The following is a 114,361-nucleotide window of genomic DNA, read 5'->3' as shown; positions in this document are numbered from 1 at the left end:
TGATCGTGGTGATGGTGATGGGAATGTTCACTGGCATCTTCGGTAAGATAACGATCGGGATGGGCTTTAAATTTACTCTCACAGCTGGCGGAGCAGAAATAAAGTTGATGGTCCTGGTATCGAATGCTGCTGTGCGCCCTGTCGGGCAGGATGGCCATCCCGCACACGGGATCTCTCACCTTATGCAATACGTGGCCCTCGTCCGGGGATAATGTCTGCTCAGAAGCAGTCTGGTTGTTGTGTTGCACTGCATTGTCATTTTTCACAGTAACTCTCCTTATGCATACCGAAGCATCTTCTGTCTTCAGGGTATGTCATGGATGCGATTACCACGAATATCGCCGGCACAGGAGTGCCTGCTACCGGCGTCCCGTTATCAGCCGTTCCGCTGACTATTCGATTCGCTGGAAGACTTTTTTACTTCCATCCGGTGAGAATGCGATAACATCGTAAGCCTCTTTTCGGGCTCCCATCTCCATTCCAGGACTTCCTGCTGGCATACCGGGGGTGGCGAGACCGTATATACCTGAACCAGACTGCATTGCCTTATGTATCGTTGTCGCAGGCACATGGCCTTCAATGATCAAATTACCGGCAACCGCGGTATGACAACTTCGCAGTCCTGCAGGAATAGCATGCTTTTCTTTCAGGGCTGACAGCGCCTGATCATTCATGACGTGAGTTCGTACTTCAAACCCGTCTTTTTCCATCGCCTTGCCCCACAGGGAACAACAGCCACAGTTTTCAGATTTGTACATATCAATCACTTTTTCACTCGCCATCGCGGGCAGTGAAAGGCCGAGAGCCAGCGCCATCAGAACCACTTTTTTCATACTCACCTCTGTATATTATCGATTTAAACCCTGACGTCAGGGTGAATCAGTAAAGAAGGACACCCACAGGGGGTGCCCTTTCAGGTTCAGGACACGCTTTTTTTATGTCTGCGCAGCCAGATTAATTTGTAGGCGGCAGGAATAATGAACAGGGACAGCAGCGGAGCCGTGATCATCCCACCAATCATGGGTGCCGCGATACGGCTCATGACTTCTGAACCTGCACCGGTTCCCCAGAGTATTGGCAGCAGACCCGCAATGATCACCGCCACGGTCATGGCTTTCGGCCGGACACGCAGTACGGCACCATGATAGAGGGCTTCATCAAGGCCTTCCGGTGTGAACGTCTCTTTACGGGACAATTCCGGGTGCGCTTCAATGGCATGACGCAGATACATCAGCATGACCACGCCAAACTCTGCTGCCACCCCGGCCAGAGCGATAAACCCCGTTCCGGTTGCGACAGACATATGGAAGCCCTGCCAGTACAGGAACCATATCCCGCCAACCAGGGCGAACGGCAGGCTCATCAGGATCAGCAGGGCTTCATCAACCCGGCGGAATGCCAGATACAACAGGATGAAGATGATCATCACCGTCATCGGCACCATCAGCTTCAGTTTCTTGTTGGCATGCTCAAGCAGTTCAAACTGTCCGGAGAATGACACGCTGGTACCCGGTCTCAGTTTCACTTTCTGACTGATCGCCGTTTTAATGTCATTAACCACCGACACCATATCCCTGCCGCGCGCGTCAATGTAAATCCAGCTGGCTGGACGGGCATTTTCCGTTTTCAGCATAGTCGGCCCGGAAACGACCTTAATATCCGCAACATCGCCCAGCGTGATCTGCTGCTTCATCGGGGTCAGGATCGGCATCTGTTTCAGGGCCTGCGGGCTGTTCCGGTAATCCTGCGGATAGCGGATATTAATCGGGTACCGGGCCACGCCTTCAACCGTTTCCCCTACCGTCGCGCCGCCGATGGCTGATGAGATGAACAGCTGCACATCGCCCACCGTCATTCCGTAGCGGGAGGCTTTTTCCCGGTTGATATCCACATCAATGTAGCGCCCGCCTTCCAGTCGCTCTGCGAGAGCAGACACTACGCCGGGTACGGTTTTGGCGACCGCTTCGATACTCTGCGCCGTTGCATCGATATCGGACAGAACCGTTCCGGACACCTTGATACCTATCGGGCTTTTGATCCCGGTTGAGAGCATATCAATACGGTTACGGATTGGCGGCACCCAGAGGTTTGCCAGCCCCGGTAAACGGACGGTCCTGTCGAGTTCTTCAATAATCTTGTCAATCGTCATGCCTGGACGCCACTGATCCTCAGGTTTGAGCTGGATCGTGGTTTCAACCATTTCGAGCGGTGCGGAATCCGTGGCGGTCTCTGCTTTACCGGTCTTGCCAAATACAGAGGCCACTTCAGGAACGCTTTTGATTAACTTGTCCGTCGTCTGCAGGAGCGCTGCAGCTTCAGCCGGAGAGACACCCGGCAGGGTCGACGGCATATACAACAGGTCGCCCTCGTTAATCTTCGGCAGAAACTCACCGCCCACCTGGCTCAGCGGCCAGATAACGGTGAAAATGGACAAGGCCGCAACCAGCAGGGTTGTTTTTGGCCAGTGGAGAACCCGCAACAGCAATGGATGATACGCTTTGATCAGTACCCGGTTCAGGGGGTTACTGGTCTCTGCAGGAATTTTCCCCCGGATCCAGAATCCCATCAGAATCGGAATGACGATGATGGCCAGCGCGGCCGCGCCCGCCATGGAGTACGTTTTCGTGAATGCCAGCGGGCCAAACAGACGTCCTTCCTGACCTTCCAGGGTAAAGATAGGAATAAAGGACAGGGTGATGATCAGCAGGCTGATAAACAGTGCGGGTCCCACTTCAACGGAGGCATCGGTAATCACCTTCCAGCGGGTGGCGTTGTCAATCTGCTCACCCGGATGCTGATGATCCCACTCCTCAAGCCGCTTATGCGCATTCTCAATCATCACAATGGCGGCATCCACCATCGCACCGACGGCAATCGCTATCCCTCCCAGCGACATGATATTGGCGTTCAGTCCCTGGAAGTGCATGACGATAAAGGCGATACACAGACCAAGCGGCAGAGAGATAATCGCCACCAGGGCAGAACGTACGTGCCACAGGAACAGGGCACAGACGATGGCCACCACGATAAACTCTTCCAGAAGTTTGGAACTGAGGTTATCAATCGCCCGGTCGATGAGCTGGCTGCGATCGTAGGTGGTCACGATTTCAACGCCTTCCGGCAGGCTGGCCTTCAGCGTCTCAAGTTTATCCCTCACTGCCGTGATAACGTCGCGTGCATTTTTACCCGACCGCAGGATCACCACGCCGCCAGCGACTTCGCCCTGGCCGTTCAGCTCGGCAATACCACGCCGCATTTCAGGCCCGGTCTGCACGCGGGCAACATCCCGCAGATAAACCGGCACGCCGTTCTCGCCTGTTTTCAGGACGATGTTATTAAAATCATCAATGCTCTGAAGATAACCGCTGGCACGGACCATATACTCAGCTTCGGCCATTTCAACGGATGAGCCACCGGCCTCCTGGTTAGACGATTCAAGGGCCTGTTTCACTTCGGGCAGGCTGATACCATACTGAGACAATTTTACCGGATTGACCTGAATCTGGTACTGTTTCACCACGCCGCCAACCGAAGCGACCTCAGCCACGTTCGGGATGGTTTTCAGCTCAAATTTCAGGAACCAGTCCTGCAGAGAACGCAGTTCTGAAAGGTCGTGTTTTCCGCTGCGATCGACAAGGGCATATTCAAATATCCAGCCCACCCCCGTGGCGTCCGGACCGATTTCAGAACTCACACCGGCGGGCAGTTTTCCCTGTACCTGGTTCAGGTACTCCAGCACGCGGGAACGGGCCCAGTACAGATCGGTGCCGTCTTCAAAAATGACATACACATACGAATCACCGAACTGTGAAAAACCACGCACGGTTTTTGCGCCAGGCACGGACAGCATGGTGGTGGTAAGTGGATAGGTGACCTGGTTTTCTACAATCTGCGGGGCCTGGCCGGGATAGCTGGTTTTGATAATGACCTGCACATCTGACAGGTCAGGCAAGGCATCGACAGGCGTGTTAATAATCGTCCATGTGCCCCAGATGCTGAGAAACAGGGCCCCCATCATGACCAGGAAACGGTTGGCGACAGAGCGCCGGATAATCCATTCAATCATCGTCGTCTCCTCAGTGCCCTGAATGCATATTTACAGGCTGGTCAGACATTGCTGGCATACTGCTTTCTGTTTTTTCAGGGTGGCGCATACGTTCCAGTGCGCCCGTAATATTGGCTTCAGAGTCAATGAGGAACAGGCCACTGACCACCACGGTATCGCCTTCATTCAGGCCGGAGCCGATGCCGGACTGTTGCTGTGACTCATGCAGAACGTGGATCTGTTTCGGCACAAACTTGCCTTCATCATCAACAGTAATCACGCGCTGTTCTTTGCCGGTATCGATAACGGCCTGGCTTGGTATCAGCAGCATCTCCTGGCTTCTGGTATTCAGTTTCAGATAGGCATTCATGCCCGGCTTGAGAAACTCATCCTTATTAGAAACCTGGAGACGGACCTGAAGCGTACGGGTTGTCTGATCCACGCTGGGAAGAATATTCCATTTTTCGACATGGAATGTTTTATCCGGATAAGCCGGTACCGAAATTTCAAACTGCGACGTATCTTTCAGCAGATAGGCGATAGATTCTGGCACTGCAGCGCTGATCCAGACCGGGTCCATTCCCTGAATCTGAGCCACCACCTTATCTTTCGAAATATTCATGCCGGTGCGCAGGTCAAATGCAGTAATGACACCATCAATAGGTGCTTTAATGGTAAAACGGGTCTGAATGCTCCGGGTAGAACGCAGTCTCTGAATATCCTCTTCCGGCATACCTGCCAGGCGAAGCCGTTCCAGAACGCCTTTAATTTGCGTGGAAGTACCACCGGTGCTGGATAACAGAAGGAATTCACTCTGTGCTTCCACCCAGTCCGGAATGGTAATATCGATAAGTGGCGTCCCCTTCTTCACATGATCGCCAATCGTCATGGGGTAGACTTTTTCGACAAACCCGTCAGAACGCGCCTGCACAATAACAAACTGATACTCGTTATAGCTGACATTAGCCGGGATTGTCTGAGAATAATTCAGCATTCCTCGCGTGACTTTTTGCGTTTTTAATCCCAGATTCTGAACCTGGGTTGGGTCGATACGGATCCCGCCACTGCTTTTATCGCCACTGTCATCAGCATATTTTGGCACCAGGTCCATATCCATAAAGGGCGATTTTCCGGGTTTATCAAATTTGGTATCCGGTTTCATTGGGTCATACCAGAAAAGCACCTTTCGTTCCGGTGCCTTTTGTTCTGTTTTTTCTGTCTTTTGTGCTGAGTTTACATACTGCCAGGCAGTAACCGATATCAGCCCCCCTGCTATGAGGCTGCTGATAATTATTGCAGCATATTTTATCTTTAAAGAAGCCATACAATTTTCCGCTAAAAAATCAAAACACCTGGCATATGCGCCTGACGGTTAACTCACACATATACCTATGTGAATGTACAGGCGCACAGGATGTAATCGCTCCGGACAGCCAATCAGGACTGCGTCACGTTAATGCTTTTGAGTAAGGAGATATTGCCCTGCTGAATAAACGAGAAATCGACATGGTTGCCTGTTTTCAGGGCATTAATAGCATCGTCTGCATTAACAAAAGTAAAGCGCATGGTCATTGCAGGCCAGCCCACCGCTGGAATTGCTTCATGCGAAATGGTGATTTTCTTAGTATTCATATCAATGTCTTTAACGACACCGGTGCCCTTGATAACTTGCTGTACCGAAGCATCACTGGCAGTATTCATATCGCCATGCTGATGTGTTTCAGCATGAAGACCGGCAGAAAACATGACAGAGAAGGCACCAAATAAAACGGCTTTAAGTGAATTACGCATTTTAATTTCCTGATTAATTAAATAAATTTACTCTACCCAACCGCCACCCAGCGCGGTAAACAGATTAATTTCGTTAACCTGCCGGGAATAGGTAAGATCGAGAATGGTTTGCTGGGTAGCGAAGAGGGAACGTTCTGCATCCAGCACTTCGATGTAACTGACAGCACCACTTGCATACAATCCTCTGGCACGCTGGAGAGTTATCTGAAGTGAATCAAGATAACGCTGCTGTGACTCAAGTTGCTGGCTAAGGCTGTCGCGCAGCGCAAGCGTGTCGGAAACATCCTTAAAGGCTGACTGAATTTTTTGTTCGTAATTAACCACCGACTGTTGCTGGCGAATTTCAGCCAGCTTCAGATTGGCTTTATTCCTGCCAGCATTAAATATAGGAATTTCAATTTTAGGGATAAAATTCCACATTCCACTTCCTGACGTAAACAGGCTGGACAGCTCCGTACTGCTTGCGGAAAGACCACTGGTCAGGGTAATTGAGGGGAAAAAGGCCGCTCGCGCTGCGCCAATATTGGCATCAGCCGCTTTCAGCTGATATTCCGCTTCCATAATATCCGGTCGCTGCAGCAAAATTTGTGAAGACAGATTTGGTGGCAATTTTACTGGGGCTATCTCCCCGCCTTTCATCCCTTTTTCTGACGGAAGTGCGCGGTACGTTCCCAGCACCAGTTGCAGGGCATTGTTTGCCTGAGCCAGATCGCCTTCTCGTTTGGCTATTTCGGCGCGGGTACTTTCGATTTGTCCTCGCGCCTGTTCAAGTGCCAGAACGTTCGTACTCCCGGTCACGAGCTGCTGCTCAACGAAAGCATAGGACTGTTGATAATTTTTCAGCGTTTCCCGCGCAATACGAAGTTGTTCGTACGCCAGTTGCTGGCTGAAATAGCTTTGTGAAACGTTGGATACCAGCAGGATGTGTACGGCCCGACGGGCTTCTTCGCTGGCAAAGTAGTTCTGGCGATCAGCATCACTCATGTTCTTAAGTTTGCCGAAAAAATCGAGCTCATAGCTGAGCTCCAGTCTCGCGTCGTACTCCTGTGTGGTCGGCTTGTCACCTTTCAGACCACCGCTGTATGTTATCCCGGATGAGGCATTCAGCTGGGGATAACGATCTGCATCCGTGACGTTGAACTGGGCTCGGGCCTCTTCAACCTTCAGGGCAGCCATTCTCAAATCACGGTTATTAGTCAGAGCTTCACCGATCAACCGGGTAACCTGGGGATCGACAAAAAAGTTACGCCAGCCCGTATCCTGATAGCCATTTACCGCTGGCGTCAGGCTGTTATGGGACAGTGAAAACTGCTGGGGTACCGGTGCTGCGGGCCGCTGATATTCAGGCGCAAGCGACACGCAGCCTGCCAGGATGAATATCGTGCTAATGCTGAGTAATTTTAATTTGAACATAACGCTTCTCGTCCAGGCAGACCTGGTAAATGGTTCAAATGAAGTCCAGAGTATTGATAGGGGTACTTTACCTAACGCTCTCTGTTTGCCGGGTGACAGGATAATGACAATGTTGTCATTTTTGCTGTAATCCGTTGATAACGATCGTGGGCGCAATAGAATGACATTAGCAGCCAGCCGGGGAGCAAGATGAAAATATTGATCGTCGAAGACGAAATTAAAACAGGTGAATATCTCAGCAAAGGGCTTACAGAGGCAGGGTTCGTAGTGGATCACGCTGATAATGGTCTTACCGGATATCATCTCGCCATGACAGCCGAGTATGATTTAGTCATTCTGGATATCATGCTACCTGATGTGAACGGCTGGGATATCATCCGCATGCTGCGCACTGCCGGAAAGGGTATGCCGGTCTTACTGCTGACAGCCCTCGGCACGATCGAACATAGGGTCAAAGGACTGGAACTGGGTGCGGACGATTATCTGGTTAAACCCTTTGCGTTTGCCGAACTGCTCGCCCGGGTGAGAACCCTTCTGAGGCGGGGAAACACGATGATCACGGAAAGCCAGTTTAAGGTGGCTGACCTCTCGATTGATCTCGTATCCAGAAAAGTCAGTCGCGCCGGAAACCGCATTGTGCTCACCAGTAAAGAGTTCAGCCTGCTGGAATTCTTCATTCGCCATCAGGGAGAGGTTCTTCCCCGCTCCCTGATTGCCTCTCAGGTCTGGGACATGAATTTTGACAGCGACACTAATGCGATCGATGTCGCAGTAAAGCGACTCCGCGCTAAAATAGACAACGATTACGAGACAAAGCTGATCCAGACAGTCCGGGGCGTGGGCTACATGCTGGAGGTCCCGGATGCATAGCAAACCTTCCAGACGCCCTTTCTCACTCGCTCTGCGGCTGACCTTTTTTATCAGCCTGTCCACGATACTGGCTTTTATCGCATTCACCTGGTTTATGCTGCATTCTGTTGAAAATCATTTTGCCGAGCAGGATGTCAGCGATCTTCAACAAATCAGCACCACACTGAACCGTATACTGCAGTCCCCGGTGGATCCGGATGATAAAAAAATAAGCAAAATAAAGGAATCAATTGCCAGCTACCGCAACGTTGCCCTTTTGCTCCTCAATCCCAGGGGGGAAGTGCTCTTTAGCTCAGCTCAGGGGGCGGCACTACGCCCGGCAGTGAATTCAGCAGATTTTAGCGAGCACAGCCGCGCACGGGATGTCTTTCTCTGGACGGTGGAGGATCCTGCGGGACCGATGGATACCGGGTCCGAAATGAAGATGGAAACATACAGGATTATCGCCTCCTCTGGTCAGGCGATATTTCAGGGCAAACAGCAGAACTATGTCATGCTGACTGGCCTATCCATTAATTTCCATCTCCATTACCTCGATGCGCTGAAAAAGAACCTGATTGCGATTGCCGTCGTGATAAGCCTGTTGATTGTTCTGATCATTCGAATCGCTGTCCGTCAGGGGCACCTGCCCCTTCGTAATGTCAGCAATGCCATTAAAAACATCACCTCCGAGAATCTTGATGCGCGACTGGAACCGACACGCGTTCCCATTGAGCTGGAGCAACTGGTTATCTCGTTCAATCATATGATTGGAAAGATTGAGGATGTCTTTACCCGCCAGGCCAATTTCTCTGCCGATATCGCGCATGAGATCAGAACGCCCATCACCAATCTGGTGACGCAGACTGAAATCGCACTGAGTCAGGATCGAACACAGAGGGAACTTGAGGATGTCCTCTATTCCAGTCTTGAAGAGTATAACCGGATGACCAAAATGGTCAGCGATATGCTGTTCCTGGCACAGGCAGATAATAATCAGCTGATACCTGACAGGGTCATGTTTGACCTCAGAGCGGAAGTCATGAAAGTCTTCGAGTTTTTCGAAGCCTGGGCCGAAGAACGCAATATCACGCTCAAATTTAACGGGATGCCCTGCCTGGTTGAGGGAGATCCACAAATGTTCAGAAGGGCGATCAATAATCTGTTATCCAATGCCCTGCGTTATACCCCGGAGGGACAGGCAATCACCGTCTCAATAAGAGAGCAGGAGAGCTTTTTTGACCTTGTGATTGAAAATCCGGGGAAACCAATCCCTGAAGAGCATTTATCAAGGTTGTTTGACCGTTTTTATCGGGTGGATCCGTCCAGACAACGAAAAGGAGAAGGCAGCGGCATCGGCCTTGCGATTGTGAAGTCAATCGTGGAAGCACATCACGGAAGAGTGCAGGTGGAATCGGACGTACACTCAACGCGTTTTATCTTATCCGTGCCCAGACTGGAGAAAATGATTCCGGACACCCAGTGCTGGGAATAAAGATTTAAATGACAAAGATGTCATTAGCCTGTCATGCAGCAAACAGAAGCCATTCGATATAATTAGTGCAACTTATCAGGAAGGCTGGATTGCTTTATCAATATCCGGCGTCAGTGGACGCCAGGAAATGAATATCCAGTCCCCTCCCGGAGAAATAAACACTTCCGAACCTGTTTCAGTTATGGAACTGAAAACACCGGTTGTACTCCCCCGGACATCACTAATTAAGAAATGGAGAGTTATCATGAAAAATATCGTATTAGCATCCTTGCTGGGCTTTGGCTTAATTTCTTCGGCCTGGGCCACTGAAACCGTGAATATCCATGAGCGGGTCAACAATGCACAGGCACCTGCTCACCAGATGCAGTCTGCTGCGGCTCCTGTCGGGATCCAGGGGACTGCACCTCGTATGGCCGGTATGGACCAGCATGAACAGGCCATTATTGCTCATGAAACCATGACGAACGGGTCGGCGGATGCGCACCAGAAAATGGTGGAAAGTCATCAGAGGATGATGGGAAGTCAGACCGTTTCCCCTACCGGGCCGTCGAAGTCATTAGCGGCAATGAATGAGCATGAAAGAGCTGCAGTTGCCCATGAATTTATGAATAACGGTCAGTCTGGCCCACATCAGGCCATGGCCGAAGCGCATCGTCGCATGCTCAGTGCAGGCTGACGGCGAGGGAAGTATCTGTGCTGTCCTTATTTCCTTGATAGATTTTTCCGTAACCGGATATATGGCAACATCTTTGCCCCCTACAGGGGGCATTTTTATCAGATTCTGCTACAGTTAACGGGCATCAACGCTAAAAGGATATTTTTTATGAAAGCCAGAAACACTTTATTTGCAGTATTAATGTTATCCCTGCCAGCGATTTCAGCAGAACATTCAGAAATGAAAATGACTGATATGTCTACCTCGGCTTCGTCACAGGAATATATGGCTGGCATGAAAGACATGCATGACAAAATGATGGCTGCCGTAAATGAGTCCGATCCCGACAAGGCTTTTGCGAAAGGCATGGTAGCGCACCATGAAGGGGCAATAGCAATGGCTGAGACCGAGCTCAAATACGGAAAAGATCCGAAAATGAGAAAGCTCGCGCAGGACATCATTAAAGCTCAAAAAGGTGAAATTGAGCAGATGAATAAATGGCTTGATAGTCAAAAGTAAACATTGTAGAAATGTCACGACAAGCGTGATTTTACATCGTTCCTGGGCGCGGGAGTCGGTTAATCTTTATATAATTCAAACCCGATTAATTTCGGGTTTTTACTACTCTGTACTCCGGTCCTTTGTTGAGGACCGGAATATATGCACCTGAGATGCTTATTTAATACATTATCTCGTCATGGATACAATGTCGCTCAGGATCTCAACCAGCTCGCTTCTCTCCTGCGTTCCGTCATGATAGGTTGATCTTGAGATGATTCTTTCTGATGTCATCTGAGGCCAGAATTTATCTAGTACATTATCGGGTTTCATTCCCACAGCCCGGCCGATTATTTTTTTAGCGTCACAGGTGTCCGTAAACGTGACGGCTACACCAGTAATTTCCTCGATAAGATCCGGGCACAGATAGTTTTCTATCTCACGTTTGCGCGTAGCGAAAAATACCTTACCGGCCTCCTCTACTTCTTTTTTACGCTTCTGGATGGACAGAACCTGTGCAGGGTCTCCCCCAATATCGGAGTCCAGAAATACGCACCAGGGAAGCCCCAGATCTTTGGCCAGATTCAATGTAACCCAGTGTTTGACGCTACCACACCCTCCTATGAGGACTGGCACTATTTTCACGTCCTCCAGAGAGGCTGGCAGCGCACCTGACTGTTTTAATGAACTGGCCGCATGCCTCAGGAAAGTAACATCCGACTTTCCCTCTACCAGAACAATCCCCTGCGCCCTTTCCATACCGGTCTCTGGCAGCACCCCCAGGCTTTCAGTGGCTTCCTTCAGCACTGCGTCATCCGGCATTTTTACTACGGGTTCACCCGCCTCATTTCGGGTAACATAACGTACGCCTTCGACAGGGATTAATCCGGCCAGCGCCGGGACATGGGTGGTGACGATAATCTGACGGTGCGGCTGGCCTGCCAGTGCCAGTAACGCTTTCATCAGCATCATCTGATAGTTCGGATGCTGTGACGTTTCAGGCTCCTCTATGGCATAAATCACATTTCTGGGCGTCCCCGCGACATTCTTTTCAGCCTCAGCCCGAAAAAAATTCAACAGGATAAGCCTCCTTATCCCGCTGCCGCGCTTATTGATGGGGATGCCATTTTCCCCGTCCAGGGTGAAATTGAAGGTCCACTTGGGTTTCTCCTTAAATCGTGGAGTCAGTTCACTGGCGAGTTCGGGGGCCATTTCACGTAATTTATCCAGCGTTCTCTGTGCGACATCCAGGACGCTGTCCTGAATCTCATTTTCCAGCGCTGTAATTTTGTCCTGCAGCGCAGCCTGAGCGTCTTTTACGGCCTGCTGTAAGGGGTTTTTAGCTTCGGAATCCCCGTCGCTGCTTTCCCTGTCGGCTTTGAAAATCGCATACGTGGGCAGCAAATCGAGGATCTTACCCCATAATGATTTTGTGTCGGTTCCGAACTCTTTATCGACATCCAGCATAATTTCCGAACAGGTATAGGGGGCTGCGGCTTCCCTGATGGCCTGACGCCATAACGATGCAGTGCGTTTATCCGCCACATTTTTTTCAACTTCTTTTCCCACCGCCTTGAGCTCAGAAATTTTCATGCCCAGTAAATTTCTCAGGGGCTCCTCATCCGGGTGGATGCAGCGGATGCAGGTCTGCTCCGGTTTTCCTGAGGTCGTTGCTTTAAACGTTTTGACGATTTCAAAATTGCCGTCCTCATTCAGCAGATGTTCTGAGGCGAGCGTGGTCTGCACCCTGTCGTCGATCATGATAAAATCGGGCAGGTCATCAAATTCACAGGCTATTTCAAAACGGCCGTCCCCTTCTCTTAGGCTGAAACAGTTCATGTCATTCTTGTCAGCCTTCATTCCTTCTGTTTCAAAAAAAATAGCCAGCGCTTCCAGAAGCGTTGATTTCCCAAAGTCATTACGACCGACAATACCCGTCATGCTTTCATCAATAATGATTTCAGTAGAGTTTCTGTAGCCTCTGAAGTTTTTCAGTTTTAATTTTCTGAGCCGCATATGAAGTCCTGTGTGTAAGAAAGCGTTTTGCTGCAACCTGAATACAAAATATATTTTCAAATGCCTGCCAACAAGCAGGGATAACCGTTATTCAGAATATCTTAACGACATTTCGGGATTATGATCTGGTCGCGCTTTCAGAACTTTACTGCCCCTCAAAACACCGGAAACTAACTTGTGGTTGGTTACATGGCAAAGTTAAAACTCCAGAATCACGGGTAATGATTTCAATGCTTATTATATTTTTTGGAATTGACTCATGAGCTTTATAATTTAAATGATAATAATAACCATTCTTTTATGCGTAATATTTGCTACTGACACTGATGAATTTAAAAGAAGATAGATTTTCATTTACGGATTATTTCCTAAATTCATCGATAATGTGATCGACATAAAATTTTCACTGAAGAATGAAGAGATAATTTAAGGCCGAGCGAAATAGCTCAAAATGGTGTATTTAACATAACAGAAGAAATGAAAGGCTCTATCGCAACCTGATACTTCAGGCCGCTAAGGGGTTAATCTTGTTGAAGAAAAATTAGACCGGGAAGCGCCAGGCGTCACCATTTCTCCCGCCTGGCTGGAAGTGAAGAATAATTGTGCATAGCTCCGTATTCGGGCTTTGCATCTGACAATGGTTCCCTGGATGAAAGTACGATCTCCACTCCAAGGACGCTGAACACCCTAAACAAACGCTCAAAACCCGCACTTGCAGGGTTGGCCTCTAGTCGGGCATAAGTTTGCTGTGTTATACCCAAACGTTCAGAAACATCTTTTTGCGTCAGTCCATTGGCTTTGCGAAAGCCGATTAAAACAGGACGTAACTGATTCAAAGTCTTCAAAGCGTATTGAGTGTTCATAAGTGACCTTCCGTATCGACGAGTTAACAAGCATAACGCAGGGATTTACAGCATATAGGCTGTAATGCTCATTAACAGACTATAGGCTGTAATACGAATCCTGCCAAGATGCGGCATCTTTCAAATACAAGGCCGTATTGGGTAAGCAGTACACCGTTATATAGCACCCCTTGCCCCTTTGCTGGAGAGGGACCCACGTGATCGCAGGTCTTTTAGACGTTGTTGCTAACCGGCATCATACACAGGTGGTAACCCCCAGGGAAACTCTATGAGTGATAATTTATTCCTGCCCCAGTCAAAATATAAAACCTTATCTAACTAGCTTTCTTAGTATTTTATAAATGAAGTGAAATTAGCGAAGAAGTTTTACATTGTAAAGTGAGCAAAAATATTTACCATTCAACTGGCAAAATTTACAATCTGCAGCCCTTAGCCTGAGAAAATGCACATTAACAGAATAATCATCAAGTCCGATAGAGGCATAACTTACGTCCTCAAAAATATCAGAAATAAATGAGTTGAAATTACAAAAATTAACTTCACTTAACATCTTGAACACCGCAGAAATATATCTATCATGCATTATCTTGACTTCGATAACCTTAGATAAACTTGAATGCGACTTACATTTGAAGAGATCAAAGAGAAAGTAAATCAGCATATTTTTATTGTCCGAAATCCATTTTAAAATTTTATTACGTGCACATGGTAATATATACACTGGATTTTTGAAAGGGTTTGAAACGTCAACCACAAGGGAACAATAACCATGAGGATTTATTCCACTTATAATTAAGTCACTAAGTCCTTTCACTGCATTCAAATAGTTATCAAAACAAACCTCATATAAACTGGTACTATGAACTGCACATTTAGATTCAAACAACCATCTATGACGCAGATAACCAATGCCTTTAGAGTGTATATCTTCAACAATACATTTGTGACAGTAACGAATGTTTGAGATGTTTACCAATGGATATGAATTAGTTATGTGAAAATTTTTCCGACAGGCATCTTCAACAGCGTTAAAATACCCGTAAACACCAGAAGATAACGACACTATATTGGAAGTTAGTATATAACCATTTCTAGTGGCAAGAATGTCATATATATCCTGCAAGCTATGCAATTTGTACATATCAATCAGTTCGAAACGAGGAAAGGCATCGTACCTTAGTGCGCCATGCTTTGATATTATGTTCCTGCAATTGGATAAGTTATACATTATCTGTGAACGCAGAAGAAAACTGTGCCACAATTCATTTTCGTAAACCATATAACTCCCTCTTATTTAATTAGTTCCATTTTTCTGAGAAGTATCATTGTCATTGGTAGTTTATCTCTGTATTTCAAAAGCCAGCCATGCCCTCCCAGTAAAGCATCTAGACTTGTAAGTGACATCGAGTACTGCCCCTGAGATAAAACATCATTTATTAATGATGATGAGATAATATCTCTCTCGCTCCAGTCTACTCTTTTATTTTTATAGCATCGTATTGTTTTAGGAAGACAGGAATTAAGCCAGTCACATTCATGTTTATTTAGCCAATAGAAACTTGCATAACAACTTTCTTTGACTAACTTTCGTGTTATAGAAACGGATTGATTATGTATAAATCTTAATATTTTCTGCTTATGACGCCGTCTTAAAGAATCTTTTTTACATTTTTTACGCCATGAGCATAAACCGTAACAAGATGAAATTACAGAGGATACAGCTCCTTCCGATAATGAGTTTTTCTCAGCTATGGATGCCAGACTAAACCCCCTTACAGCCATAGACTTGATAAGCAATTCAGTGAATATATTAATTTTTGTGTTTCGCTTAAACGCCCTCAGGTATTTTTTATAAATAAGTGTTTTAATGTAACATCTGCTGCGACTAAATTCCTTCCCAAGGTTGCTAACACTAGTATTATTTTCAACTATATGAAAACTGTATTTCTTATGACTTTTAAAGATTTCTTTCTTTTTATTAGTACGACTTCCTGCATACGTTGGCCAGCAAGTATTTAACAAACAATAACAAAGCAAAAGATGCTTTGTGGGATGCTGACAACATTTGTCTTTGAGTATAGGCTCCCAGTAATGATAATCAGTTAGGGATGTTGGTATAAGTCCCGATGAACCCTCCCCAAATAACTGGCACTTAGCATAAACATGTGCGTAGAATACATTTTTCTTTAAATTTCCATCCAATGATAATAAATTCAACTTTTTAAGTACATCCATGTAATTGGGGTGTGTAATATCTTTTCTTCTGATTATATTTAGGGACTCATAACAAAACTTAGCAAAATCGAAGTCTATCTCATTGCTAAGTTGTTCTGTATACGAAACAGGAGGCATCAGTCCAATACGTATGTGCGGTGAAGAAGGGACATGGATGCTTTCAAGCGCTACCGGATGCCGATGGCAGGTTGTAACCCCATGAAGCTGATGCGCCAGATGCCAATAAGTAACACCATAATGAAAAGTATCTTCACGAGCGCAAACCGGGCAAAACTTCAATAGTGTGCGCTGCCCTAGTGAAAAATTACTAAGGCGGCACAATCGATTAAGCCTGGCAGGGGTCGTGTTGAAATCCATAATTTCATTACGACTGATTGGTAGTGCCCAGGCAAAAAGAGGGAGTAAAGTCTGTTCATGCCAGAGCTGATCTGCACTTTCGGATGTATGAAGAGAAATAGCCTTTAATCCTGAATTGAGAATTGGATGGACGTTCATATCAGGTTTGTTGAAAATGATCGTTAACAGAGAAGATGGGGACATACCGTACACGGTAGTTGTCCGACAAAACCGGCTGAACAAGGATTCATCAGGCAAAACAGGCAACATTCTCATTTCCCACACCTCTCTTTGACCGTTACGAACTGTTACCTCATTACAATTTATTAAGTGGATCTATATTTATAAGCCCGCAACGCTGAAGAGCATCGTAGGTATTTTTCTTTTCAGCTGTTCTGTTGATAACAAGATCGTGGTCAAGAGACAGTATTTTCTCGTCGAAATTGCGCAAAACCTCGTCTATTTTTCCTACGAATTCCTTGTGCTGTGGCCTGTCTATATCCCCAGGGATCAAAGACTTTAGGGACTTCTCTGCCATGATTTTAGCCGAAGCATCACCCTCATTAGATGCAGAGAGCCATTTAGCTTCCTCATCTTCAGTCGCGGCCCCCGGGAGTGGAGTATCCTTATATTCCTCCGTATGACTCACGAGTACCGGTACAGAGGCCGACAAGACTGCGCCAGTGATGATTTCATTGCCGCTACCGATAACCTTTAATTGTGCCCCCCGATAAATCATCTGAGCCAATCCAATATTGCCTTTAGATAAAATGAATAATTTTTCGTTTAACTCATCATTTAATGGAGTTTCAACATTTGTCCATTGTAATGGCCATAAATAATGAATAAACGATTGCCAGTCTTGTGAATCGTATCTAACATTCTTAATTTTCATGTAACCACCAGACTCTGCCCGCCTGGCAATTCTCATTTTCTTTGTCAGCGTCTCGTCAAAAGGATGATTTCCACAAAAAACCATAGATACCCCCATGGAATCTACAATTTCATGTAAAAAAACAATCAACTTACTCTCACCCCCGGTTCTTGAAAATTTAAGCCTCTGCATTTCATCAATAACAAGGATACCCAAAAATGATGATTTAATTCTTTGTGCAATCTGGCGAGCCAGAGCACCATTTCTAATCTCAGGTGTAGTTCGTTCAATACCAATTGCATCATCTAATTTTTGTAAAATCTCTTCACAAAGGTCTCTCACACTTGAATTGTATGGACAATTAATCTTTACCCATACAATTTGCTTACTGAAGCCGGGAAAAACTCCTTTATAGCTGCTGTGTTCTATAATCTGAGGGAAATGATCCATGACTTGCTCAATCATGGTAGTTTTTCCAGAACCACTCATTCCAACTATCGTAATAGTTTCAGCCTGGGATTTAAAATATCCACTTTCTGGCTCAATATCAGGACGCTCATTTCCATAGTAATGAAGATATTGAATTGTTCCGCTTTTTAAAGGATTACGAGCTGCATAGCTTTCCCTAAGTGCCCGTAAGATCATCTTATAAGCCTGGATAAGATTGGTTTGAGGGCAACGGAATTTCTTTATACGTTCGACATACTGCTCTCTAACATTCGCCGGGGCAGTCCAGCGGATTATTTCGTCAATTTCGGGGAAATAACTCATTTCCAGAAGTACTTCATCTTCCGTAAGCGCTTCAGGAAGTGCTTCAATTAAGGGATTGCCACGATACTCAGGTAACTCCTGTTCTTTATATATCGCTGAAACGCGCCGTATAAGATTCATTATTCTGCGTCCTCAGTCTTCTTCTTACCTTTTAACCATCTTTGTTTCTCCTCCCGGCCAGGCAAAAGCAGAACATTACTGGATGAAGGAAGTAGGGGTTCAGATCTTCCATTAGCAACATGAGTTCGCCCTAATGAATCAAGTTCATTTTTCCTGTTCTTTTTAATATCTTTACCATGTACCCGGCGAGATTCGTATATTTCATTTAATCTTTCGTTACCTTTCCTGTTAAATTCATCTTTATTATTGATATTGCTGAGCGAATCCAGAGTAAATAAATTAATTTTTTTTTGAGTATCTACCCAATCAGCCATTACATCTGTATCAAGATGAGCTTTCCCTTTAAATACATCTCTTTTCTTAAGTAGGTAATGTTTTTTGAAAATGCTATTTTTGTCAAATCTTACATATATATAATCTACGCAATTGTCATCTATTCTTGCTTCACAAGTGGTTCTTCCAAATACTCTGACACCTGATGCAATTTCAGGATCACATTCATAAAAAAGATTATTGTACTGAATCCCACCGGCGGTAATGTTAGCGTTCACAGGGATTAACAATCGTGCGATCACTTCGTCGGCCCCAACTGCTCTTGCGCTGAATCTCCCGTGCTTTAAGCTTATCATCCAACTATTTTTTGGTGATATTACGAGATCATTTTCAATCAGTAAGGGATTGATATAAGCCAGTTCCTCATACGTTCTCTGATTATGTGCAAGTATCTCCCGAATCAGTAAAGACGTGACCTCCTGAATCGTTAAACAAGCCCTGGATTGCGGTGTTGGCTCTCCTTTAACAATCTTTCCCCTTCGTGTTGTTCCAATAAGCCTATGAATAACCTCATCATTCAGAATGCCGAAACAGCGTTCAACAATGCTTTTTCTGTCGCCTCTACCGACTGGCGCAAACTCAAGTTTTGTCAGGGGGGTCATCTCTTCCTGAGGTTTAAGACCAATCATCTCCCCGTTGTCACACATCAATGTTAATGGAATGTGAGAACAAGGCCAATCATCATCAGTAATAGAGATTCCAAATAATCTACAATATTCTTTTTTTGGCATAAAGCAATTTGCTAACGCTTGTCGGGCGGCTCGCCATGAAGCATGGTATAAAGAAACATGAAGGCCAACAATCATTCTTGTTGCACGATCCACCACTGTATAAATAGTAGGACGCCCAATGACTTTTCGTCTGTTTAAACTCGAAATAAGATGTACATCAGCGACAGTTGAGTCTATTTCGAAAACATCACCCGGCAAAACAGTTGTATTAGCCACACTACCTAAAAGCGCCCGCATTTTGAGGTCTATTTCTTTTTTCGTGTTCTTCTTATTTATCGAGAAATCTTTAGTGAAGAGTTTTTTATTCCAGTATGAAAATTGTTTTAAAGAAGGAACATATGGAGCTCTATTTTCTAGGTTTGCTGTTTTAATTTCATCCCTAAAATACAAATCAATATGTCTCTCTAATGTTTTCTTTATCGTATCTCCGTTAACTTTATAATGATACGTAATGAGAGATTTTCTAATATTATTTATATCTCTTTCATTAAGAATGAAAACACGTGATCGTTCATTAGGTAATGCTCTGTTTTTTTTGGAATTCCCAAGTTTAATTTCATGTTTGATTCTACTTTTCCCAGCGGCGCCACAGTTCGAGAATGCGGGTAGCAATGCATAAATATCCTGCCCATGTCGCCAATACAACGCCAGAAGCGTTCTGATAGTATATTGTGATATTTTTTTATTTCTTGAGTAATCCATTAAAAGGTGCGACTTTTTATGTAATGCATAGTCGAACAGAAACATTCTGTCATCTACAAGATCTTTAATGATATTGTAATTTTCATCTCGCCTTCCTCTGTCTTTATCTGTTAATTCTTTCTCATCTACTAACATATATGAAGGATATATATAATCTTTACAAGTTATGCTATTTGATTCAATATAATATTTAAACATTGAAAATGAGAAAGGGATTGGCTTACCCGTTCTTTCTGATTTTATTTTAAACAAAATTAACAAATCGACCTTTCTGTCAAAATCCAAAACACGGTAAAGTCCCTCTGCAAGCAAATCAGTGCCTTGAGAGAGCCAGACTGAATTCCTAATAATATCCATTTGCGTTCAGTCCTATATAGTGGTCATTGGAAATTATCTTTATCAGACCGGTTTCGAGTATTGGATATGATAAATCAACATTTATCATTTTTAATCCAATCATTGCCTGCAATAACATCATCGCTTCTTGTGCATCTACCCCAAAGATTGATGAAATCATTGCACGTAGTCCTACTATGGGATAAACATCTGGTTTAAGCTTCCATAGGATTTTATCAAGAGGATATTTATCATAAAATTCAGAACCATCTCTTAATACAGAAGTAGCCCAGCAAATGTTTTTACCGACGACGTTATTGAGTTCCGAGCCAACATAAATTTGAAACTCAACATCAATCAACTGCCAAAACATCCTCTCTATTTCAAGTTTTTGGGCTTCGCGTTCAGGTATGCTCTCGTTATGTTTTACTGCTATAGCTTTGTATCGAAGTCCGCCTTCAGGAGTTCTCAAGGTCAGTAAAAAATCGGTTGTCATAACATTCAGAACTTCGACAGGTACTCCTCTTACTCCCCTCACCATAGGATGTTGAAAATGTAGATGATTTGCTATTTGTTGGGTAAGCCGGAGAGGAAAGAGTGGGAATTGTTCCCGGATATCAATCACCGAGTCATTAAACTCAGCCAGATAGAAAAAGTTACTTTCGACAGAAGAAAGGAGATGATGGTTTCGAAACGTCTTAAGGCCAAAGACTATCGAACGGTTTCCACGGGATTTAACGTCCTGAGCTCTAAGCCAGGGCTGATAACTTTGGCCATAGCCCACTCCTATGCCGTCACCTAGCGCATTTTCATAATCCAAATAGGATTTGAGACGCCTACCCCTAGCCATGATCGTACCCTAAAAACGACATTGATACGTACCTATATGTGCATTTTATAGTCTCCAACCCTATAACCACACATTCAGTAAGTATACAACATTAGCGTCGTTTTTTGAGAATGGTTACAACTTTAGTGCTTTGTGTACAACTTTATTGTCCTCGGACAGGACCCTCTAAAACCAATAGAATTTACGTAGAAACGCGTTTAGTAAAGGCTTTACTAATTACTTATGACTAACATATTAGCACTTTCAGATCTGTCAGCAATAACCCCGGGCGGCGAAATAATGAGAAGAGTTCTTCCGGTGAGCCTTTTCTTTCTATCTGATTGATTTTTAAAACTTTTAAATGTCAGCTTTATGTAAACCTGTGGGAGTTACTCCTAATTAAATCCCATAGTATGAAAATTAGGCATTTGCAAACCTTAATGACGTGACGTTGTCACGTAAATCAATGGAATTTAGTCTCTAGTAAAGAGTTAACTAGTGACTAACTGCCTGATCGGTGTGCTTGAACGGTGCACTTCAGGCCGGATATAAAAATTGATGAGAGATATACAGAAAATGATGGACCGGCTTAATAAGCCAGCCTTTCTTGGGATGATTGATGATGTTGAACACGCTATAAAGCGAAAATGCCCCTTTTTAACCTATAGGTTGGGCACTATGAGTAAGATACAATCAAATCGCCAGTCAGATGGCTAATTTCATTTTGACCAAAGCGGGCTATTTCAAGCGTTATCGCTGAGACGAGGCTTCAATGACAAGTACACTTGACCCATCACACAAGCAAATTGAAATGTGGCGCAGAGCTACCGGTTCCGAAGGTGGACTCAACGAATACCGCAACTGGGTTCTGGAAAATAGTATGAGATTTACAGCATACGGTATCCATACCGTTATCGTCGAAGGTGAGGCGAAGCATATAACAGCGCTTGATGATGTTACCCTCTGTAACGAGTGGGCGAAGCTTAAAAGAGAAAACAATAGGCTTTACGCAGCAAATGAAAAAATTTGCTCTGGCTGGCGTGGTTTTGTGTTGCGTTTGTTAGGAATAACACTGTCATGCAGAAAACCGGTCATCTTACTGGGGGCAGACGCGAAGAATCAAAATGATGCCGTGAAAGGGGCTGATTTGTAATTTTCAGGCGAGCCCACCGTTCTTAGAAAGCTGTTCTAGAGAGCATGAAAAACCTCGGGGCAGCCATCGAATGATGCCATCTACAGGGGTTAAAATAACCACCATCATTTCATAACAATACCTGCTGACTATGAAGATCTACGTCATCAAAATAGCAGTTCATGGAGTCAGTCCGATGGTCTGGCGTCGGCTGAGAATTGCTGCCGACACGTCACTGGCCGCGCTTCACTTCATTTTCCAGATAGTGCAGGGCTGGGGGGACGACCATCTCCATCAATTTCACATTTATGGCAAAGATTACGGTATCTCCTACGAAGGAGGCATCGGTTTTGTCGATAATCCGTTCCGGGTCGTGATTGATGATTTTGCTTTTGATGCTGGCGATCGCTTTACCTATGAATACAATTTCTTTGAGCACTGGCTTCATGACATTCGTGTTGAGGCCATTTATGAAAACTCTACGCTGAAAGCGCCGTTTTGTATAAGCGGCCATGGTATGCCCGGAGCCACAGCTGCGGATGAGTTCGATAAAACCCTGGCGTTTCTTGAAGCTATCGTTAATGCGGATGATGAAACAACGGTCGGCGAGATCCGCCCTTTTGCTGACGACCTGGATGCTGTCAGGTTCAACCGCCACAAAATCAACCGGCAACTGAGCAGGCTCGACCTTGCATCTCCGGTACTGGAGCCTGAAGTTATCTGGCTGGGCCGTCGTCGCTGACTGATGTCTATAAAGGTATACGTTTTCAGCATGCCTCTCAGATCCCCGAAAAAATGTCTATAAACCTCCCTAAATCAGTGTTTATGGATTATTCTTTAAATCTCTATGATGTTTAAAGACCTTCCGGAGGTTTTGCGTGCAATATGCCTACATCAGGGTAAGCTCGGCCGATCAGAATACGGCCCGTCAGGAAGAGGCATTGTCAAAGGCGGGTTTTCAGCCTGATAAAATTTGTGTTGAGCATGCCAGCGCGAAGGACACAAACCGCCCGGGGTTACAGGAACTCCTGGGGCAATTACGCCCTGGTGATACGCTTCTGGTTCATTCCATCGATCGCCTTTGCCGGAATATGTCGGATATGTGCGCTGTCACCACCCGGCTTCGTGACCAGGGCGTTACCCTTATTTTTCTGAAAGAGCAGCTGACGTTCAGCGCCGGCACAAACAATCCGATGCAGGAACTGCAGCTGCACATGATGTCGGCATTCAGCCAGTTTGAACGAGCCTTACTGAAGGAAAGGCAGGCCGACGGCATCGCCGCGAAAAAAGCACGGGGTGAAAAAACAGGGCGCCCCGGCGCCGATATCAAAAAGATCCAGGAAATTGACGCACTCAGAAGCAGAGGGGTCAGGCTCAGGATCGCCTGCGACCATGCGGGCCTTGGCGTTTCCACATATTATAAGCTTCGTCACCAGATGAACAACCAGTAGCCGGGAGATAGTCATCCACCACAGCAGGAGGCAATGATGCAACTGACGCTCCAGATAGTCATCACCGATGAATCAGGCTCCAGTCGAACGGAGGAACTGATGACAATCCAGAAATCAGGGGAGACCCGGAACGACATCGGATTATCGGTGTCAGAATCCAAGCTGTTGCTGAATACGGTCCAGCAGTCGGTGGTCCAGCTGCAGGCAGACGAATATACTCAACACCATATCCGGTGCCCTCACTGCCTTGCTGCGCGCAGAATCAAAGGCAAACAGAAAATACGGTACCGGACGCTGTTTGGCGTTATTCCGGTATCCGGGCTTCGGGTGTACCGGTGCCGTTGTGAAGAGAGTGATACAAAGACAGTCAGTTTGCTCAGCGACTGGGCCGGCGATTATTCTCACCCGGCACTGAAATATATTGAAACCCGCTGGGCCTCGATGATCTCCTATGAAATGACGACTCGTCTGCTGAAAGATATTCTGCCGGTGGGCCACAGCCTGAATGCCTCAACGGTGAGGAATCATTTATGCCAGGTGGCGCAGCGTCTTGACGCTGAGGCTGAAGCTCATTCAGGTTTTCTTTCCGGCTGCCCCCGCGACTGGGGGAACCTGCCCAGGCCAGGAAAACCGCTTGTGGTGGGTATAGATGGTGGTTATGTTCGCGATCGGGATGACAAAAAGCGTAATTTTGAAATTATTGCCGGGAAGTCTTTTTCCGTTGGTGCGCCTGCTGACACCCGCCGCTTCGGTTTTGTTCAGAAGGATGACTGTCATCCGGAACGCAGGCTCATGACCCACCTTTCAGCGCAGGGAATGCAGGCCAACCAGCAGATATTTTTTCTGTCCGACGGCGCGGATAATCTCAGGGACCTCCAGTTCGGTATGTACCCTGAGTCAACGCATGTGCTGGACTGGTTTCATATCACCATGAGGCTGACGGTGCTCATGCAATATGCCCGGGGACTGCTGGTATCAGATCCAGAGGCGGGGAGTAAAGTTCTGGCACTGCTGGAAAGCATTAAACGATATCTCTGGCATGGCAATGTTGTCGCTGCGCTGGAACATATTGATAATTGCGTTATGTATTGCGATGACCCTGAACTCAGCTATCCTAGCCTGAAATCCCTGCAAAAACATCTGGATGAAATGTATACCTACATCCGGAATAATAAGATGATGATCCCAAACTACGGCGAAATGCGTCGGTACGGAGAGCCGGTATCAACCGCGTTTGTGGAATCCACGATCAATGAAGTGATCGCCAGACGAATGGCCAAAAAGCAGCAGATGCAGTGGAGCAGAAAAGGGGCTCATTATTTGTTACAGACCCGGACCGCCGTTTTGAATAACGAACTGCAGGATAAATTTGTCTGCTGGTATCCGGGTTTTCAAAGTGACGGGAAGGGACCAGCGATGGCAGCATAGCTCACGCTGCCCCAATATTTTTTATGCTCTCCTAGTTGTTTGCGGTCTTGCGTGGCAGGGAGCAGGCATCTTTAACTTGCCTTTCACAGTGATGCTATGGACTATCATTAGATTAATTATCGTGGTATCGCTTGTATTTATTACTGGAAAATTCGGTCTATCAAGAGAGTTTACTTTCCCCGCAGCAGCAGTAGGTTTAGCTTTTAGTTTATTCCCTGTCCTTGATCATATTGCGTTAGGTTATTCTGCTAAAAATTTCTATGAAACCACTAATTTTATGGGGCAAACGGTTCGGGAATTTGGTGCCAGTAAAATTACGGTCTGGTGGGGTTCGATTTATGCCAAAATAGCCTATGCTAGCCTTGCAGGTTTAATTGGATATGGTGTTAAGGTCGCCACTGATGATTAAAAAAGAAAAACCAACTTGAAGTTGGTTTTTTTGGCACTGTTGCAAATAGAGATTTGAGTCGATGATGTTCCCTTTAAAAAGTACTTAGAGACCGAAAACCCTGTTGATTAGACACACTTCACCCTGAGGCTGACCATAATAAAATGACGATGCTTGTCCTTTACGTAGTGCACGCATGACTTCAATACCTTTAATTGTGGCATAAGCCGTCTTCATAGATTTGAATCCTAATGTGGCCCTGATGATCCGCTTTAGCTTGCCATGATCACATTCAATCACGTTATTTTTATACTTAATCTGCCTGTGCTCAAGGTCTGGTGGACATTTACCTTCCCGTTTTAACCGTGATAAAGCACGTCCATATGTGGGTGCTTTATCCGTGTTGATCACTTGTGGAATTTGCCACTTCTTCACATTATTTAAAATTTTTCCAAGAAAACAATATGCTGATTTGGTATTACGTCTAGAAGAAAGATAAAAATCAATGGTATCGCCACGTTGATCGACTGCACGATACAGATAAGACCATCGTCCATTCACTTTTACATAGGTTTCATCAATATGCCACGAGCTCAGATCTGTAGGATTACGCCAATACCAGCGTAAACGTTTTTCTATTTCAGGAGCATAACGTTGAACCCAACGGTAAATAGTCGTGTGATCAACATTCACACCCCGTTCGGCCAGCATTTCCTGCAGTTCACGATAGCTAATGCCATATTTACAATACCAGCGCACAGCCCAAAGAATGATTTCGCCCTGAAAATGCCGACCATGGAAAGGATTCATATGCTGCACCTTTAGCTAAAACAGTCTTCAGCTTACCATTCGTGGTTATTTGCAACAGTGCCGCTGACGCACACCATCGCCCACCGGGTGGGTCGCTATCTGGAACGGCAAGGCCTGCTGGAACGGGATGTCGAAAACAGCTATCTGGCCTCGGATGCGGTGGATGACGACCCGATGACACCCCTGCTGGGGCACTCGATCACTTACCGTATCGCTGTCGGTTCACAGGCGGGGCGAAAGGTGTTCACTTTGCAAACTCTGCCGACCAGTGGTGATCCGTTCGGTGACGGGATTGGCAAGGTAGCCGGGTCCAGCCTGCACGCCGGCGTGGCGGCCAGGGCCGATGAACGCAAGAAGCTCGAACGGCTGTGCCGGTACATCAGCCGCCCGGCGGTATCCGAGAAGCGGCTGTCGTTAACACGAGGCGGCAACGTGCGCTACCAGCTCAAGACGCCGTACCGGGACGGCACCACGCACGTCATTTTCGAACCATTGGATTTCATTGCAAGGCTGGCCGCCCTGGTACCGAAGCCCAGAGTCAACCTAACCCGCTTCCACGGGGTGTTCGCACCCAACAGTCGGCACCGGGCGTTGGTCACGCCGGCAAAACGGGGCAGGGGCAACAAGGTCAGGGTGGCTGATGAACCGGCAACACCAGCACAACGGCGAGCGTCGATGACATGGGCGCAACGGCTCAAGCGTGTTTTCAATATCGACATCGAGACCTGCAGCGGCTGCGGCGGCGCCATGAAAGTCATCGCCTGCATTGAAGACCCTATAGTGATCAAGCAGATCCTTGATCACCTGAAGCACAAAGCCGAAACCAGCGGGACCAGGGCGTTACCCGAAAGCCGGGCGCCACCGGCTGAGCTGCTCCTGGGTCTGTTTGACTGACGAGCCTGAAGGCCAACGATACCAATCAAAATGCTGCGTTCACAGCGCCGCGGCAGGGATCCGCCGTGCTGGTTGTCGGAAAAGGAGCCGCTAGTGGGAAAGAGGAGGGTAAATTTTCAGCGTTGCTGGCTCCCCGTCAGCCGGATTGGGTTGCATCGCAGGGGTGTCGAAAGAGTCAACTGCGGTCCAAAGCTGTTGGACTTGGGTGAAAAGGGCGTTTATTCTTCCTATACGTGCCGCGTTCCAGGCGGCGACTATGAGGGCTATGTCGATGCCCATGTGCGCCGGCTGGAGGCGCTACGCCGGGCCGGTATCGTCGAGCGGATCGACGCCGACCAATGGCGCATCCCCGATGATCTGGTCAGCCGTGCCGCCGCCCATGACGCCGGCCGAGACAGTCAGGCCAGCGTTCGCGTCCTTTCCCCGGTCGATCTGAACAAACAGATCGGATCGGACGGCGCGACCTGGCTGGACCGGCGGCTGATCCACGGCGAGACGGCCGACCTTGCGCCAACCGGCTTCGGGCAACAAGTCCGCGAAGCCATGGACCAGCGCCGCGAGCACCATATCGAACAGGGCGACGCCACCCGCAGCCGGGACAGCCGCGTCTTCTACCGGCGCAACCTTCTCGCCATCCTGCGGGAGCGCGAGGTAGCCGGCGTCGGATCGGATATGGCTTTGAGTAAGGGCCTGCCGTTCCGCGCCGCCACGGACGGCGAGAGCGTCAGCGGCAAGTTTACCGGAACCGTGCATCTATCGAGCGGCAAGTTCGCCGTGGTCGAGAAATCCCATGAGTTCACCCTTGTCCCGTGGCGGCCGATCATCGACCGCCAACTCGGCCGCGAGGTTATGGGCATCGTGCAGGGCGGGTCGGTGTCGTGGCAGTTAGGGCGGCAGAGGGGGCTGGAACGCTGAGTGCGCCCATGCCGCATTGCGAAGCAAAAGATAATCGGATAAAATGTAGCAATTCATATTCGTAAGCGTGGAGTAATCAGATGGGAAATTCCAAGTCAGCAGACAAGTAAGCCGCAACAACCAGTATTGTTGTTGCGGCGCTCTGTAAGGCTAGTCTCATCTGATTGCTGACGAGCAGACGTCGCCCGGTATTCCTTAATCGAGGGTTGATTCGTCATGACCACCACACGCCCCGCGTGGGCCTATACGCTGCCGGCAGCACTGCTGCTGATGGCTCCTTTCGACATCCTCGCTTCACTGGCGATGGATATTTATCTCCCTGTCGTTCCAGCGATGCCCGGCATCCTGAACACGACGCCCGCTATGATCCAACTCACGTTGAGCCTCTATATGGTGATGCTCGGCGTGGGCCAGGTGATTTTTGGTCCGCTCTCAGACAGAATCGGGCGACGGCCAATTCTACTTGCGGGCGCAACGGCTTTCGTCATTGCGTCTCTGGGAGCAGCTTGGTCTTCAACTGCACCGGCCTTTGTCGCTTTCCGTCTACTTCAAGCAGTGGGCGCGTCGGCCATGCTGGTGGCGACGTTCGCGACGGTTCGCGACGTTTATGCCAACCGTCCTGAGGGTGTCGTCATCTACGGCCTTTTCAGTTCGATGCTGGCGTTCGTGCCTGCGCTCGGCCCTATCGCCGGAGTATTGATCGGCGAGTTCTTGGGATGGCAGGCGATATTCATTACTTTGGCTATACTGGCGATGCTCGCACTCCTAAATGCGGGTTTCAGGTGGCACGAAACCCGCCCTCTGGATCAAGTCAAGACGCGCCGATCTGTCTTGCCGATCTTCGCGAGTCCGGCTTTTTGGGTTTACACTGTCGGCTTTAGCGCCGGTATGGGCACCTACTTCGTCTTCTTCTCGACGGCTCCCCGTGTGCTCATAGGCCAAGCGGAATATTCCGAGATCGGATTCAGCTTTGCCTTCGCCACTGTCGCGCTTGTAATGATCGTGACAACCCGTTTCGCGAAGTCCTTTGTCGCCAGATGGGGCATCGCAGGATGCGTGGCGCGTGGGATGGCGTTGCTTGTTTGCGGAGCGGTCCTGTTGGGGATCGGCGAACTTTACGGCTCGCCGTCATTCCTCACCTTCATCCTACCGATGTGGGTTGTCGCGGTCGGTATTGTCTTCACGGTGTCCGTTACCGCGAACGGCGCTTTGGCAGAGTTCGACGACATCGCGGGATCAGCGGTCGCGTTCTACTTCTGCGTTCAAAGCCTGATAGTCAGCATTGTCGGGACATTGGCGGTGGCACTTTTAAACGGTGACACAGCGTGGCCCGTGATCTGTTACGCCACGGCGATGGCGGTACTGGTTTCGTTGGGGCTGGTGCTCCTTCGGCTCCGTGGGGCTGCCACCGAGAAGTCGCCAGTCGTCTAACCGACGACTGGTAGCAGGCCCGCTCCGATGCGGCGCACTAACCATCGAAACCTCGTGAATGTCGGTATCCTGTCTGGCAGGATACCGCTCATTTCCCTTGTTCAGTTCATCGCCGTCGCCGAGCATCTGAATTTTCGGCATGCGGCCAAGGCACTTGGTATCAGCCAGTCGAGCGTCAGCGCGCGTGTGAAAGCGCTGGAGGATAACCTTGGTGTCCTGCTATTTGAGCGCCATGCGCGGGGCGTTCGGCTAACAGACGCAGGCAGGCACTTCATGGAGCGTGTCACGGCGGGTGTCGATCAACTCGATCACGCAGTGAAGACCGCGGAGTGACGGGCACTGGCTGGCAATGTCTAGCAACGGCAGGCATTTCGGCTGAGGGTAAAAGAACTTTCCGCTAAGCGATAGACTGTATGTAAACACAGTATTGCAAGGACGCGGAACATGCCTCATGTGGCGGCCAGGACGGCCAGCCGGGATCGGGATACTGGTCGTTACCAGAGCCACCGACCCGAGCAAACCCTTCTCTATCAGATCGTTGACGAGTATTACCCGGCATTCGCTGCGCTTATGGCAGAGCAGGGAAAGGAATTGCCGGGCTATGTGCAACGGGAATTTGAAGAATTTCTCCAATGCGGGCGGCTGGAGCATGGCTTTCTACGGGTTCGCTGCGAGTCTTGCCACGCCGAGCACCTGGTCGCTTTCAGCTGTAAGCGTCGCGGTTTCTGCCCGAGCTGTGGGGCGCGGCGGATGGCCGAAAGTGCCGCCTTGCTGGTTGATGAAGTACTGCCTGAACAACCCATGCGTCAGTGGGTGTTGAGCTTCCCGTTTCAGCTGCGTTTCCTGTTTGCCAGCCGGCCCGAGATCATGGGGTGGGTGCTGGGCATCGTTTACCGCGTCATTGCCACGCACCTGGTCAAGAAAGCGGGCCATACCCACCAAGTGGCCAAGACGGGCGCGGTCACCCTGATCCAGCGTTTTGGATCGGCGCTCAATCTGAATGTTCACTTCCACATGCTGTTTCTCGACGGTGTGTATGTCGAGCAATCCCACGGCTCAGCGCGTTTCCGCTGGGTCAAGGCGCCGACCAGCCCAGAGCTCACCCAGCTGACGCACACCATCGCCCACCGGGTGGGTCGCTATCTGGAACGGCAAGGCCTGCTGGAACGGGATGTCGAAAACAGCTATCTGGCCTCGGATGCGGTGGATGACGACCCGATGACACCCCTGCTGGGGCACTCGATCACTTACCGTATCGCTGTCGGTTCACAGGCGGGGCGAAAGGTGTTCACTTTGCAAACTCTGCCGACCAGTGGTGATCCGTTCGGTGACGGGATTGGCAAGGTAGCCGGGTCCAGCCTGCACGCCGGCGTGGCGGCCAGGGCCGATGAACGCAAGAAGCTCGAACGGCTGTGCCGGTACATCAGCCGCCCGGCGGTATCCGAGAAGCGGCTGTCGTTAACACGAGGCGGCAACGTGCGCTACCAGCTCAAGACGCCGTACCGGGACGGCACCACGCACGTCATTTTCGAACCATTGGATTTCATTGCAAGGCTGGCCGCCCTGGTACCGAAGCCCAGAGTCAACCTAACCCGCTTCCACGGGGTGTTCGCACCCAACAGTCGGCACCGGGCGTTGGTCACGCCGGCAAAACGGGGCAGGGGCAACAAGGTCAGGGTGGCTGATGAACCGGCAACACCAGCACAACGGCGAGCGTCGATGACATGGGCGCAACGGCTCAAGCGTGTTTTCAATATCGACATCGAGACCTGCAGCGGCTGCGGCGGCGCCATGAAAGTCATCGCCTGCATTGAAGACCCTATAGTGATCAAGCAGATCCTTGATCACCTGAAGCACAAAGCCGAAACCAGCGGGACCAGGGCGTTACCCGAAAGCCGGGCGCCACCGGCTGAGCTGCTCCTGGGTCTGTTTGACTGACGAGCCTGAAGGCCAACGATACCAATCAAAATGCTGCGTTCACAGCGCCGCGGCAGGGATCCGCCGTGCTGGTTGTCGGAAAAGGAGCCGCTAGTGGGAAAGAGGAGGGTAAATTTTCAGCGTTGCTGGCTCCCCGTCAGCCGGATTGGGTTGCATCGCAGGGGTGTCGAAAGAGTCAACTGCGGTCCAAAGCTGTTGGACTTGGGTGAAAAGGGCGTTTATTCTTCCTATACGTTGTCGGCAGCGGGCCAAAAAGGAATACGTCCATGCCCATCGAGGTGAAACCGGCTGTGAGCGCGGGTTCAAGCATATAGCCCGACAGGCGCGTATCCTTGCCGATCACGACACGATGGCGGTGGTCACCGCGACGAAAGACACGGCCAGCCGCCATGCCGACGCGCAAGGCGGTTTCCGCCGTCATCGCGCCTTCGTTGGCTTTGCCACGAATACCGTCTGTGCCGAAATATTTGCGCACCATAAGGTCGATTATCCTGTCGTCGGGTCGCCCTCAAAGGGGACATGCCTGCTGAACCGCGAATATAGAGAAATATCCCGAATGTGCAGTTAACGAATTCTTGCGGTTTCTTTCAGCGCCGCCAATACCGCCAGCCCGTCGCGCAAGGGGCGCGGCTCGTGTGTGCGGATGAAGTCAGCTCCACCTGCGGCGGCGGCAAGCTCTGCAGCGAGTGTCGCGGCCCCGACATCCCCCGGACCACGGCCTGTGAGCGCGCGCAGAAAGGATTTGCGCGAAACAGACAGAAGCACCGGCAAATCGAAGCGCAGCCGCAATTCATCGAACCGCGCCAGCACCGAGAGCGAGGTTTCGGGAGCAGCCCCCAGAAAAAACCCCATGCCGGGATCAAGGACAAGGCGGTTGCGTTTGATACCGGCACCCGTCAGCGCCGCGATGCGCGCGTCAAAGAACGCCGCAATGTGATCCATGATGTCGCCAGCGGGTGCCTCGCGCCGATCTGCCTGCCCGTCTTGCACCGAATGCATAACGACGAGTTTGGCAGATGATTTCGCCAATTGCGGATAGAACGCAGCGTCTGGAAAACCGCGAATATCATTGAGATAGGCCACACCACGCGACAAGGCATAGGCTTGCGTCGCGGGTTGATAACTGTCGAGCGAGACGGGAATGCCATCTGCCTTGAGCGCGTCCAGCACCGGCGCGATACGCGCGATTTCTGTGTCGGACGAAACAGGCGCGGCGTCGGGATTGCTGGATGCCGGACCGAGGTCGATCACATCTGCCCCCTCGGCCATCAGCTTACGCGCCTGCGCAATGGCTGCGTCTGGCGCCAGATACCGGCCTCCATCGGAGAAACTGTCCGAGGTTATGTTGACGATGCCGAAAATGATGAGCGATTTATTCATGGGGGCTTCTATAATAATCTCTGTACACGACAAAAATAGATAACTCATTGAAATAATGTCACAATAATTGTTTTCTAACGACGAATACTATGACACATCTCAATGAGTTATATCTTATCTTAAACAAATCTCTAAAATGGAACAAGTCACATTTAAAGTGCTTTGCGCTCATCATGCTTGTGATTATTTTAAAGCAAACATGTAATCTTTCTTCTGCATCTAAAGCCTTGCCCATCAAGTGTTTACCACAATCATTTTATCGACGTATGCAGCGCTTCTTTGCAGGTCAGTATTTTGATTATCGTCAAATTTCTCAGTTGATTTTCAATATGTTTTCATTCGACCAAGTGCAACTGACTTTAGATAGAACCAATTGGAAATGGGGAAAACGAAATATTAATATCCTGATGCTCGCAATCGTTTATCGTGGAATAGCGATACCTATCCTTTGGACATTGCTTAATAAACGTGGAAATTCAGATACGAAAGAGCGTATTGCTTTGATTCAACGCTTTATAGCCATTTTTGGTAAAGACCGTATTGTGAATGTGTTCGCAGACAGAGAGTTTATCGGTGAGCAGTGGTTTACATGGTTAATTGAACAAGACATCAACTTCTGCATTCGTGTTAAAAAAACTTCATTGTCACCAATCATTTAGGAAAGAATCATAAAATTAGTGATTTATTTCGCCATCTTAAAGTTGGTCAAATTGAATGTCGTAAACGACGGATTTTGGTTGGTCGGGTGAAACTATATATAAGTGCACTACAGTTAGAAAATGGAGAGCTTTTACTCGTCGTTTCTCCTCAGTTTAATGCCAATGCTATTCAGGATTATGCATTACGCTGGGAAATTGAAACCTTATTCAGTTGTCTCAAAGGACGCGGGTTTAATCTTGAAAATACGCGCTTGACAGACCCTAGACGAGTGAAAAAATTGATTGCGGTGTTAGCTATAAGCTTCTGTTGGTGTTACTTAACGGGTGAATGGCAACATAATCAAAAAAAAGCGATAAAAATAAAGAAGCATGGACGACTCTCAATGAGTTTATTTCGCTATGGTTTAGACTATGTTCAAATGGCGATTCAGCGTTTAATTGGTTTTGGGAAAAAAGAAGAGTTTAAGGAAATTTTGGCAATTTTAAGAAAGCAGAATCCTGATAGGATAAGGGTTCTGTGAAATTTGTCGTGTACAGAGTATAATAATAATAATCGAGCATGAGTCTCATACGGATGCTCGGGTCGAAAGGGAATCCCCAGGCGAGTAACCTGTTTGCGGTGATCCATTAGCTGCAGGAGCAGAAGAGCATACATCTGGAAGCAAAGCCAGGAAAGCGGCCTATGGAGCTGTGCGGCAGCGCTCAGTAGGCAATTTTTCAAAATATTGTTAAGCCTTTTCTGAGCATGGTATTTTTCATGGTATTACCAATTAGCAGGAAAATAAGCCATTGAATATAAAAGATAAAAATGTCTTGTTTACAATAAAGTGGGAGTAGTAATTTCGTTACTTTGTTTAGAATTTCTTCAGAAATATTTCTTAATAAATCGTGTTTTTCAACAAGCGTAAAATTACTTTCTAAAATCTCTTGTTGTTTAGCTCGAGTTTGGGTATAAGCCCCATAATAAAATTGACGAGGATCTTTAAGCACGTACCAATCTTTCATTTGGATTACAGTACGGCCCTTATCGTAAAGATCAAATTCAGGCTGCCATAAAGGTTTGTAATGAAAATTAATTTCTTCCTGAATATCGTAGGTCGCTTCTTGATAACGTGAAGCTGGTTTATCACCAAATCTTTTTTCAATATAAGCATAAGTATTTCTTAAAGGCTTAACTGAAGATGTTTTAATATCAATTTGCATATAAATCTTCCTGATTTTTTAATAAAGACTAGAGTTTTTATTCTCTAATACCGGCCTGTCCAAATCGCCACTTCATGCGGTCATATTCAATCTTTGCAAAATCATCCGTACTTAGGTGCTGTACTTGATGGTGTGCGCAGAATTCTTCAAAAGCCTTGACTGGCATAATCATTTCTACAGCTAACTCTGGATGGGGTCGTTTGCGGGAGGGGGCGGAATCCTACGCTAAGGCTTTGGCCAGCGATATTCTCCGGTGAGATTGATGTGTTCCCATCCGAGCGGCGAAACATGGGCCAAGAGATCGGGCGATAGCAGCTTTCCATCGCGTTTCTGGTTTGCAACGACCTCGCCGAGCTTCATGGTGTTCCAGAAGATGATGATGGCGGCGAGCAGATTCATGCCGGCGATGCGGTAATGCTGGCCTTCGGCGGAACGGTCGCGGATTTCACCGCGGCGGTGGAAGCTGATTGCCCGCTTCAGCGCATGATGAGCTTCGCCTTTGTTGAGCCCGATCTGGGCACGCCGTTGGAGTTCGGCATCCAGAATCCAGTCGATCATGAACAGGGTGCGCTCGACGCGACCGACTTCCCGCAGGGCTGTCGCGAGCTCGTTCTGCCGCGGATAGGAGGCGAGTTTCCGCAGAATCTGGCTTGGCGCGACGGTCCCGGCAGCAATGGTGGCGGCGATGCGCAGGATGTCGGGCCAATTGCGCTCGATCATGGCTTGGTTGACCTTTCCGCCGATCAACGCTCGCAGGTGCGCCGGGGCGGCCGACGGATTGAACGCGTAGAGCCGTTTGGATGGCAGGTCGCGGATGCGCGGAGCGAACCGGTAGCCGAGAATGGCACATGCGGCAAAGACGTGATCGGTGAAGCCGCCCGTGTCGGTGAACTGCTCGCGGATATGGCGTCCAGCATCGTTCATCAGCAGGCCATCGAGGATGTAAGGCGCTTCGCTTGCCGTTGCAGGAATCACCTGGGTTGCGAACGGCGCATATTGGTCGGAGACGTGGCTATAGGCTTTCAGGCCCGGGGTATTGCCATATTTCGCGTTGACCAGGTTCATGGCCTCACCTTGCTCTGTAGCGACGAAGAACTGTCCGTCGCTCGAAGCCGACGTGCCCATGCCCCAGAACCGGGCCATGGGTAACGCTGCCTGTGCCTCGACCACCATGGCCAGCGCCCGGTCATAGGCTTCGCCCTCGACATGCCACCGTCCAATGCGGATCAATTCCCAGAAGGTGTGGGTGTTTGTCGCATCCGCCATTTTGCGCAAGCCGAGGTTGATCCCTTCCGCCAAGATAACGTTCATTAGCCCGATCCGGTCAGCGCAGGGTGCTCCTGTGCGCAGATGGGTGAACGCTTCGGTGAAGCCGGTCGCCGCATCCACCTCCAGCAGGAGATCGGTGATGCGCGTGGGCGGGATCTGCTTGTAGAGATCGAGCACCAGATCTTCGGCGCCTGTCGGCGCGGGAGAGCATAAAAAATATTGGGGCAGCGTGAGCTATGCTGCCATCGCTGGTCCCTTCCCGTCACTTTGAAAACCCGGATACCAGCAGACAAATTTATCCTGCAGTTCGTTATTCAAAACGGCGGTCCGGGTCTGTAACAAATAATGAGCCCCTTTTCTGCTCCACTGCATCTGCTGCTTTTTGGCCATTCGTCTGGCGATCACTTCATTGATCGTGGATTCCACAAACGCGGTTGATACCGGCTCTCCGTACCGACGCATTTCGCCGTAGTTTGGGATCATCATCTTATTATTCCGGATGTAGGTATACATTTCATCCAGATGTTTTTGCAGGGATTTCAGGCTAGGATAGCTGAGTTCAGGGTCATCGCAATACATAACGCAATTATCAATATGTTCCAGCGCAGCGACAACATTGCCATGCCAGAGATATCGTTTAATGCTTTCCAGCAGTGCCAGAACTTTACTCCCCGCCTCTGGATCTGATACCAGCAGTCCCCGGGCATATTGCATGAGCACCGTCAGCCTCATGGTGATATGAAACCAGTCCAGCACATGCGTTGACTCAGGGTACATACCGAACTGGAGGTCCCTGAGATTATCCGCGCCGTCGGACAGAAAAAATATCTGCTGGTTGGCCTGCATTCCCTGCGCTGAAAGGTGGGTCATGAGCCTGCGTTCCGGATGACAGTCATCCTTCTGAACAAAACCGAAGCGGCGGGTGTCAGCAGGCGCACCAACGGAAAAAGACTTCCCGGCAATAATTTCAAAATTACGCTTTTTGTCATCCCGATCGCGAACATAACCACCATCTATACCCACCACAAGCGGTTTTCCTGGCCTGGGCAGGTTCCCCCAGTCGCGGGGGCAGCCGGAAAGAAAACCTGAATGAGCTTCAGCCTCAGCGTCAAGACGCTGCGCCACCTGGCATAAATGATTCCTCACCGTTGAGGCATTCAGGCTGTGGCCCACCGGCAGAATATCTTTCAGCAGACGAGTCGTCATTTCATAGGAGATCATCGAGGCCCAGCGGGTTTCAATATATTTCAGTGCCGGGTGAGAATAATCGCCGGCCCAGTCGCTGAGCAAACTGACTGTCTTTGTATCACTCTCTTCACAACGGCACCGGTACACCCGAAGCCCGGATACCGGAATAACGCCAAACAGCGTCCGGTACCGTATTTTCTGTTTGCCTTTGATTCTGCGCGCAGCAAGGCAGTGAGGGCACCGGATATGGTGTTGAGTATATTCGTCTGCCTGCAGCTGGACCACCGACTGCTGGACCGTATTCAGCAACAGCTTGGATTCTGACACCGATAATCCGATGTCGTTCCGGGTCTCCCCTGATTTCTGGATTGTCATCAGTTCCTCCGTTCGACTGGAGCCTGATTCATCGGTGATGACTATCTGGAGCGTCAGTTGCATCATTGCCTCCTGCTGTGGTGGATGACTATCTCCCGGCTACTGGTTGTTCATCTGGTGACGAAGCTTATAATATGTGGAAACGCCAAGGCCCGCATGGTCGCAGGCGATCCTGAGCCTGACCCCTCTGCTTCTGAGTGCGTCAATTTCCTGGATCTTTTTGATATCGGCGCCGGGGCGCCCTGTTTTTTCACCCCGTGCTTTTTTCGCGGCGATGCCGTCGGCCTGCCTTTCCTTCAGTAAGGCTCGTTCAAACTGGCTGAATGCCGACATCATGTGCAGCTGCAGTTCCTGCATCGGATTGTTTGTGCCGGCGCTGAACGTCAGCTGCTCTTTCAGAAAAATAAGGGTAACGCCCTGGTCACGAAGCCGGGTGGTGACAGCGCACATATCCGACATATTCCGGCAAAGGCGATCGATGGAATGAACCAGAAGCGTATCACCAGGGCGTAATTGCCCCAGGAGTTCCTGTAACCCCGGGCGGTTTGTGTCCTTCGCGCTGGCATGCTCAACACAAATTTTATCAGGCTGAAAACCCGCCTTTGACAATGCCTCTTCCTGACGGGCCGTATTCTGATCGGCCGAGCTTACCCTGATGTAGGCATATTGCACGCAAAACCTCCGGAAGGTCTTTAAACATCATAGAGATTTAAAGAATAATCCATAAACACTGATTTAGGGAGGTTTATAGACATTTTTTCGGGGATCTGAGAGGCATGCTGAAAACGTATACCTTTATAGACATCAGTCAGCGACGACGGCCCAGCCAGATAACTTCAGGCTCCAGTACCGGAGATGCAAGGTCGAGCCTGCTCAGTTGCCGGTTGATTTTGTGGCGGTTGAACCTGACAGCATCCAGGTCGTCAGCAAAAGGGCGGATCTCGCCGACCGTTGTTTCATCATCCGCATTAACGATAGCTTCAAGAAACGCCAGGGTTTTATCGAACTCATCCGCAGCTGTGGCTCCGGGCATACCATGGCCGCTTATACAAAACGGCGCTTTCAGCGTAGAGTTTTCATAAATGGCCTCAACACGAATGTCATGAAGCCAGTGCTCAAAGAAATTGTATTCATAGGTAAAGCGATCGCCAGCATCAAAAGCAAAATCATCAATCACGACCCGGAACGGATTATCGACAAAACCGATGCCTCCTTCGTAGGAGATACCGTAATCTTTGCCATAAATGTGAAATTGATGGAGATGGTCGTCCCCCCAGCCCTGCACTATCTGGAAAATGAAGTGAAGCGCGGCCAGTGACGTGTCGGCAGCAATTCTCAGCCGACGCCAGACCATCGGACTGACTCCATGAACTGCTATTTTGATGACGTAGATCTTCATAGTCAGCAGGTATTGTTATGAAATGATGGTGGTTATTTTAACCCCTGTAGATGGCATCATTCGATGGCTGCCCCGAGGTTTTTCATGCTCTCCGATCTGGATGATGCAATAAATTTGAGCGTGAAGCCCCCGGCGACTGCAGGCCAGCGCCAGTTCATATTCATTCAGCGCCAGAAACTCCAGCCGCTGTGCATCATCGAAATCAGGTAGACCATAGAGCGCTTCCTGCTCGGCGTCCGAAAGAATACTGAGGAGCTTATTTTTAGTAGGCATCTCTGATCCTTATGCCTATTTAAACGCGCTTGTCACATTATCATTAACATAGAACCTTTACGTGTCATAATTTAAATTACGGGTAATGTGACTACCGTTGACAGATTATGGTACCCAAATCAGAATGTCACATAATCGAACGTATATGTGACAGAGGAAATATGTTCATCGGATATATTCGGATGTCAAAAGCGGATGGTTCGCAGACGAATGATTTACAACGTGATGCACTGATCGCCGCAGGTGTTGATGCCGCACATTTTTATGAGGACCGGGCATCGGGCAAACGAGAAGAGCGTCCTGGACTTACAGCCTGTCTGAAAGCACTACGACCCGGAGACACGCTGGTCGTATGGAAGCTGGACCGCCTCGGTCGTGATCTTCGTCATCTCATTAATACAGTGCACGACCTGACCGCGAGGGGGACCGGTCTGAAAGTGCTGACCGGTCACGGGGCGACTATCGACACAACAACGGCCGCTGGCAAGCTTGTCTTCGGTATCTTTGCCGCACTGGCGGAGTTTGAGCGCGAACTGATTGCTGAAAGAACGACTGCAGGTCTGGCATCAGCAAGAGCCCGTGGGCGGAACGGCGGCCGACCTTATAAAATGACGCCAGTCAAACTGCGACTGGCAATGGCATCAATGGGACAATCAGAAACAAAGGTCAGTACGCTATGCCAGGAACTTGGGATAACCCGGCAAACTTTGTACAGGCATATTTCCCCTGTTGGTCAACTGCGGGCGGACGGGATCAAGCTGTTCAACCGTGGATAATTTGAACGGACGGAAAAATCTGGGGTTCCGGCGTAGTACCCCTATCACCTCCACATTTTTGCAACAGTGCCTTATAAATGGCAGCCTTATGTTTACTTGCCAAGATGGGCTACCATATGATGTTTTATACTGAGCAATATTAATATTATCTTTAATGGAAAAATTAAGCCCACTAAGTGACCCACTGCTATATGGCTCTATTGTGAAGACGCCTGAGGGTAAAAATTTATACATGGTTGTCCCTATGTCTATTATTGCAAGGTTGACAATATTATTCGTTTTATAAATTTGAGCGTTTAAAATCACACATCAAAGCAATTAGTCAGGATAAACAACAATACCCAGTGCTTCGAGAATCAGTTCTTGCTGCCAGGCTGCAATTTTGATACCTGATGTATCGACTTTGCGGGGATCTAAACCGTCGAGTTCGGCGTGGCATAAATTGGCACCCTGTAGGCTAAATTGCCCCCAGACATCTTCGGAAAAAACACCTCGACTTAAGTCTGACTCTTTCAGTGATGCACCCGCTAGGTTCGTTCCTATCCAGCGATTTTCAAACAACTCACATTTTTCTAAACAAACCCTCTCCATATTGGCATAGGAAAGATTACATCCAGAAATAAATGCTGAGCAAAAGTACATACGATTACTCACTTGATGGGCAAAGTTTGTTCGGGAAAAGTTGGCACCTTTTAAATCACACGCACGGAACTCTATACCGTAGCAATTGGCATTACTGAAGTTTGCCATCGCAAGTTGGCATTGTTGGAAACTTGCATCACGAAGATCTGCGACATCAAAGTGGCAGCCTTCGATATCACCCTGTTCAATGAACTTGCAGTTGACGAATGTCGTATCACGCAAGTTAGCACGTCGAAAGTCGCTGCGAATGAATGTGCAAGCGGTGAAGGTGAGATCACTTAAGTCTTTATGTGAAAAGTTGTGGTGCCGATATGTATGATTGTAGGTTTCCATGAGTACTCCTTGTTGAAAGGAGGGCTAGACTACCATTATACATATGCCAAGACATTAAAATAAAAGCCTGTTACATCAACACATTACAACCCCTCAATTTACCTGTTTTAAGTGGTCAAATTGGCGCGTAGAGCGCCTATCGCTCTTGCATTGGCACGCGGCCCTGTTGAAAAAAGTTATTCGCTTTAGATAGGGTTAGGAGAGCCGTGCTTCGCCGGTAAAAAATCGGACTATCCGACGCAGGGCGGACTCATCGGCGGAGAAGCAAACTTTGACTATATCTCCCTACACTTGGAAGAGGGCTAGACTGGCCCCATAGATCACCAGACACTTCGACTCTCTTAAAATAAGAGGTAGTCTTGGAACTATGTTTAATACCAGTCAGAACGATAAGATGGTTGGAGTGTTATCAGGACCTGAGCGGCGTCGGCGTCGTACACCGCAGGAAAAAATTGCCATTATTCAGCAGACTATGGAGCCCGGTATGACCGTGTCTCATGTCGCGCGCCTGCATGGCATCAATGCAAACCAGATATTCAAATGGCGCAAGCAATATTAAGACGGTTCACTGACGGCTGTTGCATCGGGCGAGGAAGTGGTGCCGGCCTCCGAACTCGCTGCCGCCAATAAGCAAATTCGCGAACTCCAGCGCCTTCTGGGCAAAAAGACGATGGAAGCCGAGATACTCAAAGAGGCCGTGGAGTTCGGCCGGGCAAAAAAATGGATTGCGCATGCGCCCTCGTTGCCTGGGAACGACGAATAAGCGACGTTTGCAGAAGTCTTGGCGTGTCGCGTGCGCAGTTGAGCATTCGGGTTCACCGGCCATCTGACTGACAGGATCGCAGACGGCAGCCCCGTTCTGACGATACCACCGTATTGTCCCGGATAAACATGGCGGTGGCTGACCTGCCGACGTATGGTTATCGCCGTGTGTGGGCGCTGCTGCGACGGGAGTCGGAGCGGGACGGCCTGCCTGTGGTTAATGCAAAGCGGGTGTATCGCATTATGAGAACGCATAATCTGCTTCGGCACTGTTGCAAAGTTAGCGATGAGGCAGCCTTTTGTCTTATTCAAAGGCCTTACATTTCAAAAACTCTGCTTACCAGGCGCATTTCGCCCAGGGGATCACCATAATAAAATGCTGAGGCCTGGCCTTTGCGTAGTGCACGCATCACCTCAATACCTTTGATGGTGGCGTAAGCCGTCTTCATGGATTTAAATCCCAGCGTGGCGCCGATTATCCGTTTCAGTTTGCCATGATCGCATTCAATCACGTTGTTCCGGTACTTAATCTGTCGGTGTTCAACGTCAGACGGGCACCGGCCTTCGCGTTTGAGCAGAGCAAGCGCGCGACCATAGGCGGGCGCTTTATCCGTGTTGATGAATCGCGGGATCTGCCACTTCTTCACGTTGTTGAGGATTTTACCCAGAAACCGGTATGCAGCTTTGCTGTTACGACGGGAGGAGATATAAAAATCGACAGTGCGGCCCCGGCTGTCGACGGCCCGGTACAGATACGCCCAGCGGCCATTGACCTTCACGTAGGTTTCATCCATGTGCCACGGGCAAAGATCGGAAGGGTTACGCCAGTACCAGCGCAGCCGTTTTTCCATTTCAGGCGCATAACGCTGAACCCAGCGGTAAATCGTGGAGTGATCGACATTCACTCCGCGTTCAGCCAGCATCTCCTGCAGCTCACGGTAACTGATGCCGTATTTGCAGTACCAGCGTACGGCCCACAGAATGATGTCACGCTGAAAATGCCGGCCTTTGAATGGGTTCATGTGCAGCTCCATCAGCAAAAGGGGATGATAAGTTTATCACCACCGACTATTTGCAACAGTGCCCCCGTGCGCCCACCACCGCGCAGTTGACCCAGCTGGCAGCTACCATCGCGCACCGGGTGTGTCGGCACCTGACGCGCAAAGGCTGGCTCGAAGGGGAGGGCGAATCGGCCTTCCTGGCAGACAGCGCTGCAGGCGACGACAGCATGGATGGGCTGCGGATGAGTTCGATCACCTACCGCATCGCCACCGGCCGCGACGCTGGCTGCAAGGTCGTCACGCTGCAAACGCTGCCCGGTGACGCCGGTTCGCTGGAGGGCGAAGCCGGCAAGGTCGGCGGCTTCTCACTGCATGCCGGCGTGGCGGCCGAAGCACACGAAAGCCACAAGCTGGAAAAGCTGTGCCGCTACATCACGCGCCCGGCGATCAGCGAGAAGCGGCTGTCGATAGCGCTCCAGGGCAGGGTGCGTTACCAGCTCAAGACCCCGTGGCGCAATGGCACCACGCATGTGGAATGGGATCCGGTGGATTTCATCGCCAAGCTGGCGGCGCTGGTCCCGCCACCTCGCGCGCATCTCACCCGCTTCCACGGCGTATTCGCCCCGAATGCAAACCTGCGTGCGCAGCTGACGCCCTCGGGGCGCGGCAAGCGGCCTGCGGGCGATGCGGCGCCAGTGGACGTCAGCGCCCACGACGCGCCGCGCAGCCCCGAGGAGAAGCGCCGTGCGATGAGCTGGGCGCAACGGCTCAAGCGGGTCTTTTCCATCGACGTCACCGCCTGCGTCCACTGCGGTGGCACCGTGCGGATCGTCGCCAGCATCGAGGAACCCACCGCCATCCGCGCCATCCTCGCCCACTTCGAGAAGCACGGCGCGCGGGAAGAAGCGCACTACAGGCCCGCAGCGCGCGCGCCGCCAGTGCAAGCCGCGTGACGATCTGCCGGCTGCACAGCCGACGGCGAAACCGGAATCCGAGCCGATGCGGCCACGATCCGCAGGGCGGCGCTCGGCCCGCTGTCGGGAATCAGCGAAGCATGGCTGCTGACAACGCCGCTGCGTGGCCCCGCGATGCCGAAATCCCACTCACAGACGTCCGATCCGTGCCCAAAACGGGGCTTGCGCGACCGCCGCCTACCCAGCAGACTGCCCGAAAAGGGCGTTTGAACTTCCTATACGCAACCCCTCGCGCATGTCGCACCGCCGCCTGAAAGAGACCATCGGCGTGCGCTACAACGATTTCGGCGTGGTCGAGCCCATCGTCGCCGACATCCGCGCCATGCTGGCCACGCACGACGGCATCGACACCACGCAGACGCTGATCGTGAACTTCAACGCGTTCGGGCCGAGCTCGCTGGACATCATGGTCTACACCTTCACCAAGACCACGGTGTGGGTCACCTTCCACGAGATCAAGCAGGATGTGCTGCTGCGCATCGGGCGCATCGTCGAGTCGCATGGCGCCGAGATCGCGTTTCCGACGCAGACCGTCTACCTCGCGCAGCCAGAAGAGCCGCCTGAGGCCATGCGACCTGCAGCCGCCCCGCCAGCAGCGCGCTGAATCCAGCGCGGTCCGGACGCGAGCGGGTCAACCAGATGCGAGCGCTGGGCGCTTGCGCAGCAGGCGCGCCACCAGCCCAGCGGCCACCAGCACCAGCACCGCGCCGGCCCAGGCCGTGGCCTGCAGCGCATCGGTGAAGCCCGCGCGTGCGGCCGCCAGCAAGGCCGCGCCCTGCCACGCCGGCAGGGTGTCGGCCAGGTGCACGGCGCCCCCGAGCGAGGCACCGGCCGCCTGCAGCGCATCGGCCGGCAGGCCGGGCAGCGCCGCGCTGGTCAGCGCCTGCCGGTAGACCACCAGGCCGACGCTGCCGAACAGCGCGATGCCCAGCGCGCCGCTGAATTCGGACACCGTCTCCGACAAGGCCGAGGCCGCGCCCGCGCGCTCGGACGGCGCGCTGGTGATGATGATCTCGTTGCCGATGGTGAACACCGGCGCCAGGCCCAGGCCCATGACGATCGTGGCCGGCACCAGCCACCACAGGCCCTGCCCCAGCCCCAGCACGGCGAAGCCGAACGCCGCTGCCGACAGGCCCACGACGAGGATGCGCGCCGCCGGCCAGCGCGCCGCGAGCTGCGGCGACAACAGCGAACCGATGACGAAGCACAGGGACCAGGGCAGCGTGGCCAGCCCGGCCTGCAGCGGCGACAGCCCCAGCACGAGCTGCAGGTACTGCGTCATGAAGATGTAGACGCCGAACATGGCCAGCGCGGCCAGCGCATACGCCGCCAGCGCCGCGCGGAACGGCGCGTGCGCGAACAGCCGCAGGTCCAGCAGCGGGTAGGCGATGTGGCCCTGGCGGCGCAGGAACAGCGCCCCGACCGCCAGCCCGGCCAGCAGCGCAGCCATCGAGGCGAGGCCCGCTCCATGCTCGGCCAACTGCTTGAGCCCGTAGATCGTCAGCAGCACCGCCGCCAGCGACAGCAGCACGCTGGCCAGGTCCAGGTGCCCCGCGTCCGGATCACGATACTCGGGCAGGAAGCGAGGGCCGAGCGCCAGCGTCAGCAGCATCACCGGCACGTTGAGCCAGAACACGGCGCCCCAGTGGAAGAACTCCAGCAACACGCCGCCGACCAGCGGACCGATCGCGCTGCCCAGCGAAAACGCGGCGATCCACACGCCGATGGCGAACTGGCGCTGGCGCGGGTCGTGGAACATGTTGCGGACCAGCGCCATGGTGGACGGCGCGATGGTGGCGCCGGCCAGGCCGAGCAAGGCGCGCGCCGCGATCAACAGCGCGGCGGTATCGGCCAGCGCCGCGAGCACCGAGGCGAATGCGAAGAACGCCGCGCCGATCAACAACAGCCGGCGCCGGCCGATGCGGTCGCCCAGCGTGCCCATGGTGATCAGGAAGCCGGCGACGAAGAAGCCGTAGATGTCCAGGATCCAGAGAAGCTGGGCGCTGGAGGGCTGCAGTTCACGGCTGAGCACCGGCAGCGCCAGGTTCAGCACCGTGAGGTCCATGGCGTAGACCAGGCACGGCAGGGCGACCACGGCCAGGCCGATCCATTCGCGGCGGGTGGCCTTCCGACGATCCGCTGCGGTGTCGTGGAGCGTGGCGGACATACTCAAAACTTCCGGGACAAGAATGCTTTAACGACGAAGGCAACGCGCGCATTTCGACATGCCGTCGATGGCAACACCCATCCGCATTCAGGCGCGCGTGACACGCATGCCTGTTGCCCGTCGCACATCAGGGGGCACGGTCGTAGCCGGCCAGCAGCTGAAGTACTGACCTCATTTTTTCCTTCATTCATTTCAAACCTCTTTTTAATGTTTTAGGTTATCGCCAGCTCGGCAACTTGATACTCTGGTGAAGCCCAACTTTGTTTTAGGGCGACTGCCCTGCTGCGTAACATCGTTGCTGCTCCATAACATCAAACATCGACCCACGGCGTAACGCGCTTGCTGCTTGGATGCCCGAGGCATAGACTGTACAAAAAAACAGTCATAACAAGCCATGAAAACCGCCACTGCGCCGTTACCACCGCTGCGTTCGGTCAAGGTTCTGGACCAGTTGCGTGAGCGCATACGCTACTTGCATTACAGTTTACGAACCGAACAGGCTTATGTCAACTGGGTTCGTGCCTTCATCCGTTTCCACGGTGTGCGTCACCCGGCAACCTTGGGCAGCAGCGAAGTCGAGGCATTTCTGTCCTGGCTGGCGAACGAGCGCAAGGTTTCGGTCTCCACGCATCGTCAGGCATTGGCGGCCTTGCTGTTCTTCTACGGCAAGGTGCTGTGCACGGATCTGCCCTGGCTTCAGGAGATCGGAAGACCTCGGCCGTCGCGGCGCTTGCCGGTGGTGCTGACCCCGGATGAAGTGGTTCGCATCCTCGGTTTTCTGGAAGGCGAGCATCGTTTGTTCGCCCAGCTTCTGTATGGAACGGGCATGCGGATCAGTGAGGGTTTGCAACTGCGGGTCAAGGATCTGGATTTCGATCACGGCACGATCATCGTGCGGGAGGGCAAGGGCTCCAAGGATCGGGCCTTGATGTTACCCGAGAGCTTGGCACCCAGCCTGCGCGAGCAGCTGTCGCGTGCACGGGCATGGTGGCTGAAGGACCAGGCCGAGGGCCGCAGCGGCGTTGCGCTTCCCGACGCCCTTGAGCGGAAGTATCCGCGCGCCGGGCATTCCTGGCCGTGGTTCTGGGTTTTTGCGCAGCACACGCATTCGACCGATCCACGGAGCGGTGTCGTGCGTCGCCATCACATGTATGACCAGACCTTTCAGCGCGCCTTCAAACGTGCCGTAGAACAAGCAGGCATCACGAAGCCCGCCACACCGCACACCCTCCGCCACTCGTTCGCGACGGCCTTGCTCCGCAGCGGTTACGACATTCGAACCGTGCAGGATCTGCTCGGCCATTCCGACGTCTCTACGACGATGATTTACACGCATGTGCTGAAAGTTGGCGGTGCCGGAGTGCGCTCACCGCTTGATGCGCTGCCGCCCCTCACTAGTGAGAGGTAGGGCAGCGCAAGTCAATCCTGGCGGATTCACTACCCCTGCGCGAAGGCCATCGGTGCCGCATCGAACGGCCGGTTGCGGAAAGTCCTCCCTGCGTCCGCTGATGGCCGGCAGCAGCCCGTCGTTGCCTGATGGATCCAACCCCTCCGCTGCTATAGTGCAGTCGGCTTCTGACGTTCAGTGCAGCCGTCTTCTGAAAACGACACCATGTGCAAACGATGTCAGAATAGAGTTAAATTTCCTATTGATTGACATATTCCGTCAAAGGTAATAGATTTCATCCTGACACTTTTGCCTTTGGAGGCATCTTGCAAGGTCAACGCATCGGCTATGTCCGCGTCAGCAGCTTCGACCAGAACCCGGAACGGCAATTGGAGGGTGTTCAGGTGGCGCGGGTGTTCACCGACAAGGCTTCTGGCAAGGACACCCAGCGTCCCGAGCTGGAAAGGCTGCTGGCCTTCGTCCGCGAGGGCGACACCGTGGTGGTGCATAGCATGGACAGGCTGGCACGCAACCTTGATGACCTGCGCCGCATCGTCCAAGGGCTGACACAACGGGGCGTGCGCATGGAGTTCGTCAAAGAAGGGCTGAAGTTCACCGGCGAGGACTCACCGATGGCCAATCTGATGCTGTCGGTCATGGGAGCCTTCGCTGAGTTCGAGCGCGCCCTGATCCGCGAACGTCAGCGCGAGGGAATCGTGCTGGCCAAGCAGCGCGGTGCCTACCGGGGACGAAAGAAATCGCTGAACAGCGAACAAATTGCCGAGTTGAAACGGCGAGTTGCGGCAGGCGACCAAAAAACCTTGGTGGCCCGTGACTTCGGCATCAGCCGCGAAACCTTGTACCAGTACCTGCGGGAAGACTGACCATGCCACGCCGCTCAATCCTGTCCGCCACCGAGCGCGAAAGCCTGCTGGCACTGCCAGATGCCAAAGACGAACTGATACGGCACTACACGTTCAACGAAACCGACCTGTCGGTGATCCGTCAGCGTCGCGGCGCCGCGAATCGATTGGGCTTCGCTGTGCAGCTTTGCTACTTGCGATTCCCTGGCACCTTTTTGGGCGTCGATGAGCCTCCGTTTCCGCCCCTGTTGCGCATGGTGGCCGCGCAACTCAAGATGCCAGTGGAAAGTTGGAGCGAGTACGGCCAGCGCGAACAGACACGGCGGGAGCACTTGGTCGAGCTGCAAACGGTTTTTGGGTTCAAGCCCTTCACCATGAGCCACTATCGGCAAGCCGTGCATACATTGACCGAGCTGGCCTTGCAGACCGACAAAGGCATCGTGCTGGCGAGCGCACTTGTCGAGAATCTGCGGCGGCAGAGCATTATCCTGCCCGCCATGAATGCCATCGAGCGCGCAAGCGCCGAGGCCATCACCCGTGCCAACCGACGCATTTACGCGGCGCTGACCGATTCTTTGTTATCACCCCACCGTCAGCGCCTGGACGAACTTCTCAAGCGCAAGGACGGCAGTAAAGTGACGTGGCTGGCATGGCTGCGCCAGTCGCCTGCCAAACCGAACTCTCGCCACATGCTCGAACATATTGAGCGCCTGAAATCCTGGCAAGCACTTGATCTGCCCGCAGGCATCGAGCGGCAGGTTCACCAGAACCGCCTGCTCAAAATCGCTCGTGAAGGTGGCCAGATGACGCCTGCTGATCTGGCAAAGTTCGAGGTGCAACGACGCTATGCCACGCTGGTAGCGCTGGCCATCGAAGGCATGGCCACCGTCACCGATGAAATCATCGACCTTCACGATCGCATCATCGGCAAGCTGTTCAACGCGGCCAAGAACAAGCATCAGCAGCAGTTCCAGGCTTCCGGCAAGGCGATCAACGACAAGGTGCGGATGTATGGGCGCATCGGTCAAGCGTTGATTGAGGCCAAGCAAAGCGGCAGCGATCCGTTCGCCGCCATCGAGGCCGTTATGCCCTGGGACACCTTCGCCGCCAGCGTCACCGAAGCGCAAACATTGGCGCGGCCTGCCGACTTTGATTTCCTGCACCACATCGGTGAAAGCTATGCCACGCTACGCCGCTACGCGCCGCAGTTCCTGGGCGTGCTCAAATTGCGGGCTGCGCCCGCCGCCAAGGGTGTGCTCGATGCCATCGACATGCTGCGCGGCATGAACAGCGACAGCGCGCGCAAGGTGCCCGCCGATGCGCCAACCGCATTCATCAAGCCGCGCTGGGCAAAGCTGGTTCTGACCGACGACGGCATCGACCGGCGTTACTACGAGTTATGCGCCCTGTCGGAGCTGAAGAACGCGCTGCGCTCCGGTGATGTCTGGGTGCAGGGTTCTCGCCAGTTCAAGGACTTCGACGAATACCTGGTGCCGGTCGAGAAGTTCGCCACTTTGAAGCTGGCCAGCGAATTGCCGCTGGCAGTGGCCACCGACTGCGACCAATACCTGCATGACCGGTTGGAATTGTTGGAGGCGCAACTCGCCACAGTCAACCGCATGGCTGCGGCCAACGACTTACCGGATGCCATCATCACCACCGCGTCAGGCCTGAAGATCACGCCGCTGGACGCGGCAGTACCAGACGCCGCGCAAGCCATGATCGACCAGACAGCTATGCTGCTGCCGCACCTCAAAATCACCGAGTTGCTGATGGAGGTCGATGAATGGACGGGCTTCACCCGCCACTTCACACACCTGAAGACCAGCGACACGGCCAAGGACAAAACCTTGCTGTTGACGACGATCCTGGCCGACGCGATCAACCTGGGTCTGACCAAAATGGCCGAGTCCTGCCCTGGCACCACCTACGCCAAGCTGTCTTGGCTGCAAGCCTGGCACATCCGCGATGAAACCTATTCGACGGCGCTGGCCGAGCTGGTGAATGCGCAGTTTCGGCAACCCTTCGCCGGCAACTGGGGTGACGGCACCACGTCATCGTCGGACGGCCAGAACTTCAGAACCGGCAGCAAAGCAGAAAGCACTGGTCATATCAACCCGAAGTATGGAAGCAGTCCAGGACGGACTTTCTACACCCATATCTCCGACCAGTACGCGCCCTTCAGTGCCAAGGTGGTCAACGTGGGCATTCGTGATTCAACTTACGTGCTTGATGGCCTGCTGTACCACGAGTCGGACTTGCGCATCGAGGAACACTACACCGACACGGCAGGCTTCACCGATCACGTGTTTGGCTTGATGCATTTGCTGGGATTTCGCTTCGCGCCGCGTATCCGTGACTTGGGCGAAACCAAGCTATTCATCCCCAAGGGCGATGCCGCCTATGACGCGCTCAAGCCGATGATTAGCAGCGACAGGCTGAACATCAAGCAAATACGCGCCCATTGGGATGAAATTCTGCGGCTGGCCACCTCCATCAAGCAAGGCACGGTAACGGCTTCGCTGATGCTGCGCAAACTCGGCAGCTACCCGCGCCAGAACGGCTTGGCCGTGGCGTTGCGCGAGCTGGGGCGCATCGAGCGCACGCTGTTCATTTTGGATTGGCTGCAAAGCGTGGAGCTGCGCCGCCGCGTCCATGCGGGGCTGAATAAGGGCGAGGCGCGCAACGCGCTGGCCAGGGCGGTCTTCTTCTACCGATTGGGTGAAATCCGCGACCGCAGTTTTGAGCAGCAGCGCTACCGGGCCAGCGGCCTCAATCTGGTGACGGCGGCCATCGTGTTGTGGAACACGGTATATCTGGAGCGTGCCACCAGTGCTTTGCGTGGCAACGGCACGGCGCTGGACGACACATTGTTGCAATATCTGTCGCCGCTGGGGTGGGAGCACATCAACCTGACCGGCGATTACCTATGGCGCAGCAGCGCCAAGGTCGGTGCGGGGAAGTTTAGGCCATTGCGACCGCTGCCACCGGCTTAGCGTGCTTTATTTAATGAGATGGTCACTCCCTCCTTCCCGGTACTATGCTGAGGACAGGCTTTCATTCGGAGAACTATCATGGAAAACATTGCGCTCATTGGTATCGATCTGGGTAAAAACTCTTTCCATATTCATTGCCAGGATCGTCGCGGGAAGGCTGTTTACCGTAAAAAATTTACCCGGCCAAAGTTGATCGAATTTTTGGCGACATGCCCCGCTACAACCATCGCAATGGAAGCCTGTGGCGGTTCTCACTTTATGGCACGCAAGTTGGAAGAGTTGGGGCATTCCCCAAAGCTGATATCACCACAATTTGTCCGCCCGTTCGTTAAAAGCAATAAAAACGACTTTGTCGACGCCGAAGCTATTTGTGAAGCTGCATCGCGTCCGTCTATGCGTTTTGTGCAGCCCAGAACGGAATCTCAGCAGGCAATGCGGGCTCTGCATCGTGTCCGTGAATCCCTGGTTCAGGATAAGGTAAAAACAACCAATCAAATGCATGCTTTTCTGCTGGAATTTGGCATTAGCGTTCCCCGAGGAGCTGCCGTTATTAGCCGACTGAGTACCATTCTTGAGGATAATAGTTTGCCTCTTTACCTCAGCCAGTTATTGCTGAAATTACAACAGCATTATCACTATCTTGTTGAGCAGATTAAAGATTTGGAATCCCAGTTGAAACGAAAGTTGGACGAAGATGAGGTTGGACAGCGCTTGCTGAGCATTCCCTGCGTCGGAACACTGACAGCGAGTACTATTTCAACTGAGATTGGCGACGGGAAGCAGTACGCCAGCAGCCGTGACTTTGCGGTGGCAACAGGGCTTGTACCTCGGCAGTACAGCACGGGAGGTAGGACGACATTGCTGGGAATTAGTAAGCGAGGTAATAAAAAGATCCGAACTTTGTTGGTTCAATGTGCCAGGGTATTCATACAAAAACTGGAACACCAGTCTGGCAAATTGGCCGATTGGGTCAGGGATTTACTGTGCCGGAAAAGCAACTTTGTCGTCACTTGTGCTCTGGCAAACAAGCTGGCCAGAATAGCCTGGGCCCTAACGGCACGACAGCAAACTTATGTAGCATAACGGCAGAAATACACCGGTTTAAAGAATTACTGATCTGGTTTTGCGAATACTGATATTGATGATACTAACGGCCCACCGGCCTGTTGAGGAACCTGTAAAACGGAAAGGCTCATTGAAGCCGTATATTTTCTGGAGGTTCATCAGGCGCGGAACTCATCAAGGCGCGGGAATAAAATCCCATTCAGACGCCGGATAGATTCAAGCAAGCCAACTTGTCGTCAAAATCGGTGTTGCAAAAACGGGAGTGACCATAGATTCCGTTTTCTGAGACGACCCCTGGATAGGCCAGGTTATATGCTGCGCCTGTGGTCATTTGCTCGATGACCGCAGGTGCATAACCTTCTGCTTCCAGCTTACGATATGCAGCCCGGTAGTCTCTTTGGGTTTTCAGCGGGTATATCTTTCCGCCTTTACCATCGAAAGCGATAAACCAGAAATCGTCCGTGCCAGTTTCCAGATTTCTGCAACGTTTCAGATGCCATCCGCCTTCTCTCGCCCAGATGGTACGGTTATTTCTGGCATTCGTTTTGTCATAACCGTTCTCGTCAAGCCAGCTATCAAAGCTGGTCAGCCCCAGATCCTGAACCTCCAGAGAAGGCACTCGAATGACCTGCAAGGTATGGCGGGGTCTTGGCTCTCTCATCTTGATCTCTTCCTAGCGCTGGTCTGGGAAATACGGATATTGCGGGCCATATTCATAGTCATGCGGGCCTGGCTCAACTTCCCAGAATGGACGGCCGCTAATTGTCTTTGGACCGCGCTCGTTTACGATGTCTTCTACATCCTGAATATTAAATGGCATCGTTGCCAGTAACAGCTGATCTTCGGGTGTCAGCGTCACAGTTGCACCGTCGATACGGCTGTAAAGGTCGGCAAACTGTTTACCTGCACCGTGCAACCGGTGCTCCGCTACACTTCTGATTGCGTGTAAGTCCAGCTCCGCCGCTTCCATGCGATCCACGTATAGTTTCATTTCTTTACGCAAAGCGCTCAGCTCACGGGCTTTAATAAACCCGCAGGCGTACCCACCCAGGGCGATAACTGCAATGATTGCTAAAATTGCCATTTTTTTCTCTCACGTGATTGCGGCCGTTACTCTAGTCTTAATGTGAAGTCTGGGAATTCGCTGGATGTTAAGTACGTTTTCATCCCCAGACTGACAGATGCTAAGGCGCGATCCCAACACTCCATTTGTAAGTATCAGGCCCATCTTCTCCGCTGGTGGCATCTGCTACAATCTGTGCATAACGTTCTCCAGCAAGTTCTCTTACCATCTGATCCACGACCCATTGCAGATGATGCATTTCATCGGTTCCGCCGTAACGACAAGCCAACTCAATAGCCCGCTCTATTCTTTTTTGTTCTTCAGTCATACTGAATCCTCACGCTTACATCAGCTATTCTGAAAACATGCACACTATAAATTGCGGCTGTCATTTCTCAGCCAGGCGCCTGCATTGCTGCCTCATTCCATCAAAAATACTTTCCGCAAGCTGCTGGGGGAACTGGTCCGGAAGAAGCCCGCTAACACGTTCAATGACACCCGGGGTTCTGGCGATGATTTCCTCTATCATCGCCTCTGTCTGCTGTTTACTCAGGCCGGTTATCTCACCATGCCTGATCCAGTGGCGTCGTTGTATTCGATATATCTGGTAATAGTTGCTACTGCCACGTACGGCCATCGCCAGTTTGCACTTCTGCCAGGATATCTGATTGTTCCCATGACCGATCACCGGCCATGCCGACAACACATCATAGAGTGGTGTAAGGTGATAACGTCCCTGTGGCCCAATAGAAATACTGAAATTTTTAGCGTGGCCATCTGTTGCGGCCATCATCCAGAAAACTATCTGCGTCATAAAAAACTGCGCTTTGTCACGCTCAGCACGGTCTGAATTACTCAGAACTTCCATAATTTCCGATATACCTGGCCCGCCGTCCGCCTGATATTTTCGTAATGGCGAAATGCCCAGGGCCTGACACATATCCTCCTGGGGTAAACGAATGATCCATTGTCCGTTTCCTGACCATTTTCGGTCAAAACGTTCTACCACCAGCGCTTTCTGATCTTCAAAGTGAGCAATCTGCGTTCTTGCCACGGGGAGCCCGTACTGTTCGAGAAGTACCGAGCAGAGCCATTCATTTTCAACCGACGAGCGCATGTCGGCTTTCATGTTCCCCACAAGTCCGAGCGGTAGCTTGAATATATGCGTCGTTGGTGTATTACCCTCCGGCATACACCACCGATCTTCATGCCACAGTAGGGCTGTTTTCTCCTGAGCACCGGCAATAGATAAACGTAAGTCGTCGTTATCTTCTGGCCTGCCCGGTAGCAATGTCTCCGTGGTATTACGCAAAGTTGCCGCAATTTCTGATTCAGTAAGCGGGTGATACTTCACGGAATATAAATCTGTGGGTTCATCTCCGTCATGAAGCAGCTGTATCGCGCCCACGCAGTCTTTTCCCAGCTCCGTCAGAAGATCAAAAGGCTCCAGGCTATCGGCCTTGTAACGCATTGCCAGACGTCTGCGTATGCCTTCGCTGTCCGGGAGTAAATTATCAAAATAGTCACGTACCACATTTCCACGCCAGACCTGGTTCCCGGGAGTAAAAGGAAGGGACAATGACAGCGGCCTTCCCTGTTCGTCTGCACTCCAGTCAGGAAGGTATTGTAAGCTGTCTACCCCTTTACTTTTTTCCCAGTATCCGACTTTGATTCCGTTCATCCAGATTGCCAGACGCTGCTGTTTCCGGCTCATATCGTTACCATTTCTCCTGTCGTGCAGGTGAGTTTGATTTAAGCATTTCTTCCGTCTGCTTCCCCTCTGAAGAGGCGGTTGTCGAGGAGAAGCTGATTTTTACGCCCAGGATAGAAAACACCTTGAATAGCCGTTCAATGCTCGCACTGGCAGGGTTGGCTTCCAGACGTGAGTATGTCTGTTGAGTGACCCCTAACCTTTCGGACAGGTCTTTTTGCGTCAGGCCATTCGCCTTGCGAAAACCAATGAGCAAGGGACGCAACTGGTTGAGCGTGTTTAACGGGTAATCATTATTGATCATAAGCTGGCCTCAGTAGTTCCTCTGATACACCTTGTACGCTGTTTTCTAAACATACACCCTAAAAGCTGTAATATCAAATTAACAGCCTAAAAGCTGTTAAATAGAGAGTACAACCTTTAGGCTGTTACTAAGTGGCAGCATAAATCTTTATGAGGTTTGATATGAGAGAACTATCAATAATAAGCCGTTACGCTCGTACAGCATCCGGTAAGAGAGCTGACAGATCAGGATCATCGGTAAACGAGAAGCGGAGTATCTTATGGCCCTGTTGTGAGCTGTATAAATAACTACGAGCTACTCTCTGCCTCGGGGAGGAGGCAGAGAGAGTATTAAAAGCAAAGGCAGACATTTTTAGCAGCTGGTGGGCTATGGGGTTCCGGAGGTGCTCCGGTGAATGTTACTTGACTGGCAAGTTTCCTGCTCTGATGGTCAATGCCTCGATGCTGTCTATATTGTTCTGAAGCCGTTCCAGTTCTGCCTTTTCAATACCGGCCCAAAGCTTTAAGTGTCGCTGATAAAGGGACCACTTGAGTGAGTGAAAACCATTCCAGGCCAACCCCATCCAGGAGGCGTAATTCGCATTGAGAATATTGCCGGTGATATACATTTTACCTGCGTTAACAGCACTGGAAGTTCCATAACCCAGGGCAAGCATCATCCGGAAGCGTGGATTTAGCCGCAACGGCATGGTATCCAGTAAGGTCTCCCCAAAAGCTCCTTTTCCCAGCGATACCTGTTTCGCCACATAGAAAACCCGCATCAAAACTTCCATTATGCTCATCGGAATACTTGTCACGATAAACTGACGAAAGTCATACCCGTTGACATACATGTACTCTATTTGTTTGCCGAAGTTAGAACTCCCCACAGGGATCCCCTCAAGCATACGAAGTAGCCCCATAAAAGGAGCCGGTAACCCCATGCCACGGTTTCCTTTTGCTGAGGGGGCATTAACATCCGATGCCAGGTGTCCAAACATTCTGGCGATGAGCCTGAAAATATTGGTTTCGTCTGTAACGCCTTTACTGGAAGGATAAACCACGATCTGTCCATTCTGAACCACCGTACAGGTCCCGTTCAGCATATCCTTTATACCGAAAATAATGCCCAGTACGGGATCGTGTGACAAAGCTCTTAAGCGGTGATTTGTGGGAGACAAAACGCCACCGGCCGCACCCACTAAATCGCTGCTGATCGAACTGTCTGGTGCCCCTATAGGGAACAAATCTGAGAGTTTTGTACTCAGGTCCTCCGGCAAAATGGCATTGAAGGCTTTCTGCACCTGTTTATTGAAAATACCATCCACTTCTGCCGTAAAGCTCACCGTAGGTTTTGGCGGGGCTCTGACGCAAAGTAAATCCAGCATGGATGCTATGAGCCCGCATCCGCAGGCAATAGCATAATCCCAGGCGTCGAGTGCGTAGCGATCATTAAATTCTTTAATATGATTCTGGATCCGGGCATCTACAACAGCCAAGTCATCCGTGGAGAGTATTGTGGCCAGTCCAATATCACCGCATACACGCTGGTTAGCCTCGCTATATATAGTCTTGAGACCAGTAGAATGCATGGCAGTATCTGAAGGGGTCATTTCTCGCAGATGATGTTCTTTAAGCGCCAGATGCTCCGCTTCATCAAGTTCAGTGCCGCTGATTAGCCCGGTCAACTGTGCCTTAAGGCTCTCTATATCACTGTTAATTGTCTCGTGAGCGTTCGCGATATCCTGACCACGGAGCTGAATATAACGGATGGCCCTGAACTCATCATCATAAGGAGACTGACTCATGTGTTTACCTCACCGCGACCAGGCTACCTTTTGGAGCTTTCTTAGTAAGCATGTCGATTGTTGCCTTGATGCCAGCAATTTCTGCCTTAAAATATTCCGCATTCGACATCAACCTTTCCTGAACTTCGTAGAGCTTTTGGATGGCCTGACTAAGGGCGGCTGTCAGTTTCGCATTTTTTTTGTGTTTCACTATCGCGTACCCGCCAATCCCTAACACAGCTACAGGTGCGGCCAATACCGCAATGCCTGCAACCATACCGCCACCGACGATAGACCCTGCTGTAGCGAGCCCGGAGGTTATGCCTGCTGCTGACACTCCCGTTGTACCAAGCGTATAGAGAGCACCGAAGGAAGCCGCTGCGCCTACGCCTGACCCCGCCAAAGCTGCTGCGCCCTCAGTAATACCCGGGAACTTATTTTCAAGCGCCTGAAGAGCACTTGTAACTTCATCCATTGCCTTCTTGCGAATTTTTTCGAGCTCTTCAGTTTCGGTAGCGTCCATTACAGGCCTCGTATTCATAACTTGCTGTGTGATAGGTGAAAAAGAGCACCATAAAAGTGATGAAGAAATCATGACTTACTATTGTGGCACTTTCGAGTTCATGTTTGTCAGTTTCAATGCTGTTGCTGTTAGTAAGGGCAGACGCCATATCGGGCAGACCCAAAATAACTATCGTGCCAGCGTCATTTTGGAACTGACTTTGCTAAAAATCAGTAGCGGACTGAACAGACATGTGTGGATTTGAATCTGGGCAGGTTCCAGACATTATTCCAACCAGACTTCCAATGACAAAATGCTCGTCATTCTCGGAGACGACATAGGGTCCACCAGAGCAACCATCGGTGTTGAAATGTGCTATTACAAAGCGAGTTGTGAGATGTTGGGGAGAATGATTTGAGCAATTTAAAGGCCAAATGCCTGAAACTTCACCAGGGAATGTCGAAATTGTTGTCTCATTCATTGGATATCCGACACCCAATGTACCCATGCCAGCTGCGGGAGCCAGGACCTTAAAGTAACTACTTACAGGCTGTTGTATTCCAGCTGGTAATACGATTTCTGCACTGTCAACAAACGGAATGCCGTCTTTAAAGTCTGCCCTGTCATTAGCCTCATTGAGAATGAAATCGACTAGAACAGGCTCTTCGTTCACCAGTCCTTGATGGTTAAGAAATTTGACGTAAAGTTTAAGTGTATTGCTGACGGGATAAATTTTTCCAAGAGCATTGGTAACAACATGGGCTGCGGTGAGAATCTTTTGCTGCTGACCATTATCGAAACCAAACGCAGTTGCTTCGAGATGGCTACTAAAATGAGGATCATTGCTTACATAGATTTTACAAACGTAGTTTTCAAACATTATTTCCTCCTTTTGCCGGTACCTAATCAGTTACACGGCTGCATGTTATAAACAACTAAACTCGCTTCCTGATATTTGAGTTTGTATGTTTTGCCAGGCACCAGCTCACCTCTGAAACACGGTTAGTCTCCTCCATGACATGGTTATGGCGATGGTCAGAAACTGTTATCGACGAAAGGCTGGAATTCCTTTAATGGCATTATCCATTTCAAGTCGTATGTCCTGAACGGGAGCGTATATTTTTATGATTCCAGATCTTAACCCTGAAACATTCCCCGTATCAAAACTGACCCGTTACAGATAAGTCACCACCGGTGCTGTCGATTAATTTAGTGAATTGCATGTCCTCATCCCATAAAGGGTAGGGCCTACCCCCGGCATCGAGCAAACCTGACCACCCTGCCCTTATTAAGACCCCACATGCGGCAATGGTGCCCTGTCCACGTCGCCCGCGAACTTTGAGGAAATGGGGAGAAAATAAAAAGAAAACAAAAAGTTATCGGCTGAAGTACCGGCGCAGATCGGGAATCAGGCGAAGCCTGACAGCACGTTAGGGCCTGGCAGGGGGCTTGAGGGATGAGGACATGCAATTGTGATAACCTTCCCGCCACGGGGTCGGTTAAATTCGTATCCTGCCGGTGCAATTCCAACGGCCGCGTTACCAGTTCGCCGGGTAGCATGGCCAGCAAAGCCAGGCATCGAGCACCCGGGTTTCACTGACGGCCGCTGCATAGACGCCGGTATCCGGGAAGAAATAAACCGGGGTGGCGTTGTTCAGCTGGTCGCCTTCATCGGCCAGAGCGCCGATCACCTCATGAGGCTTAAGCAGCATATCCGTTAAATATTCATCCGGGTGGATGGCATTCAGCGATATGGCCATCTCCAGAAATTCATCCAGGGTATGGCGGGTACGATACCCCCGGAAAACCTCGTATGAAGGCGTGAGGCACTGTTGCAAATAGTCGGTGGTGATAAACTTATCATCCCCTTTTGCTGATGGAGCTGCACATGAACCCATTCAAAGGCCGGCATTTTCAGCGTGACATCATTCTGTGGGCCGTACGCTGGTACTGCAAATACGGCATCAGTTACCGTGAGCTGCAGGAGATGCTGGCTGAACGCGGAGTGAATGTCGATCACTCCACGATTTACCGCTGGGTTCAGCGTTATGCGCCTGAAATGGAAAAACGGCTGCGCTGGTACTGGCGTAACCCTTCCGATCTTTGCCCGTGGCACATGGATGAAACCTACGTGAAGGTCAATGGCCGCTGGGCGTATCTGTACCGGGCCGTCGACAGCCGGGGCCGCACTGTCGATTTTTATATCTCCTCCCGTCGTAACAGCAAAGCTGCATACCGGTTTCTGGGTAAAATCCTCAACAACGTGAAGAAGTGGCAGATCCCGCGATTCATCAACACGGATAAAGCGCCCGCCTATGGTCGCGCGCTTGCTCTGCTCAAACGCGAAGGCCGGTGCCCGTCTGACGTTGAACACCGACAGATTAAGTACCGGAACAACGTGATTGAATGCGATCATGGCAAACTGAAACGGATAATCGGCGCCACGCTGGGATTTAAATCCATGAAGACGGCTTACGCCACCATCAAAGGTATTGAGGTGATGCGTGCACTACGCAAAGGCCAGGCCTCAGCATTTTATTATGGTGATCCCCTGGGCGAAATGCGCCTGGTAAGCAGAGTTTTTGAAATGTAAGGCCTTTGAATAAGACAAAAGGCTGCCTCATCGCTAACTTTGCAACAGTGCCCGTTTTTCCGATGTGCCGAAATGCCCGCTTACCAGGGTGTGCAGCTCATTCAGAATATAATCATACATCTGATAATGCGCTTTCCACGGCTCCTGTGTGGCATTGACATAAAACCCGGCACCCTGGCCGAGATCGTACTCTTTATCATCCGCCACCTGACTGCCGCGCGGACTGGTATCCGGCGCGACAATCACCAGGCCGTGTTCCGCTGCGTAACGCTGTGCCCCGGCTTTGGTGATAAAATTCTGCTCGTTGCAGGTCAGCCCGGAAAGCCAGTACAGCACAGGACATTTCTCTGTTTTTGCCTGCGGCGGCAGAAACACGGAAAAAGTCATCGGCGTGCCGGTCACCGCAGAGTGGTGACGCCAGACTTCCTGGCTGCCGCCGAAACAGACGTGATGTTCAATCCGTTCCATAGTATCTCCCTGAATACGTTATCAGTAATGAATGACTGTGCGGATGGATTTGCCGTCGTGCATCAAATCAAAAGCTTCATTGATTTTATCCAGTTCCATGGTGTGCGTGACAAACGGCGCCAGCTCGATTTTGCCGCTCATGGCATCTTCCACCATTCCCGGCAACTGGGTACGCCCTTTCACGCCGCCGAACGCCGTGCCTTTCCAGACCCGGCCGGTCACCAGCTGGAACGGACGGGTTGAAATCTCTTTTCCGGCACCCGCCACCCCGATAATTACCGACTGCCCCCAGCCACGGTGCGCACTTTCCAGCGCCGACCGCATCACATTGACATTGCCGATACATTCAAAGGTATGATCCACACCCCATTTGGTCATTTCGACCAGCACCTGCTGAACAGGTTTGTCATAATCATTGGGATTAATGCAGTCTGTGGCGCCGAACTGTTTTGCCAGCTCAAACTTGGATGGATTGGTATCGATGGCAAAGATGCGCCCCGCTTTTGCCTGACGTGCGCCCTGCACCACGGCCAGCCCGATACCGCCGAGGCCGAATACCGCCACAGAATCCCCTTCCTGTACCTTCGCGGTATTGTGTACCGCGCCGATCCCGGTGGTCACGCCGCAGCCGAGCAGGCAAACCTGCTCCGCATTGGCCTGCGGATTGATTTTCGCCAGTGATACTTCCGCCACAACGGTATATTCGCTGAATGTCGAGCAGCCCATATAGTGATAGAGCGGCTGACCGTTATACGAAAAACGGCTGGTGCCGTCCGGCATCACGCCTTTGCCCTGGGTTTCGCGGACGGCAACACAGAGGTTGGTTTTACCGGAGGTACAGAAATCACACTCGCCGCACTCGGCGGTGTACAGCGGGATCACATGGTCGCCCGGTTTCACACTGGTCACGCCCTCACCGACCTCAACCACCACCCCGGCACCTTCATGGCCGAGCACCACCGGGAACAGACCTTCCGGATCATCACCGGAAAGCGTGTAGGCATCGGTATGGCATACCCCGGTGTGACTGATTTTCACCAGCACTTCACCTTTCTTCGGCGGTGCCACATCAATTTCAACAATTTCAAGGGGTAAACCCGGCCCGAAGGCGACTGCTGCGCGTGATTTCATAACGGTTCCTCTGTGTCTGAGGCTTATCATGGCAGGCGATAAGCACGAATGCCGTCCACCATACCGCACAACAGCGCTGCCTGTATAGCGCCGGTCAGCAGGTGGCCGCCACCGGTGCCGGTTTTCTGATCAGCAGACAGATTGCCAGCAGCAGACCGTACAGTGCCGTGCCAATCAGCCACACCGTACCGTCCGCACTCTGCTGTGTCTGACTGAAAATAAAAGCAAACAGCAGCGGGCCCGCCACGCCGGTCAGATTGGTCAGGCTGACCAGCACACCCTGTAGTTTTCCCTGATTTGCCGCCGATGCCCCGGCAGAGATAATGCCCTGCAATGCAGGCAGTGCAATTCCGCCGCCTGCCAGCAGGATCAGGACCGGATACACCATCCATCCGGAAGTGATAGCAGACATCAGTAAAAACGCGGTGGCATCGGCAATAAATCCGGCGAAAATAATGGTTTTCTCACTCAGCCGTTTTGCCAGCGCCCCGGCAACCACCGCCTGAAACAGTGCATGCATCGCCCCGAGTCCCGCCAGTGAAAAACCGACCGCCGCGCTGTCCCAGGCAAAGCGGCTCTCCGTAAACAATACCCAGACAGTGGCCGGGATCTGCCCGATAAGCTGCGCGGTAAAAAAGACAAACAGCAACAGCGCCAGAGGTTTAAGCAGTGTGATAAAGCTGATACCTGCGCTTTCTTGTTTCTGCTCCGCCGGTTTTTCTTCTGTCTGTACCGCCGGTTTAAAGATAAAAAAGACCATCAGAAAGGTGCAGGCATTCAGTATTGCCGCAATGACAAACGGCAGATGCGGTGAGATATCCCCCGCCAGTCCGCCGATAGCCGGCCCGGCAATCAGCCCGGCACCAAAGGCCGCACCGAGACGGCCGAACCAGGCGGTACGCTCGCTGACCGCCGTGCTGTCCGCCACTACCGAAGCCGCAACCGCGCCGGTGGCACCAGTGATCCCGGAGATAATCCGCCCGAGATACAACATCCACAGCACATTGGACAGTGCCAGCAGTGTGTAATCAAACGCGGCACCCGCCAGGGATAACAGCAGCACCGGTCTGCGCCCCAGCTTATCTGACCATCTGCCCAGCAGCGGAGCAAAACAGACCTGCATCACCGCATACAGCGCCAGCAGAATGCCGTAATGGTTTGCCACATCCGCTTCCGGGAGATATTCCCGCAGCAGTGACGGTAATACCGGCATGATCAGACCAATTCCCATCGCGTCCAGCAGTGTAATCACCAGCGCGATGACAGCGGGTTTATTCATTTTTCAGATCCTGTGTTAATTCCCTATCATTGATAGAGTTGGAATATATCCCTATCAATGATAGAGTGTCAATCTGAAAATCGGAGGAGACGGTCATGGCACGGCTGAACAGAGAATCGGTTATTGATGCGGCACTGGAACTGCTGAATGAGACAGGGATTGACGGGCTGACGACCCGCAAGCTGGCGCAGAAGCTGGGAATAGAACAGCCGACACTTTACTGGCATGTGAAAAATAAACGGGCGTTACTGGATGCGCTGGCGGTGGAGATCCTGGCGCGTCATCATGATTATTCACTGCCTGCGGCGGGGGAATCCTGGCAGTCATTTCTGCGCAATAATGCAATGAGTTTCCGCCGGGCGCTGCTGCGTTACCGTGACGGGGCAAAAGTGCACCTCGGCACCCGCCCTGATGAAAAACAGTATGATACGGTGGAAACCCAGTTACGCTTTATGACAGAAAACGGCTTTTCACTGCGCGACGGGTTATATGCGATTTCAGCGGTCAGTCATTTTACCCTTGGTGCCGTACTGGAGCAGCAGGAGCATACTGCCGCCCTGACCGACCGCCCTGCAGCACCGGACGAAAACCTGCCGCCGCTATTGCGGGAAGCGCTGCAGATTATGGACAGTGATGATGGTGAGCAGGCCTTTCTGCATGGCCTGGAGAGCCTGATCCGGGGGTTTGAGGTGCAGCTTACGGCACTGTTGCAAATAGTCGGTGGTGATAAACTTATCATCCCCTTTTGCTGATGGAGCTGCACATGAACCCATTCAAAGGCCGGCATTTTCAGCGTGACATCATTCTGTGGGCCGTACGCTGGTACTGCAAATACGGCATCAGTTACCGTGAGCTGCAGGAGATGCTGGCTGAACGCGGAGTGAATGTCGATCACTCCACGATTTACCGCTGGGTTCAGCGTTATGCGCCTGAAATGGAAAAACGGCTGCGCTGGTACTGGCGTAACCCTTCCGATCTTTGCCCGTGGCACATGGATGAAACCTACGTGAAGGTCAATGGCCGCTGGGCGTATCTGTACCGGGCCGTCGACAGCCGGGGCCGCACTGTCGATTTTTATATCTCCTCCCGTCGTAACAGCAAAGCTGCATACCGGTTTCTGGGTAAAATCCTCAACAACGTGAAGAAGTGGCAGATCCCGCGATTCATCAACACGGATAAAGCGCCCGCCTATGGTCGCGCGCTTGCTCTGCTCAAACGCGAAGGCCGGTGCCCGTCTGACGTTGAACACCGACAGATTAAGTACCGGAACAACGTGATTGAATGCGATCATGGCAAACTGAAACGGATAATCGGCGCCACGCTGGGATTTAAATCCATGAAGACGGCTTACGCCACCATCAAAGGTATTGAGGTGATGCGTGCACTACGCAAAGGCCAGGCCTCAGCATTTTATTATGGTGATCCCCTGGGCGAAATGCGCCTGGTAAGCAGAGTTTTTGAAATGTAAGGCCTTTGAATAAGACAAAAGGCTGCCTCATCGCTAACTTTGCAACAGTGCCGAACACCGACAGATTAAGTACCGGAACAACGTGATTGAATGCGATCATGGCAAACTGAAACGGATAATCGGCGCCACGCTGGGATTTAAATCCATGAAGACGGCTTACGCCACCATCAAAGGTATTGAGGTGATGCGTGCACTACGCAAAGGCCAGGCCTCAGCATTTTATTATGGTGATCCCCTGGGCGAAATGCGCCTGGTAAGCAGAGTTTTTGAAATGTAAGGCCTTTGAATAAGACAAAAGGCTGCCTCATCGCTAACTTTGCAACAGTGCCCCCTCGGCTACCACCTCCATTGTCGTTTTCAGAAGACGGCTGCACTGAACGTCAGAAGCCGACTGCACTATAGCAGCGGAGGGGTTGGATCCATCAGGCAACGACGGGCTGCTGCCGGCCATCAGCGGACGCAGGGAGGACTTTCCGCAACCGGCCGTTCGATGCGGCACCGATGGCCTTCGCGCAGGGGTAGTGAATCCGCCAGGATTGACTTGCGCTGCCCTACCTCTCACTAGTGAGGGGCGGCAGCGCATCAAGCGGTGAGCGCACTCCGGCACCGCCAACTTTCAGCACATGCGTGTAAATCATCGTCGTAGAGACGTCGGAATGGCCGAGCAGATCCTGCACGGTTCGAATGTCGTAACCGCTGCGGAGCAAGGCCGTCGCGAACGAGTGGCGGAGGGTGTGCGGTGTGGCGGGCTTCGTGATGCCTGCTTGTTCTACGGCACGTTTGAAGGCGCGCTGAAAGGTCTGGTCATACATGTGATGGCGACGCACGACACCGCTCCGTGGATCGGTCGAATGCGTGTGCTGCGCAAAAACCCAGAACCACGGCCAGGAATGCCCGGCGCGCGGATACTTCCGCTCAAGGGCGTCGGGAAGCGCAACGCCGCTGCGGCCCTCGGCCTGGTCCTTCAGCCACCATGCCCGTGCACGCGACAGCTGCTCGCGCAGGCTGGGTGCCAAGCTCTCGGGTAACATCAAGGCCCGATCCTTGGAGCCCTTGCCCTCCCGCACGATGATCGTGCCGTGATCGAAATCCAGATCCTTGACCCGCAGTTGCAAACCCTCACTGATCCGCATGCCCGTTCCATACAGAAGCTGGGCGAACAAACGATGCTCGCCTTCCAGAAAACCGAGGATGCGAACCACTTCATCCGGGGTCAGCACCACCGGCAAGCGCCGCGACGGCCGAGGTCTTCCGATCTCCTGAAGCCAGGGCAGATCCGTGCACAGCACCTTGCCGTAGAAGAACAGCAAGGCCGCCAATGCCTGACGATGCGTGGAGACCGAAACCTTGCGCTCGTTCGCCAGCCAGGACAGAAATGCCTCGACTTCGCTGCTGCCCAAGGTTGCCGGGTGACGCACACCGTGGAAACGGATGAAGGCACGAACCCAGTTGACATAAGCCTGTTCGGTTCGTAAACTGTAATGCAAGTAGCGTATGCGCTCACGCAACTGGTCCAGAACCTTGACCGAACGCAGCGGTGGTAACGGCGCAGTGGCGGTTTTCATGGCTTGTTATGACTGTTTTTTTGTACAGTCTATGCCTCGGGCATCCAAGCAGCAAGCGCGTTACGCCGTGGGTCGATGTTTGATGTTATGGAGCAGCAACGATGTTACGCAGCAGGGCAGTCGCCCTAAAACAAAGTTAGCCATATGAACTCGGAATCAGTACGCATTTATCTCGTTGCTGCGATGGGAGCCAATCGGGTTATTGGCAATGGTCCTAATATCCCCTGGAAAATTCCGGGTGAGCAGAAGATTTTTCGCAGACTCACTGAGGGAAAAGTCGTTGTCATGGGGCGAAAGACCTTTGAGTCTATCGGCAAGCCTCTACCGAACCGTCACACATTGGTAATCTCACGCCAAGCTAACTACCGCGCCACTGGCTGCGTAGTTGTTTCAACGCTGTCGCACGCTATCGCTTTGGCATCCGAACTCGGCAATGAACTCTACGTCGCGGGCGGAGCTGAGATATACACTCTGGCACTACCTCACGCCCACGGCGTGTTTCTATCTGAGGTACATCAAACCTTCGAGGGTGACGCCTTCTTCCCAATGCTCAACGAAACAGAATTCGAGCTTGTCTCAACCGAAACCATTCAAGCTGTAATTCCGTACACCCACTCCGTTTATGCGCGTCGAAACGGCTAACCATTCCGTCAACGGGACGCCAAAATGCTGCGCATTTTGGTTCCCTCCGCTGCGCTCCGGCTCTCGTTACGTCCAACGTTAGCACCACTGAAACCCAGCTTTATTTAGCTCATGTTTATTCAAACGGCATTTAGCTTTTCAGGCGTTATTCAGTGCCTGTTTTGCCTTTTTTCCGGGCTTCGCCTGCATGGGCTGCGCAGGTTTTCAGTCTTTTTGGCCTCTAGCCCTTGCGTAGCAAGCGCAAGCAGCTATCGTTTTTGCAGTGCTGTGCCGCCTCGGTGGCGCAGCGTTTTTTCACGGTTAGCGCCCGTCGCCAAATTCAAGTTATCCGTTTTGGCTTCTGGTTCTAACATTTCGGTCAAGCCGACCCGCATTCTGCGGTCGGCTTACCTCGCCCGTTAGACATCATGAGGGAAGCGGTGACCATCGAAATTTCGAACCAACTATCAGAGGTGCTAAGCGTCATTGAGCGCCATCTGGAATCAACGTTGCTGGCCGTGCATTTGTACGGCTCCGCAGTGGATGGCGGCCTGAAGCCATACAGCGATATTGATTTGTTGGTTACTGTGGCCGTAAAGCTTGATGAAACGACGCGGCGAGCATTGCTCAATGATCTTATGGAGGCTTCGGCTTTCCCTGGCGAGAGCGAGACGCTCCGCGCTATAGAAGTCACCCTTGTCGTGCATGACGACATCATCCCGTGGCGTTATCCGGCTAAGCGCGAGCTGCAATTTGGAGAATGGCAGCGCAATGACATTCTTGCGGGTATCTTCGAGCCAGCCATGATCGACATTGATCTAGCTATCCTGCTTACAAAAGCAAGAGAACATAGCGTTGCCTTGGTAGGTCCGGCAGCGGAGGAATTCTTTGACCCGGTTCCTGAACAGGATCTATTCGAGGCGCTGAGGGAAACCTTGAAGCTATGGAACTCGCAGCCCGACTGGGCCGGCGATGAGCGAAATGTAGTGCTTACGTTGTCCCGCATTTGGTACAGCGCAATAACCGGCAAAATCGCGCCGAAGGATGTCGCTGCCGACTGGGCAATAAAACGCCTACCTGCCCAGTATCAGCCCGTCTTACTTGAAGCTAAGCAAGCTTATCTGGGACAAAAAGAAGATCACTTGGCCTCACGCGCAGATCACTTGGAAGAATTTATTCGCTTTGTGAAAGGCGAGATCATCAAGTCAGTTGGTAAATGATGTCTAACAATTCGTTCAAGCCGACCGCGCTACGCGCGGCGGCTTAACTCCGGCGTTAGATGCACTAAGCACATAATTGCTCACAGCCAAACTATCAGGTCAAGTCTGCTTTTATTATTTTTAAGCGTGCATAATAAGCCCTACACAAATTGGGAGATATATCATGAAAGGCTGGCTTTTTCTTGTTATCGCAATAGTTGGCGAAGTAATCGCAACATCCGCATTAAAATCTAGCGAGGGCTTTACTAAGCTTGCCCCTTCCGCCGTTGTCATAATCGGTTATGGCATCGCATTTTATTTTCTTTCTCTGGTTCTGAAATCCATCCCTGTCGGTGTTGCTTATGCAGTCTGGTCGGGACTCGGCGTCGTCATAATTACAGCCATTGCCTGGTTGCTTCATGGGCAAAAGCTTGATGCGTGGGGCTTTGTAGGTATGGGGCTCATAATTGCTGCCTTTTTGCTCGCCCGATCCCCATCGTGGAAGTCGCTGCGGAGGCCGACGCCATGGTGACGGTGTTCGGCATTCTGAATCTCACCGAGGACTCCTTCTTCGATGAGAGCCGGCGGCTAGACCCCGCCGGCGCTGTCACCGCGGCGATCGAAATGCTGCGAGTCGGATCAGACGTCGTGGATGTCGGACCGGCCGCCAGCCATCCGGACGCGAGGCCTGTATCGCCGGCCGATGAGATCAGACGTATTGCGCCGCTCTTAGACGCCCTGTCCGATCAGATGCACCGTGTTTCAATCGACAGCTTCCAACCGGAAACCCAGCGCTATGCGCTCAAGCGCGGCGTGGGCTACCTGAACGATATCCAAGGATTTCCTGACCCTGCGCTCTATCCCGATATTGCTGAGGCGGACTGCAGGCTGGTGGTTATGCACTCAGCGCAGCGGGATGGCATCGCCACCCGCACCGGTCACCTTCGACCCGAAGACGCGCTCGACGAGATTGTGCGGTTCTTCGAGGCGCGGGTTTCCGCCTTGCGACGGAGCGGGGTCGCTGCCGACCGGCTCATCCTCGATCCGGGGATGGGATTTTTCTTGAGCCCCGCACCGGAAACATCGCTGCACGTGCTGTCGAACCTTCAAAAGCTGAAGTCGGCGTTGGGGCTTCCGCTATTGGTCTCGGTGTCGCGGAAATCCTTCTTGGGCGCCACCGTTGGCCTTCCTGTAAAGGATCTGGGTCCAGCGAGCCTTGCGGCGGAACTTCACGCGATCGGCAATGGCGCTGACTACGTCCGCACCCACGCGCCTGGAGATCTGCGAAGCGCAATCACCTTCTCGGAAACCCTCGCGAAATTTCGCAGTCGCGACGCCAGAGACCGAGGGTTAGATCATGCCTAGCATTCACCTTCCGGCCGCCCGCTAGCGGACCCTGGTCAGGTTCCGCGAAGGTGGGCGCAGACATGCTGGGCTCGTCAGGATCAAACTGCACTATGAGGCGGCGGTTCATACCGCGCCAGGGGAGCGAATGGACAGCGAGGAGCCTCCGAACGTTCGGGTCGCCTGCTCGGGTGATATCGACGAGGTTGTGCGGCTGATGCACGACGCTGCGGCGTGGATGTCCGCCAAGGGAACGCCCGCCTGGGACGTCGCGCGGATCGACCGGACATTCGCGGAGACCTTCGTCCTGAGATCCGAGCTCCTAGGGATCGCCTCAGAAAACGGAATCTATGGTCACTCCCGTTTTTGCAACACCGATTTTGACGACAAGTTGGCTTGCTTGAATCTATCCGGCGTCTGAATGGGATTTTATTCCCGCGCCTTGATGAGTTCCGCGCCTGATGAACCTCCAGAAAATATACGGCTTCAATGAGCCTTTCCGTTTTACAGGTTCCTCAACAGGCCGGTGGGCCGTTAGTATCATCAATATCAGTATTCGCAAAACCAGATCAGTAATTCTTTAAACCGGTGTATTTCTGCCGTTATGCTACATAAGTTTGCTGTCGTGCCGTTAGGGCCCAGGCTATTCTGGCCAGCTTGTTTGCCAGAGCACAAGTGACGACAAAGTTGCTTTTCCGGCACAGTAAATCCCTGACCCAATCGGCCAATTTGCCAGACTGGTGTTCCAGTTTTTGTATGAATACCCTGGCACATTGAACCAACAAAGTTCGGATCTTTTTATTACCTCGCTTACTAATTCCCAGCAATGTCGTCCTACCTCCCGTGCTGTACTGCCGAGGTACAAGCCCTGTTGCCACCGCAAAGTCACGGCTGCTGGCGTACTGCTTCCCGTCGCCAATCTCAGTTGAAATAGTACTCGCTGTCAGTGTTCCGACGCAGGGAATGCTCAGCAAGCGCTGTCCAACCTCATCTTCGTCCAACTTTCGTTTCAACTGGGATTCCAAATCTTTAATCTGCTCAACAAGATAGTGATAATGCTGTTGTAATTTCAGCAATAACTGGCTGAGGTAAAGAGGCAAACTATTATCCTCAAGAATGGTACTCAGTCGGCTAATAACGGCAGCTCCTCGGGGAACGCTAATGCCAAATTCCAGCAGAAAAGCATGCATTTGATTGGTTGTTTTTACCTTATCCTGAACCAGGGATTCACGGACACGATGCAGAGCCCGCATTGCCTGCTGAGATTCCGTTCTGGGCTGCACAAAACGCATAGACGGACGCGATGCAGCTTCACAAATAGCTTCGGCGTCGACAAAGTCGTTTTTATTGCTTTTAACGAACGGGCGGACAAATTGTGGTGATATCAGCTTTGGGGAATGCCCCAACTCTTCCAACTTGCGTGCCATAAAGTGAGAACCGCCACAGGCTTCCATTGCGATGGTTGTAGCGGGGCATGTCGCCAAAAATTCGATCAACTTTGGCCGGGTAAATTTTTTACGGTAAACAGCCTTCCCGCGACGATCCTGGCAATGAATATGGAAAGAGTTTTTACCCAGATCGATACCAATGAGCGCAATGTTTTCCATGATAGTTCTCCGAATGAAAGCCTGTCCTCAGCATAGTACCGGGAAGGAGGGAGTGACCATCTCATTAAATAAAGCACGCTAAGGCATAGCTGACCTTGCCAGGCCTGCTTCGCCCTGTAGTGACGCGATCAACGGGCAGGAAACATTCCCCTTTCGTGCATGGCAGGCGCACACGAGTTCAGACAGCACGGTTTCCATGCGCGCCAAGTCGGCCATCTTCTCGCGCACGTCCTTGAGCTTGTGTTCGGCCAGGCTGCTGGCCTCCTCGCAGTGGGTGCCATCGTCGAGCCGCAACAGCTCGGCAATCTCGTCCAGACTGAACCCCAGCCGCTGTGCCGATTTCACGAATTTCACCCGAACCACGTCCGCCTCCCCATAGCGGCGGATGCTGCCGTAAGGCTTGTCCGGTTCCCGCAACAGGCCCTTGCGCTGATAGAAGCGGATTGTCTCCACGTTGACCCCGGCCGCCTTGGCAAAAACGCCAATGGTCAGGTTTTCCAAATTATTTTCCATATCGCTTGACTCCGTACATGAGTACGGAAGTAAGGTTACGCTATCCAATCCAAATTCAAAAGGGCCAACGTATGTCTGAACCACAAAACGGGCGCGGTGCGCTCTTCGCCGGCGGGCTGGCCGCCATTCTTGCATCGACCTGCTGCCTGGGGCCGCTAGTACTGGTCGCCCTGGGCTTCTCCGGTGCTTGGATCGGCAACCTGACGGTGCTGGAACCCTATCGACCGTTGTTCATCGGCGCGGCGCTAGTGGCGCTGTTCTTCGCCTGGAAGCGGATTTACCGGCCCGTGCAGGCATGCAAGCCAGGTGAGGTCTGCGCGATTCCGCAGGTGCGCGCCACCTACAAGCTGATTTTCTGGATCGTGGCCGTGCTGGTCCTGGTCGCGCTTGGATTTCCCTATGTCGTTCCATTTTTCTATTAACCAGGAGTTCATCATGAAGAAACTGTTTGCCTCCCTTGCCCTCGCCGCCGCTGTTGCCCCGGTGTGGGCCGCTACCCAGACCGTCACGCTAGCGGTTCCCGGCATGACTTGCGCCGCCTGCCCGATCACAGTCAAGAAAGCGCTCTCCAAGGTCGAAGGCGTGAGCAAGGTCGATGTGGGCTTCGAGAAGCGCGAGGCCGTCGTCACTTTTGACGACACCAAGGCCAGCGTACAGAAGCTGACCAAGGCCACCGCAGACGCCGGCTATCCGTCCAGCGTCAAGCAGTGAGCCAGCAAGCCAACGACAACAGCGAGAGCCGCTTCATGGGACTGATGACACGCATTGCCGATAAAACCGGCGCGCTCGGCAGCGTCGTTTCCGCGATGGGCTGCGCCGCCTGCTTTCCAGCCCTCGCCAGCTTCGGCGCGGCCATCGGGCTGGGCTTCTTGAGCCAGTACGAGGGACTGTTCATCAGCCGCCTGCTGCCGCTGTTTGCCGCGCTGGCCTTCCTGGCGAACGCGCTGGGTTGGTTCAGTCATCGGCAATGGCTGCGCAGTCTGCTCGGCATGATCGGCCCGGCCATCGTGTTTGCGGCCACGGTCTGGCTGCTCGGCAACTGGTGGACGGCGAACCTGATGTACGTCGGCCTGGCCTTGATGATTGGGGTGTCGATCTGGGACTTCGTGTCGCCGGCGCATCGCCGTTGCGGACTGGACGGCTGCGAACTCCCCGCCAAGCGCTTGTGAAAGACGGCTGACCGTGCGACACGGCGGCCCACACGAATAAGGAACGATGGTATGAGCACTCTCAAAATCACCGGCATGACTTGCGACTCGTGCGCAGTGCATGTCAAGGACGCCCTGGAGAAAGTGCCCGGCGTGCAATCAGCGGATGTCTCCTACGCCAAGGGCAGCGCCAAGCTCGCCATTGAGGTCGGCACGTCACCCGACGCGCTGACGGCCGCTGTAGCTGGACTCGGTTATCGGGCCACGCTGGCCGATGCCCCCTCAGTTTCGACGCCGGGCGGATTGCTCGACAAGATGCGCGATCTGCTGGGCAGAAACGACAAGACGGGTAGCAGCGGCGCATTGCATATCGCCGTCATCGGCAGCGGCGGGGCCGCGATGGCAGCGGCGCTGAAGGCCGTCGAGCAAGGCGCACGTGTCACGCTGATCGAGCGCGGCACCATCGGCGGCACCTGCGTCAATGTCGGTTGTGTGCCGTCCAAGATCATGATCCGCGCCGCCCATATCGCCCATCTGCGCCGGGAAAGCCCGTTCGATGGCGGCATCGCCGCTACCACGCCGACCATCCAGCGCACGGCGCTGCTGGCCCAGCAGCAGGCCCGCGTCGATGAACTGCGCCACGCCAAGTACGAAGGCATCTTGGAGGGCAATCCGGCGATCACTGTGCTGCACGGCTCCGCCCGCTTTAAGGACAATCGCAACCTGATCGTGCAACTCAACGACGGCGGCGAGCGCGTGGTGGCATTCGACCGCTGCCTGATCGCCACCGGCGCGAGCCCGGCCGTGCCGCCGATTCCCGGCCTGAAAGACACTCCGTACTGGACTTCCACTGAAGCGCTGGTCAGCGAGACGATTCCTAAGCGCCTGGCCGTGATTGGCTCATCAGTGGTGGCGCTGGAGCTGGCGCAGGCGTTCGCCCGACTCGGAGCGAAGGTGACGATCCTGGCTCGCAGCACGCTGTTCTTCCGCGAAGACCCAGCTATAGGCGAAGCCGTCACGGCCGCATTCCGCATGGAGGGCATCGAGGTGAGGGAACACACCCAGGCCAGCCAGGTCGCGTATATCAATGGTGAAGGGGACGGCGAATTCGTGCTCACCACGGCGCACGGCGAACTGCGCGCCGACAAGCTGCTGGTCGCCACCGGCCGCGCGCCCAACACACGCAAGCTGGCACTGGATGCGACGGGCGTCACGCTCACCCCGCAAGGCGCTATCGTCATCGACCCCGGCATGCGTACAAGCGTGGAACACATCTACGCCGCAGGCGACTGCACCGACCAGCCGCAGTTCGTCTATGTGGCGGCAGCGGCCGGCACTCGCGCCGCGATCAACATGACCGGCGGTGACGCGGCCCTGAACCTGACCGCGATGCCGGCCGTGGTGTTCACCGACCCGCAAGTGGCGACCGTAGGCTACAGCGAGGCGGAAGCGCACCATGACGGCATCAAAACTGATAGTCGCACGCTAACGCTGGACAACGTGCCGCGCGCGCTCGCCAACTTCGACACGCGCGGCTTCATCAAACTGGTGGTTGAAGAAGGCAGCGGACGACTGATCGGCGTGCAGGCAGTGGCCCCGGAAGCGGGCGAACTGATCCAGACGGCCGCACTGGCGATTCGCAACCGGATGACGGTGCAGGAACTGGCCGACCAGTTGTTCCCCTACCTGACGATGGTCGAAGGGTTGAAGCTCGCGGCGCAGACCTTCAACAAGGATGTGAAGCAGCTTTCCTGCTGCGCCGGGTGAGGACAAGGAGGTGTGCGATGAGCGCCTACACGGTATCGCAACTGGCCCATAACGCTGGGGTGAGCGTACATATCGTGCGCGACTACCTGGTGCGCGGCTTGTTACGGCCGGTGGCCTGCACCACGGGCGGCTACGGCGTGTTCGACGATGCGGCCTTGCAACGGCTGTGCTTCGTGCGCGCGGCCTTCGAGGCGGGTATCGGCCTGGATGCCCTGGCGCGGCTGTGCCGTGCGCTCGACGCAGCGGACGGCGCACAAGCCGCAGCGCAGCTTGCCGTGCTGCGCCAGTTGGTCGAGCGGCGGCGCGCGGCGTTGGCCCATCTGGACGCGCAACTGGCCTCCATGCCAGCCGAGCGGGCGCACGAGGAGGCATTGCCGTGAACGCCCCTGACAAACTGCCGCCCGAGACGCGCCAACCCGTTTCCGGCTACCTGTGGGGTGCGCTGGCCGTGTTGACCTGCCCCTGCCATCTGCCGATTCTCGCCGCCGTGCTGGCCGGGACGACCGCCGGTGCCTTCCTTGGCGAGCATTGGGGTGTTGCCGCGCTCGCGCTGACCGGCTTGTTCGTTCTGGCCGTAACGCGGCTGCTGCGCGCCTTCCGGGGCGGATCATGACGAGTTCGCAGCCCGCCGGATGGACGGCGGCCGAGTTGGCGCAGGCGGCGGCGCGCGGACAGCTTGACCTGCATTACCAGCCGCTGGTCGATCTGCGCGATCACCGGATCGCTGGCGCGGAAGCGTTGATGCGCTGGCGGCATCCGAGGCTTGGCCTGTTGCCGCCCGGCCAGTTCCTGCCGCTGGCCGAGTCGTTCGGCCTGATGCCGGAAATAGGCGCGTGGGTGCTGGGCGAGGCCTGTCGCCAGATGCACAAGTGGCAAGGACCGGCATGGCAACCGTTCCGTCTTGCCATCAATGTGTCCGCCAGCCAGGTTGGGCCAACGTTCGACGACGAGGTAAAGCGGGTGCTGGCCGATATGGCCCTGCCCGCCGAGCTTCTGGAGATCGAACTGACCGAATCGGTCGCATTCGGCAATCCAGCCCTGTTCGCCAGTTTCGACGCCTTGCGCGCCATCGGCGTGCGCTTCGCCGCCGACGACTTCGGCACCGGCTATTCCTGCCTGCAACATCTGAAATGCTGCCCCATCACCACATTGAAAATCGACCAATCCTTTGTCGCCAGGCTCCCGGATGATGCCCGTGACCAAACTATCGTGCGGGCGGTGATCCAGCTCGCGCACGGGCTGGGCATGGATGTCATTTTCAGAAGACGACTGCACCAGTTGATTGGGCGTAATGGCTGTTGTGCAGCCAGCTCCTGACAGTTCAATATCAGAAGTGATCTGCACCAATCTCGACTATGCTCAATACTCGTGTGCACCAAAGCGAGGTGAGCATGGCGACGGACACCCCACGGATTCCAGAACAAGGCGTGGCCACTCTGCCTGATGAGGCTTGGGAGCGTGCGCGCCGTCGTGCGGAGATCATCAGTCCGTTGGCGCAGTCGGAGACGGTCGGGCACGAAGCGGCCGATATGGCGGCTCAGGCGCTGGGCTTGTCTCGGCGCCAGGTATACGTTCTGATCCGGCGTGCCCGGCAAGGCAGCGGCCTCGTGACGGATCTGGTGCCCGGCCAGTCCGGTGGAGGTAAAGGTAAGGGGCGCTTGCCGGAACCGGTCGAGCGCGTCATCCACGAGCTACTGCAAAAGCGGTTCCTGACCAAGCAGAAGCGCAGCCTAGCGGCCTTTCACCGCGAAGTCACTCAGGTGTGCAAGGCTCAAAAACTGCGAGTGCCGGCGCGCAATACCGTGGCCTTACGGATCGCTAGCCTTGACCCGCGCAAGGTCATCCGCCGGCGGGAAGGCCAGGATGCCGCTCGTGACCTACAAGGTGTGGGCGGCGAGCCTCCTGCCGTGACCGCGCCGCTGGAGCAGGTGCAGATAGACCATACGGTCATCGACCTGATCGTGGTCGATGACCGCGACCGGCAACCTATTGGCCGCCCGTACCTGACCCTCGCCATCGACGTGTTCACCCGCTGCGTGCTCGGCATGGTCGTCACGCTGGAAGCGCCGTCTGCCGTTTCGGTTGGCCTGTGCCTCGTGCATGTCGCCTGCGACAAGCGCCCTTGGCTGGAAGGACTGAACGTGGAAATGGATTGGCAGATGAGCGGCAAGCCCTTGCTGCTCTACCTAGACAACGCGGCCGAGTTCAAGAGCGAGGCCCTGCGCCGGGGTTGCGAGCAGCATGGCATCCGGCTGGACTATCGCCCGCTGGGACAGCCGCACTATGGCGGCATCGTGGAACGGATCATCGGCACGGCGATGCAGATGATTCACGACGAACTGCCGGGAACGACCTTCTCCAACCCTGACCAGCGCGGCGACTACGATTCCGAAAACAAGGCCGCCCTGACGCTGCGCGAGCTAGAGCGCTGGCTCACATTGGCGGTCGGCACCTACCACGGTTCGGTGCACAACGGCCTGCTCCAACCGCCGGCCGCGCGCTGGGCCGAGGCCGTGGCGCGTGTCGGCGTACCGGCCGTCGTCACACGCGCTACTTCGTTCCTGGTCGATTTTCTGCCGATCCTCCGGCGCACGCTGACCCGCACCGGCTTTGTCATCGACCACATCCACTACTACGCCGATGGGCACTGTTGCAAATAGTCGGTGGTGATAAACTTATCATCCCCTTTTGCTGATGGAGCTGCACATGAACCCATTCAAAGGCCGGCATTTTCAGCGTGACATCATTCTGTGGGCCGTACGCTGGTACTGCAAATACGGCATCAGTTACCGTGAGCTGCAGGAGATGCTGGCTGAACGCGGAGTGAATGTCGATCACTCCACGATTTACCGCTGGGTTCAGCGTTATGCGCCTGAAATGGAAAAACGGCTGCGCTGGTACTGGCGTAACCCTTCCGATCTTTGCCCGTGGCACATGGATGAAACCTACGTGAAGGTCAATGGCCGCTGGGCGTATCTGTACCGGGCCGTCGACAGCCGGGGCCGCACTGTCGATTTTTATATCTCCTCCCGTCGTAACAGCAAAGCTGCATACCGGTTTCTGGGTAAAATCCTCAACAACGTGAAGAAGTGGCAGATCCCGCGATTCATCAACACGGATAAAGCGCCCGCCTATGGTCGCGCGCTTGCTCTGCTCAAACGCGAAGGCCGGTGCCCGTCTGACGTTGAACACCGACAGATTAAGTACCGGAACAACGTGATTGAATGCGATCATGGCAAACTGAAACGGATAATCGGCGCCACGCTGGGATTTAAATCCATGAAGACGGCTTACGCCACCATCAAAGGTATTGAGGTGATGCGTGCACTACGCAAAGGCCAGGCCTCAGCATTTTATTATGGTGATCCCCTGGGCGAAATGCGCCTGGTAAGCAGAGTTTTTGAAATGTAAGGCCTTTGAATAAGACAAAAGGCTGCCTCATCGCTAACTTTGCAACAGTGCCGGATTGAATATAACCGACGTGACTGTTACATTTAGGTGGCTAAACCCGTCAAGCCCTCAGGAGTGAATCATGACCGTAGTCACGACCGCCGATACCTCCCAACTGTACGCACTTGCAGCCCGACATGGGCTCAAGCTCCATGGCCCGCTGACTGTCAATGAGCTTGGGCTCGACTATAGGATCGTGATCGCCACCGTCGACGATGGACGTCGGTGGGTGCTGCGCATCCCGCGCCGAGCCGAGGTAAGCGCGAAGGTCGAACCAGAGGCGCGGGTGCTGGCAATGCTCAAGAATCGCCTGCCGTTCGCGGTGCCGGACTGGCGCGTGGCCAACGCCGAGCTCGTTGCCTATCCCATGCTCGAAGACTCGACTGCGATGGTCATCCAGCCTGGTTCGTCCACGCCCGACTGGGTCGTGCCGCAGGACTCGGAGGTCTTCGCGGAGAGCTTCGCGACCGCGCTCGCCGCCCTGCATGCCGTCCCCATTTCCGCCGCCGTGGATGCGGGGATGCTCATCCGTACACCGACGCAGGCCCGTCAGAAGGTGGCCGACGACGTTGACCGCGTCCGACGCGAGTTCGTGGTGAACGACAAGCGCCTCCACCGGTGGCAGCGCTGGCTCGACGACGATTCGTCGTGGCCAGATTTCTCCGTGGTGGTGCATGGCGATCTCTACGTGGGCCATGTGCTCATCGACAACACGGAGCGCGTCAGCGGGATGATCGACTGGAGCGAGGCCCGCGTTGATGACCCTGCCATCGACATGGCCGCGCACCTTATGGTCTTTGGTGAAGAGGGGCTCGCGAAGCTCCTCCTCACGTATGAAGCGGCCGGTGGCCGGGTGTGGCCGCGGCTCGCCCACCACATCGCGGAGCGCCTTGCGTTCGGGGCGGTCACCTACGCACTCTTCGCCCTCGACTCGGGTAACGAAGAGTACCTCGCTGCGGCGAAGGCGCAGCTCGCCGCAGCGGAATGAGCGAACGTCGATATAGCCCGCTCGCGACGCTGTTCGCGGCGACCTTTCTCTTCCGGATCGGCAACGCGGTGGCGGCCCTCGCGCTTCCATGGTTCGTCCTGTCTCATACAAAGAGCGCGGCCTGGGCGGGCGCCACGGCCGCTAGCAGCGTCATCGCGACCATCATCGGCGCGTGGGTTGGTGGTGGCCTCGTCGATCGGTTCGGGCGCGCGCCCGTCGCATTGATCTCGGGTGTGGTGGGCGGCGTGGCCATGGCGAGCATCCCACTGCTCGATGCCGTTGGCGCCCTCTCGAACACTGGGCTGATCGCTTGCGTGGTGCTCGGTGCCGCGTTCGACGCACCCGGTATGGCCGCGCAGGACAGTGAGCTGCCCAAACTCGGCCACGTCGCCGGGCTCTCCGTTGAGCGCGTCTCGTCACTGAAAGCGGTGATCGGGAACGTCGCGATTCTAGGTGGCCCGGCCCTTGGGGGGGCCGCAATCGGCCTGCTTGGCGCTGCGCCAACGCTCGGGCTGACGGCGTTCTGCTCCGTCCTTGCAGGTCTGCTCGGCGCGTGGGTGCTTCCCGCGCGTGCCGCTCGGACGATGACCACGACGGCGACTCTCTCCATGCGCGCCGGCGTCGCTTTTCTCTGGAGCGAACCCCTGCTGCGCCCTCTCTTTGGTATAGTGATGATCTTCGTGGGCATCGTTGGCGCCAACGGCAGCGTCATCATGCCTGCGCTGTTTGTAGATGCAGGACGCCAAGTAGCAGAGCTCGGGCTGTTCTCCTCAATGATGGGGGCTGGTGGTCTCCTTGGCATTGCCATTCATGCGTCGGTCGGCGCCCGGATATCAGCGCAGAACTGGCTGGCGGTGGCATTTTGTGGCTCTGCGGTGGGCTCGCTTCTGCTTTCACAGTTGCCAGGCGTGCCGGTGCTGATGTTGTTGGGCGCGCTCGTGGGACTGCTGACCGGCTCAGTCTCTCCCATTCTCAACGCTGCCATCTACAACCGCACGCCGCCAGAACTTCTCGGCCGGGTACTCGGCACGGTCTCGGCGGTGATGCTGTCAGCCTCGCCCATGGTTATGCTTGCGGCCGGCGCGTTTGTCGACCTTGCTGGTCCGCTCCCTGGCCTCGTTGTATCGGCCGTGTTTGCGGGGCTCGTGGCTCTACTCTCGCTCCGTCTTCAATTTGCTACAATGGCGGCGGCAGCCACAGCCTCCGCCCCAACCCATACAGAAGGTGAACACTGATGCCCCGCCCCAAGCTCAAGTCCGATGACGAGGTACTCGAGGCCGCCACCGTAGTGCTGAAGCGTTGCGGTCCCATAGAGTTCACGCTCAGCGGAGTAGCAAAGGAGGTGGGGCTCTCCCGCGCAGCGTTAATCCAGCGCTTCACCAACCGCGATACGCTGCTGGTGAGGATGATGGAGCGCGGCGTCGAGCAGGTGCGGCATTACCTGAATGCGATACCGATAGGCGCAGGGCCGCAAGGGCTCTGGGAATTTTTGCAGGTGCTCGTTCGGAGCATGAACACTCGCAACGACTTCTCGGTGAACTATCTCATCTCCTGGTACGAGCTCCAGGTGCCGGAGCTACGCACGCTTGCGATCCAGCGGAACCGCGCGGTGGTGGAGGGGATCCGCAAGCGACTGCCCCCAGGTGCTCCTGCGGCAGCTGAGTTGCTCCTGCACTCGGTCATCGCTGGCGCGACGATGCAGTGGGCCGTCGATCCGGATGGTGAGCTAGCTGATCATGTGCTGGCTCAGATCGCTGCCATCCTGTGTTTAATGTTTCCCGAACACGACGATTTCCAACTCCTCCAGGCACATGCGTAAACGGAGGTGTGCAGAGTCCCTGCGGCAGGCGACGAACACGACCGTCGTCGATTAGTACCGGTACGGTCGGTGGTATCGAAGTCTTGATCACCACTCAGGTCTACGGCTTACAAATGGTGACCATCCCGATACTTGCGTCAGAGCACCGGGCCGATTCTTTGACAGTGAATCACTCCCGTAAGGTTGTGCCGGTGTGGGTGTCCCGGGTCGAGACGATACTCCGCCAATGCGCCCAGCAAACAACCTGGCCATCGCAGGTGGTGGGGAGCGGTGTGGCGGATGAGTTGGACAAGTTGGTGTAGCAGCACGAGCACGGCGAGATAACATCGCAGGAGTTCGACATGCTCAAGAGACAGCTGATTGCGAATCGCGATGCAGATTCATAACCCGATTGCGGGTTGGCTTCACTCCACCATCACCGAGCAGACTAGCACGGCGGGCTCTGTTGCAAAGATTGGCGGCAGTCAGAGGTAGGCTGTCGCTCTGCGCCGATCAGGCGGCTGCTGCGAAATGGTGGTTGAGCATGCCCATGGCCTCCGTCAGCGCCGAGGGCCCAATGCCAAAAGCTCTCTCCACAAGGCGCACCTCGCCCCTGATGCCGGGCTGCAGGCACCAGGGGCGAGCCTGTCCTTTGCGCAGGGCTCGCATGACTTCGAATCCCTTGATCGTGGCATAGGCCGTGGGGATCGATTTGAAACCGCGCACCGGCTTGATCAGTATCTTGAGCTTTCCGTGATCGGCCTCGATCACGTTATTGAGATACTTCACCTGCCGGTGGGCCGTCTCCCGGTCCAGCTTTCCTTCGCGCTTCAATTCGGTGATCGCTGCACCATAGCTCGGCGCTTTGTCGGTATTGAGCGTGGCAGGCTTTTCCCAGTGCTTCAGGCCTCGCAGGGCCTTGCCCAGGAACCGCTTCGCTGCCTTGGCGCTGCGGGTCGGCGACAGGTAGAAATCGATCGTGTCGCCCCGCTTGTCGACTGCCCGGTACAGGTAGGTCCACTTGCCCCGCACCTTGACGTAGGTTTCATCCAGGCGCCAGCTCGGATCAAAGCCACGCCGCCAGAACCAGCGCAGCCGCTTCTCCATCTCCGGGGCGTAGCACTGGACCCAGCGATAGATCGTCGTATGGTCGACCGAAATGCCGCGTTCCGCCAGCATTTCCTCAAGGTCGCGATAGCTGATCGGATAGCGACAATACCAGCGCACCGCCCACAGGATCACATCACCCTGGAAATGGCGCCACTTGAAATCCGTCATCGTTCCGTCCGTCCAATCTCCGCCAAGCATGCTCAAGCTTCACGATTTTTGCAACAGAGCCCACACGAGTATTGAGCATAGTCGAGATTGGTGCAGATCACTTCTGATATTGAACTGTCAGGAGCTGGCTGCACAACAGCCATTACGCCCAATCAACTGGTGCAGTCGTCTTCTGAAAATGACAATCCAGTTAGGGTATAGCTCAACCTGACATAGAAGCAAAAACTCAACCACCTTCTACCAACTCTCCGAACAGCTCCTTGACCTTTGTTTTCGCATCAGCAAGTGCAGTTCTGCCTTGTTCAGTGATGTCATAAACACGCCGTTCACGTCGCCCGGTGCGTTCGTGGCGTGAGGTCAGATAGCCTTTTTTTTCCAGGCCGTGCAGCATCGGGTACACGGTGCCAGCGCTCATCTCGTAGCCGTGTCGGCGTAGCTCTTCGATGATCCCCAGCCCAAAGACAGGTTCCTCGGCTGCATGGTGAAGGATGTGCAGGCGGATCAAACCGCCGTAGAGGTCTTTGTCAGTCATTTTTTGTGCCTCACAGAGCGACGCTCAACAGCCACCCAGCTGCACCGCTACCGAGGACAACCAGCCACGGCGGGAGCTTCCAGAACATAAGTGCGACAAGGGCAACTAATGCCAAGCCGAAGTCTTGCGGCTGAAAGATGGCGCTAGTCCATACAGGCTGATACAGCGCGGCCAGCAGCAAGCCGACTACAGCGGCATTGATCCCGGCCAGCGCAGCTTGGATGCCTGTATTGCGGCGCAAACGCTCCCAAAATGGCATTGATCCGACGACCAGCAAGAACGAGGGCGCGAAGATAGCCAGCAGACACACAATGCCGCCGATCCAGCCCGACGGGGCGGTGTTCATCGAGGCACCAAGAAACGCGGCGAACGTGAACAAAGGGCCGGGCACCGCTTGAGCTGCCCCGTACCCCGCGAGAAAGGATTCATTGTTGACCCAGCCGGAGGGCACCACTTCGGCTTGCAGTAATGGCAGCACAACGTGACCACCGCCGAACACCAGTGATCCGACACGATAGAAGGAATCCACCATTGCCATGGTTTGACTTGGCATCAGTTCGGCCAACACCGGCAGGCCAATCAGCAAGACAAAGAACAGCGAGAGCCAAAGCACGCCGGCCCGGTGACTGACCGTGATAGGTAGGGGGTCATGCTCAACAACTTTCGCTGGCTTGAACAATAACCGGCCTGCGATGCCTGCGATAGCAATCACGCCAACCTGTCCCCACGCGGACGGCACAAGTAAAACGACGCAGGTAGCAATTGCCATGATGGTGACTCGCAGCCCATCCGTGCATAGGTTACGCGCCATGCCCCATACTGCTTGAGCGACCACGGCCACAGCCACCACTTTTAAGCCATGCAACGCGCCCTGCGAGACGTAATCGCCATAGCTGGAGATGCCGAGCGCAAAAAGGATCAAGGCTATGGCAGACGGCAGCGTGAAGCCAGCCCAAGCAGCCAGCGCCCCGCTGTATCCAGCCCGAGACAGTCCTACCGCTATGCCGACCTGGCTGCTTGCAGGCCCTGGCAAGAACTGACAAAGCGCGACCAAGTCAGCATAGCTCCGTTCGGAGAGCCAGCGCCGCCGTGTGACAAATTCGGCGCGGAAGTAGCCCAAGTGCGCAATGGGGCCGCCAAAAGATGTCAATCCAAGCCGCAGAAAAATAAGAAAGACCGACCATGGTCTGCTGTCATCGGTAGGGTTATTCGTCATACTTTCGCCTTCATGATCTGCAACGAGTTGATCAATAATAAGCGAAATTCGATAACGAAATTCGATATAAATCTAGAAAAAAATACCTCTATGTGTACTACGCAGTTTTAGCTGTGGCTTTCACAGGAGCACGCTTACTTACGGCTTAGCGTGCTTTATTTAATGAGATGGTCACTCCCTCCTTCCCGGTACTATGCTGAGGACAGGCTTTCATTCGGAGAACTATCATGGAAAACATTGCGCTCATTGGTATCGATCTGGGTAAAAACTCTTTCCATATTCATTGCCAGGATCGTCGCGGGAAGGCTGTTTACCGTAAAAAATTTACCCGGCCAAAGTTGATCGAATTTTTGGCGACATGCCCCGCTACAACCATCGCAATGGAAGCCTGTGGCGGTTCTCACTTTATGGCACGCAAGTTGGAAGAGTTGGGGCATTCCCCAAAGCTGATATCACCACAATTTGTCCGCCCGTTCGTTAAAAGCAATAAAAACGACTTTGTCGACGCCGAAGCTATTTGTGAAGCTGCATCGCGTCCGTCTATGCGTTTTGTGCAGCCCAGAACGGAATCTCAGCAGGCAATGCGGGCTCTGCATCGTGTCCGTGAATCCCTGGTTCAGGATAAGGTAAAAACAACCAATCAAATGCATGCTTTTCTGCTGGAATTTGGCATTAGCGTTCCCCGAGGAGCTGCCGTTATTAGCCGACTGAGTACCATTCTTGAGGATAATAGTTTGCCTCTTTACCTCAGCCAGTTATTGCTGAAATTACAACAGCATTATCACTATCTTGTTGAGCAGATTAAAGATTTGGAATCCCAGTTGAAACGAAAGTTGGACGAAGATGAGGTTGGACAGCGCTTGCTGAGCATTCCCTGCGTCGGAACACTGACAGCGAGTACTATTTCAACTGAGATTGGCGACGGGAAGCAGTACGCCAGCAGCCGTGACTTTGCGGTGGCAACAGGGCTTGTACCTCGGCAGTACAGCACGGGAGGTAGGACGACATTGCTGGGAATTAGTAAGCGAGGTAATAAAAAGATCCGAACTTTGTTGGTTCAATGTGCCAGGGTATTCATACAAAAACTGGAACACCAGTCTGGCAAATTGGCCGATTGGGTCAGGGATTTACTGTGCCGGAAAAGCAACTTTGTCGTCACTTGTGCTCTGGCAAACAAGCTGGCCAGAATAGCCTGGGCCCTAACGGCACGACAGCAAACTTATGTAGCATAACGGCAGAAATACACCGGTTTAAAGAATTACTGATCTGGTTTTGCGAATACTGATATTGATGATACTAACGGCCCACCGGCCTGTTGAGGAACCTGTAAAACGGAAAGGCTCATTGAAGCCGTATATTTTCTGGAGGTTCATCAGGCGCGGAACTCATCAAGGCGCGGGAATAAAATCCCATTCAGACGCCGGATAGATTCAAGCAAGCCAACTTGTCGTCAAAATCGGTGTTGCAAAAACGGGAGTGACCATAGATTCCGTTTTCTGAGGTGCCCCCTAATAGTGTTCTTCCATTTCGGTAAAAATCCCTACCATGGATTCCCACTCGTCCGGGGGGTAATGACTCCAACTTATTGATAGTGTTTTATGTTCAGATAAGGGGTCTGACGCTCAGTGGAACGAAAACTCACGTTAAGGGATTTTGGTCATAAGATTATCAAAAAGGATCTTCACCTAGATCCTTTTAAATTAAAAATGAAGTTTTAAATCAATCTAAAGTATATATGAGTAAACTTGGTCTGACAGTTACCAATGCTTAATCAGTGAGGCACCTATCTCAGCGATCTGTCTATTTCGTTCATCCATAGTTGCCTGACTCCCCGTCGTGTAGATAACTACGATACGGGAGGGCTTACCATCTGGCCCCAGTGCTGCAATGATACCGCGAGACCCACGCTCACCGGCTCCAGATTTATCAGCAATAAACCAGCCAGCCGGAAGGGCCGAGCGCAGAAGTGGTCCTGCAACTTTATCCGCCTCCATCCAGTCTATTAATTGTTGCCGGGAAGCTAGAGTAAGTAGTTCGCCAGTTAATAGTTTGCGCAACGTTGTTGCCATTGCTGCAGGCATCGTGGTGTCACGCTCGTCGTTTGGTATGGCTTCATTCAGCTCCGGTTCCCAACGATCAAGGCGAGTTACATGATCCCCCATGTTGTGCAAAAAAGCGGTTAGCTCCTTCGGTCCTCCGATCGTTGTCAGAAGTAAGTTGGCAGCAGTGTTATCACTCATGGTTATGGCAGCACTGCATAATTCTCTTACTGTCATGCCATCCGTAAGATGCTTTTCTGTGACTGGTGAGTACTCAACCAAGTCATTCTGAGAATAGTGTATGCGGCGACCGAGTTGCTCTTGCCCGGCGTCAACACGGGATAATACCGCACCACATAGCAGAACTTTAAAAGTGCTCATCATTGGAAAACGTTCTTCGGGGCGAAAACTCTCAAGGATCTTACCGCTGTTGAGATCCAGTTCGATGTAACCCACTCGTGCACCCAACTGATCTTCAGCATCTTTTACTTTCACCAGCGTTTCTGGGTGAGCAAAAACAGGAAGGCAAAATGCCGCAAAAAAGGGAATAAGGGCGACACGAAAATGTTGAATACTCATACTCTTCCTTTTTCAATATTATTGAAGCATTTACCAGGGTTATTGTCTCATGAGCGGATACATATTTGAATGTATTTAGAAAAATAAACAAATAGGGGTTCCGCGCACATTTCCCCGAAAAGTGCCACCTGACGTCTAAGAAACCATTATTATCATGACATTAACCTATAAAAATAGGCGTATCACGAGGCCTGTGGGAGGAAAATAAAGTGTCATCCTAACTACAGGACCCTGCAACGTAGCAATTCCTGCAAAAATCCATTTAAAACAATGACTTATTTCAATTCTGCCATCTGCAAGCGTTTTGTGGGGATGGAGGCCGGAATCATTAAAGTATCATCCTAATTTTCGCTCAACCTTGGAAAATGCTGAGAATCGTAAAAATAAAGTTTCATCCTTTCCGCTACTAGTTCAAGGCTTTCTTCCGGCCGCCGGCAACAACGCTGCTTGGCTGAGGCGATCCACTTGCGCTACCGCTCACTGATCAGATCGAACTTGAACTCGACGAGCAGCCAACCATCAGGCCGAGCGTGATCGCCAAAAAAAACGGATCATGCGAAATCCTTCGTTGAGTTTGGCGCGGGTTTTAGCAAATCAGCTGGCCCGCGATCCGGTTGAGAGTGATCCGAAGCGGTCCTTGACGACCGGCACAAATCGGCCGATTCTGTTGAAAAAGTAGCTTTAGCGGCAGCCTGCCGATCAGGTGTGCCTGCTGTCGAAGTGGCTGCAAGCCACTTCAAGTTGCCTTCCGGCGTTTCACTGAGCGTCCTTGCTCAGGTTTAAGGGTTAATTTGAGGGTTTCTGCTCGTAGCAGGCATACCTATCCCGTCAGCGGTGGCCCTTGAGGCAAAAGCTTGGCCATGCGGCGCAGGTTCTGCACCATCGCAGCCAAGGTGAATTCGTCAGTGGCACCCGTTAGGCCACGCAGTCGTAAACGGTCGAGTTTCATGATCCGTTTGAGGTGGGCGAAAAGCATCTCCACCTTCTTTCGTTCGCAGCGAGAGACGAGGTACTCCGGTGTCTTGGCGATGCGTCGAGCCACGTCGCGGGCAGCCTCATGGATGCTGCGGACGATCTTCCGATTCGGCGTGTTGGGGCAGCATTTCGCTTTCAACGGGCAGGTGGCGCAGTCGGTTTGGCTGGAGCGGTAAATGACGGTTTTGGCCTTAGTTACCCGCGACCTTTGCTGGGTGAAGGCGCGCCATTCACTGCGTAGCGGTTTGCCGGCTGGGCAGCGATATTCATTGGCGTCCTGACTCCAGTGAAAGTCGTTACTGGAGAGGCTGTCGTCCTTGCGCTCGGTCTTGTCCCACACCGGCACATGCGGTTCGATGTCCTTTTCTTCGACCATCCAGGCCAGCATCGGGGCGGTGCCATAAGCGGTATCGCCGATAAGGCGTTCCGGTGTGAGATCGAACTGCGCCTCGACACGCTCGACCATCGTCCTAGTCGAATCGACTTCGGCGGTACGGTGCGCCGGGGTAGCTTCCACGTCCATGATCACACCGTGCTCAGTGTCGATCAGGTAATTCGTGGAGTAGGCAAAAAAGGCCGGGCCACCTGGCGCTGCTGTCCAACGGGACTGAGGATCAGTGAGCGAAATTTTCTTGGGAAGAGCCTCAGCCAGCGCCTCTTCATCAAGGGCTTCGAGGTACTCGCGCACTGCGCGGCTGCTGAGCTTTGGATCGTTCCAATCGACCTCATCTCCCGCCACCCCACGTTGCCGGCTGGCATCCGCCTTAATGATGCTGGCGTCGACGGCGAAACCTTCACCCTTGACTAGGCCGGCTGCCATGCAGCGCCGCAGCACCTCATTGAATAACCAGCGGAATAGATCGCTGTCACGAAAACGCCCATGGCGATTCTTCGAGAAGGTCGAGTGATTGGGGACTTCGTCTTCCAGACCCAACCGGCAGAACCAGCGATAGGCCAGGTTCAGGTGCACCTCTTCGCACAATCGCCGCTCGGAACGAATGCCATAGCAGTAGCCGACGACCAGCATGCGCACCATCAACTCCGGGTCAATCGAGGGACGCCCGATGGGGCTATAGAAATCTGCCAGGTAGGCACGTAGATCACTGAGATCCAAGCACTGGTCGATGCTGCGCAGGAGATGTTGGGCCGGGACGTGATCTTCCAGATTGAACGAGTAGAACAGGCGCTGCTGTCCTCCCGGTAACTGTCCCATCATGCTGTTCGCCCCCACGCTCGCTGACAAAGCAATTTTGCCAACGGCATGGGGAGGCCGCTACTTTTTCAACAGAATCGGCCGCACACAGCCATTCGGCTCAACAGAACCCTGCCTTTACCCCACCAAACTCCGGAAACTCGCCCGGTAGTCCGTCGGCTTGAGATGCACATGTTGGCTGAGGTCGCCGGGTAGCGTGAACAGGCGCGGACCGTCCCGAAACTGGAACACGCGATACAGATGGAATTGATCGCCCGCCTCCTTGGAGAATTCGAGTTCGTTGTGGCTGACCAAGAAAGACGAGCCTACCCCGCCATTGGTGGTTTTCACCTCGATGAAGCGCTCATGGGCGTCCTCTTCGAACGACAGGATGTCGAACCCCGCACCGTCTCCCTGGGTGTCGGACACCCAATCCAGCCGCTGAAAAAGCTCTGGGTGGCCGAGCTCGGTCAGGCGTTGCTGTTCGTAGCCAATCACCCACTGCTCCCCTGCCCGGCCCAGCTTGCGGTTGGCTTCATCGCGAGCGGCATAATCGAACTTTCGCGGTAGGCGTTGCCGTAGAGATGCCGGGGTACGCACAAGCACTTCACGGGCGGGTGGTTCTACCAAAGCCGCTCGGTAGGTTTTGTCACCCGGAAGTTTTACCTCCTCCAGGGCATCGACAAGAGCGCCGACCGTCTGCTGATGTTCCAGAACGTAGGCGTGTACGGATTTACGCAGCAGCAGTTGGCTGTTGCCGCGTGGCTTGTAGCCGTTGATATAGGGCAGGCCCAGGGCATCGAGTACGGCGCTAATGTTCTGGTGCTTGAGCTCGACTGAAGACTTGCTGCGACCGTTCAGCAGTTGGCGCAGTGCCTGGTTGTGCTCGGACTTGTGGTACGGCTCCCCAGCCGCCTCGGCACGCAGCATGTCGAAATAGTCTTCGACCGTGGCCAGGACCTCTTCTTCGGACCAGTCTTCGCCGATGCGAATGATGCGAAACCCGAGCCGCGTCAGCGCCGGAACGACGGTCGTCTCGCCACCGGAGAAGCTGTCAGCAGTGAGCGGGCCCTGCTCGGGAAATTGCTTGCCGAAGGCCACACCGGCGATGGCCTTGGAATCGCAATCGGTGCCGGTCTTCGGATCACGTACCAGGAAGTCGCGGGACTTGCCGTAGCCGTGGCGCGCCAGGAATTTCGTGCGGCCCAGTTGCACGAACTCATCGATGGCAGCCTGCACGGCGGCGGGGCTTCGAAGCTGGGAGAGTTGAGACACAGGGTCCTTCCTTACTGTCATGGTGTGCCGGGAACCGCCGAGCCACGAGATTATGAGTAGCCCCTGAACAGAAACGTCACGATAAAAGCCGTGAACGCCACCAGGCCCATTAAATCCCTTGCGTATTTGCAGCCCGTGCTGTCCAAACCTGTACCAGGTCCGATCAACACGCTCCAACCATTGAGGTACGAAAACACCGCCTGACCGAACAAAAAATGCGTGATAGCCGCCGCAGCCATGACGCCGGAATCGTCAGACAGGCTGTAGCTGTTGACCATTGCCCTGTACGCCTGCATCTGAAATGGCTATTGCCCTGATGGGAGCCGGCTTTTCAGCCACCGACACCAGCGATGCCGTCAATATTCTTTACCCGATAACCATGACCGTACAAGCTAACAAGGCCTGGCAAGCCAGCGGACTTAAAAAGTCTTTTTTTCTACCATCCCACAAAAAAGTTCGTGGTGGAGAAAAGATAAGCTATGCAAGGCTTTAGGAGACGTGGTTTTTCAGGATGACGAAGAACGATTCGGCGCTAGGTGCAACATAGGTGCATCGCACGAGCGCTAGGAACGGCGAAAAAAGGCGGACGTGGCGAAATCGGTAGACGCAGCAGACTTTAAAATTGGAGTGCCCGCGGGGAAATCCGCGGAGTAGAACCGCTCAAAGTCGGGGAACGCTAACGGGCAATACCCTAAGCCAATCCCGAGCCAAGCCCCTTCGGGGGAAGGTGTAGAGACTGGACGGGCGGCGCCTAAAGCCTTCGGGCAATGGCGAAGGGACAGTCCAGACCACGAACGTCATCAGACGGCGGCGAAAGTCGAGGTGGTACGAAAATCTGCTTCTCTGTGAGAGTACGGGTTCGAGTCCCGTCGTCCGCACCACAAAGCCAAACATCCCTGCGATGATCGACCTCTGGGCGTTTGGTCGTGAGCCCGCCACCCTCGCGCTACGCTTTGCGCAGGCGTCGAAGGCGATCAGGTGCGCCCATCGATTCCGTCGAGCACCATCGCTGCGAGTTCATCGCTGGTGTGTGCACCACTATCGAGAACACGGGTTGTGCATGGAAGCCGTTCCCTTGCGGCCAAGCATCGGGCGACATTCGCTAATCGCCACTCTCGAATCTCCGCATTTCGATTCGGGTCAGGATGCATGGTCTGGTTCGCGATCCGGTGACGCAATAGGTCCTCGTTGAGCGTCAGAAAGATGTGCAGCAGCTGATCGTCGATCCGCCTTACCCCGTCGAGTATCTCAGTCAGATAGTCCGGGTGCACGAGCGTCATTGGGATGATGATGTCCTGCGAGTAATTCCTTCGAATCTCCCTGACCGCCGCGATCGTAAGTCCCCTCCACAAGGGGAGATCCTGATAGTCTCCGCTCGCTGGCATGGGGACCGTTTCTTTCACCACGAACCCGATTTCCTCGGGGTCAAAGATCAGCGATTTGGAACGCCGATCGCGCAGCCGCTTAGCGAGCGTCGTCTTTCCGGCGCCGAAAGGTCCGTTGATCCAGATTATCATTGTCGACGGCCTCTAACCTGAAGGCTCGCAAGAGCGCTCGACGGCCTCGTGCGGAGGCACGATCGGAGTGGTTCCGAAATGCTTCTCAAGATAGGTGACGCCGAACGTCACGATGTCCTGCGCGTCGAACAGGTAGCACTGAGCAAAGCCCACGACACCTTCTCGATGGCGACCGAGCTTCACGTAAGCATTTGCTATAGTTTCAACCGCATCCGGCTTTCCTTCGATAGCAAAGCAATCGAGAATGCCGTTTGAATCGTAATCCGATGCCGTTTTCCAGGCGACTTCACCGTCTCTTCCAAGCATCGGCATCTCATACGTCACCCACCGTTTGTTGGGGATATCGGCAACCGCCTCGGCGTAGTGCAATGCGGTAACGGAGTTTAGCGGCGCACCCAACAGCAGGGCCTTCCCGCCAAGGCGAACGAACCGCTCGACGGGCGATCCTTCCCCCAAGGCGTGACCGAGTTCGTGAGGCTCCGTCAGCGTTTCAGCCAGCGGACCAACCGCGACCATCGATGCATCGGGGTGCGCGCTGCGCCGCGCGCCGGGGGCTTGAACCAGAAATTGATTCAGCAGGCCGAACCCACGGTAAGTCCCGGCTGTTGCGGGATCGAACGGCAGCCAGGTACGGCGGGCTTCGTCATCCAGCCGAGCGCCATTCAGAGTCTCCTCGTAGGGTGATCGGTCCCACGACGCGTATCCCATCACAGTGCCAGTCGGCCCAACCGCGGAGCGTAACGCGGCAACGACCGTCTCCGCTCCTCCTTCGACCGGACCAATCGCTTTAAGTGAGGCATGCACCATCAAGAGGTCACCGGTTTGGACTCCGAGTTTTTGAAGCGCCTCCGTTATTGCCTTCCGCGTATGCATCGCGATATCTCCTCTAAACTGCAAAACACTATACGGGGTCTGACGCTCAGTGGAACGAAAACTCACGTTAAGGGATTTTGGTCATGAGATTATCAAAAAGGATCTTCACCTAGATCCTTTTAAATTAAAAATGAAGTTTTAAATCAATCTAAAGTATATATGAGTAAACGGCACTGTTGCAAATAGTCGGTGGTGATAAACTTATCATCCCCTTTTGCTGATGGAGCTGCACATGAACCCATTCAAAGGCCGGCATTTTCAGCGTGACATCATTCTGTGGGCCGTACGCTGGTACTGCAAATACGGCATCAGTTACCGTGAGCTGCAGGAGATGCTGGCTGAACGCGGAGTGAATGTCGATCACTCCACGATTTACCGCTGGGTTCAGCGTTATGCGCCTGAAATGGAAAAACGGCTGCGCTGGTACTGGCGTAACCCTTCCGATCTTTGCCCGTGGCACATGGATGAAACCTACGTGAAGGTCAATGGCCGCTGGGCGTATCTGTACCGGGCCGTCGACAGCCGGGGCCGCACTGTCGATTTTTATATCTCCTCCCGTCGTAACAGCAAAGCTGCATACCGGTTTCTGGGTAAAATCCTCAACAACGTGAAGAAGTGGCAGATCCCGCGATTCATCAACACGGATAAAGCGCCCGCCTATGGTCGCGCGCTTGCTCTGCTCAAACGCGAAGGCCGGTGCCCGTCTGACGTTGAACACCGACAGATTAAGTACCGGAACAACGTGATTGAATGCGATCATGGCAAACTGAAACGGATAATCGGCGCCACGCTGGGATTTAAATCCATGAAGACGGCTTACGCCACCATCAAAGGTATTGAGGTGATGCGTGCACTACGCAAAGGCCAGGCCTCAGCATTTTATTATGGTGATCCCCTGGGCGAAATGCGCCTGGTAAGCAGAGTTTTTGAAATGTAAGGCCTTTGAATAAGACAAAAGGCTGCCTCATCGCTAACTTTGCAACAGTGCCTTGAAATGTAAGGCCTTTGAATAAGACAAAAGGCTGCCTCATCGCTAACTTTGCAACAGTGCCTTTTCGAGAATCGCAATGCCTTGATTCCCGTGCCGCGCCGGTTGCCTTGGCGGGCTTGTCACAAACCTACGTTTTCAAGAAGAAGGAAACCGCATGCCCCGCCGTTCGATCCTCTCCGCCGCCGAGCGCGAAAGCCTGCTGGCGTTGCCGGACACCAAGGATGAGTTGATCCGTCACTACACGTTCAGCGAAAGCGACCTCTCCATCATCCGGCAGCGGCGCGGCCCGGCCAATCGGCTGGGCTTCGCGGTGCAGCTCTGCTACCTGCGCTTTCCCGGCGTCATCCTTGGCGCTGATGAGCCACCGTTCCCGCCATTGCTGAGACTGGTCGCCAACCAGCTCAAGGTCGGCATCGAAAGCTGGGACGAGTACGGGCAGCGTGAGCAGACCCGACGCGAGCACCTGGTCGAGCTGCAAACGGTGTTCGGCTTCCAGCCGTTCACGATTGGCCACTACCGGCAGGCTGTCCAGTTGCTGACCGAGCTGGCCATGCAAACCGACAAGGGCATCGTGCTGGCCAGAGCCTTGATCGAGCACCTGCGGCGGCAGTCGGTCATTGTGCCCGCCCTCAACGCCGTCGAGCGGGCGAGCGCCGAAGCGATTACCCGCGCCAACCGGCGTCTCTACGACGCCTTGGCTGAGCCGCTGACGGACGTGCATCGCCGTCGCCTCGACGATCTGCTCAAGCGCCGCGACAACGGCAAGACGACGTGGCTGGCCTGGCTGCGGCAATCCCCGGTCAAACCGAACTCGCGGCACATGCTGGAACACATCGAACGCCTCAAGGCGTGGCAGGCGCTCGACCTGCCCTCCGGCATCGAGCGGCTGGTTCACCAGAACCGGCTGCTCAAGATCGCCCGCGAGGGCGGCCAGATGACGCCCGCCGACCTGGCGAAGTTCGAGCCGCAGCGGCGTTACGCGACCCTGGTGGCGCTCGCCATCGAGGGCATGGCCACCGTCACCGACGAAATCATCGACCTGCATGACCGCATCCTGGGCAAGCTGTTCAATGCCGCCAAGAACAAGCATCAGCAGCAGTTCCAGGCATCCGGCAAGGCGATCAATGCCAAGGTGCGGCTGTTCGGGCGCATCGGCCAGGCGCTGATCGAGGCCAAGCAAGCGGGCCGCGATCCGTTCGCCGCCATCGAGGCCGTCATGTCCTGGGATGCTTTCGCCGAGAGCGTCACCGAAGCGCAGCGGCTCGCGCAACCCGAGGACTTCGATTTCCTGCACCGCATCGGCGAGAGCTACGCCACGCTGCGCCGCTACGCGCCGGAATTTCTCGACGTGCTCAAGTTGCGGGCCGCGCCCGCCGCCAAGGACGTACTCGACGCCATCGAGGTGCTGCGCAGCATGAACAGCGACAACGCCCGCAAGGTGCCCACCGACGCGCCGACCGAGTTCATCAAGCCGCGCTGGCAGAAGCTGGTGATGACCGACACCGGCATCGACCGGCGCTACTACGAACTGTGCGCGCTGTCGGAGCTGAAGAACGCGCTGCGCTCCGGCGACATCTGGGTGCAAGGCTCGCGCCAGTTCAAGGACTTCGAGGACTACCTGGTGCCGCCCGCGAAATTCGCCAGCCTCAAGCAGGCCAGCGAATTGCCGCTGGCCGTGGCCACCGATTGCGACCAGTACCTGCATGACCGGCTGACGCTGCTGGAAACGCAGCTCGCCACCGTCAACCGCATGGCGCTGGCCAACGAGCTGCCGGACGCCATCATCACGGAGTCGGGCCTGAAGATCACGCCGCTCGATGCGGCGGTGCCCGATACCGCACAGGCCCTGATCGACCAGACGGCGATGATCCTACCGCACGTCAAGATCACCGAATTGCTGCTGGAGGTAGACGAATGGACGGGCTTCACCCGGCACTTCGCCCACCTGAAGTCAGGCGACCTGGCCAAGGACAAAAACCTGTTGCTGACCACGATCCTCGCCGACGCGATCAACCTGGGCCTGACCAAGATGGCGGAATCGTGCCCCGGCACGACCTACGCCAAGCTGGCCTGGCTGCAAGCCTGGCACATCCGCGACGAAACCTACGGGGCGGCACTGGCCGAGCTGGTCAACGCGCAGTTCCGACATCCCTTCGCCGGGCATTGGGGCGACGGCACCACGTCATCGTCGGACGGCCAGAACTTCCGCACCGGCAGCAAGGCCGAGAGCACCGGCCACATCAATCCGAAATACGGCAGCAGCCCAGGGCGGACGTTCTACACCCATATCTCCGACCAGTACGCGCCGTTCCACACCAAGGTCGTGAACGTCGGCGTGCGCGACTCGACCTACGTGCTCGACGGCCTGCTGTATCACGAATCCGACCTGCGGATCGAGGAGCACTACACCGACACGGCAGGGTTCACGGACCACGTCTTCGCGTTGATGCACCTGCTGGGCTTCCGCTTCGCCCCGCGCATTCGTGACCTGGGCGACACCAAGCTCTACATCCCGAAGGGCGATGCCACCTACGAGGCGTTGAAACCGATGATCGGCGGCACGCTCAACATCAAGCACGTCCGCGCCCATTGGGATGAAATCCTGCGGATGGCCACCTCGATCAAGCAGGGCACGGCGACGGCCTCGCTGATGCTCAGGAAGCTTGGCAGCTACCCGCGCCAGAACGGCCTGGCCGTCGCCCTGCGTGAGCTGGGACGCATCGAGCGCACACTGTTCATCCTGGACTGGCTGCAAAGCGTCGAGCTGCGCCGCCGCGTGCATGCCGGGCTGAACAAAGGCGAGGCGCGCAACGCGCTGGCCCGCGCCGTGTTCTTCAACCGCCTGGGGGAAATCCGCGACCGCAGCTTCGAGCAGCAGCGCTACCGGGCCAGCGGCCTCAACCTGGTGACGGCGGCCATCGTGCTATGGAACACGGTCTATCTGGAGCGGGCCGCGAACGCCTTGCGTGGCCACGGTCAAGCCGTCGATGACGGCCTGTTGCAGTACCTGTCGCCGCTCGGCTGGGAGCACATCAACCTGACCGGCGATTACCTCTGGCGCAGCAGCGCCAAGATCGGCGCGGGCAAGTTCAGGCCGCTACGGCCGCTGCAACCGGCTTAGCGTGCTTTATTTAATGAGATGGTCACTCCCTCCTTCCCGGTACTATGCTGAGGACAGGCTTTCATTCGGAGAACTATCATGGAAAACATTGCGCTCATTGGTATCGATCTGGGTAAAAACTCTTTCCATATTCATTGCCAGGATCGTCGCGGGAAGGCTGTTTACCGTAAAAAATTTACCCGGCCAAAGTTGATCGAATTTTTGGCGACATGCCCCGCTACAACCATCGCAATGGAAGCCTGTGGCGGTTCTCACTTTATGGCACGCAAGTTGGAAGAGTTGGGGCATTCCCCAAAGCTGATATCACCACAATTTGTCCGCCCGTTCGTTAAAAGCAATAAAAACGACTTTGTCGACGCCGAAGCTATTTGTGAAGCTGCATCGCGTCCGTCTATGCGTTTTGTGCAGCCCAGAACGGAATCTCAGCAGGCAATGCGGGCTCTGCATCGTGTCCGTGAATCCCTGGTTCAGGATAAGGTAAAAACAACCAATCAAATGCATGCTTTTCTGCTGGAATTTGGCATTAGCGTTCCCCGAGGAGCTGCCGTTATTAGCCGACTGAGTACCATTCTTGAGGATAATAGTTTGCCTCTTTACCTCAGCCAGTTATTGCTGAAATTACAACAGCATTATCACTATCTTGTTGAGCAGATTAAAGATTTGGAATCCCAGTTGAAACGAAAGTTGGACGAAGATGAGGTTGGACAGCGCTTGCTGAGCATTCCCTGCGTCGGAACACTGACAGCGAGTACTATTTCAACTGAGATTGGCGACGGGAAGCAGTACGCCAGCAGCCGTGACTTTGCGGTGGCAACAGGGCTTGTACCTCGGCAGTACAGCACGGGAGGTAGGACGACATTGCTGGGAATTAGTAAGCGAGGTAATAAAAAGATCCGAACTTTGTTGGTTCAATGTGCCAGGGTATTCATACAAAAACTGGAACACCAGTCTGGCAAATTGGCCGATTGGGTCAGGGATTTACTGTGCCGGAAAAGCAACTTTGTCGTCACTTGTGCTCTGGCAAACAAGCTGGCCAGAATAGCCTGGGCCCTAACGGCACGACAGCAAACTTATGTAGCATAACGGCAGAAATACACCGGTTTAAAGAATTACTGATCTGGTTTTGCGAATACTGATATTGATGATACTAACGGCCCACCGGCCTGTTGAGGAACCTGTAAAACGGAAAGGCTCATTGAAGCCGTATATTTTCTGGAGGTTCATCAGGCGCGGAACTCATCAAGGCGCGGGAATAAAATCCCATTCAGACGCCGGATAGATTCAAGCAAGCCAACTTGTCGTCAAAATCGGTGTTGCAAAAACGGGAGTGACCATAGATTCCGTTTTCTGAGACGACCCCTGATCGGGCTGAATGAGCAGGAATTTCCTGGCGGCAAACCCGATGATGTTTACAGCGTTCGCACATCGATGAACACCCCTCCGGCCGAAGAGGAAATCGAGGAGGAACGTCGGCTGTTTTATGTCGGTATCACTCGCACAAAACAGCAGCTAAATCTGGTGGTCCCTCTTGATGAAGGGCTTGCGCGGTGGCTCAAAAACCGCTGGGATAGCACCCCGAAGAAGTCACCGATAGCTACTCGCTTCGTCTATGAGGCTGGCTGGACTGCTTGTGCGGTTACCAGTGATGCGATCTATAACAGCACGGTAGAGAAACAGAAGGCTGACTTCAGCAAGTTTCACCAATGGTATCTAAGAGATCTTCAGCGGCTAAAAGTCTAGGGCTACCGATACTTTTCGATTTCAGACAGGTGCTCGTTATCCAGATCAATTGTGGCTTTTCTTTCAGAAGCGAGCTTCTTCGCTCGCTTTGCATACTGAAGCCCCTTGGCTGGCTGCTCTCCGCGTAGGATCTGTTCAGCCTGCTTGCTCGTGCTGTGCCCCAGAAAGCGTTCGTACTGCTCGTCAGATACCTCAGTGCCGATCAGTCGTTCGATCCAGCCGCTTTTCGGCGGGTAACTTACGCCCAGCGCAAGCAACTGCCTTTTCTGTACCCACTATTTCCGGCGCGGCCGGCTTCAATCAAGGCTTTGGTTAGAACTACAGCCATTTGGGGACTCTCATACACAAACCTGAACCATGCGGGTCTGATTGGCGGTCAAGATAGCAGCGCATCGAAATCAACACTGAACTCTGCTTCTAAGAACTCAATCGTGGCTGGTTGGCTATCGAGCGATGCTTCCCGTGTAGACTCCAGTGCGCACTCCAATCGACGCAGCAGAGTAAACGGCAAAATGATCTTGCCGAAGTCGGTATGCTTGAAATCCCCCCCCACAGGTCTTCCGCGTTCTTCCAAATGAAATCAGCTTGCGAAGCAGCCGAACCTACGAACTCTGCCATCTTGGCCTCCAACCAACTTTTGCACGAAACGGCACATCTTCCAAAAGAGGGTTGTCAACCAAGTTTTGCACAAAACGGACTTTGATCCATTTCTAACTAAAATCTACAATCCAACCTCAGATTGCAAATAGCCTATGTTTATTACAGATGGTATGGTTCGTGTTTTTGTTTATTCGATGGCAACTGTACTCTTTCTGCCGCTTGGCTTGTTGAAAAGCACGTGGTGGTTTTCACCATTGTTTGCGATAGCTGCTATTGATTACTTAATGTTTCTGCGTCGACAAGGCTAGTTGCTGAACCTCATACCTCAGAGCAATCTGTATGTTTTTTACACCACTGGTTAAAAGGTCAGGCTACGTTCCTGACGTTTTTTAAAAAACAGTTTTATGTTTGATGCGTTACTGGTCTGTCTGGTAACCCAGTGGTACATTACCATTATTAAGGCTGGCTGGCGGTGGTGCATCATGCTTAAACGACCCTCTCTGAGCGTACTTTCCGACAGTCCTGTGCACCGCACCACTTACCCGGCAGGCCTATGTCTTGGTTATTCTTCGTTGTACCTTTTTCTTCAGCTTTATCCCTGACATGTCTGTCTGAACAGTTCTAAGCAAACCGGAATGTTGTCATGGCCAAAGTACAAGGGCTCTTTGTTGGATACCGAAAATTCGCTGTTGATCGCGACTGGCTTCGTCAGCAGGAAGAACAACGTTATCGGGATCGCCAGCGACAATTTGATGAATGGTCCAGGAAATGGGTCACTGTAACCAGGCTCAAAGAGACTCGTTTATGGACTGACGGAGCCATCAGGCGATGGTTGGGTGAACCTCAGCAGCAGGGTAAATATAAAGTTTTCCCCGTTGAAGCGGTTTTGGCTGCTGAGAAGTTGAATGAGTTTCGGCTCTGGCTTAAACCCCGACTGGAAAAGAAACGTGCCCAGCACCACCACTTTTTAATTCCATTTCTGTAAAGTAGAAACAACGGCAGTTCCGGCCGCATTCAAGGCTTCGGCATCTGGTCAGAAATAAAGCGCCATTTTTCAGTATAAGGGAGGTTAGATAGTGGAAGGTATTGAGACACTGAGTTTGCAGCTTGATGAGAATGAAACTATGGCCCTTGCTCAATTAGTTAAACGTCTGAGCTGGAGCGATCTTCGTGGCTGTGCTGTGAGTGACGAAGAAGCCTGGGTAATGAAAAGCGCAATTGAAAAATTACAACAGGCGTTAAGGGAAGAAGGTTATGCGCCTCGATGAGGCTGGCTTCGTTCTTTATTCCGATAACAAATTTGCTTAAGGACTAACTATGAGCCAGCACTGGTATGAGGTGAAAAGCAATCAGGGAATTGTTCAGGTGATTGTTGGGAGAAGATATTAATGTAATGCGTTTCTGCATTACATCAAGCAGATTAGCTTTTTCTGGTCAAAATAGACGATGTGATTTTTCTTTAGCCGAAGTCCATCCGCTCCCCACGCAACCGGTAAAGGTTCGCAGGTTTAATAAAGATAGGTTTCGTATCTCCCTAAGGGTGGGATAGGTAAACTCATAATGGCATCTGTGTTTACTATGTAAGTATTCGGGTAAAATTCATCTAATACAGTAAAGTTTAGTTTCTTACAAAAGCTTAATAAATATGGGTTTTTCACGTCTTCTATTACAACATCGCACCAGGGATTCGATTCACAGCAAAGCTTCAGAAAAGACTTAAACCATCCCTTGTTTTGTATTTCTTCCGGAAGCCGTACCACATGTATGGTCAGACAATCTCCATGATAACGATTAGTACTTTGTCTAAGCCCTACAACAATCCCCTTTTCTTGAATCTGTACACCTGCCTGATGCTCTTTCATGTCGGGCGTATAGTGCCTTGCTCTGTTTAACCAGGCCACCAGCTGCTGAGCCGTACTTGGTGATTCTTCAGCTATCCATTTCAGGTACTTGATGCGGTCCATATGCGCCTCCCTGTACGATTTCCAATGAACAAAGGCTCTACAGTATTAAGCTGCTGTAGAGCTCATTCAACCAAGCTCAAACTGTGCGTATTAAAGGATGCCTAACCTTTTTGTTTCATCGATCCACGGTCTGAATTCTTCCAGTAGATTATCATATAACTTTTCATCGCTAATCGAACCGAAATCATCCATGGCAAAGAAGTGGGTGTTATCAACCCGGCGGTCAGTAAAGTCATCCAGATTTTTGAGGATACCGTAGCTTGAACCACCCAGGCCGACAAACTTCCAGAAGATGGGGTAGTTGGCAGAACGCCGGATTGCATCTTTAATCGCCCGGGTCTTGCTGATCCCGCCATCGGTAATAAATACAACATACACCGGGATTTTCGAGTCCTTAAAGTAGTCGACTATTTCTTCCATCACAGGAGGCTCGTTGTTTGTCCCTCCGAGGCCCGGCAGGTTCTCCCAGGCTGAACGCTTTCCAGCCCCGCGAATGGACTGAATATATGTGTCCAGGTTGTCCAGTGTGACGTTTGGATACTTCTTATGCTTCTCTCCAAATCCCCAGACATCCATTTCACCGTCGTCGTCGAACTGGGCGGCAAGAACGGCGATGCGGTCCAGCACAGACTGAACGTTACCCTTACTGAACTGGCCACTCATTGAGCCGGATGCGTCAAGTACAAATGCAACCGCTGCCTCAAGGGTGTCCAGTTTATTTTTAGTAAGACTGACCGAGGCTTTTTTAGCGAGGCTTACAAGGCGCGGAGATCTGGTTTCCAGTTTCTTTTCCAGACTGATACGAGCAGGCTTTGCTGGCTGCGGAGCTGGCTGTGCGACATCAACGCCATAGCTAATGGCCAGAGGCTCAAGACCACCGTTGAAACCCTGCCCGAGCGCACGAAGCTTCCAGGCGCCATTGTGCCGATATACTTCACCCAGGATAATTGCTTTCTCACTGCGGCCCTGAGTCTCAGCCTGGAACTCAGCGATTCCTTGAGCCTGCATGCTCAACGAACTGAGCCCACTGATGGTATCTTCACCATCAATGACAACTGTGATTGCAATTTTACTGATGTTCGCAGGAACACGATCCAGTGCTATCTCAATGCTGGACTGCTGAGAACCGGTAACGAGCTTTACTGCCCCTTCAGGAGAAGACAGATTATTGTAAAAGATAAAGTCAGAATCGCCGCTGACCTTTCCCTGAGCATTAAGCAGGAACAGGCAGGTATCGGGTTCGCCTTTAAAGCCGGATTTGGTAGGGTACTGAAGATTCAGCCTGATCGCAGATTGCTGAAGTGGTATGTTTTGTCCGGATTGTAGATTCACATTAACTCTCCTGATTTTTGATTATTTTAAAGCGCAGCGTTTATATAGGTTCCCCTGGCTTAGTTCAGGACGCTGGATTTCTGGTGAGGCGTATATATGGTGTGACACCATATTTCATCACGTTGAAGTTTCTATACCTGTTGAATTGGAATTTCCATTGGTCGGGTATTTTATCTTCCAGAACCCGTGCCTTCATAAGTCGCAAACGTAACATATATCAGAGGGGCATGCTGTTGATATAAGGCACGGAATACAGGCTTTAACCAGCAACCAGAGAAAAATCCGTTTCCTGCCTTTAAAAGGCTCACGTCAGAATTAACATCTCTCTGCTTTCTGAGATTCCCGAACCCTTTCTGCCCCCCCCCTCCTGATAGCGGATCGCAACCAAAAAAAACCCCGGCATTGCCGGGGTATGATTCAGCGTTATTTTAGATGTTAACGCCGTGCTGGGAGGCAAGAGCCGCCAGGCCACCGGCAAAGCCCTGACCGACAGCTTTAAACTTCCACTCAGCGCCATGACGATACAGTTCACCGAAGACCATAGCGGTTTCGGTTGAGGCATCTTCAGACAGATCGAAACGGGCAATTTCCGTGCCGTTGTCGTTGTTGTAAACGCGCATGAAGCTGTTGCTCACCATGCCGAAGTTTTGTTTACGCGCTTCTGCATCATAGATGGTAACGGCAAACACCAGTTTTTTGATATCTGCTGAGACTTTGGTCAGATCGATTTTGACCTGCTCATCGTCGCCGTCGCCTTCACCGGTACGGTTGTCGCCCTGGTGCTCTACCGCGCCATCAGGGCTGGTTTTGTTATTGAAGAAAATGAAATGCGCATCTGACAACACTTTACCGTCTTCGCCTACTGCGAACACGGAAGCGTCCAGGTCAAAACCCTGACCATCGGTTACACGGGCATCCCAGCCTAGGCCAACCATAGCAACATTCATGGTTGGTGCTTCTTTGGTCAGAGATACATTGCCGCCTTTTACGAGAGAAACTGCCATTTTTAGCTCCTGCAAACAGTTGAATGAGGGCTGCATTAACAGCCCCGGGTAGAAAAGTTACTTTTTGATCAGGACGCGTTAATGCCGTACTGAGCACATACAGATGCCAGACCACCAGCATAACCCTGACCTACTGCGCGGAATTTCCACTCACCATTGTGGCGATACAGCTCGCCGAACAGCATGGCAGTCTCAGTGGACGCATCTTCGGTCAGATCGTAGCGAGCAACTTCAGTCTGGTTATCGTCATTAACCAGACGAATAAACGCACCGGATACCTGACCAAAGCTCTGGCGACGAGCCTGAGCATCGTGGATGGTCACAACGAAGATGATCTTGTCAACTTCAGACGGGACGGCGTCCAGTTTAATTTTCAGCGATTCATCATCACCATCGCCCTCACCGGTGCGGTTATCGCCGGTGTGCGTTACGGAACCGTCGGATGACGTCAGGTTGTTATAGAAGATGAAATCTGAATCGCCGCGCACTTTGCCGTTTGAGGCCAGCAGGAATGCTGAAGCATCCAGGTCAAAGTCCTGACCGTCTGTTGAACGCGCATCCCAGCCAAGGCCCACCAGGACGTTTTTCATTGACGGAGCTGCTTTACTTAGGGAGACGTTCCCGCCTTTGGAAAGAGAAACACTCATAAAATAACCTCTTCGATTAGTAATTGTTCAGGTTAACACTTAAGGGGATTAACTCCCCTTTTCCTCAGATTCAGGTTTGCCCGGGAACATGACGCTTGCGAGAATGCCCAGCGCCAGTACACCCAGTACAACATACAGGCTGGTTGTTGCCGCGATGCTGTAACCATGATGCCAGATGTGATCGGTCGCATTCAGGCCGAGTTTTGCCGCGATGAAGAACAGCAGCACGATAACGGCCTTCTCCAGATGAACCAGGTACTGTTTCAGTGCCTCAAGGACAAAGTACAGAGTACGCAGGCCCAGGATAGCAAACATCATGGCACTATAGACGATAAGCGGTTCACGACTGACGGCAATGATTGCCGGTACCGAGTCAAACGCGAACATTACGTCCGAGAGTTCAACCACAGCCACACACAGGAACAGCGGGGTCGCATACAGCGCCGCTTTTTTACCACGGCCAATGGTGACATCGCTGTTTTCTGGTTTCGCCAGTTCAGCATCCACTTCCTTCTGGTTAAGCAGGAAGGCATGCCCTCTGAGCTTCGGCCAGATAGGGAAGAAGCGTTTAACCATGCGGTAAGCCAGATGCTGGGAGTAATCCTCAATTTCATCATCGTCATCACCGCTTTTAAGCATCATGACCGCTGTCCAGGCAACGATAATAGCGAAGACAACTTCAACATACGGCCCCAGACTCAGCAGGCTCGTACCGATGGCGACAAAGATGCCCCTGAAGACAATGGCACCAATGATCCCCCAGTAGAGAACACGGTGGCGATAACGATCCGGAACGGCGAACCAGGAGAAGATGGCCATCATGACGAACAGGTTATCGACCGACAGCACTTTCTCCAGCGCATAACCCGTGACAAACAGACTGGCAACCTCAGCACCGTGGTGGATATAGAGGAAACCGGCAAATGCCATCGCAACCACAACCCAGAATACGGACCAGAGCGCCGCACTCTTCAGCGAAATAGGCTTGTCATCACGGTGCATAAACAGGTCAATAAAGATGGCACCGACTGAAAGCGCAATAAAAACAATGACCGTTTCAGTCGGGAAGCCGATGTGTGTGGAAACCATATTTTACCCTTAGGGATGTGGATCAGAGGCCAAATTCAGCCGGGTCGAAGCCCAACGCGATAGCGATCTCGCGGGAGGCCAGTTTCTCGTCCTGATCGAAGTTACCGTCACTTTTCGCAACGGCAATACCAACACGTAAGGCCAGCTGAGCGGCCTCAGGCTGATCTTTCAGCGCCAGGATGTATTTCATGGTTTCGCCCTTGCCGATTTCAACATCGAAATCGAAGCTTGAAACCAGTTTATTGAAGAACTCAATCACCTCATTGGTATCGAAGACCTTCAGCTCTTCTGAAGAGCGCAGAAAGCCCATCATTTTCTGCTTTTCTTCCGAACTTACGCCGTCACTCGATACGGCAATACGGGCACATACAGCAACGGTGCCCTGCATGAATTTTTTGTTTTTGAAACGGCCAACCTGGCGGGTCAGTTCGTCACGGCCTGAGTTAATGGCACCTTTAACTTTGTCGAAAAAGCTCATACCTGTTTCCTTTGTTGCTGTGTTATTTAGAACCGGCGCTCCAGCGAAATCCCCAGCCAAATGCCCGGTCCATTTCGTCCTGGCCTTTGAAGTACTGGTTAATTCGCTCGACTTTAATTGCGCCGTTTTCGTTTACGAGTCTGGCAATGGCGCACAATGTGCGACGGTTTTCACCTTCGGTCAGGCGGGTCTCAATGGGCGGTTGATCCGGCACATGAATGGTGACCACACCATCAGTCTTGTCCCAGCTGGGAACACCTTCATAAATAAAGGCGTAAATCAGCACTTCGCGGATATGCTTCCATTCACGTCCATTGATATGCAGCCACTCGCCGTCTGATACATCACCCGTCCGGTCATCGCCCTTGAGCTGAACATACGGTTCATCGCGATAATCACCGAATGCATTACCGAGCGCCTGAATGACCGATTTATACCCGTCCTGAAGCTCAACAAAGGCCCCCAGATCCAGGTCGATTCCTTTGGAGCCGAACATGCCTGCAAAGCCTGATTTGCCGCTGCCCCGGTGCCAGTTCAGGTTGATCCGGATTTCACCGAAGTTATCCCGTTTGGTCAGGCTGATTGCAGGCTTCTCTTTTGTCAGCGATACCTTGCTCAGGCTGATTTTTGTCTCAACTGGCGGAGGGGTTACAACCGGAGGAGTCGGGGCTGCGGGAGCCGGTTCGTCGGCAATATTTACGCCGAAATGCTCTGCCAGCGGTTTAAGTCCACCGTTGAACCCCTGCGCAACGAAGCGGAATTTCCAGTCATTATTACGACGGTAAAATTCACCCAGAATTAAGGCTGCTTCCTGACGGCCGCTCAGTTCGACACTGCCGCTAACCAGGCCGGTAGCCCCTTGCTCCACGTCGATGGAAAGATTACGAAGACCGGACACCGTCTGCCCACCGTCACAGGTCACGGTGAACGCAATTTTCTGGACATCAGGTTTCAGCCGGTTGAGCGCGACAGTAAAGGTTGAGTACTGGCCTTCACTGACCAGGCTGACGGTACCATCATCGTTACGTGGCTGACCATAAAACACCATGTCCGCATCACCCTGCACCTTCCCGTCGGCATACAGGCGAAACGCCGAAGCATCCACCTGGCCGCCCGAGGTGATCCGGACCCGCAACTCCTGGGCTGGAACGGGGGCATTGCCCCCCGGCGTCAGGTTCATTAGCGAATAACCGCTGAAACGATATCGGAGTGCATATCGTCAATTGTGCGGCCGCGACAGGCATGGCCAAGGGCGGTAAAGTCCCAGTTGCCGTTATTACGGCGCAGCGAAGAAATAACGATCCCGGTATGTGAGCCCTGCTCAGTCAGCTTGTAGCGAGCCAGCTCTTTGCCGGTTTGATCGACAACGCGGCAGAACGCGTTTTCGACGTCATTGAACGACTGACCACGGAAGCTGTTTACCGTAAACGCCAGGTATTCAACGTTTGCAGGCAGTCGGGAGAGGTTGACATTAATCACCTCATCGTCACCGTCACCTTCACCGGTCAGGTTATCGCCACTGTGCACAACAGCGCCGCAGGTGGATTCCAGTTTGCGGAACCAGATGGTGTCAATTGTTTTACCGGTGCTGTCCATTAATACGCAGCCAGCATCGAGATCGATTGAGTCGTTGCCTCCAAACAATCCTCCAAGAAGACCTTTTTTCTTAACCGGATCCCAACCGAGACCGAAATGAAGCTGGCTTAATGCAGATGATTCTTTGCTGAGTGATACCGTCTGGTTCTTAACTAATGAAACCATGTTTTATTCCTTAAAATGGTAATGACCGAGACAATCAAAGGTATATTTAGTAACTGACGAAGAAAATCATATCATGATGAAGTTCTCTGACAAGGGAAATTTTGGTAGTTTTCTGTAAAAACACAAAAAGAAATCCTTTTCAGGGTGTTAATTTTCTAAGTTTAATTTAAATATCAATGTGTTATCAGGAATCCAAAAAACCTGACGCACTCCATAACCACAGGAGTTATAAATCATATTATGATTGACATGTAGCTTAGACACTCATAGACTCACTTCTCAATCATAAATTTGCATGGCGTTCCGGATAATTAAAAAAAATGAACAAGAAAATTTGGTTTATGGAAGGTTTATCCTCCCAGCGAGATATTATTCAGGGGGTAAAATCATTTGCAAAAAAAAATAATTTTGCCATTACCGTTTTTGCCTCCCACCGTAACGAAAGAAATGAAATCCTTTCCGTTGCCGACTATTCTTTGACTGAACCTGAAGATCCTCAAAAACGTCTTCAGTTTATCCAGGAAACCATTCAGTCCTACGGCATCCACCATATTCATACTGGCCGTAACAGCCAGTGGTTTGAAGAACACCGTTCAGCCATTGAATCGACCGGTGCCACCCTTACTACCGGTGCAACGGGCGTCGACTGGTTAACTCTGGCTGACGAAAAAGTTACTTTTGCTCAGTTTATGGAGCAAAAGGGTCTCCCGGTCGTACCATCCTGGCGGGTGAATACGCTGGCAGAATTAAAAACACACCTCGCGGCCCCGCCGTTCACTGACAGCCCGGTATGCGTGAAGCCGGTGACGGGTATCTATGGCATGGGATTCTGGCGCTTTGATGACAGTGCTTCGCCTATGGCCGTCTTTAATCATCCCGAACATCGTCTGGTCAGTCCGCAACAGTATATTGCAGCAGCATCAGCTGCTGAGTCGTTTAAACCCCTTGTTTTGATGCCGTACCTGCCAGGCCCGGAATTTTCCGTCGATATCCTCGCGGATAAGGGCGAAATACTCGCAGCCGTGGGACGCCGTAAGGAAGGGGTTATCCAGTATCTGGTAAACGAAGGAAGCGCCTGGGAACTGGCGTGTGACTGCGCCAGGGTTATGAAGGCCGACGGGCTGGTGAATGTTCAGACGCGAAACGATGTGAATGGCAACCCGGTGCTGCTTGAAACCAACATGCGTCCGTCAGGGGGGGTGGGTTATACCCTTCACAGCGGGGTGAACCTTCCTGGGTTATTTGCTGCCTTTAAGCTCGGTCTGATGTCTGAAGATATGGTGCGCCAGAGCGCTAAAAACACCTTTTCTCCGGTTGCGGTGAGATCCATTACGGATGTAATTGCATACCCGGAATCACTCTCTAACCTTCTGAATTAAGGCGTATTTATGTCTGATATCCTCGAAGATATGATTTATCGCCGTACCCTCTCATGCGGTACGATTCAGGTAACCCGCGACCAGGGTGAAGTTTCGCTCGATGACCTGTTTGACATCGCTGAAAGACGTAACCCGAAACGCGCCTTTCTGTTTGTCAGCAAAGTACTCGGCAGGCACATTCCCGTGCCACCCTCAGTCATGCGGCAGGCCTACAGACAGCTTGCCAGCCAGTTCCCCTCGACACTGACAGGACCCGTACTGTTTATCGGTATGGCTGAAACCGCCGTTGGGCTTGGGGCCGGTGTATTTGATGAAGTGCGCCACCAGCATCCTGAATCTGTCTATCTGACCTCTACCCGTCACCCGGTTGATGGCACGTTGCTTTGCGAGTTCAAGGAAGAACACAGCCACGCCACCGATCATCTGATCTATCTGCCAGATGATGAAGAGAAAAGACGTCGTGTTACCAACGCACGAACGCTGGTTTTGATTGATGACGAGGCAACCACCGGTAATACCTTTATTAACCTGCTTTCAGCCCTGCGTAATACCGGCAAGCTTCAACATATTGAACAGGTTATAGCCGTTACGCTTACCGACTGGAGTGGCAAAGCCTTGTCCGAGCGCAGCACCTTACCAGTCACTTCGGTTTCTCTTGTAAGCGGTAAGTGGGGATGGACCCCATTACCTGATGCACCTGTCCCGGACATGCCGAAAGTCAACGTAACTTCACGAGGAGAATGGGACATCCAGGGAAAACAGTCCTGGGGCCGACTGGGGATGCTCGCACCTGCGGCCGATCTCGGCCATGAGGTCTCCGTCCACAAGGGGGAACGTATTCTGGTTCTCGGGACCGGGGAATTCGTCTGGGAGCCGTTCCTGCTTGCTGAACGGCTCGAAGCTGCCGGAGCACAGGCATTTTATGGATCGACCACCCGCTCCCCTATCGCCGTTGGTTATGCCATTGAGTCCGCCATTTCCTTTACGGATAACTACGGGCTGGGCATCCCCAATTTTGTCTATAACGTCGCCCACCAGCAGTTTGACCGCATTCTTGTGTGTACTGAGACACCCGCAGAAAGTATTGACACGCAGCTTCTTAAGGCGCTGGCTGAGGTTGCGGCCGTCGTGGAGATTGTTACCTATGAATAAACCCGTTGTTCTGAGCGACCTTGACGACACGCTCTTTCAGACCCGTCGTAAAATGGTGGACGAGCTGGCCCTGGAGCCATTCCGTACCGGTGCCGTTGATCGCACCCTGAATCCACGAAGCTTTATGACGGAAGAACAGTCCATGTTGGTGGACTGGCTCCTGGAGCAGGCTGAACTCATACCCGTTACCGCACGGGGAACTGAAGAAATCAGCCGCGTACGGATCCCTTTCCACTCCTGGGCAATCACCACTCACGGGGCCGTCATTCTCACGCCAGAAGGCAAACCCGACGAGGAGTGGAAGGCCCATATGCTCGGCCAGCTGGCTCCCTATCAGGAAAAGCTGACATCGATGCAGCGTCTGATCACTGAAATGATGGACGCAAAAGGGATCAATGCCTGGGCAAGGCTGAACTTCGAATACGGTGAAACGGCGGTTTATATGGTGATGAAGCACCGCGACAGCACCCGCCTTGACGAGCTCAATGCCATTGCAGATGAGATAGAAACGGTGTTTCCGACCGAGGGCTTCTACATCCACCGCAACAGTAATAACGTGGCCTGGCTTCCCACCGCGGTTGAGAAAGGGCTGGCAGTCAGATGGCTTCTTGAAAAACTTCGGGCTGAACGCGGAGTCTTCCCCGTAATTGGTCTGGGCGACAGCCTGAGCGATCATCGTTTTATGAAACTGTGCAGCTGGTTTGGCATCCCGCGTCAGAGTCAGTTTGCAGATGCCATTTCACAGCGAATTTTTGGAGAAAATTAAAATGCAGCCACATGACACATTTACCGGCTCATACCAGCCCGGTGACGTGGAATTTCTGCTAAAGCCGGTAGTCATTGAGATGACGCCGGTTGAGCAAAAAGAAGAGCTGATTCAGTCAGGGAAGAAACATTATTCGGACATGCTCAGTCAGGAGCCAGCGCCAACACAATGGCATCTTGATTTGTTTCACCGGGCGCTGGATCGGGGCGCAGAGAGACTTGCAAAAGAAGTCACACAGCTCGCTATTGCTCTGGCCGAACGCTTCGGTGATGAGCCCATTGTACTGGCCAGTCTCGTCAGAGCTGGCGTGCCGCTCGGCGTTATGCTGCACCAGGCCCTGCGTGACATGGGGAAAACCTCATGGCATTACGGTATCAGCATTATCCGGGATCGTGGAATTGACGGTGCAGCCCTCGACGTCATTGAAGAGCGCCATGGTACCAGCGGTATTGTCTTTGTTGACGGATGGACAGGTAAAGGCGCAATTACCGGAGAGCTTGTACGCGCACTGAAAGATCGCCCGGGCTATCCTGAGCAGCCGCGACTGGTTGTCCTGGCCGATCCCTGTGGCTGCTCCTGGCTTGCAGCCAGTGATGATGACTGGCTCATTCCTTTTGGCATCATGGGTGCGCCGGTATCAGGCCTGATCTCCCGGTCAGTATGGTCCTCTGAAGGATTACATGGGTGCATGGTTTGCGAGCATCTCAGTGAATTCGAATGCAGCCGGATGCTTGTCGATACCGTCGCCCATTTCCGTAAGAAGTTAACCCCGTCATCCCTCGCTACCCTGAGCTGGAATATGGAGTCAGCCCGGGTCTTATGGCAGACAAGTCGCGACGTTATCGCGTTCCTGGCCGATGAATTTAAAGTGGACAGCGTCAATCGTATTAAACCCGGTATTGCTGAAGCAACCCGGGCTGTATTACGTCGGGTACCGGACCATGTATTTGTGCGTTCTATTGACGACCCGGACGTTGCCTTGCTTGTAGGGCTTGCTCGTGAAAAGGGAATAGTTGTTACAGAAATGGGGGGAACCCTCGGCCAGTATCGGGCTGTAACCATTATCAAGAAGGTACTCTGATGAAAAATCGTCTTTCTCCCTGGAATCTGGGAGCCACGCTATACATGCCTGCAACACGGGAAGATATTGCTGATGCCGTCCTGCACGGGAAAATCCCGGGTTTGCGCTCTCTGGTGATTTGCCTGGAGGATGCTGTCAGTGAAGCAGACATCCCCATCGCCCTCAAAAATCTGGAGCACCTGCTGCACGAGCTCAGTAACAGCATGCGTAGCCTGGGTAAAAATGACTGGCCTCTGGTGTTCATTCGCCCTCGGCATGCCGAAATGGGCAGATGGTTAAAAGCGCATTATGATCTTTCCGCTGTCGATGGGTTTGTGTTGCCGAAATTTACCCTCAGTTCGTTAGCTGAATGGTGGGATATCATGGGCGGGACTCACCTGTGCATGATGCCAACGCTGGAAACAGAAGACGTCTTTGACGTGGTTCAGATGCGCGAGCTGGCCACTCGCCTGGTGGAACATCCCTGCCACGACCGCATTATTGCGCTTCGAATCGGCGGCAACGATCTTATGAACGTTGTGTCGCTTCGCCGCCCCCGGGACCTGACGCTGTATGACAGCCCGATGGGCTACGTCATCAAAATGCTCGTTTCAGTCTTCGGCCCGCGTGATTTTGCCCTGACCGCGCCCGTATGTGAGCATATTGACGATCATGCCGTTATGGCCAGAGAGCTGGCTCTTGATATGGCACATGGGCTTGTTGGGAAAACGGCCATTCACCCGGGTCAGATAGAGGTCATTCAAAACGCGCTGATGGTCACTCAGGGTGAGTATTCTGACGCTCTGCGGATCCTGAACTCTACCCAGGCCGTGTTTAAGTCGCAGGGAGCAATGTGTGAACCCGCCACACATCGCCGCTGGGCGGCTGGCATTCTGGACAGAGCTCGTTTTTATGGGTTACAGAACGAGCAAAGCGCTGATGGAATCAGATTACTTACCGTGACCCAGCATCATTAAGGAAATCATAATGGGGTTCAGGTTCAGAAAGTCGATCAACATTATTCCTGGCGTTCGCCTCAACCTGAGTAACGGTGCACCGAGCCTGAGTGTCGGGCCGAGAGGTGCTTCCGTTTCTTTTGGTAGCCGGGGGACCTATGCCAATCTGGGCTTGCCCGGTACCGGGCTGAGTTACCGTACCCGGCTTGACCGGGCCGCGCGTTCCGGAGGTGGAAACCGGACGGCAACCGACCCGGGGCTCAGACAGGCGCTTGAGCAGGAAGCCGCTGAACTCATGTCAGCGGTAACCGCAATCCGTAATATTCACGAGCTGACGCCGGATCCAAAAACAGGCATCAGCTGGGCAGAGCTGGAAGCAGTATACCTGCATAACAGAACGTCGCCTTTTCAGGTTCCGGCACCGGTGCGTCCAGAAAAGCCAGACTACCTTGCATTGCCGGAAAAGCCTGCCGAGAGCGAAGGCATTAGTTTTCTGGGTAAATGGTTTGAATCGGAATCAGCTAAAGCTGAGCGCCACGCCGAAAATCTTCGCCGGTGGCAGCAGGAGCTGATTGATGTGGAGCGTGAGAATACCCTTCGACAGCACCGGTACCAGCAACAACGGACGGCCTGGGCCGAACAGTATGCAAACTGGAAGTTTGAAGCAGAAGAACATGAAAAACGGCTCGCCACGGCTCAGGCAGATGCCCGGCAGCAGTTCCGGACAGACGCCGCGTTTTTCGAATCATACCTGGCGGGTGTGCTGGCAGAAACTGAATGGCCGCGTGAAACGATTGTTGCATTTGAAGTAAAGCCGGAGCTATCAGCAGTCCTGCTGGACGTTGATTTAGCTGAGATTGAAGATTTCCCTGATAAGATTTACGGCGTTAATGCCCGGGGCACGGAGCTGACGGAAAAAGCCATGACGCAAAAAGCCGTACGCGAAAACTATGCCCGCCACGTCCATGGCTGCTTGTTCCGCCTGGTCGGTATCGTTTTACATACGCTACCTTTCGACAACGTGATTGTGTCAGGCTTTACGCAACGGGTCAGTAAGCGGACCGGCTATCTGGAGGATGAGTATATCCTGTCCTGCAAATGCACTCGCAGCCAGATGTCGTCAGTAAATTTTGCAGGCATAGAACACATTGATCCGGTTGAAGCGTTAGGCGATCACCCGGTTATTCGAAAGATGAGCAGTACCTTCATTTTTCAGCCTATTGAACCACTAACCCTTTAAGCAGGCTAAATCTTACGATGCAATTAAATACCAGACAGGCCCGGATTTTTAAGCTTGCCAACTTACTGGGCACCGGCAAGCCCGTTTCCGCTGCCGACATTATAACCAGTCTGGAATGCTCAGAGCCGACATTAACCCGGGCCCTCAAAGAGCTACGCGAGTCATATTCTGCGGAGATCAAATACAGCAAGGCAGGTCATTCCTACCATCTCGTTAATCCGGGCCAGCTGGATAAAAAGACCCTTCGCCGGATGAATGAAGCGCTCGCACAGAATGCTGAACTGAAAACCGGTGAGTCTACAGGGAAGGTCGTACTCGATAAGGATAAAAAAACAGCCGTGTCCTTATCGCTACGCATGCGGATCTTAAGAAAAATTGACCGTCTGGCTGCGCTGAGTGGCTCGACCCGAAGTGAAGCGGTAGAGAAGCTGGCTCTGCACTCCGTTGACGAACTGATAAAAGAATACAGCGCTAAAAAGTCCTGACGCTAAATCTCAGACCGGGGTGAAAACCCCGGTTTTGTCATATTTTACCTCTGTATTGGCGTGACGTAGTTTTGATCTATTCTCCTCCCGCAATGCCAGCAGCGCCTTACTGACTACAAAACCTGGTGTCTTGACATCCTCTTGTGCTACACATCAATCTTTGGGCGTTTTACACTCCATTCATGCAGATCTGTGATGTATGATGAATTTCATACATAAGACAGTTTATTTGTCCGAGTTTTTTCAGAAATCTTATATTCCAGTCCGGTCTGAATTATTTTTCTGTTGATAAGAGGCCATTCACATGTCGGTAATTCTATGGTGGTTAACTTATTTCTTTAATGCCGCTTCTGAGTATTTAATCTCCACCCGACAGATGTCGTGCCGTTTTATCAAATCAACAAACCCTGGCCTCTTCCTGAAACTACTCTCCTCTTCCGATCTCTTAAGAAGGAATTACATTTGAGACGCTTACCCGTATATCTGCTACTCGACACGTCCGGCTCTATGCACGGAGAGCCTATCGAAGCGGTTAAAAATGGCGTTCAGACGCTGCTTACCACGCTGAAACAGGATCCGTATGCACTCGAAACGGCTCACGTGTCAGTGATCACCTTTGATTCTTCAGCCCGACAGGCAGTCCCCCTGACAGACCTCCTGAGTTTCCAGATGCCAGCACTAACAGCCAGCGGCACCACGTCTCTTGGCGAAGCGCTTTCCCTCACGGCCAGCTCCATTGCCAAAGAAGTACAGAAAACGACGGCTGACACTAAAGGTGACTGGCGTCCCCTTGTATTCCTGATGACGGATGGAAGTCCGAATGATGACTGGCGTAAAGGCCTGAA

General features: G+C 52.8%; 109 protein-coding genes and 13 pseudogenes (2 of these 122 cut by a window edge). 61 read left to right on the top strand and 61 right to left on the bottom strand.

Going from position 1 to position 114,361, the window contains the following annotated elements:
- The 6 genes from silP to silC all read right to left on the bottom strand — a co-directional run.
- Positions 1-266: the beginning of an Ag(+)-translocating P-type ATPase SilP gene (gene silP / locus MX657_RS23515; protein ID WP_001353604.1), read on the bottom strand. Its footprint begins 2,182 nt before the window's first position; only the first 266 of its 2,448 coding nucleotides appear in the window; the start codon lies at positions 264-266; its stop codon lies beyond the left edge, outside the window.
- A 126-nt stretch (positions 267-392) separates the two neighbouring features.
- Positions 393-833: a DUF411 domain-containing protein gene (locus MX657_RS23510; RefSeq protein ID WP_000758228.1), complete on the bottom strand. Its 441-nt coding sequence runs from the start codon at positions 831-833 to the stop codon at positions 393-395.
- A gap of 86 nt (positions 834-919) precedes the next feature.
- Positions 920-4,066, bottom strand: a complete 3,147-nt coding sequence (gene silA / locus MX657_RS23505) for a Cu(+)/Ag(+) efflux RND transporter permease subunit SilA (protein WP_000574029.1) — start codon at positions 4,064-4,066, stop codon at positions 920-922.
- Positions 4,067-4,076: 10 nt separating this feature from the next.
- Positions 4,077-5,369, bottom strand: a complete 1,293-nt coding sequence (gene silB, locus MX657_RS23500; protein WP_000157620.1) for a Cu(+)/Ag(+) efflux RND transporter periplasmic adaptor subunit SilB — start codon at positions 5,367-5,369, stop codon at positions 4,077-4,079.
- Positions 5,370-5,482: 113 nt separating this feature from the next.
- Positions 5,483-5,836 carry a cation efflux system protein CusF gene (cusF, locus tag MX657_RS23495; protein ID WP_001246155.1) on the bottom strand — a complete coding sequence of 118 codons (354 nt, stop codon included), beginning with the start codon at positions 5,834-5,836 and terminating at the stop codon, positions 5,483-5,485.
- A gap of 27 nt (positions 5,837-5,863) precedes the next feature.
- A complete protein-coding gene (silC, locus tag MX657_RS23490; protein ID WP_000475506.1) occupies positions 5,864-7,249 on the bottom strand; it encodes a Cu(+)/Ag(+) efflux RND transporter outer membrane channel SilC in 1,386 nt (461 codons plus the stop codon).
- Positions 7,250-7,438: 189 nt separating this feature from the next.
- Here silC and silR point away from each other — a divergent pair, with 189 nt between their 5' ends.
- From silR to copM, 4 genes are all read left to right on the top strand, one after another.
- On the top strand, positions 7,439-8,119 hold the full coding sequence (gene silR / locus MX657_RS23485) for a copper/silver response regulator transcription factor SilR (RefSeq protein ID WP_000697968.1): 681 nt from the start codon (positions 7,439-7,441) through the stop codon (positions 8,117-8,119).
- The gene (gene silS / locus MX657_RS23480) at positions 8,112-9,593 is read left to right on the top strand and encodes a copper/silver sensor histidine kinase SilS (protein ID WP_000555736.1); all 1,482 of its coding nucleotides are present in this window, start codon (positions 8,112-8,114) and stop codon (positions 9,591-9,593) included. Before silR ends, silS begins: the two co-directional genes overlap by 8 nt.
- A 244-nt stretch (positions 9,594-9,837) precedes the next feature.
- Entirely contained in the window at positions 9,838-10,269 is a 432-nt protein-coding gene (silE, locus tag MX657_RS23475; protein WP_000790485.1) for a silver-binding protein SilE, read from the top strand.
- Positions 10,270-10,416: 147 nt separating this feature from the next.
- Positions 10,417-10,767: a CopM family metallochaperone gene (gene copM, locus MX657_RS23470; RefSeq protein ID WP_000647571.1), complete on the top strand. Its 351-nt coding sequence runs from the start codon at positions 10,417-10,419 to the stop codon at positions 10,765-10,767.
- 168 nt (positions 10,768-10,935) lie between these two features.
- On the opposite strand, the gene MX657_RS23465 is transcribed toward copM, so the two are convergent.
- The 7 genes from MX657_RS23465 to MX657_RS23435 all read right to left on the bottom strand — a co-directional run bounded on the left by MX657_RS23465 (position 10,936) and on the right by MX657_RS23435 (position 20,913).
- Complete coding sequence (locus MX657_RS23465) at positions 10,936-12,762, bottom strand: AAA family ATPase (RefSeq protein ID WP_001239419.1); 1,827 nt, start codon at positions 12,760-12,762, stop codon at positions 10,936-10,938.
- A 563-nt stretch (positions 12,763-13,325) separates the two neighbouring features.
- Positions 13,326-13,625 (bottom strand): helix-turn-helix domain-containing protein, encoded by a 300-nt coding sequence (locus MX657_RS23460; protein ID WP_001097216.1) that lies wholly within the window; start codon positions 13,623-13,625, stop codon positions 13,326-13,328.
- A 352-nt stretch (positions 13,626-13,977) separates the two neighbouring features.
- Entirely contained in the window at positions 13,978-14,904 is a 927-nt protein-coding gene (locus tag MX657_RS23455; protein WP_000262423.1) for a hypothetical protein, read from the bottom strand.
- An 11-nt stretch (positions 14,905-14,915) separates the two neighbouring features.
- Positions 14,916-16,472 (bottom strand): TnsD family Tn7-like transposition protein, encoded by a 1,557-nt coding sequence (locus MX657_RS23450; RefSeq protein WP_001324699.1) that lies wholly within the window; start codon positions 16,470-16,472, stop codon positions 14,916-14,918.
- A 40-nt stretch (positions 16,473-16,512) separates the two neighbouring features.
- On the bottom strand, positions 16,513-17,961 hold the full coding sequence (locus MX657_RS23445) for an ATP-binding protein (RefSeq protein WP_346808590.1): 1,449 nt from the start codon (positions 17,959-17,961) through the stop codon (positions 16,513-16,515).
- Positions 17,961-20,084 (bottom strand): transposase, encoded by a 2,124-nt coding sequence (locus tag MX657_RS23440; protein WP_346808589.1) that lies wholly within the window; start codon positions 20,082-20,084, stop codon positions 17,961-17,963. Before MX657_RS23440 ends, MX657_RS23445 begins: the two co-directional genes overlap by 1 nt.
- Positions 20,071-20,913: a TnsA endonuclease N-terminal domain-containing protein gene (locus tag MX657_RS23435; RefSeq protein ID WP_000090707.1), complete on the bottom strand. Its 843-nt coding sequence runs from the start codon at positions 20,911-20,913 to the stop codon at positions 20,071-20,073. The genes MX657_RS23440 and MX657_RS23435 overlap by 14 nt, the downstream gene beginning before the upstream one ends.
- 751 nt (positions 20,914-21,664) lie before the next feature.
- Between MX657_RS23435 and MX657_RS23430 the strand changes: the two genes are divergently transcribed.
- The 5 genes from MX657_RS23430 (at position 21,665) to MX657_RS23410 (ending at position 25,312) form a co-directional block, all read left to right on the top strand.
- On the top strand, positions 21,665-22,045 hold the full coding sequence (locus MX657_RS23430) for a hypothetical protein (protein WP_001371925.1): 381 nt from the start codon (positions 21,665-21,667) through the stop codon (positions 22,043-22,045).
- Positions 22,046-22,175: 130 nt separating this feature from the next.
- On the top strand, positions 22,176-22,766 hold the full coding sequence (locus MX657_RS23425; RefSeq protein WP_012477564.1) for a plasmid pRiA4b ORF-3 family protein: 591 nt from the start codon (positions 22,176-22,178) through the stop codon (positions 22,764-22,766).
- A gap of 136 nt (positions 22,767-22,902) precedes the next feature.
- Positions 22,903-23,475 carry a recombinase family protein gene (locus MX657_RS23420; protein WP_001493762.1) on the top strand — a complete coding sequence of 191 codons (573 nt, stop codon included), beginning with the start codon at positions 22,903-22,905 and terminating at the stop codon, positions 23,473-23,475.
- 36 nt (positions 23,476-23,511) lie between these two features.
- Entirely contained in the window at positions 23,512-24,903 is a 1,392-nt protein-coding gene (locus MX657_RS23415) for an ISKra4-like element ISKpn19 family transposase (protein WP_014839878.1), read from the top strand.
- Positions 24,845-25,312: a hypothetical protein gene (locus MX657_RS23410; protein ID WP_346808588.1), complete on the top strand. Its 468-nt coding sequence runs from the start codon at positions 24,845-24,847 to the stop codon at positions 25,310-25,312. Before MX657_RS23415 ends, MX657_RS23410 begins: the two co-directional genes overlap by 59 nt.
- Positions 25,313-25,396: 84 nt before the next feature.
- Here the strand turns inward: MX657_RS23410 and MX657_RS23405 are convergent, their stop codons facing one another.
- Complete coding sequence (locus MX657_RS23405; protein ID WP_001067784.1) at positions 25,397-26,101, bottom strand: IS6-like element IS1006 family transposase; 705 nt, start codon at positions 26,099-26,101, stop codon at positions 25,397-25,399.
- Positions 26,102-26,164: 63 nt separating this feature from the next.
- Between MX657_RS23405 and MX657_RS23400 the strand changes: the two are divergent.
- The 5 genes and pseudogenes from MX657_RS23400 to MX657_RS23380 form a co-directional block, all read left to right on the top strand.
- Positions 26,165-26,995 (top strand): annotated as a pseudogene (locus tag MX657_RS23400) (IS91-like element ISCR2 family transposase); the annotation flags it as partial.
- A gap of 30 nt (positions 26,996-27,025) precedes the next feature.
- Entirely contained in the window at positions 27,026-27,910 is an 885-nt protein-coding gene (locus tag MX657_RS23395; RefSeq protein WP_001447541.1) for a DUF3363 domain-containing protein, read from the top strand.
- A 216-nt stretch (positions 27,911-28,126) separates the two neighbouring features.
- Complete coding sequence (floR, locus tag MX657_RS23390; RefSeq protein WP_000214122.1) at positions 28,127-29,341, top strand: chloramphenicol/florfenicol efflux MFS transporter FloR; 1,215 nt, start codon at positions 28,127-28,129, stop codon at positions 29,339-29,341.
- 27 nt (positions 29,342-29,368) lie between these two features.
- Positions 29,369-29,674, top strand: a complete 306-nt coding sequence (locus MX657_RS23385; RefSeq protein ID WP_001255015.1) for a LysR family transcriptional regulator — start codon at positions 29,369-29,371, stop codon at positions 29,672-29,674.
- 111 nt (positions 29,675-29,785) lie between these two features.
- A complete protein-coding gene (locus MX657_RS23380; protein WP_001120888.1) occupies positions 29,786-31,279 on the top strand; it encodes an IS91-like element ISCR2 family transposase in 1,494 nt (497 codons plus the stop codon).
- Between the two features lie 235 nt (positions 31,280-31,514).
- On the opposite strand, the pseudogene glmM reads toward MX657_RS23380, so the two are convergent.
- A pseudogene (glmM, locus tag MX657_RS23375) lies at positions 31,515-31,757 on the bottom strand (phosphoglucosamine mutase); the annotation flags it as partial.
- An 86-nt stretch (positions 31,758-31,843) separates the two neighbouring features.
- A complete protein-coding gene (gene sul2 / locus MX657_RS23370; protein ID WP_001043260.1) occupies positions 31,844-32,659 on the bottom strand; it encodes a sulfonamide-resistant dihydropteroate synthase Sul2 in 816 nt (271 codons plus the stop codon).
- A gap of 89 nt (positions 32,660-32,748) precedes the next feature.
- Here sul2 and MX657_RS23365 point away from each other — a divergent pair.
- Positions 32,749-33,839, top strand: a protein-coding gene (locus tag MX657_RS23365; RefSeq protein WP_085940648.1) for an IS4-like element ISAba1 family transposase whose coding sequence is annotated in 2 segments (ribosomal slippage) — positions 32,749-33,289 and positions 33,289-33,839 — 1,092 coding nt in all. Because the reading frame shifts where the segments join, the coding sequence is not laid out codon by codon here.
- A 196-nt stretch (positions 33,840-34,035) separates the two neighbouring features.
- On the opposite strand, the gene MX657_RS23360 is transcribed toward MX657_RS23365, so the two are convergent.
- From MX657_RS23360 to MX657_RS23330, 7 genes and pseudogenes are all read right to left on the bottom strand, one after another.
- Positions 34,036-34,521, bottom strand: a complete 486-nt coding sequence (locus tag MX657_RS23360) for a hypothetical protein (RefSeq protein WP_006581703.1) — start codon at positions 34,519-34,521, stop codon at positions 34,036-34,038.
- 37 nt (positions 34,522-34,558) lie between these two features.
- Complete coding sequence (locus tag MX657_RS23355) at positions 34,559-34,687, bottom strand: hypothetical protein (RefSeq protein WP_032073144.1); 129 nt, start codon at positions 34,685-34,687, stop codon at positions 34,559-34,561.
- A 59-nt stretch (positions 34,688-34,746) separates the two neighbouring features.
- Positions 34,747-35,979, bottom strand: a pseudogene (locus tag MX657_RS23350) (Tn3 family transposase); the annotation flags it as partial.
- Between the two features lie 45 nt (positions 35,980-36,024).
- Entirely contained in the window at positions 36,025-37,416 is a 1,392-nt protein-coding gene (locus tag MX657_RS23345) for an ISKra4-like element ISKpn19 family transposase (RefSeq protein WP_014839878.1), read from the bottom strand.
- Positions 37,417-37,452: 36 nt separating this feature from the next.
- Positions 37,453-38,025 (bottom strand): recombinase family protein, encoded by a 573-nt coding sequence (locus tag MX657_RS23340; protein WP_001493762.1) that lies wholly within the window; start codon positions 38,023-38,025, stop codon positions 37,453-37,455.
- A 136-nt stretch (positions 38,026-38,161) separates the two neighbouring features.
- Positions 38,162-38,752 (bottom strand): plasmid pRiA4b ORF-3 family protein, encoded by a 591-nt coding sequence (locus MX657_RS23335; protein WP_012477564.1) that lies wholly within the window; start codon positions 38,750-38,752, stop codon positions 38,162-38,164.
- Between the two features lie 90 nt (positions 38,753-38,842).
- Positions 38,843-39,025, bottom strand: a pseudogene (locus tag MX657_RS23330) (DUF4158 domain-containing protein); the annotation flags it as partial.
- Positions 39,026-39,186: 161 nt separating this feature from the next.
- On the opposite strand from MX657_RS23330, the gene MX657_RS23325 reads away from it, so the two are divergent.
- The gene (locus MX657_RS23325; RefSeq protein WP_014839983.1) at positions 39,187-39,801 is read left to right on the top strand and encodes a recombinase family protein; all 615 of its coding nucleotides are present in this window, start codon (positions 39,187-39,189) and stop codon (positions 39,799-39,801) included.
- 318 nt (positions 39,802-40,119) lie between these two features.
- On the opposite strand, the gene MX657_RS23320 is transcribed toward MX657_RS23325, so the two are convergent.
- A complete protein-coding gene (locus MX657_RS23320) occupies positions 40,120-40,776 on the bottom strand; it encodes a quinolone resistance pentapeptide repeat protein QnrS1 (RefSeq protein WP_001516695.1) in 657 nt (218 codons plus the stop codon).
- A gap of 394 nt (positions 40,777-41,170) precedes the next feature.
- Between MX657_RS23320 and MX657_RS23315 the strand changes: the two are divergent.
- Positions 41,171-41,802: pseudogene (locus MX657_RS23315) on the top strand (transposase); the annotation flags it as partial.
- A gap of 53 nt (positions 41,803-41,855) precedes the next feature.
- On the opposite strand, the gene MX657_RS23310 reads toward MX657_RS23315, so the two are convergent.
- Positions 41,856-42,560: an IS6-like element IS26 family transposase gene (locus MX657_RS23310; RefSeq protein WP_001067834.1), complete on the bottom strand. Its 705-nt coding sequence runs from the start codon at positions 42,558-42,560 to the stop codon at positions 41,856-41,858.
- Positions 42,561-42,625: 65 nt separating this feature from the next.
- Here MX657_RS23310 and MX657_RS23305 point away from each other — a divergent pair.
- Positions 42,626-43,492 (top strand): annotated as a pseudogene (locus MX657_RS23305) (IS91-like element ISCR3 family transposase); the annotation flags it as partial.
- Positions 43,493-43,748: 256 nt separating this feature from the next.
- Positions 43,749-44,117 (top strand): mechanosensitive ion channel domain-containing protein, encoded by a 369-nt coding sequence (locus MX657_RS23300; protein ID WP_001470701.1) that lies wholly within the window; start codon positions 43,749-43,751, stop codon positions 44,115-44,117.
- Positions 44,118-44,144: 27 nt separating this feature from the next.
- Here the strand turns inward: MX657_RS23300 and MX657_RS23295 are convergent, their stop codons facing one another.
- Positions 44,145-45,680, bottom strand: a complete 1,536-nt coding sequence (locus MX657_RS23295) for a fluoroquinolone efflux MFS transporter QepA1 (RefSeq protein ID WP_012372821.1) — start codon at positions 45,678-45,680, stop codon at positions 44,145-44,147.
- Positions 45,681-46,074: 394 nt separating this feature from the next.
- Between MX657_RS23295 and intI1 (MX657_RS23290) the strand changes: the two genes are divergently transcribed.
- The 4 genes from intI1 (MX657_RS23290) to MX657_RS23275 all read left to right on the top strand — a co-directional run bounded on the left by intI1 (MX657_RS23290) (position 46,075) and on the right by MX657_RS23275 (position 52,009).
- The gene (gene intI1, locus MX657_RS23290) at positions 46,075-47,088 is read left to right on the top strand and encodes a class 1 integron integrase IntI1 (protein WP_000845054.1); all 1,014 of its coding nucleotides are present in this window, start codon (positions 46,075-46,077) and stop codon (positions 47,086-47,088) included.
- A 305-nt stretch (positions 47,089-47,393) separates the two neighbouring features.
- A complete protein-coding gene (locus MX657_RS23285) occupies positions 47,394-47,951 on the top strand; it encodes a recombinase family protein (protein WP_001162012.1) in 558 nt (185 codons plus the stop codon).
- 2 nt (positions 47,952-47,953) lie between these two features.
- Positions 47,954-50,926, top strand: coding sequence for a Tn3 family transposase (locus tag MX657_RS23280; RefSeq protein ID WP_001138073.1), 2,973 nt, complete (start codon positions 47,954-47,956; stop codon positions 50,924-50,926).
- Positions 50,927-51,004: 78 nt separating this feature from the next.
- A complete protein-coding gene (locus MX657_RS23275) occupies positions 51,005-52,009 on the top strand; it encodes an IS110-like element IS4321 family transposase (RefSeq protein WP_346808587.1) in 1,005 nt (334 codons plus the stop codon).
- A gap of 277 nt (positions 52,010-52,286) precedes the next feature.
- Here MX657_RS23275 and MX657_RS23270 read toward each other — a convergent pair.
- The 9 genes and pseudogenes from MX657_RS23270 to MX657_RS23230 all read right to left on the bottom strand — a co-directional run.
- Positions 52,287-52,652: pseudogene (locus tag MX657_RS23270) on the bottom strand (hypothetical protein); the annotation flags it as partial.
- Between the two features lie 12 nt (positions 52,653-52,664).
- Complete coding sequence (locus MX657_RS23265; protein ID WP_000985909.1) at positions 52,665-53,075, bottom strand: hypothetical protein; 411 nt, start codon at positions 53,073-53,075, stop codon at positions 52,665-52,667.
- 100 nt (positions 53,076-53,175) lie between these two features.
- A complete protein-coding gene (locus MX657_RS23260; RefSeq protein ID WP_000134171.1) occupies positions 53,176-53,382 on the bottom strand; it encodes a hypothetical protein in 207 nt (68 codons plus the stop codon).
- Positions 53,383-53,442: 60 nt separating this feature from the next.
- Complete coding sequence (locus MX657_RS23255; protein ID WP_000088044.1) at positions 53,443-54,768, bottom strand: type II toxin-antitoxin system HipA family toxin; 1,326 nt, start codon at positions 54,766-54,768, stop codon at positions 53,443-53,445.
- Positions 54,769-54,772: 4 nt separating this feature from the next.
- A complete protein-coding gene (locus MX657_RS23250; protein ID WP_012477377.1) occupies positions 54,773-55,066 on the bottom strand; it encodes a helix-turn-helix transcriptional regulator in 294 nt (97 codons plus the stop codon).
- A 400-nt stretch (positions 55,067-55,466) separates the two neighbouring features.
- Positions 55,467-56,855: a hypothetical protein gene (locus MX657_RS23245; protein WP_000083579.1), complete on the bottom strand. Its 1,389-nt coding sequence runs from the start codon at positions 56,853-56,855 to the stop codon at positions 55,467-55,469.
- Between the two features lie 4 nt (positions 56,856-56,859).
- Positions 56,860-57,357, bottom strand: coding sequence for a membrane protein (locus MX657_RS23240; RefSeq protein ID WP_000340139.1), 498 nt, complete (start codon positions 57,355-57,357; stop codon positions 56,860-56,862).
- Positions 57,358-57,559: 202 nt separating this feature from the next.
- On the bottom strand, positions 57,560-58,216 hold the full coding sequence (locus MX657_RS23235) for a trypsin-like serine protease (protein WP_000462754.1): 657 nt from the start codon (positions 58,214-58,216) through the stop codon (positions 57,560-57,562).
- Between the two features lie 658 nt (positions 58,217-58,874).
- Complete coding sequence (locus MX657_RS23230) at positions 58,875-59,234, bottom strand: hypothetical protein (protein WP_063945302.1); 360 nt, start codon at positions 59,232-59,234, stop codon at positions 58,875-58,877.
- Here MX657_RS23230 and MX657_RS23225 point away from each other — a divergent pair.
- On the top strand, positions 59,225-59,929 hold the full coding sequence (locus tag MX657_RS23225; protein ID WP_001067834.1) for an IS6-like element IS26 family transposase: 705 nt from the start codon (positions 59,225-59,227) through the stop codon (positions 59,927-59,929). The genes MX657_RS23230 and MX657_RS23225 overlap by 10 nt on opposite strands.
- Positions 59,930-59,974: 45 nt before the next feature.
- On the opposite strand, the pseudogene MX657_RS23220 reads toward MX657_RS23225, so the two are convergent.
- The 3 genes and pseudogenes from MX657_RS23220 to tet(D) all read right to left on the bottom strand — a co-directional run.
- Positions 59,975-60,397, bottom strand: a pseudogene (locus MX657_RS23220) (alpha/beta hydrolase-fold protein); the annotation flags it as partial.
- 21 nt (positions 60,398-60,418) lie between these two features.
- On the bottom strand, positions 60,419-61,528 hold the full coding sequence (locus tag MX657_RS23215; protein ID WP_000842134.1) for an S-(hydroxymethyl)glutathione dehydrogenase/class III alcohol dehydrogenase: 1,110 nt from the start codon (positions 61,526-61,528) through the stop codon (positions 60,419-60,421).
- 94 nt (positions 61,529-61,622) lie between these two features.
- Entirely contained in the window at positions 61,623-62,807 is a 1,185-nt protein-coding gene (tet(D), locus tag MX657_RS23210) for a tetracycline efflux MFS transporter Tet(D) (protein ID WP_001039466.1), read from the bottom strand.
- A 95-nt stretch (positions 62,808-62,902) separates the two neighbouring features.
- On the opposite strand from tet(D), the gene tetR(D) reads away from it, so the two are divergent.
- The 3 genes and pseudogenes from tetR(D) to MX657_RS23195 all read left to right on the top strand — a co-directional run.
- Positions 62,903-63,559 carry a tetracycline resistance transcriptional repressor TetR(D) gene (gene tetR(D), locus MX657_RS23205; protein ID WP_000113282.1) on the top strand — a complete coding sequence of 219 codons (657 nt, stop codon included), beginning with the start codon at positions 62,903-62,905 and terminating at the stop codon, positions 63,557-63,559.
- 11 nt (positions 63,560-63,570) lie between these two features.
- A complete protein-coding gene (locus MX657_RS23200; protein WP_001067834.1) occupies positions 63,571-64,275 on the top strand; it encodes an IS6-like element IS26 family transposase in 705 nt (234 codons plus the stop codon).
- 43 nt (positions 64,276-64,318) lie between these two features.
- Positions 64,319-64,552 (top strand): annotated as a pseudogene (locus MX657_RS23195) (DDE-type integrase/transposase/recombinase); the annotation flags it as partial.
- A gap of 274 nt (positions 64,553-64,826) precedes the next feature.
- Here MX657_RS23195 and intI1 (MX657_RS23190) read toward each other — a convergent pair.
- Positions 64,827-65,840, bottom strand: coding sequence for a class 1 integron integrase IntI1 (intI1, locus tag MX657_RS23190; protein ID WP_000845054.1), 1,014 nt, complete (start codon positions 65,838-65,840; stop codon positions 64,827-64,829).
- 144 nt (positions 65,841-65,984) lie between these two features.
- Between intI1 (MX657_RS23190) and dfrA12 the strand changes: the two genes are divergently transcribed.
- The 6 genes and pseudogenes from dfrA12 (at position 65,985) to MX657_RS23160 (ending at position 69,425) form a co-directional block, all read left to right on the top strand.
- The gene (gene dfrA12, locus MX657_RS23185; protein WP_001083725.1) at positions 65,985-66,482 is read left to right on the top strand and encodes a trimethoprim-resistant dihydrofolate reductase DfrA12; all 498 of its coding nucleotides are present in this window, start codon (positions 65,985-65,987) and stop codon (positions 66,480-66,482) included.
- A gap of 111 nt (positions 66,483-66,593) precedes the next feature.
- Positions 66,594-66,884, top strand: coding sequence for a DUF1010 domain-containing protein (locus tag MX657_RS23180; protein WP_001336345.1), 291 nt, complete (start codon positions 66,594-66,596; stop codon positions 66,882-66,884).
- A 5-nt stretch (positions 66,885-66,889) separates the two neighbouring features.
- Positions 66,890-67,728 (top strand): annotated as a pseudogene (locus MX657_RS23175) (AadA family aminoglycoside 3''-O-nucleotidyltransferase).
- A gap of 116 nt (positions 67,729-67,844) precedes the next feature.
- Positions 67,845-68,192, top strand: a complete 348-nt coding sequence (locus MX657_RS23170; protein WP_000679427.1) for a quaternary ammonium compound efflux SMR transporter QacE delta 1 — start codon at positions 67,845-67,847, stop codon at positions 68,190-68,192.
- Complete coding sequence (sul1, locus tag MX657_RS23165; protein ID WP_000259031.1) at positions 68,186-69,025, top strand: sulfonamide-resistant dihydropteroate synthase Sul1; 840 nt, start codon at positions 68,186-68,188, stop codon at positions 69,023-69,025. The genes MX657_RS23170 and sul1 overlap by 7 nt, the downstream gene beginning before the upstream one ends.
- 127 nt (positions 69,026-69,152) lie before the next feature.
- Positions 69,153-69,425, top strand: a complete 273-nt coding sequence (locus MX657_RS23160) for a hypothetical protein (protein ID WP_004883563.1) — start codon at positions 69,153-69,155, stop codon at positions 69,423-69,425.
- A 181-nt stretch (positions 69,426-69,606) separates the two neighbouring features.
- Here the strand turns inward: MX657_RS23160 and MX657_RS23155 are convergent, their stop codons facing one another.
- Together MX657_RS23155 and merR are read right to left on the bottom strand one after the other, a co-directional pair.
- On the bottom strand, positions 69,607-70,611 hold the full coding sequence (locus MX657_RS23155; protein ID WP_346808587.1) for an IS110-like element IS4321 family transposase: 1,005 nt from the start codon (positions 70,609-70,611) through the stop codon (positions 69,607-69,609).
- Between the two features lie 78 nt (positions 70,612-70,689).
- Positions 70,690-71,124 carry an Hg(II)-responsive transcriptional regulator gene (gene merR, locus MX657_RS23150; protein WP_000429836.1) on the bottom strand — a complete coding sequence of 145 codons (435 nt, stop codon included), beginning with the start codon at positions 71,122-71,124 and terminating at the stop codon, positions 70,690-70,692.
- 71 nt (positions 71,125-71,195) lie between these two features.
- Between merR and MX657_RS23145 the strand changes: the two genes are divergently transcribed.
- The 12 genes and pseudogenes from MX657_RS23145 to mphR(A) all read left to right on the top strand — a co-directional run bounded on the left by MX657_RS23145 (position 71,196) and on the right by mphR(A) (position 80,296).
- The gene (locus MX657_RS23145) at positions 71,196-71,546 is read left to right on the top strand and encodes a mercuric transport protein MerT (RefSeq protein ID WP_001294663.1); all 351 of its coding nucleotides are present in this window, start codon (positions 71,196-71,198) and stop codon (positions 71,544-71,546) included.
- Between the two features lie 13 nt (positions 71,547-71,559).
- Positions 71,560-71,835, top strand: a complete 276-nt coding sequence (gene merP / locus MX657_RS23140; RefSeq protein WP_000732292.1) for a mercury resistance system periplasmic binding protein MerP — start codon at positions 71,560-71,562, stop codon at positions 71,833-71,835.
- 35 nt (positions 71,836-71,870) lie between these two features.
- A complete protein-coding gene (gene merC / locus MX657_RS23135) occupies positions 71,871-72,293 on the top strand; it encodes an organomercurial transporter MerC (protein ID WP_001447540.1) in 423 nt (140 codons plus the stop codon).
- A gap of 51 nt (positions 72,294-72,344) precedes the next feature.
- Positions 72,345-74,039, top strand: a complete 1,695-nt coding sequence (merA, locus tag MX657_RS23130) for a mercury(II) reductase (protein ID WP_000105636.1) — start codon at positions 72,345-72,347, stop codon at positions 74,037-74,039.
- A 17-nt stretch (positions 74,040-74,056) separates the two neighbouring features.
- Complete coding sequence (merD, locus tag MX657_RS23125; protein ID WP_001277456.1) at positions 74,057-74,419, top strand: mercury resistance co-regulator MerD; 363 nt, start codon at positions 74,057-74,059, stop codon at positions 74,417-74,419.
- A complete protein-coding gene (gene merE, locus MX657_RS23120) occupies positions 74,416-74,652 on the top strand; it encodes a broad-spectrum mercury transporter MerE (protein WP_000993386.1) in 237 nt (78 codons plus the stop codon). Before merD ends, merE begins: the two co-directional genes overlap by 4 nt.
- Before the next feature lie 35 nt (positions 74,653-74,687).
- Complete coding sequence (locus tag MX657_RS23115) at positions 74,688-75,356, top strand: EAL domain-containing protein (protein ID WP_001300294.1); 669 nt, start codon at positions 74,688-74,690, stop codon at positions 75,354-75,356.
- A 74-nt stretch (positions 75,357-75,430) separates the two neighbouring features.
- Positions 75,431-76,681: pseudogene (locus MX657_RS23110) on the top strand (transposase); the annotation flags it as partial.
- A 64-nt stretch (positions 76,682-76,745) separates the two neighbouring features.
- Positions 76,746-77,450: an IS6-like element IS26 family transposase gene (locus MX657_RS23105; protein ID WP_001067834.1), complete on the top strand. Its 705-nt coding sequence runs from the start codon at positions 76,746-76,748 to the stop codon at positions 77,448-77,450.
- Between the two features lie 121 nt (positions 77,451-77,571).
- A complete protein-coding gene (locus MX657_RS23100) occupies positions 77,572-78,477 on the top strand; it encodes an Mph(A) family macrolide 2'-phosphotransferase (protein WP_000219391.1) in 906 nt (301 codons plus the stop codon).
- Positions 78,474-79,712 (top strand): macrolide resistance MFS transporter Mrx(A), encoded by a 1,239-nt coding sequence (mrx(A), locus tag MX657_RS23095; RefSeq protein WP_000004159.1) that lies wholly within the window; start codon positions 78,474-78,476, stop codon positions 79,710-79,712. Before MX657_RS23100 ends, mrx(A) begins: the two co-directional genes overlap by 4 nt.
- Entirely contained in the window at positions 79,712-80,296 is a 585-nt protein-coding gene (gene mphR(A) / locus MX657_RS23090) for a macrolide-binding transcriptional repressor MphR(A) (RefSeq protein WP_001137892.1), read from the top strand. The genes mrx(A) and mphR(A) overlap by 1 nt, the downstream gene beginning before the upstream one ends.
- Before the next feature lie 492 nt (positions 80,297-80,788).
- On the opposite strand, the gene MX657_RS23085 is transcribed toward mphR(A), so the two are convergent.
- The 4 genes and pseudogenes from MX657_RS23085 to chrA all read right to left on the bottom strand — a co-directional run bounded on the left by MX657_RS23085 (position 80,789) and on the right by chrA (position 83,301).
- Positions 80,789-81,553: an IS6-like element IS6100 family transposase gene (locus MX657_RS23085; RefSeq protein WP_001389365.1), complete on the bottom strand. Its 765-nt coding sequence runs from the start codon at positions 81,551-81,553 to the stop codon at positions 80,789-80,791.
- Positions 81,554-81,670: 117 nt separating this feature from the next.
- Positions 81,671-81,736 (bottom strand): annotated as a pseudogene (locus MX657_RS23080) (EAL domain-containing protein); the annotation flags it as partial.
- A 43-nt stretch (positions 81,737-81,779) separates the two neighbouring features.
- Positions 81,780-82,085, bottom strand: a complete 306-nt coding sequence (locus tag MX657_RS23075; RefSeq protein ID WP_000130000.1) for a PadR family transcriptional regulator — start codon at positions 82,083-82,085, stop codon at positions 81,780-81,782.
- A gap of 10 nt (positions 82,086-82,095) precedes the next feature.
- A complete protein-coding gene (gene chrA / locus MX657_RS23070) occupies positions 82,096-83,301 on the bottom strand; it encodes a chromate efflux transporter (protein WP_000184001.1) in 1,206 nt (401 codons plus the stop codon).
- A 227-nt stretch (positions 83,302-83,528) separates the two neighbouring features.
- Here chrA and MX657_RS23065 point away from each other — a divergent pair, with 227 nt between their 5' ends.
- The gene (locus MX657_RS23065; RefSeq protein WP_346808587.1) at positions 83,529-84,533 is read left to right on the top strand and encodes an IS110-like element IS4321 family transposase; all 1,005 of its coding nucleotides are present in this window, start codon (positions 83,529-83,531) and stop codon (positions 84,531-84,533) included.
- 525 nt (positions 84,534-85,058) lie between these two features.
- On the opposite strand, the gene MX657_RS23060 is transcribed toward MX657_RS23065, so the two are convergent.
- The 4 genes from MX657_RS23060 to MX657_RS23045 form a co-directional block, all read right to left on the bottom strand.
- Entirely contained in the window at positions 85,059-85,919 is an 861-nt protein-coding gene (locus MX657_RS23060) for a broad-spectrum class A beta-lactamase TEM-1 (RefSeq protein WP_000027057.1), read from the bottom strand.
- An 820-nt stretch (positions 85,920-86,739) separates the two neighbouring features.
- Positions 86,740-88,110, bottom strand: a complete 1,371-nt coding sequence (locus MX657_RS23055) for an IS1182-like element ISCfr1 family transposase (RefSeq protein WP_000971921.1) — start codon at positions 88,108-88,110, stop codon at positions 86,740-86,742.
- A 114-nt stretch (positions 88,111-88,224) separates the two neighbouring features.
- Positions 88,225-89,361 (bottom strand): DUF3883 domain-containing protein, encoded by a 1,137-nt coding sequence (locus MX657_RS23050; RefSeq protein WP_000080861.1) that lies wholly within the window; start codon positions 89,359-89,361, stop codon positions 88,225-88,227.
- 50 nt (positions 89,362-89,411) lie between these two features.
- Positions 89,412-89,639, bottom strand: coding sequence for a hypothetical protein (locus MX657_RS23045; RefSeq protein ID WP_000248278.1), 228 nt, complete (start codon positions 89,637-89,639; stop codon positions 89,412-89,414).
- Between the two features lie 23 nt (positions 89,640-89,662).
- Between MX657_RS23045 and MX657_RS23040 the strand changes: the two genes are divergently transcribed.
- Positions 89,663-89,854, top strand: coding sequence for a hypothetical protein (locus MX657_RS23040; RefSeq protein ID WP_000951934.1), 192 nt, complete (start codon positions 89,663-89,665; stop codon positions 89,852-89,854).
- A 481-nt stretch (positions 89,855-90,335) separates the two neighbouring features.
- On the opposite strand, the gene MX657_RS23035 is transcribed toward MX657_RS23040, so the two are convergent.
- Both MX657_RS23035 and aac(3)-IId read right to left on the bottom strand, forming a co-directional pair.
- Entirely contained in the window at positions 90,336-90,878 is a 543-nt protein-coding gene (locus MX657_RS23035; RefSeq protein WP_000587837.1) for an AAA family ATPase, read from the bottom strand.
- Positions 90,879-90,890: 12 nt separating this feature from the next.
- Positions 90,891-91,751: an aminoglycoside N-acetyltransferase AAC(3)-IId gene (gene aac(3)-IId / locus MX657_RS23030; protein WP_000557454.1), complete on the bottom strand. Its 861-nt coding sequence runs from the start codon at positions 91,749-91,751 to the stop codon at positions 90,891-90,893.
- Between the two features lie 232 nt (positions 91,752-91,983).
- On the opposite strand from aac(3)-IId, the gene MX657_RS23025 reads away from it, so the two are divergent.
- The 4 genes from MX657_RS23025 to MX657_RS23010 all read left to right on the top strand — a co-directional run bounded on the left by MX657_RS23025 (position 91,984) and on the right by MX657_RS23010 (position 97,603).
- On the top strand, positions 91,984-92,688 hold the full coding sequence (locus MX657_RS23025; RefSeq protein WP_001067834.1) for an IS6-like element IS26 family transposase: 705 nt from the start codon (positions 91,984-91,986) through the stop codon (positions 92,686-92,688).
- A gap of 208 nt (positions 92,689-92,896) precedes the next feature.
- The gene (locus MX657_RS23020) at positions 92,897-95,863 is read left to right on the top strand and encodes a Tn3-like element ISPa38 family transposase (RefSeq protein WP_015065644.1); all 2,967 of its coding nucleotides are present in this window, start codon (positions 92,897-92,899) and stop codon (positions 95,861-95,863) included.
- 78 nt (positions 95,864-95,941) lie between these two features.
- A complete protein-coding gene (locus MX657_RS23015) occupies positions 95,942-96,946 on the top strand; it encodes an IS110-like element IS4321 family transposase (RefSeq protein WP_346808587.1) in 1,005 nt (334 codons plus the stop codon).
- A gap of 111 nt (positions 96,947-97,057) precedes the next feature.
- Positions 97,058-97,603, top strand: coding sequence for a 3'-5' exonuclease (locus MX657_RS23010; RefSeq protein WP_306307854.1), 546 nt, complete (start codon positions 97,058-97,060; stop codon positions 97,601-97,603).
- Between the two features lie 2 nt (positions 97,604-97,605).
- On the opposite strand, the gene MX657_RS23005 is transcribed toward MX657_RS23010, so the two are convergent.
- The gene (locus tag MX657_RS23005; protein WP_000880375.1) at positions 97,606-97,860 is read right to left on the bottom strand and encodes a hypothetical protein; all 255 of its coding nucleotides are present in this window, start codon (positions 97,858-97,860) and stop codon (positions 97,606-97,608) included.
- A gap of 140 nt (positions 97,861-98,000) precedes the next feature.
- A pseudogene (locus MX657_RS23000) lies at positions 98,001-98,221 on the bottom strand (type I restriction-modification system subunit M N-terminal domain-containing protein); the annotation flags it as partial.
- Between the two features lie 625 nt (positions 98,222-98,846).
- Here MX657_RS23000 and MX657_RS22995 point away from each other — a divergent pair.
- Positions 98,847-99,188, top strand: coding sequence for a hypothetical protein (locus MX657_RS22995; RefSeq protein ID WP_001151572.1), 342 nt, complete (start codon positions 98,847-98,849; stop codon positions 99,186-99,188).
- 91 nt (positions 99,189-99,279) lie between these two features.
- Positions 99,280-99,471 (top strand): DUF7706 family protein, encoded by a 192-nt coding sequence (locus tag MX657_RS22990; protein WP_000398479.1) that lies wholly within the window; start codon positions 99,280-99,282, stop codon positions 99,469-99,471.
- A gap of 240 nt (positions 99,472-99,711) precedes the next feature.
- Here the strand turns inward: MX657_RS22990 and MX657_RS22985 are convergent, their stop codons facing one another.
- The 8 genes from MX657_RS22985 to MX657_RS22950 all read right to left on the bottom strand — a co-directional run bounded on the left by MX657_RS22985 (position 99,712) and on the right by MX657_RS22950 (position 106,478).
- Positions 99,712-100,167, bottom strand: coding sequence for a hypothetical protein (locus MX657_RS22985; RefSeq protein ID WP_000374058.1), 456 nt, complete (start codon positions 100,165-100,167; stop codon positions 99,712-99,714).
- Positions 100,168-100,257: 90 nt separating this feature from the next.
- The gene (locus tag MX657_RS22980; RefSeq protein WP_001053340.1) at positions 100,258-101,499 is read right to left on the bottom strand and encodes a vWA domain-containing protein; all 1,242 of its coding nucleotides are present in this window, start codon (positions 101,497-101,499) and stop codon (positions 100,258-100,260) included.
- Positions 101,500-101,927: 428 nt separating this feature from the next.
- A complete protein-coding gene (locus MX657_RS22975) occupies positions 101,928-102,503 on the bottom strand; it encodes a TerD family protein (protein ID WP_000301247.1) in 576 nt (191 codons plus the stop codon).
- 68 nt (positions 102,504-102,571) lie between these two features.
- Positions 102,572-103,150, bottom strand: a complete 579-nt coding sequence (gene terD, locus MX657_RS22970; RefSeq protein ID WP_000116680.1) for a tellurium resistance membrane protein TerD — start codon at positions 103,148-103,150, stop codon at positions 102,572-102,574.
- A gap of 48 nt (positions 103,151-103,198) precedes the next feature.
- Positions 103,199-104,239 carry a tellurium resistance membrane protein TerC gene (terC, locus tag MX657_RS22965; protein ID WP_000255079.1) on the bottom strand — a complete coding sequence of 347 codons (1,041 nt, stop codon included), beginning with the start codon at positions 104,237-104,239 and terminating at the stop codon, positions 103,199-103,201.
- Between the two features lie 22 nt (positions 104,240-104,261).
- Positions 104,262-104,717: a tellurite resistance TerB family protein gene (locus MX657_RS22960; RefSeq protein ID WP_000007449.1), complete on the bottom strand. Its 456-nt coding sequence runs from the start codon at positions 104,715-104,717 to the stop codon at positions 104,262-104,264.
- Between the two features lie 22 nt (positions 104,718-104,739).
- Positions 104,740-105,897: a TerD family protein gene (locus tag MX657_RS22955; protein ID WP_001054786.1), complete on the bottom strand. Its 1,158-nt coding sequence runs from the start codon at positions 105,895-105,897 to the stop codon at positions 104,740-104,742.
- The gene (locus MX657_RS22950) at positions 105,897-106,478 is read right to left on the bottom strand and encodes a tellurium resistance-associated protein TerZ (protein WP_000254137.1); all 582 of its coding nucleotides are present in this window, start codon (positions 106,476-106,478) and stop codon (positions 105,897-105,899) included. Before MX657_RS22950 ends, MX657_RS22955 begins: the two co-directional genes overlap by 1 nt.
- A 320-nt stretch (positions 106,479-106,798) precedes the next feature.
- Between MX657_RS22950 and MX657_RS22945 the strand changes: the two genes are divergently transcribed.
- From MX657_RS22945 to MX657_RS22910, 8 genes are all read left to right on the top strand, one after another.
- Positions 106,799-107,857 (top strand): ATP-grasp domain-containing protein, encoded by a 1,059-nt coding sequence (locus MX657_RS22945; protein ID WP_012695441.1) that lies wholly within the window; start codon positions 106,799-106,801, stop codon positions 107,855-107,857.
- Positions 107,858-107,866: 9 nt separating this feature from the next.
- Entirely contained in the window at positions 107,867-109,009 is a 1,143-nt protein-coding gene (locus MX657_RS22940) for a phosphoribosyltransferase domain-containing protein (protein ID WP_001280115.1), read from the top strand.
- A complete protein-coding gene (locus MX657_RS22935) occupies positions 109,002-109,775 on the top strand; it encodes a hypothetical protein (protein WP_001040058.1) in 774 nt (257 codons plus the stop codon). Before MX657_RS22940 ends, MX657_RS22935 begins: the two co-directional genes overlap by 8 nt.
- Before the next feature lies 1 nt (position 109,776).
- A complete protein-coding gene (locus tag MX657_RS22930; protein ID WP_001585166.1) occupies positions 109,777-110,856 on the top strand; it encodes a cysteine protease StiP family protein in 1,080 nt (359 codons plus the stop codon).
- Complete coding sequence (locus MX657_RS22925) at positions 110,856-111,812, top strand: HpcH/HpaI aldolase/citrate lyase family protein (RefSeq protein ID WP_011152965.1); 957 nt, start codon at positions 110,856-110,858, stop codon at positions 111,810-111,812. Before MX657_RS22930 ends, MX657_RS22925 begins: the two co-directional genes overlap by 1 nt.
- Positions 111,813-111,822: 10 nt before the next feature.
- Positions 111,823-113,031, top strand: coding sequence for a DUF4236 domain-containing protein (locus tag MX657_RS22920; protein ID WP_011152964.1), 1,209 nt, complete (start codon positions 111,823-111,825; stop codon positions 113,029-113,031).
- A 17-nt stretch (positions 113,032-113,048) separates the two neighbouring features.
- On the top strand, positions 113,049-113,516 hold the full coding sequence (terW, locus tag MX657_RS22915) for a tellurium resistance protein TerW (protein WP_001176767.1): 468 nt from the start codon (positions 113,049-113,051) through the stop codon (positions 113,514-113,516).
- 462 nt (positions 113,517-113,978) lie between these two features.
- Positions 113,979-114,361 carry the 5' portion of a vWA domain-containing protein gene (locus tag MX657_RS22910; protein WP_001253657.1) on the top strand. It continues 256 nt past the right edge of the window, so 383 of the gene's 639 nt are visible here — the first part of the coding sequence; it begins with the start codon at positions 113,979-113,981; its stop codon lies beyond the right edge, outside the window.

It is taken from the genome of Enterobacter chuandaensis (genome assembly GCF_039718975.1).
GTDB classification, from domain to species: domain Bacteria; phylum Pseudomonadota; class Gammaproteobacteria; order Enterobacterales; family Enterobacteriaceae; genus Enterobacter; species Enterobacter chuandaensis.
Note: the sequence above shows the minus strand (reverse complement) of the source record. Positions and strands in the feature narration are given on the sequence as shown.

Excerpts from the sequence above, each read along its gene's own strand:
- MX657_RS23510 (WP_000758228.1), bottom strand. The coding sequence starts at position 833 with ATGAAAAAAGTGGTTCTGATGGCGCTGGCTCTCGGCCTTTCACTGCCC.
- silA (WP_000574029.1), bottom strand. The coding sequence starts at position 4,066 with ATGATTGAATGGATTATCCGGCGCTCTGTCGCCAACCGTTTCCTGGTC.
- silB (WP_000157620.1), bottom strand. The coding sequence starts at position 5,369 with ATGGCTTCTTTAAAGATAAAATATGCTGCAATAATTATCAGCAGCCTC.
- cusF (WP_001246155.1), bottom strand. The coding sequence starts at position 5,836 with ATGCGTAATTCACTTAAAGCCGTTTTATTTGGTGCCTTCTCTGTCATG.
- silC (WP_000475506.1), bottom strand. The coding sequence starts at position 7,249 with ATGTTCAAATTAAAATTACTCAGCATTAGCACGATATTCATCCTGGCA.
- silR (WP_000697968.1), top strand. The coding sequence starts at position 7,439 with ATGAAAATATTGATCGTCGAAGACGAAATTAAAACAGGTGAATATCTC.
- silS (WP_000555736.1), top strand. The coding sequence starts at position 8,112 with ATGCATAGCAAACCTTCCAGACGCCCTTTCTCACTCGCTCTGCGGCTG.
- silE (WP_000790485.1), top strand. The coding sequence starts at position 9,838 with ATGAAAAATATCGTATTAGCATCCTTGCTGGGCTTTGGCTTAATTTCT.
- copM (WP_000647571.1), top strand. The coding sequence starts at position 10,417 with ATGAAAGCCAGAAACACTTTATTTGCAGTATTAATGTTATCCCTGCCA.
- MX657_RS23465 (WP_001239419.1), bottom strand. The coding sequence starts at position 12,762 with ATGCGGCTCAGAAAATTAAAACTGAAAAACTTCAGAGGCTACAGAAAC.
- MX657_RS23460 (WP_001097216.1), bottom strand. The coding sequence starts at position 13,625 with ATGAACACTCAATACGCTTTGAAGACTTTGAATCAGTTACGTCCTGTT.
- MX657_RS23455 (WP_000262423.1), bottom strand. The coding sequence starts at position 14,904 with ATGGTTTACGAAAATGAATTGTGGCACAGTTTTCTTCTGCGTTCACAG.
- MX657_RS23450 (WP_001324699.1), bottom strand. The coding sequence starts at position 16,472 with ATGAGAATGTTGCCTGTTTTGCCTGATGAATCCTTGTTCAGCCGGTTT.
- MX657_RS23445 (WP_346808590.1), bottom strand. The coding sequence starts at position 17,961 with ATGAATCTTATACGGCGCGTTTCAGCGATATATAAAGAACAGGAGTTA.
- MX657_RS23440 (WP_346808589.1), bottom strand. The coding sequence starts at position 20,084 with ATGGATATTATTAGGAATTCAGTCTGGCTCTCTCAAGGCACTGATTTG.
- MX657_RS23435 (WP_000090707.1), bottom strand. The coding sequence starts at position 20,913 with ATGGCTAGGGGTAGGCGTCTCAAATCCTATTTGGATTATGAAAATGCG.
- MX657_RS23430 (WP_001371925.1), top strand. The coding sequence starts at position 21,665 with ATGACAAGTACACTTGACCCATCACACAAGCAAATTGAAATGTGGCGC.
- MX657_RS23425 (WP_012477564.1), top strand. The coding sequence starts at position 22,176 with ATGAAGATCTACGTCATCAAAATAGCAGTTCATGGAGTCAGTCCGATG.
- MX657_RS23415 (WP_014839878.1), top strand. The coding sequence starts at position 23,512 with ATGCAACTGACGCTCCAGATAGTCATCACCGATGAATCAGGCTCCAGT.
- MX657_RS23405 (WP_001067784.1), bottom strand. The coding sequence starts at position 26,101 with ATGAATCCTTTCCATGGTCGGCATTTTCAGGGCGAAATCATTCTTTGG.
- MX657_RS23395 (WP_001447541.1), top strand. The coding sequence starts at position 27,026 with ATGCTGCGTTCACAGCGCCGCGGCAGGGATCCGCCGTGCTGGTTGTCG.
- floR (WP_000214122.1), top strand. The coding sequence starts at position 28,127 with ATGACCACCACACGCCCCGCGTGGGCCTATACGCTGCCGGCAGCACTG.
- MX657_RS23385 (WP_001255015.1), top strand. The coding sequence starts at position 29,369 with ATGCGGCGCACTAACCATCGAAACCTCGTGAATGTCGGTATCCTGTCT.
- MX657_RS23380 (WP_001120888.1), top strand. The coding sequence starts at position 29,786 with ATGCCTCATGTGGCGGCCAGGACGGCCAGCCGGGATCGGGATACTGGT.
- sul2 (WP_001043260.1), bottom strand. The coding sequence starts at position 32,659 with ATGAATAAATCGCTCATCATTTTCGGCATCGTCAACATAACCTCGGAC.
- MX657_RS23360 (WP_006581703.1), bottom strand. The coding sequence starts at position 34,521 with ATGCAAATTGATATTAAAACATCTTCAGTTAAGCCTTTAAGAAATACT.
- MX657_RS23355 (WP_032073144.1), bottom strand. The coding sequence starts at position 34,687 with ATGCCAGTCAAGGCTTTTGAAGAATTCTGCGCACACCATCAAGTACAG.
- MX657_RS23345 (WP_014839878.1), bottom strand. The coding sequence starts at position 37,416 with ATGCAACTGACGCTCCAGATAGTCATCACCGATGAATCAGGCTCCAGT.
- MX657_RS23335 (WP_012477564.1), bottom strand. The coding sequence starts at position 38,752 with ATGAAGATCTACGTCATCAAAATAGCAGTTCATGGAGTCAGTCCGATG.
- MX657_RS23325 (WP_014839983.1), top strand. The coding sequence starts at position 39,187 with ATGTTCATCGGATATATTCGGATGTCAAAAGCGGATGGTTCGCAGACG.
- MX657_RS23320 (WP_001516695.1), bottom strand. The coding sequence starts at position 40,776 with ATGGAAACCTACAATCATACATATCGGCACCACAACTTTTCACATAAA.
- MX657_RS23310 (WP_001067834.1), bottom strand. The coding sequence starts at position 42,560 with ATGAACCCATTCAAAGGCCGGCATTTTCAGCGTGACATCATTCTGTGG.
- MX657_RS23300 (WP_001470701.1), top strand. The coding sequence starts at position 43,749 with ATGTCGCACCGCCGCCTGAAAGAGACCATCGGCGTGCGCTACAACGAT.
- MX657_RS23295 (WP_012372821.1), bottom strand. The coding sequence starts at position 45,680 with ATGTCCGCCACGCTCCACGACACCGCAGCGGATCGTCGGAAGGCCACC.
- intI1 (WP_000845054.1), top strand. The coding sequence starts at position 46,075 with ATGAAAACCGCCACTGCGCCGTTACCACCGCTGCGTTCGGTCAAGGTT.
- MX657_RS23280 (WP_001138073.1), top strand. The coding sequence starts at position 47,954 with ATGCCACGCCGCTCAATCCTGTCCGCCACCGAGCGCGAAAGCCTGCTG.
- MX657_RS23275 (WP_346808587.1), top strand. The coding sequence starts at position 51,005 with ATGGAAAACATTGCGCTCATTGGTATCGATCTGGGTAAAAACTCTTTC.
- MX657_RS23265 (WP_000985909.1), bottom strand. The coding sequence starts at position 53,075 with ATGGCAATTTTAGCAATCATTGCAGTTATCGCCCTGGGTGGGTACGCC.
- MX657_RS23260 (WP_000134171.1), bottom strand. The coding sequence starts at position 53,382 with ATGACTGAAGAACAAAAAAGAATAGAGCGGGCTATTGAGTTGGCTTGT.
- MX657_RS23255 (WP_000088044.1), bottom strand. The coding sequence starts at position 54,768 with ATGAGCCGGAAACAGCAGCGTCTGGCAATCTGGATGAACGGAATCAAA.
- MX657_RS23245 (WP_000083579.1), bottom strand. The coding sequence starts at position 56,855 with ATGAGTCAGTCTCCTTATGATGATGAGTTCAGGGCCATCCGTTATATT.
- MX657_RS23240 (WP_000340139.1), bottom strand. The coding sequence starts at position 57,357 with ATGGACGCTACCGAAACTGAAGAGCTCGAAAAAATTCGCAAGAAGGCA.
- MX657_RS23235 (WP_000462754.1), bottom strand. The coding sequence starts at position 58,216 with ATGTTTGAAAACTACGTTTGTAAAATCTATGTAAGCAATGATCCTCAT.
- MX657_RS23225 (WP_001067834.1), top strand. The coding sequence starts at position 59,225 with ATGAACCCATTCAAAGGCCGGCATTTTCAGCGTGACATCATTCTGTGG.
- MX657_RS23230 (WP_063945302.1), bottom strand. The coding sequence starts at position 59,234 with ATGGGTTCATGTGCAGCTCCATCAGCAAAAGGGGATGATAAGTTTATC.
- MX657_RS23215 (WP_000842134.1), bottom strand. The coding sequence starts at position 61,528 with ATGAAATCACGCGCAGCAGTCGCCTTCGGGCCGGGTTTACCCCTTGAA.
- MX657_RS23200 (WP_001067834.1), top strand. The coding sequence starts at position 63,571 with ATGAACCCATTCAAAGGCCGGCATTTTCAGCGTGACATCATTCTGTGG.
- intI1 (WP_000845054.1), bottom strand. The coding sequence starts at position 65,840 with ATGAAAACCGCCACTGCGCCGTTACCACCGCTGCGTTCGGTCAAGGTT.
- dfrA12 (WP_001083725.1), top strand. The coding sequence starts at position 65,985 with ATGAACTCGGAATCAGTACGCATTTATCTCGTTGCTGCGATGGGAGCC.
- MX657_RS23180 (WP_001336345.1), top strand. The coding sequence starts at position 66,594 with ATGTTTATTCAAACGGCATTTAGCTTTTCAGGCGTTATTCAGTGCCTG.
- MX657_RS23170 (WP_000679427.1), top strand. The coding sequence starts at position 67,845 with ATGAAAGGCTGGCTTTTTCTTGTTATCGCAATAGTTGGCGAAGTAATC.
- sul1 (WP_000259031.1), top strand. The coding sequence starts at position 68,186 with ATGGTGACGGTGTTCGGCATTCTGAATCTCACCGAGGACTCCTTCTTC.
- MX657_RS23160 (WP_004883563.1), top strand. The coding sequence starts at position 69,153 with ATGGACAGCGAGGAGCCTCCGAACGTTCGGGTCGCCTGCTCGGGTGAT.
- MX657_RS23155 (WP_346808587.1), bottom strand. The coding sequence starts at position 70,611 with ATGGAAAACATTGCGCTCATTGGTATCGATCTGGGTAAAAACTCTTTC.
- merR (WP_000429836.1), bottom strand. The coding sequence starts at position 71,124 with ATGGAAAATAATTTGGAAAACCTGACCATTGGCGTTTTTGCCAAGGCG.
- MX657_RS23145 (WP_001294663.1), top strand. The coding sequence starts at position 71,196 with ATGTCTGAACCACAAAACGGGCGCGGTGCGCTCTTCGCCGGCGGGCTG.
- merP (WP_000732292.1), top strand. The coding sequence starts at position 71,560 with ATGAAGAAACTGTTTGCCTCCCTTGCCCTCGCCGCCGCTGTTGCCCCG.
- merC (WP_001447540.1), top strand. The coding sequence starts at position 71,871 with ATGGGACTGATGACACGCATTGCCGATAAAACCGGCGCGCTCGGCAGC.
- merA (WP_000105636.1), top strand. The coding sequence starts at position 72,345 with ATGAGCACTCTCAAAATCACCGGCATGACTTGCGACTCGTGCGCAGTG.
- merD (WP_001277456.1), top strand. The coding sequence starts at position 74,057 with ATGAGCGCCTACACGGTATCGCAACTGGCCCATAACGCTGGGGTGAGC.
- MX657_RS23105 (WP_001067834.1), top strand. The coding sequence starts at position 76,746 with ATGAACCCATTCAAAGGCCGGCATTTTCAGCGTGACATCATTCTGTGG.
- MX657_RS23100 (WP_000219391.1), top strand. The coding sequence starts at position 77,572 with ATGACCGTAGTCACGACCGCCGATACCTCCCAACTGTACGCACTTGCA.
- MX657_RS23085 (WP_001389365.1), bottom strand. The coding sequence starts at position 81,553 with ATGACGGATTTCAAGTGGCGCCATTTCCAGGGTGATGTGATCCTGTGG.
- MX657_RS23075 (WP_000130000.1), bottom strand. The coding sequence starts at position 82,085 with ATGACTGACAAAGACCTCTACGGCGGTTTGATCCGCCTGCACATCCTT.
- chrA (WP_000184001.1), bottom strand. The coding sequence starts at position 83,301 with ATGACGAATAACCCTACCGATGACAGCAGACCATGGTCGGTCTTTCTT.
- MX657_RS23065 (WP_346808587.1), top strand. The coding sequence starts at position 83,529 with ATGGAAAACATTGCGCTCATTGGTATCGATCTGGGTAAAAACTCTTTC.
- MX657_RS23060 (WP_000027057.1), bottom strand. The coding sequence starts at position 85,919 with ATGAGTATTCAACATTTTCGTGTCGCCCTTATTCCCTTTTTTGCGGCA.
- MX657_RS23055 (WP_000971921.1), bottom strand. The coding sequence starts at position 88,110 with ATGATGGGACAGTTACCGGGAGGACAGCAGCGCCTGTTCTACTCGTTC.
- MX657_RS23045 (WP_000248278.1), bottom strand. The coding sequence starts at position 89,639 with ATGGTCAACAGCTACAGCCTGTCTGACGATTCCGGCGTCATGGCTGCG.
- MX657_RS23040 (WP_000951934.1), top strand. The coding sequence starts at position 89,663 with ATGGCTATTGCCCTGATGGGAGCCGGCTTTTCAGCCACCGACACCAGC.
- MX657_RS23035 (WP_000587837.1), bottom strand. The coding sequence starts at position 90,878 with ATGATAATCTGGATCAACGGACCTTTCGGCGCCGGAAAGACGACGCTC.
- MX657_RS23025 (WP_001067834.1), top strand. The coding sequence starts at position 91,984 with ATGAACCCATTCAAAGGCCGGCATTTTCAGCGTGACATCATTCTGTGG.
- MX657_RS23020 (WP_015065644.1), top strand. The coding sequence starts at position 92,897 with ATGCCCCGCCGTTCGATCCTCTCCGCCGCCGAGCGCGAAAGCCTGCTG.
- MX657_RS23015 (WP_346808587.1), top strand. The coding sequence starts at position 95,942 with ATGGAAAACATTGCGCTCATTGGTATCGATCTGGGTAAAAACTCTTTC.
- MX657_RS22995 (WP_001151572.1), top strand. The coding sequence starts at position 98,847 with ATGGCCAAAGTACAAGGGCTCTTTGTTGGATACCGAAAATTCGCTGTT.
- MX657_RS22985 (WP_000374058.1), bottom strand. The coding sequence starts at position 100,167 with ATGGACCGCATCAAGTACCTGAAATGGATAGCTGAAGAATCACCAAGT.
- MX657_RS22975 (WP_000301247.1), bottom strand. The coding sequence starts at position 102,503 with ATGGCAGTTTCTCTCGTAAAAGGCGGCAATGTATCTCTGACCAAAGAA.
- terD (WP_000116680.1), bottom strand. The coding sequence starts at position 103,150 with ATGAGTGTTTCTCTTTCCAAAGGCGGGAACGTCTCCCTAAGTAAAGCA.
- terC (WP_000255079.1), bottom strand. The coding sequence starts at position 104,239 with ATGGTTTCCACACACATCGGCTTCCCGACTGAAACGGTCATTGTTTTT.
- MX657_RS22960 (WP_000007449.1), bottom strand. The coding sequence starts at position 104,717 with ATGAGCTTTTTCGACAAAGTTAAAGGTGCCATTAACTCAGGCCGTGAC.
- MX657_RS22955 (WP_001054786.1), bottom strand. The coding sequence starts at position 105,897 with ATGAACCTGACGCCGGGGGGCAATGCCCCCGTTCCAGCCCAGGAGTTG.
- MX657_RS22950 (WP_000254137.1), bottom strand. The coding sequence starts at position 106,478 with ATGGTTTCATTAGTTAAGAACCAGACGGTATCACTCAGCAAAGAATCA.
- MX657_RS22945 (WP_012695441.1), top strand. The coding sequence starts at position 106,799 with ATGAACAAGAAAATTTGGTTTATGGAAGGTTTATCCTCCCAGCGAGAT.
- MX657_RS22940 (WP_001280115.1), top strand. The coding sequence starts at position 107,867 with ATGTCTGATATCCTCGAAGATATGATTTATCGCCGTACCCTCTCATGC.
- MX657_RS22935 (WP_001040058.1), top strand. The coding sequence starts at position 109,002 with ATGAATAAACCCGTTGTTCTGAGCGACCTTGACGACACGCTCTTTCAG.
- MX657_RS22930 (WP_001585166.1), top strand. The coding sequence starts at position 109,777 with ATGCAGCCACATGACACATTTACCGGCTCATACCAGCCCGGTGACGTG.
- MX657_RS22925 (WP_011152965.1), top strand. The coding sequence starts at position 110,856 with ATGAAAAATCGTCTTTCTCCCTGGAATCTGGGAGCCACGCTATACATG.
- MX657_RS22920 (WP_011152964.1), top strand. The coding sequence starts at position 111,823 with ATGGGGTTCAGGTTCAGAAAGTCGATCAACATTATTCCTGGCGTTCGC.
- terW (WP_001176767.1), top strand. The coding sequence starts at position 113,049 with ATGCAATTAAATACCAGACAGGCCCGGATTTTTAAGCTTGCCAACTTA.